This window comes from Deltaproteobacteria bacterium HGW-Deltaproteobacteria-4 (assembly GCA_002841765.1).
Taxonomy (GTDB): Bacteria; Desulfobacterota; Desulfuromonadia; order Desulfuromonadales; family UBA2197; genus UBA2197.
In genome coordinates this window covers 57,672-168,465 of the sequence record PHAV01000005.1, presented here as the reverse complement: position 1 = coordinate 168,465, position 110,794 = coordinate 57,672, and the positions used below count along the sequence as shown (strand labels likewise).

The 110,794-nt window shown below is 56.1% G+C and carries 95 protein-coding genes and 1 pseudogene (1 of these 96 running past the window's edge); 30 read left to right on the top strand and 66 right to left on the bottom strand.

The features are described 5' to 3' along the window. Positions 1–159 precede the first annotated feature (159 nt). From CVU69_04930 to CVU69_04915, 4 genes and pseudogenes are all read left to right on the top strand, one after another. A pseudogene (locus CVU69_04930) lies at positions 160–341 on the top strand (protease HtpX). A gap of 82 nt (positions 342–423) precedes the next feature. Beyond that, complete coding sequence (locus CVU69_04925; GenBank protein ID PKN13043.1) at positions 424–1,314, top strand: phosphoribosylaminoimidazolesuccinocarboxamide synthase; 891 nt, start codon at positions 424–426, stop codon at positions 1,312–1,314. A 125-nt stretch (positions 1,315–1,439) separates the two neighbouring features. Next, on the top strand, positions 1,440–1,946 hold the full coding sequence (gene purE, locus CVU69_04920; protein ID PKN13042.1) for a 5-(carboxyamino)imidazole ribonucleotide mutase: 507 nt from the start codon (positions 1,440–1,442) through the stop codon (positions 1,944–1,946). Further along, complete coding sequence (locus CVU69_04915; GenBank protein ID PKN13041.1) at positions 1,943–2,575, top strand: carbonic anhydrase; 633 nt, start codon at positions 1,943–1,945, stop codon at positions 2,573–2,575. Before purE ends, CVU69_04915 begins: the two co-directional genes overlap by 4 nt. A gap of 86 nt (positions 2,576–2,661) precedes the next feature. Here the strand turns inward: CVU69_04915 and CVU69_04910 are convergent, their stop codons facing one another. The 14 genes from CVU69_04910 to CVU69_04845 all read right to left on the bottom strand — a co-directional run bounded on the left by CVU69_04910 (position 2,662) and on the right by CVU69_04845 (position 18,484). Beyond that, a complete protein-coding gene (locus CVU69_04910; protein ID PKN13052.1) occupies positions 2,662–3,228 on the bottom strand; it encodes a heme-binding protein in 567 nt (188 codons plus the stop codon). Between the two features lie 319 nt (positions 3,229–3,547). Then, complete coding sequence (locus tag CVU69_04905; GenBank protein ID PKN13040.1) at positions 3,548–4,942, bottom strand: hypothetical protein; 1,395 nt, start codon at positions 4,940–4,942, stop codon at positions 3,548–3,550. A 3-nt stretch (positions 4,943–4,945) separates the two neighbouring features. After that, positions 4,946–5,620, bottom strand: a complete 675-nt coding sequence (locus CVU69_04900; GenBank protein ID PKN13039.1) for a DNA-binding response regulator — start codon at positions 5,618–5,620, stop codon at positions 4,946–4,948. A gap of 2 nt (positions 5,621–5,622) precedes the next feature. Then, positions 5,623–6,009 (bottom strand): diacylglycerol kinase, encoded by a 387-nt coding sequence (locus CVU69_04895; GenBank protein ID PKN13038.1) that lies wholly within the window; start codon positions 6,007–6,009, stop codon positions 5,623–5,625. A gap of 56 nt (positions 6,010–6,065) precedes the next feature. Further along, the gene (locus CVU69_04890; protein ID PKN13037.1) at positions 6,066–7,646 is read right to left on the bottom strand and encodes a phosphoethanolamine transferase; all 1,581 of its coding nucleotides are present in this window, start codon (positions 7,644–7,646) and stop codon (positions 6,066–6,068) included. A gap of 102 nt (positions 7,647–7,748) precedes the next feature. Beyond that, positions 7,749–9,665: a sulfatase gene (locus CVU69_04885; GenBank protein PKN13036.1), complete on the bottom strand. Its 1,917-nt coding sequence runs from the start codon at positions 9,663–9,665 to the stop codon at positions 7,749–7,751. 643 nt (positions 9,666–10,308) lie between these two features. Continuing rightward, on the bottom strand, positions 10,309–10,878 hold the full coding sequence (locus CVU69_04880; GenBank protein PKN13051.1) for a hypothetical protein: 570 nt from the start codon (positions 10,876–10,878) through the stop codon (positions 10,309–10,311). 187 nt (positions 10,879–11,065) lie between these two features. Continuing rightward, positions 11,066–12,673: a hypothetical protein gene (locus CVU69_04875; protein PKN13035.1), complete on the bottom strand. Its 1,608-nt coding sequence runs from the start codon at positions 12,671–12,673 to the stop codon at positions 11,066–11,068. Then, entirely contained in the window at positions 12,612–12,986 is a 375-nt protein-coding gene (locus CVU69_04870; protein PKN13034.1) for a hypothetical protein, read from the bottom strand. Before CVU69_04870 ends, CVU69_04875 begins: the two co-directional genes overlap by 62 nt. Then, positions 12,976–13,479 (bottom strand): hypothetical protein, encoded by a 504-nt coding sequence (locus CVU69_04865; protein PKN13033.1) that lies wholly within the window; start codon positions 13,477–13,479, stop codon positions 12,976–12,978. The genes CVU69_04870 and CVU69_04865 overlap by 11 nt, the downstream gene beginning before the upstream one ends. Next, positions 13,476–14,924 (bottom strand): hypothetical protein, encoded by a 1,449-nt coding sequence (locus CVU69_04860; GenBank protein ID PKN13032.1) that lies wholly within the window; start codon positions 14,922–14,924, stop codon positions 13,476–13,478. The genes CVU69_04865 and CVU69_04860 overlap by 4 nt, the downstream gene beginning before the upstream one ends. A 4-nt stretch (positions 14,925–14,928) precedes the next feature. After that, the gene (locus CVU69_04855) at positions 14,929–15,795 is read right to left on the bottom strand and encodes a hypothetical protein (GenBank protein PKN13031.1); all 867 of its coding nucleotides are present in this window, start codon (positions 15,793–15,795) and stop codon (positions 14,929–14,931) included. After that, positions 15,795–17,003 carry a hypothetical protein gene (locus CVU69_04850; protein ID PKN13030.1) on the bottom strand — a complete coding sequence of 403 codons (1,209 nt, stop codon included), beginning with the start codon at positions 17,001–17,003 and terminating at the stop codon, positions 15,795–15,797. The genes CVU69_04855 and CVU69_04850 overlap by 1 nt, the downstream gene beginning before the upstream one ends. Next, positions 17,003–18,484 (bottom strand): type II secretion system protein GspE, encoded by a 1,482-nt coding sequence (locus CVU69_04845; GenBank protein PKN13029.1) that lies wholly within the window; start codon positions 18,482–18,484, stop codon positions 17,003–17,005. The genes CVU69_04850 and CVU69_04845 overlap by 1 nt, the downstream gene beginning before the upstream one ends. Positions 18,485–18,841: 357 nt before the next feature. Here CVU69_04845 and CVU69_04840 point away from each other — a divergent pair, with 357 nt between their 5' ends. The 3 genes from CVU69_04840 (at position 18,842) to CVU69_04830 (ending at position 22,533) form a co-directional block, all read left to right on the top strand. After that, positions 18,842–19,438, top strand: coding sequence for an acyl-phosphate glycerol 3-phosphate acyltransferase (locus CVU69_04840; GenBank protein ID PKN13028.1), 597 nt, complete (start codon positions 18,842–18,844; stop codon positions 19,436–19,438). A gap of 90 nt (positions 19,439–19,528) precedes the next feature. Further along, entirely contained in the window at positions 19,529–20,542 is a 1,014-nt protein-coding gene (locus tag CVU69_04835; protein ID PKN13027.1) for an endolytic transglycosylase MltG, read from the top strand. A gap of 2 nt (positions 20,543–20,544) precedes the next feature. Then, a complete protein-coding gene (locus CVU69_04830; protein ID PKN13026.1) occupies positions 20,545–22,533 on the top strand; it encodes a hypothetical protein in 1,989 nt (662 codons plus the stop codon). 64 nt (positions 22,534–22,597) lie between these two features. Here CVU69_04830 and CVU69_04825 read toward each other — a convergent pair whose 3' ends face one another. From CVU69_04825 to folK, 5 genes are all read right to left on the bottom strand, one after another. Beyond that, complete coding sequence (locus CVU69_04825; GenBank protein PKN13025.1) at positions 22,598–23,473, bottom strand: succinate--CoA ligase subunit alpha; 876 nt, start codon at positions 23,471–23,473, stop codon at positions 22,598–22,600. A gap of 12 nt (positions 23,474–23,485) precedes the next feature. Beyond that, positions 23,486–24,643, bottom strand: coding sequence for an ADP-forming succinate--CoA ligase subunit beta (locus CVU69_04820; protein ID PKN13024.1), 1,158 nt, complete (start codon positions 24,641–24,643; stop codon positions 23,486–23,488). A gap of 129 nt (positions 24,644–24,772) precedes the next feature. Next, positions 24,773–25,420 carry a fructose-6-phosphate aldolase gene (gene fsa / locus CVU69_04815; GenBank protein ID PKN13023.1) on the bottom strand — a complete coding sequence of 216 codons (648 nt, stop codon included), beginning with the start codon at positions 25,418–25,420 and terminating at the stop codon, positions 24,773–24,775. A 38-nt stretch (positions 25,421–25,458) separates the two neighbouring features. Next, positions 25,459–25,725, bottom strand: a complete 267-nt coding sequence (locus tag CVU69_04810; protein ID PKN13022.1) for a hypothetical protein — start codon at positions 25,723–25,725, stop codon at positions 25,459–25,461. Positions 25,726–25,728: 3 nt separating this feature from the next. Next, positions 25,729–26,220: a 2-amino-4-hydroxy-6-hydroxymethyldihydropteridine diphosphokinase gene (gene folK, locus CVU69_04805; protein PKN13050.1), complete on the bottom strand. Its 492-nt coding sequence runs from the start codon at positions 26,218–26,220 to the stop codon at positions 25,729–25,731. Between the two features lie 113 nt (positions 26,221–26,333). On the opposite strand from folK, the gene CVU69_04800 reads away from it, so the two are divergent. Both CVU69_04800 and CVU69_04795 read left to right on the top strand, forming a co-directional pair. After that, a complete protein-coding gene (locus CVU69_04800; GenBank protein PKN13021.1) occupies positions 26,334–26,825 on the top strand; it encodes a PaaI family thioesterase in 492 nt (163 codons plus the stop codon). Positions 26,826–26,861: 36 nt separating this feature from the next. Continuing rightward, positions 26,862–27,233: a hypothetical protein gene (locus tag CVU69_04795; GenBank protein PKN13020.1), complete on the top strand. Its 372-nt coding sequence runs from the start codon at positions 26,862–26,864 to the stop codon at positions 27,231–27,233. 54 nt (positions 27,234–27,287) lie between these two features. On the opposite strand, the gene CVU69_04790 is transcribed toward CVU69_04795, so the two are convergent. Continuing rightward, positions 27,288–28,745 carry a cytochrome C gene (locus CVU69_04790; protein PKN13019.1) on the bottom strand — a complete coding sequence of 486 codons (1,458 nt, stop codon included), beginning with the start codon at positions 28,743–28,745 and terminating at the stop codon, positions 27,288–27,290. 396 nt (positions 28,746–29,141) lie between these two features. On the opposite strand from CVU69_04790, the gene CVU69_04785 reads away from it, so the two are divergent. Both CVU69_04785 and CVU69_04780 read left to right on the top strand, forming a co-directional pair. After that, the gene (locus CVU69_04785; GenBank protein PKN13018.1) at positions 29,142–29,642 is read left to right on the top strand and encodes a ferritin; all 501 of its coding nucleotides are present in this window, start codon (positions 29,142–29,144) and stop codon (positions 29,640–29,642) included. A gap of 28 nt (positions 29,643–29,670) precedes the next feature. Further along, entirely contained in the window at positions 29,671–30,207 is a 537-nt protein-coding gene (locus CVU69_04780) for a rubrerythrin family protein (GenBank protein ID PKN13017.1), read from the top strand. 74 nt (positions 30,208–30,281) lie between these two features. Here the strand turns inward: CVU69_04780 and CVU69_04775 are convergent, their stop codons facing one another. The 3 genes from CVU69_04775 to CVU69_04765 form a co-directional block, all read right to left on the bottom strand. Beyond that, positions 30,282–31,922 carry a long-chain fatty acid--CoA ligase gene (locus CVU69_04775; GenBank protein PKN13016.1) on the bottom strand — a complete coding sequence of 547 codons (1,641 nt, stop codon included), beginning with the start codon at positions 31,920–31,922 and terminating at the stop codon, positions 30,282–30,284. 68 nt (positions 31,923–31,990) lie between these two features. Then, entirely contained in the window at positions 31,991–33,586 is a 1,596-nt protein-coding gene (locus CVU69_04770) for a transporter (protein ID PKN13015.1), read from the bottom strand. A gap of 21 nt (positions 33,587–33,607) precedes the next feature. Then, positions 33,608–34,060 (bottom strand): hypothetical protein, encoded by a 453-nt coding sequence (locus CVU69_04765; protein ID PKN13014.1) that lies wholly within the window; start codon positions 34,058–34,060, stop codon positions 33,608–33,610. Positions 34,061–34,232: 172 nt separating this feature from the next. On the opposite strand from CVU69_04765, the gene CVU69_04760 reads away from it, so the two are divergent. Continuing rightward, positions 34,233–34,766, top strand: a complete 534-nt coding sequence (locus tag CVU69_04760; GenBank protein ID PKN13013.1) for a peptidylprolyl isomerase — start codon at positions 34,233–34,235, stop codon at positions 34,764–34,766. 75 nt (positions 34,767–34,841) lie between these two features. Beyond that, complete coding sequence (locus CVU69_04755; GenBank protein ID PKN13012.1) at positions 34,842–35,816, top strand: UDP-N-acetylenolpyruvoylglucosamine reductase; 975 nt, start codon at positions 34,842–34,844, stop codon at positions 35,814–35,816. 89 nt (positions 35,817–35,905) lie between these two features. On the opposite strand, the gene CVU69_04750 is transcribed toward CVU69_04755, so the two are convergent. The 6 genes from CVU69_04750 to CVU69_04725 form a co-directional block, all read right to left on the bottom strand. Next, entirely contained in the window at positions 35,906–36,811 is a 906-nt protein-coding gene (locus tag CVU69_04750; GenBank protein PKN13011.1) for a transporter, read from the bottom strand. A 22-nt stretch (positions 36,812–36,833) separates the two neighbouring features. Then, complete coding sequence (locus tag CVU69_04745) at positions 36,834–37,817, bottom strand: serine/threonine protein kinase (protein ID PKN13010.1); 984 nt, start codon at positions 37,815–37,817, stop codon at positions 36,834–36,836. Position 37,818: 1 nt separating this feature from the next. After that, the gene (aroC, locus tag CVU69_04740) at positions 37,819–38,898 is read right to left on the bottom strand and encodes a chorismate synthase (protein PKN13009.1); all 1,080 of its coding nucleotides are present in this window, start codon (positions 38,896–38,898) and stop codon (positions 37,819–37,821) included. Between the two features lie 105 nt (positions 38,899–39,003). Next, entirely contained in the window at positions 39,004–39,492 is a 489-nt protein-coding gene (locus CVU69_04735; GenBank protein PKN13008.1) for a 2-C-methyl-D-erythritol 2,4-cyclodiphosphate synthase, read from the bottom strand. Further along, positions 39,489–40,187: a 2-C-methyl-D-erythritol 4-phosphate cytidylyltransferase gene (gene ispD / locus CVU69_04730; protein ID PKN13007.1), complete on the bottom strand. Its 699-nt coding sequence runs from the start codon at positions 40,185–40,187 to the stop codon at positions 39,489–39,491. The genes CVU69_04735 and ispD overlap by 4 nt, the downstream gene beginning before the upstream one ends. 94 nt (positions 40,188–40,281) lie before the next feature. Next, complete coding sequence (locus CVU69_04725) at positions 40,282–40,764, bottom strand: CarD family transcriptional regulator (protein ID PKN13006.1); 483 nt, start codon at positions 40,762–40,764, stop codon at positions 40,282–40,284. Positions 40,765–41,064: 300 nt separating this feature from the next. Here CVU69_04725 and tkt point away from each other — a divergent pair, with 300 nt between their 5' ends. After that, positions 41,065–43,056 carry a transketolase gene (tkt, locus tag CVU69_04720; protein ID PKN13049.1) on the top strand — a complete coding sequence of 664 codons (1,992 nt, stop codon included), beginning with the start codon at positions 41,065–41,067 and terminating at the stop codon, positions 43,054–43,056. A 260-nt stretch (positions 43,057–43,316) separates the two neighbouring features. Here the strand turns inward: tkt and CVU69_04715 are convergent, their stop codons facing one another. The 10 genes from CVU69_04715 to CVU69_04670 form a co-directional block, all read right to left on the bottom strand. Next, positions 43,317–45,755 carry an NADH-quinone oxidoreductase subunit G gene (locus CVU69_04715; GenBank protein ID PKN13005.1) on the bottom strand — a complete coding sequence of 813 codons (2,439 nt, stop codon included), beginning with the start codon at positions 45,753–45,755 and terminating at the stop codon, positions 43,317–43,319. Positions 45,756–45,834: 79 nt separating this feature from the next. Then, a complete protein-coding gene (locus tag CVU69_04710; protein PKN13004.1) occupies positions 45,835–47,793 on the bottom strand; it encodes a dihydropyrimidine dehydrogenase subunit A in 1,959 nt (652 codons plus the stop codon). 243 nt (positions 47,794–48,036) lie between these two features. Then, entirely contained in the window at positions 48,037–48,453 is a 417-nt protein-coding gene (locus tag CVU69_04705; GenBank protein PKN13003.1) for a hypothetical protein, read from the bottom strand. Next, the gene (locus tag CVU69_04700; protein PKN13002.1) at positions 48,450–49,118 is read right to left on the bottom strand and encodes a ribulose-phosphate 3-epimerase; all 669 of its coding nucleotides are present in this window, start codon (positions 49,116–49,118) and stop codon (positions 48,450–48,452) included. The genes CVU69_04705 and CVU69_04700 overlap by 4 nt, the downstream gene beginning before the upstream one ends. Positions 49,119–49,143: 25 nt before the next feature. Further along, positions 49,144–50,661 (bottom strand): uroporphyrinogen-III C-methyltransferase, encoded by a 1,518-nt coding sequence (gene cobA / locus CVU69_04695; protein ID PKN13048.1) that lies wholly within the window; start codon positions 50,659–50,661, stop codon positions 49,144–49,146. 72 nt (positions 50,662–50,733) lie between these two features. Beyond that, complete coding sequence (locus CVU69_04690) at positions 50,734–51,696, bottom strand: hydroxymethylbilane synthase (GenBank protein PKN13001.1); 963 nt, start codon at positions 51,694–51,696, stop codon at positions 50,734–50,736. A gap of 39 nt (positions 51,697–51,735) precedes the next feature. Then, the gene (locus tag CVU69_04685; GenBank protein PKN13000.1) at positions 51,736–53,055 is read right to left on the bottom strand and encodes a glutamyl-tRNA reductase; all 1,320 of its coding nucleotides are present in this window, start codon (positions 53,053–53,055) and stop codon (positions 51,736–51,738) included. A gap of 21 nt (positions 53,056–53,076) precedes the next feature. Continuing rightward, entirely contained in the window at positions 53,077–53,922 is an 846-nt protein-coding gene (ccsB, locus tag CVU69_04680; protein PKN12999.1) for a c-type cytochrome biogenesis protein CcsB, read from the bottom strand. Next, a complete protein-coding gene (locus CVU69_04675) occupies positions 53,919–54,725 on the bottom strand; it encodes a siroheme synthase (protein PKN12998.1) in 807 nt (268 codons plus the stop codon). The genes ccsB and CVU69_04675 overlap by 4 nt, the downstream gene beginning before the upstream one ends. Next, a complete protein-coding gene (locus tag CVU69_04670; GenBank protein PKN12997.1) occupies positions 54,589–55,170 on the bottom strand; it encodes a hypothetical protein in 582 nt (193 codons plus the stop codon). Before CVU69_04670 ends, CVU69_04675 begins: the two co-directional genes overlap by 137 nt. Before the next feature lie 155 nt (positions 55,171–55,325). On the opposite strand from CVU69_04670, the gene trxA reads away from it, so the two are divergent. Next, positions 55,326–55,655 (top strand): thioredoxin, encoded by a 330-nt coding sequence (gene trxA, locus CVU69_04665; protein PKN12996.1) that lies wholly within the window; start codon positions 55,326–55,328, stop codon positions 55,653–55,655. A 59-nt stretch (positions 55,656–55,714) separates the two neighbouring features. Here the strand turns inward: trxA and CVU69_04660 are convergent, their stop codons facing one another. Together CVU69_04660 and acnA are read right to left on the bottom strand one after the other, a co-directional pair. Continuing rightward, entirely contained in the window at positions 55,715–57,301 is a 1,587-nt protein-coding gene (locus CVU69_04660; GenBank protein ID PKN12995.1) for a phosphoglycerate dehydrogenase, read from the bottom strand. Positions 57,302–57,422: 121 nt separating this feature from the next. Then, on the bottom strand, positions 57,423–60,092 hold the full coding sequence (gene acnA, locus CVU69_04655) for an aconitate hydratase AcnA (protein ID PKN12994.1): 2,670 nt from the start codon (positions 60,090–60,092) through the stop codon (positions 57,423–57,425). Positions 60,093–60,970: 878 nt separating this feature from the next. On the opposite strand from acnA, the gene CVU69_04650 reads away from it, so the two are divergent. Then, positions 60,971–61,258 (top strand): hypothetical protein, encoded by a 288-nt coding sequence (locus CVU69_04650; GenBank protein PKN12993.1) that lies wholly within the window; start codon positions 60,971–60,973, stop codon positions 61,256–61,258. Positions 61,259–61,301: 43 nt separating this feature from the next. Here the strand turns inward: CVU69_04650 and CVU69_04645 are convergent, their stop codons facing one another. From CVU69_04645 to CVU69_04605, 9 genes are all read right to left on the bottom strand, one after another. Beyond that, on the bottom strand, positions 61,302–62,087 hold the full coding sequence (locus CVU69_04645) for a hypothetical protein (GenBank protein PKN12992.1): 786 nt from the start codon (positions 62,085–62,087) through the stop codon (positions 61,302–61,304). Positions 62,088–62,165: 78 nt separating this feature from the next. Beyond that, positions 62,166–63,815, bottom strand: a complete 1,650-nt coding sequence (locus CVU69_04640) for a Fis family transcriptional regulator (GenBank protein ID PKN13047.1) — start codon at positions 63,813–63,815, stop codon at positions 62,166–62,168. 85 nt (positions 63,816–63,900) lie between these two features. Further along, on the bottom strand, positions 63,901–64,164 hold the full coding sequence (locus tag CVU69_04635) for a hypothetical protein (GenBank protein ID PKN12991.1): 264 nt from the start codon (positions 64,162–64,164) through the stop codon (positions 63,901–63,903). Positions 64,165–64,413: 249 nt separating this feature from the next. Beyond that, positions 64,414–66,258, bottom strand: coding sequence for a cytochrome C (locus CVU69_04630; GenBank protein PKN12990.1), 1,845 nt, complete (start codon positions 66,256–66,258; stop codon positions 64,414–64,416). Continuing rightward, the gene (locus CVU69_04625; protein ID PKN12989.1) at positions 66,245–66,835 is read right to left on the bottom strand and encodes a hypothetical protein; all 591 of its coding nucleotides are present in this window, start codon (positions 66,833–66,835) and stop codon (positions 66,245–66,247) included. The genes CVU69_04630 and CVU69_04625 overlap by 14 nt, the downstream gene beginning before the upstream one ends. A gap of 877 nt (positions 66,836–67,712) precedes the next feature. Beyond that, positions 67,713–68,024: a hypothetical protein gene (locus tag CVU69_04620; GenBank protein ID PKN12988.1), complete on the bottom strand. Its 312-nt coding sequence runs from the start codon at positions 68,022–68,024 to the stop codon at positions 67,713–67,715. Between the two features lie 374 nt (positions 68,025–68,398). Then, entirely contained in the window at positions 68,399–69,592 is a 1,194-nt protein-coding gene (locus tag CVU69_04615) for a tRNA pseudouridine(13) synthase TruD (protein ID PKN12987.1), read from the bottom strand. Next, positions 69,589–70,296, bottom strand: a complete 708-nt coding sequence (gene trmB / locus CVU69_04610; GenBank protein PKN12986.1) for a tRNA (guanosine(46)-N7)-methyltransferase TrmB — start codon at positions 70,294–70,296, stop codon at positions 69,589–69,591. Before trmB ends, CVU69_04615 begins: the two co-directional genes overlap by 4 nt. An 82-nt stretch (positions 70,297–70,378) precedes the next feature. After that, positions 70,379–70,597, bottom strand: a complete 219-nt coding sequence (locus CVU69_04605) for a hypothetical protein (protein ID PKN12985.1) — start codon at positions 70,595–70,597, stop codon at positions 70,379–70,381. A 374-nt stretch (positions 70,598–70,971) separates the two neighbouring features. On the opposite strand from CVU69_04605, the gene aroF reads away from it, so the two are divergent. The 3 genes from aroF (at position 70,972) to CVU69_04590 (ending at position 75,859) form a co-directional block, all read left to right on the top strand. Then, on the top strand, positions 70,972–71,982 hold the full coding sequence (gene aroF, locus CVU69_04600; GenBank protein ID PKN12984.1) for a 3-deoxy-7-phosphoheptulonate synthase: 1,011 nt from the start codon (positions 70,972–70,974) through the stop codon (positions 71,980–71,982). 66 nt (positions 71,983–72,048) lie between these two features. Next, entirely contained in the window at positions 72,049–74,250 is a 2,202-nt protein-coding gene (priA, locus tag CVU69_04595; GenBank protein PKN12983.1) for a primosomal protein N', read from the top strand. 265 nt (positions 74,251–74,515) lie between these two features. Next, the gene (locus CVU69_04590; GenBank protein ID PKN12982.1) at positions 74,516–75,859 is read left to right on the top strand and encodes an NADP-specific glutamate dehydrogenase; all 1,344 of its coding nucleotides are present in this window, start codon (positions 74,516–74,518) and stop codon (positions 75,857–75,859) included. Positions 75,860–75,993: 134 nt separating this feature from the next. Here the strand turns inward: CVU69_04590 and CVU69_04585 are convergent, their stop codons facing one another. From CVU69_04585 to CVU69_04555, 7 genes are all read right to left on the bottom strand, one after another. Next, positions 75,994–76,953 carry a DUF3641 domain-containing protein gene (locus tag CVU69_04585; GenBank protein PKN12981.1) on the bottom strand — a complete coding sequence of 320 codons (960 nt, stop codon included), beginning with the start codon at positions 76,951–76,953 and terminating at the stop codon, positions 75,994–75,996. Between the two features lie 74 nt (positions 76,954–77,027). Continuing rightward, positions 77,028–77,756 (bottom strand): 6-phosphogluconolactonase, encoded by a 729-nt coding sequence (gene pgl, locus CVU69_04580; protein PKN12980.1) that lies wholly within the window; start codon positions 77,754–77,756, stop codon positions 77,028–77,030. Further along, positions 77,753–79,267, bottom strand: a complete 1,515-nt coding sequence (gene zwf / locus CVU69_04575; GenBank protein PKN12979.1) for a glucose-6-phosphate dehydrogenase — start codon at positions 79,265–79,267, stop codon at positions 77,753–77,755. The genes pgl and zwf overlap by 4 nt, the downstream gene beginning before the upstream one ends. 1 nt (position 79,268) lies before the next feature. Continuing rightward, positions 79,269–80,294, bottom strand: coding sequence for a 6-phosphogluconate dehydrogenase (decarboxylating) (gene gnd, locus CVU69_04570; protein PKN12978.1), 1,026 nt, complete (start codon positions 80,292–80,294; stop codon positions 79,269–79,271). Between the two features lie 72 nt (positions 80,295–80,366). Then, complete coding sequence (locus CVU69_04565; GenBank protein ID PKN12977.1) at positions 80,367–81,068, bottom strand: TVP38/TMEM64 family protein; 702 nt, start codon at positions 81,066–81,068, stop codon at positions 80,367–80,369. After that, the gene (locus CVU69_04560; protein ID PKN12976.1) at positions 81,056–81,475 is read right to left on the bottom strand and encodes a thioesterase; all 420 of its coding nucleotides are present in this window, start codon (positions 81,473–81,475) and stop codon (positions 81,056–81,058) included. Before CVU69_04560 ends, CVU69_04565 begins: the two co-directional genes overlap by 13 nt. A gap of 26 nt (positions 81,476–81,501) precedes the next feature. Next, on the bottom strand, positions 81,502–83,037 hold the full coding sequence (locus CVU69_04555; GenBank protein ID PKN12975.1) for a mercuric reductase: 1,536 nt from the start codon (positions 83,035–83,037) through the stop codon (positions 81,502–81,504). Positions 83,038–83,157: 120 nt separating this feature from the next. Between CVU69_04555 and CVU69_04550 the strand changes: the two genes are divergently transcribed. The 8 genes from CVU69_04550 (at position 83,158) to CVU69_04515 (ending at position 95,850) form a co-directional block, all read left to right on the top strand. After that, positions 83,158–85,536: a peptidase U32 gene (locus tag CVU69_04550; GenBank protein ID PKN12974.1), complete on the top strand. Its 2,379-nt coding sequence runs from the start codon at positions 83,158–83,160 to the stop codon at positions 85,534–85,536. A gap of 10 nt (positions 85,537–85,546) precedes the next feature. Beyond that, positions 85,547–86,758, top strand: a complete 1,212-nt coding sequence (locus CVU69_04545; GenBank protein PKN12973.1) for an L-2-hydroxyglutarate oxidase — start codon at positions 85,547–85,549, stop codon at positions 86,756–86,758. Positions 86,759–87,232: 474 nt separating this feature from the next. Continuing rightward, positions 87,233–89,749, top strand: coding sequence for a B12-binding domain-containing radical SAM protein (locus CVU69_04540; protein PKN12972.1), 2,517 nt, complete (start codon positions 87,233–87,235; stop codon positions 89,747–89,749). Positions 89,750–89,832: 83 nt separating this feature from the next. Beyond that, positions 89,833–91,338, top strand: coding sequence for an Rne/Rng family ribonuclease (locus CVU69_04535; GenBank protein PKN12971.1), 1,506 nt, complete (start codon positions 89,833–89,835; stop codon positions 91,336–91,338). A 130-nt stretch (positions 91,339–91,468) separates the two neighbouring features. After that, positions 91,469–91,738, top strand: a complete 270-nt coding sequence (locus CVU69_04530; protein ID PKN12970.1) for a hypothetical protein — start codon at positions 91,469–91,471, stop codon at positions 91,736–91,738. A 41-nt stretch (positions 91,739–91,779) separates the two neighbouring features. Next, on the top strand, positions 91,780–92,721 hold the full coding sequence (locus CVU69_04525; protein PKN12969.1) for an RluA family pseudouridine synthase: 942 nt from the start codon (positions 91,780–91,782) through the stop codon (positions 92,719–92,721). A 26-nt stretch (positions 92,722–92,747) separates the two neighbouring features. Beyond that, complete coding sequence (locus CVU69_04520) at positions 92,748–93,548, top strand: peptidoglycan editing factor PgeF (protein PKN12968.1); 801 nt, start codon at positions 92,748–92,750, stop codon at positions 93,546–93,548. Positions 93,549–93,654: 106 nt separating this feature from the next. Beyond that, positions 93,655–95,850 carry a hypothetical protein gene (locus CVU69_04515; GenBank protein ID PKN12967.1) on the top strand — a complete coding sequence of 732 codons (2,196 nt, stop codon included), beginning with the start codon at positions 93,655–93,657 and terminating at the stop codon, positions 95,848–95,850. Positions 95,851–95,866: 16 nt separating this feature from the next. On the opposite strand, the gene CVU69_04510 is transcribed toward CVU69_04515, so the two are convergent. Both CVU69_04510 and CVU69_04505 read right to left on the bottom strand, forming a co-directional pair. Beyond that, positions 95,867–98,362 carry a hypothetical protein gene (locus tag CVU69_04510; GenBank protein ID PKN12966.1) on the bottom strand — a complete coding sequence of 832 codons (2,496 nt, stop codon included), beginning with the start codon at positions 98,360–98,362 and terminating at the stop codon, positions 95,867–95,869. Further along, entirely contained in the window at positions 98,356–101,478 is a 3,123-nt protein-coding gene (locus tag CVU69_04505; protein PKN12965.1) for a hypothetical protein, read from the bottom strand. Before CVU69_04505 ends, CVU69_04510 begins: the two co-directional genes overlap by 7 nt. Positions 101,479–102,045: 567 nt before the next feature. Between CVU69_04505 and CVU69_04500 the strand changes: the two genes are divergently transcribed. Genes CVU69_04500 through CVU69_04490 form a run of 3 tightly spaced genes read left to right on the top strand, consistent with a single transcriptional unit; the run spans position 102,046 to position 105,149 of the window. Beyond that, the gene (locus tag CVU69_04500) at positions 102,046–102,474 is read left to right on the top strand and encodes a hypothetical protein (GenBank protein PKN12964.1); all 429 of its coding nucleotides are present in this window, start codon (positions 102,046–102,048) and stop codon (positions 102,472–102,474) included. Continuing rightward, entirely contained in the window at positions 102,471–103,898 is a 1,428-nt protein-coding gene (locus CVU69_04495) for a hypothetical protein (GenBank protein PKN12963.1), read from the top strand. Before CVU69_04500 ends, CVU69_04495 begins: the two co-directional genes overlap by 4 nt. A gap of 18 nt (positions 103,899–103,916) precedes the next feature. Beyond that, on the top strand, positions 103,917–105,149 hold the full coding sequence (locus tag CVU69_04490) for a hypothetical protein (GenBank protein ID PKN12962.1): 1,233 nt from the start codon (positions 103,917–103,919) through the stop codon (positions 105,147–105,149). A gap of 8 nt (positions 105,150–105,157) precedes the next feature. Here CVU69_04490 and CVU69_04485 read toward each other — a convergent pair whose 3' ends face one another. The 7 genes from CVU69_04485 to nadD all read right to left on the bottom strand — a co-directional run. Further along, entirely contained in the window at positions 105,158–105,946 is a 789-nt protein-coding gene (locus CVU69_04485) for an amidophosphoribosyltransferase (protein ID PKN12961.1), read from the bottom strand. A 23-nt stretch (positions 105,947–105,969) separates the two neighbouring features. Then, positions 105,970–107,508, bottom strand: coding sequence for a 2,3-bisphosphoglycerate-independent phosphoglycerate mutase (locus CVU69_04480; protein ID PKN12960.1), 1,539 nt, complete (start codon positions 107,506–107,508; stop codon positions 105,970–105,972). Then, entirely contained in the window at positions 107,505–108,893 is a 1,389-nt protein-coding gene (locus tag CVU69_04475) for a hypothetical protein (GenBank protein ID PKN12959.1), read from the bottom strand. The genes CVU69_04480 and CVU69_04475 overlap by 4 nt, the downstream gene beginning before the upstream one ends. 79 nt (positions 108,894–108,972) lie before the next feature. Then, a complete protein-coding gene (locus tag CVU69_04470; GenBank protein ID PKN12958.1) occupies positions 108,973–109,326 on the bottom strand; it encodes a hypothetical protein in 354 nt (117 codons plus the stop codon). A gap of 15 nt (positions 109,327–109,341) precedes the next feature. Further along, a complete protein-coding gene (locus CVU69_04465; protein ID PKN12957.1) occupies positions 109,342–109,818 on the bottom strand; it encodes a 50S rRNA methyltransferase in 477 nt (158 codons plus the stop codon). Next, positions 109,815–110,186, bottom strand: coding sequence for a ribosome silencing factor (gene rsfS, locus CVU69_04460; GenBank protein ID PKN12956.1), 372 nt, complete (start codon positions 110,184–110,186; stop codon positions 109,815–109,817). Before rsfS ends, CVU69_04465 begins: the two co-directional genes overlap by 4 nt. 4 nt (positions 110,187–110,190) lie before the next feature. Then, positions 110,191–110,794, bottom strand: partial view of a nicotinate (nicotinamide) nucleotide adenylyltransferase gene (nadD, locus tag CVU69_04455; protein PKN12955.1) — the 3' portion only. 83 nt of this gene lie beyond the right edge of the window; the window shows 604 of its 687 coding nt (coding positions 84–687); its start codon lies off the right edge, out of view — the gene reads right to left on this strand; its stop codon occupies positions 110,191–110,193.

Below are 110,794 nucleotides of genomic sequence, written 5' to 3'. Positions count from 1 at the left end.
GGAAATCGGCACTCAATCAGTTTACGATCATCTTCGGCGACAGGATGCCGACTTATTAACCGACAAACCCATTTACACAAAATCCTTTACAGGCCCACCCCCGGCGACACCTTAGTTCTTGAACAGGAACTAAACACGTCCCTGGAGGTAAGAGAAATAATGAATCACATCAAGTCCACTCTGCTTCTCTCCCTTCTTACTGTACTTATCATCCTCATGGGCAGCGCTGCCGGCGGCAAAGCCGGTATCATCTTCGCCTTCTTCATGGTCCTCGCCATGAGCTTCTTCTCCTTCTGGTTTTCCGGAAAATCATACTCAAGATGTACTGCGCCCGAGACATCAACCGCAACGGCCGCAGAGACCCCTATTCCGTTCAAATATCAGCATGAAAATTAACGTCTTTACACCGAAAGGATAACGAACATCATGGCCATTCTTCTTTCAAGCGATTTTCCCGATCTTAAACTGGCCGCGCGCGGCAAGGTCCGCGACATTTATGACCTTGGTGAAACCCTGCTGATCGTCACAACCGACCGCATCTCCGCCTTTGACGTGATCATGGGCGAGGGCATCCCCGACAAGGGCTATGTTTTGACGCAAATCTCCGCATTCTGGTTCCGCCAGATGGAAGAGATCATCCCTAACCACATCATTTCCACCGATGTGAAGGATTTTCCGGCCGAGTGCCGCAAATACGCCCATATTCTGGAAGGGCGCTCGATGCTGGTCAGAAAGGCTAAGCCTCTGCCGGTTGAGTGTATCGTCAGAGGCTATATCTCGGGATCCGGCTGGAAGGACTATCAAAAGAGCGGCGCCATCTGCGGCCTCCCCTTGCCGCAAGGACTGCTGGAATCGGCCAAACTGGCGGAACCTATTTTCACTCCATCCACAAAGGCTGAGCTTGGAGAGCATGACGAGAACATCTCTTTTGACCGCTGCGTGGAGTTGGTTGGGCGGGAAATGGCCGAAAAGATCCGGGATGTCACCATCGCCATCTACAAGCGGGCCCGTGACATCGCCGCCACCAAGGGGATCATCATCGCTGACACCAAGTTCGAGTACGGCATCCATAACGGCGAACTGATCATTATTGATGAATGCATGACCCCGGATTCCTCACGCTTCTGGCCAAGTGACAGCTACCGGCCTGGCGGAGCGCAGCCGAGTTTTGACAAGCAGTTCCTGCGGGATTACCTGGAAACTCTCGACTGGGGCAAAACCGCCCCGCCACCGCCACTGCCGGATGAGATTGTCCGGAAAACCGGCGAAAAATATATGGAGGCATTGGTTCGGCTTACCGGGACGGGGAAGTGAATTCAGCCGAATCGTTTGGAGCCGGGGATTCCGGGATGGCGGCCCGTGGAGGGCCGTCAGGGATCGCATTCAGCGGGCGACAAGCCTGAACAGTGTTTAGAGACCGCTAAAAAAAGGAGAACGTAATGAAAAAACCTTTGGTTGGCATCCTGATGGGAAGTGACAGCGATCTGCCGGTGATGCGCAAAGCGGCAGAAGTGTTGAAGGAAATGGGAGTCCCCTGCGAGATGGATATCTGTTCGGCACACCGTCTGCCGGATAAGACCGCTGAATACTCCAGCTCCGCCAGGGCGCGCGGCATCGAAGTGCTGATTGCCGGAGCTGGCATGGCCGCCCATCTGGCGGGAGTGGTTGCTTCCAAAACGACCCTGCCGGTTATCGGTGTGCCGCTGGCCTCCGGCGCTATCGGCGGAGTGGATGCCCTCTATTCAACTGTCCAGATGCCGCCGGGCATTCCAGTGGCGACGGTGGCGGTGGATGGGGCCAGGAACGCCGCTTATCTCGCCTGCTCAATCCTCTCTATCAAGCATCCGGAAATTGCACAACGATTGGAAACCTTCCGACAGGAAACCCGGGAGAACTTACTGGCCAAATCAGCGTCATTGCAACAGCAACTCGGAGAAGGAAAATGAAGGATATAGATCACTTTATTGCCGGCTTCAAGAGGTTTCAGCAACATTATTTCGATCAGGACGAGCAGAGGTTCGCTCCGCTTCAACACGGGCAGAATCCGAAGGTGCTGGTCATCGGTTGCAGCGATTCGCGGGTCGATCCGGCCATACTCACCGGCTGCGCTCCGGGTGAACTCTTCGTGGTGCGCAATGTGGCCAATCTTGTTCCCCCGTGCGAGAACGACAACCATCATCACGGGGTCAGCGCTGCCCTGGAATATGCGGTCTGCCACCTGGAGGTCGAGCGTATCATCGTCCTCGGTCACTCCGGGTGTGGCGGTATCGGCGCTCTCATGCATGGCATTTCAAACGGCCGGTCGGCAGAGTTTATCGGCCCCTGGGTGCAGATTGCCGAACGGGCCAAGACACAAGTGCTCAAGGAACTTCCGGGCAAGGAACCGGCGAAGCAAAGCAGGGCCTGCGAGCAGGCGGCCATTCTGGTCTCGCTGGAAAACCTGCTCACCTTCCCGTGGATCAGTGAACGCGTTGAGGCGGGAAATCTCCATTTGCATGGGTGGTATTTTGATATCAGCATCGGGCAGCTTTACAGCTATAGCCCCGGGGTTGGTAGCTTTGAAGCCATTGGATAGCGATACGCCGATCGTGGCGAAGGGCTTCCGTGTCCGGCGGCTCCCACCTCGAATGCATTGACATCGAGATCGAAGCACCGGCTGAATCAGTGAGCATCAGCAGCTACTGGTATCAGGATTTCGTTGCGACGCATGAACCACGGCATAAAGGGAGCGTTGTAGCGGGCCCAGACCGCTTCTCCGATAACGGTAAAACGGTTATCGTTGATCCATTCTTCCAGTTTTTCTTTGTGGCGCAGATACTTCCCCTCACTCCAGAAACCGGAATATCGAACAGCGGCCACCCGACGGGCAGGAATCTGCCGTAGTTTGATATTTGGATCATCGGGAACCGGCAGTGTTTCCATGGTGTATGAGGCGGGCATCATGAAACTGACGGCCCATTTTCCCTCGGCCCTCTGCTGACTGACCGGAGCAGTCATGGATATTTTTTCTCCCTTCGGTTCCTGCGAAACAGGAGCCGTCATAGCAATCTTGTCACGTGATCTGTTTTCACCGGAGATGTAGCGAAACAGCGGCCTGAAGGCTTTGTTTCCGGCACCTTCCAGGTCTCCGTCAACAATGATTTCAGCCAGAACCTGGGGTGCATACTCGCGCAGCTCAAAAATATCGTCCGTTTTTATAACCGTGTACGGGGCTTCCTCTGTTGCCATGGCATTGGTCACTCCTATGAGCATGAATAACGTGATGGCCATAAGGCGTCTCAAACCACGACTGATAACCGCATCCGGCATTAATCTGCTTTTCCCATCTTCGATCAGCAGACTCAGTGCACCCAGGGTTTGCGAACGTCCTCCGGTACAGCCGATCATCCCCAACAAACCGACAGCCATAACAAGTTTTCTCTCTGTGGCGGTATCCACGATTATTTCCTCCTCAACTTTGTTGAAATACCTGCACGGGACAGGTGTGGGATTTTCTTCCCTAATCTTTTTGACAGTCCTTCGTGTCCGATGGTGAAGTTGCGCTACATCAAGAGACTGTTTGCCTGTTCCCACTGGCATTCAGGCGAATGGTCACTTGTGTTCCAGTAGTTTCATCACTGACAAGCTGCAGATCGCCGGCATGCGCCCGGACGATGGACTGCACCAGGCTCAGTCCCAGTCCCGTACCCGGCGACGAACGACTACGATCGGCTCGGTAAAAACGTTCACAGACATGGGACAAATCGACAGAACTGATTCCCATGCCATTGTCCGTCACGGAAACCACCACCCGTTCCTCATCCTGCCTGGCATCCAGGAGCACCCGCCCCCCCATCGGTGTGAACTTGAGGGCGTTGTCCAGGAGATTGGCAAAAGCGCGCTGCAAACGCCTGCGATCACCCTCTACGATTAAAGGCTGAGCGGTGATTTTCAACGCTACATGAATCTCTTTGTCTTCGGCAACCACTGAGTACAATTCAACGACATCCCGGACAATTTCCGCCACATCAACGGGCTGTAAAACCAAGGGCTTGACCCCGGCATCAGTCTCGGCAATTTCAAGCATAGTATTGATGACCCCGACCAGGCTGTCGCATTCTTCGACAACAGCCCCCGCAAGTCCGCGATAGTCTTCCAGCGTCTCTTCTCCGGTGAGGCTTGTTTCCGCCAGTCCACGCATCCGCGTGACAGGACTGCGCAGATCATGCGCGATATTATTGGTCACATCCTGAAGCTCTTGAATCAATGTTTTGATTTTTTTCTGCATATGGTTGACCGAGGAGATCAAGCTGTTGATCTCCTCGGCTCGATCCTGAAAAGTGATTTCCCCGGTCAGATCGCCGCAACTGATCCGATCGGCAGCCTCCCGCACTTTTTGCACCCCGGTCAACGCTCCCCTGGCAACAAAAAAACCGATGGTCACGCCCAGCAGGAGCACGGCGCTAAAAGTCGTAGCGAACGTCCGGCGAAAGTGCTCCATCAGTATTTCGTTTTCTGACAAAAAAGTGCCCATCTGAAAAGTATAACTATCGCCGAGTGGCCGGCTATAGATCCTCACTGAATTTGCATAGGCAGGGTCCGACAGGGTCTCAAACCAGCCGTCCTTAGCTTGTCGCGAGAGATCAAAATCGTCCGGTAAAACCGGCCAGGCCTTCAAATCAGTTGAGGAAATACTATTATGTTCAACATCGAAGACGCGGATGAATATTTCTCCAACATCCTCACCCTCACTTTCCAGTTGGACTTGTTGCTTCAATACGGACAATCCGCCAACCTTGAGTATATTAGCAAATTCTTCTGCTTCTTCCCTAAGTTCCAGGTCAACCATGCCCAGCAAACGAGCTTCAAGGCTCTTGCTGACCACAACAAAAACAATCAGCGACAACAGACAGAAGAGCAGCGCATAAAGCAGCGTCAGCCGGGCAGCCAAAGTCCGGAACATGAGCTATCTCCTCTCCAGGACATAGCCGGCCCCGCGCACGGTATGGATCAACTTGTTCGCCTGCGGCAGATCGATCTTCTCGCGCAAGCGACAGATGCGGGATTCAACCACGTTGCTTTCGGGATCGAAACTATAGTCCCAGACGTGCTCCATAATCATGGTTTTGGAGACAACCCGCTCATGATTGCGCATCAGGTATTCCAGCAGTGAAAATTCCCGGTACTGCAACTCGATCGCTATCCCGCCGCGCTGAACTTTGCGTTTCGCTAAATCCAGTGTCAGGTCATCGACACTCAAGACCGTTGGTTCTTCCTGAGCCTGACTGCGGCGCAGCAGCGTTTGCACCCTGACCAGCAGTTCAGTAAAGGCAAAGGGCTTGACCAGATAGTCATCCCCGCCGGTCTGTAAGCCGAGGATCCGTTCATCAACGGATTTTTTTGCGCTCAGTACAATGATCGGCGTATTGATATGCTGTTTACGCAGGCGCTCAATCAGTGCCAAACCATCCAGGCGCGGCAACATGATATCGACGATGGCGGCATCGTAAGCAACTTCCTGAGCCATAAAAAGCCCCTCCAGGCCATCAGCGGCACGATCGACAGCAAACCCGGCCTGAGTAAATCCCCGCCTGACAAACTGGGCTGTACGATCATCATCCTCAACCAGCAGTATTCGCATTGTCACCTTTCCCGGATCAAAAAAGTCTGCAGCAAAGGCCAAGTGGCCGTCCCCCAAACATAGACGGTTAAAAGCAAACTGATCAGTACGGCTGCTGAACCCATATCTTTAGCCCGCCCGGACAGCTCGTGGTGTTCAGAACCAATCCGGTCGACCACAGCCTCGATGGCGGAATTGAGCAGCTCAACGACCAACACCAACAGCAGAGTGGCGATCATCAGCATCCGTTCTAGGGGGGCAACCCTCAGCCAACAGGCCAGTGGAATGAGAACGACGGCCAACAACAGCTCCTGGCGAAAAGCCGCTTCCTGACGATAAGCCGCAGATAGTCCTGCCAGAGAGTAACCTCCAGCCAGAAAGATACGCTTCAACCCGGTATTTTTCTTCATCTCAAGCCCCTGACTATTCCTCTGAAATTGATGTCAACTTCCAGCGCGAAGACACTTCAGCGCCGGGCCAGAATATCTTTTTCCGCTACATAAACGGAAGTTTTTACTTTCATCAGCCCTAACAGGGTATGAAATAAATTGTCGTGCGAAAAACTGTGACCGGCGACCTGTCGCAGGGTTTCAGTATGGATGGCGTTTTTGGCCGACGGACCAAACCACATCAAAGCCGCAACATGTTTTTGCTCTTCTGGAGCGATAAAGTAGGGCATACCGTGCAAATAAAGACCCCCCTCCCCGAGGGATTCACCATGATCGCTCATGTAGATCAAGGATGTTTGGAACATACGGTCATTCTCTTTTAACAGGCGGATCACCTGCGCAAGAAAATAGTCGGTATAAAGTACAGCGTTATCATAGGCATTGGAAATCTCTTCGTTGCTGCATGCTTCAATCTGGTTGTTCGCACAGACCGGGCTGAACACTTCAAATGCCCCAGGATAGCGTTTAGCGTAAGCGGGACCGTGGTTACCCATCTGATGCAGAACAATGAGGATGTCACCCTTTTGGCCATCGATAAATTCCTGGAGACCCGTCAGCATGCCTACGTCCCGGCACTCACCAGCACATTCCGGATTGCGATCCGGGGTTCGGAAGTCTTCATAACGCACGCGGTCGGCAACACTTTTCGAGCTCGAATTGTTGTCACGCCATAAAATTTGAACTCCTGCACGAGCCAGCACATCGAGTACGTTTTCGGTCGACTTCGCTAGACCGTCGCTGTAATTCGCCCGCTCCTGAGCTGAAAACATGCAGGGCACCGAGATGGCGGTGGATGTGCCGCAGGAATACATCTCGGGGAAATTGATAATATCCTCTTTTTCCAGCAAGGGATTAGTCTTACGTTCATACCCGTTGAGCGAAAAGCGGTCGGCACGCACGGCTTCGCCGACGACGACAATAGCTAAGCGACGGGGGGTGGACGCTGCTTCCTGTTGCGCATCAAGACCAATTTTTTGTAACGGCCTTTCACCGGCGAAAGCCGTATTGGTTAGATATTTCCCGGCGGAATAGAATGCATAGGTCGGATTTGTATTGTATCGCAAGGGTTTATGCTCTCTGAAAAATGAGGCATAAAATCCGCTAAAAGGAAGGATCACGACCACTATCAGCGCAACGGCACCGGCCAGCGTCAGCAACCGCAAGAGGGTGGCCATTTTAAAGCTGTGATGCTCAACCTTGCAACGATAAACAATGAGGGCTGGAATCACACCAAGAACGAGCACATAGAGCAGCAGCTTGAAGCTGATGAGATCAAAAGATTCACTCATACTGGTTTCTGCGACATTCTGAATCATCGTGTCATCGATAATGACATTATACGTATTGATAAAATAACTGGTAAACGAAGCAGTCAAAATGGTCAGAATCAGAAAAGGCTTCAGGGTGAACCTGGTGTTGAAAATCGTGAACAACACAACCAGAAAGCTGATCAAAACAACCGCCGTAGAGGTCAAAAAACCACTATTGGCGATGGAGAACGGAAAGACCCTCGACAGGTCAGAAAAAAACTTAACATTGTCCACTGCAACAATAAAAATAGCGGTCAATATAATCAGCTTGTTACTTGTGATTTTCATCTTGCATCCCTAACCTCTGGTCCGTTGCCTCGGGAAGAACCAGCAATCTTCCGGAAAATTTCTATGGCGGAGAAGTAGAGTCGTCCGCCGTGGTGGTCGAGACTATTTGTTGCGTGCCGCCCATGAATTAATACGGTTGCCATATACGTACGCCGCTCCCTGATAATAACAGATATCGCGCCGAACCAGAGGATCAGCAACGCTGGCCGCATGCTCTGATATCTCTTTGTTATTGAACCCCTGCTGAAGCAGCATTTTTTGGCGCGGCTCGAGAATTGCCAGACGTTCGCCGTCAAACAGCCCAAGATTCTGGTAATTGGCGATCAGCGCCCGGTTTGCCGGCTTTTGCAGAATATCCTGCCCGAAAAAACAGCTGCGATAACTCATATTGAGAAGGCCGAGCAGGGTTGGCGCCAGGTCGATCTGGCTGGCCAGACTATCGATGACCTGCGGTTGCAGGTGGGCCGGAGCATAGATCCAGAGCGGGATATGATAACGTTCGATCGGCAGCGCCCGTTTGCCGGCACTCCCCGCCTGATGATCCGCGACAATGACAAAGAGGGTGTCGGTAAACCAGGTCCGTTGCCGCGCTTGACGTAAAAACTCGCTGATGACGTAATCACTGTACTTGACCGCGCCATCACGTCCTGTACCGGAAGGGATATCAATCCGTCCATCCGGGTAGGTATAGGGACGGTGATTTGAGGTCGTCATGACATGTATAAAAAATGGCTGTTGCTGCTGACTTTCTTGATCGGCGGTTTTCAACACTTGAGAATACAGGTCTTCATCAGCCATCCCCCAGGCGTTGGAGAAACCAATCTCGCTCGCCGGGGTCGTTGTCTGATCCAGAACCTGGTAGCCATTGCTTGAGAAAAAACTGTTCATATTTTCGAAATACCCCCTCCCGCCGTAAGCAAAATAAGATTTGTACCCTTTGGCATTGAGCACATTTCCCAGCGACCACTGATCACTTTCGCGGCCAATTCGCTTGATAATCGAATGACCCGGTGTTGGCGGGATCGACAGGGTGACAGCCTCCAGACCACGCGTCGTCCGGGTTCCGGTCGCGTAAAAATTGGCGAAGAAAAGCCCCTCTCCGATCAGTTGATCGAGGTTCGGGGTCAGTTTCCGGTCATTGCCGAAATAACCGAGGAAGTCGGAACTGAGGCTTTCCACCATGAGCAGTATCACATTCAGCCGTTTTTCCGGCCCGATCTGCGCAATGTCCCGGCGAATATCAAAGGGTTCCCGACTGATAAAACGGACGTTTGGTCCCGCCAATTCAGAGCGCAGCAGACGATCCGCATCGTTTGCAGGCAAGCGAGCATAAAATTGATCGAAATCCAGCTCGTTATTGCGAAAGGCGGCCACAAACTGATAAGGCCCGTTGCTGGCGAGCTCACACTGGTAGGTATTATCCGAAATCTGCCGTATCGTCTGGTTCAAAGTCAGGAAAGAAGAGAGTGGCAGCAACATGAAAATTCCGGCCACCAGACTGCGTCGGGAGAGAACTTCACAGCTCTCCAAAGCCCTAGCGATCCAGGGACGACAAGGCTGATAGAGCAGCAGGGCAACCGCTAACAAGGAGACAAGAAGCGGGATGATCGGATAGGACTGAAGGATATTATCGGTCACCTCACGGCGATAGATGAGGTAATCGATGGCTATAAAATTGAACCTGACGCGAAACTCATCCCAGAACAGATATTCGGCGACGGCAATAAAAGCCGCAGCATAAATTCCACAGAACACCATCAACCGCAAAGCATAGCCGTGCCAACGGCTCCCCCAGATTTTCTGCGGGACCAACCAGCAGTAAAGAACCGGCAGGACCAGCATATAAACAATAATACCAACGTCGAAGAGCAGTCCGGCGGCAAATATTTCAACCAGATCAGACAGCGTAGGTGCGACGTCCTGCCAACTGATCACGAGTAGCGTCAAGCGGGTTATAAAGAACAGCAGTAGCGCCACAGCAGCCCCCATAATGGCAAGCTGGAATCGGGAAGATTTCATTTACAAAGGCCTTTTCTCGAAAAATGGTTATGTAAACAGATTGACGAGAAGGAATTGTAAAGATCGGAGATTGTGGCAGGATGACCGGAAGATAACCTTTTGGTCATTTTTCCTAAGGATGGATTGGAGCAAAGGTGTTATTGAAACGCAAAGACCAGCACCCAGGCGAAACAGACGGTTTCGACCTACTCAAACACTGGTCAAACTCACCCACACTGAACGTCTTTCTGATGCAAAACAAATTCGAGGCGGCGACGACGGGGGGTGGTCGCCAAGGGAGGTGGGGGTGGGTAAATTTTTTAAAACTGAGGGAATATTCTGTGGGACTAAGAGGTTATACCCGTAGCGTTGTTCATTATAAAGAGCGCCTCAGTTACAGCCGCATCGTCAAGGTCGTCTGCACCTTTTACTGATCTCGACAGGCCTGAACACATTCGCGAACAGCATCTCACTGAGGCGATTCAGTATCGGAGTCTCGAGCGGCGCATGGGGTAATAACTCTTTTTGCTTCTGTAATATATGAAAGGGCCGGAACATAACGTCCCGGCCCTTTCATATATTACAGAAGCAAGCGTTCTAAAGTACTTTTCAGGGGAACAGCAAAGCTGGATTCCCTGCCGCTCTCCTCAAAAAAATCTAGCGGTTATTTGATACGAATGCCGATGTCATCACCAAGAGGCGACAAAGAGAAAGTCGGTGTTTCTATCTTTCCATTAGGACCTGCAGAAAAAACAAAGACCGGATCCGTAGAAGTCGCAGCAAAATTATTTGCAGCAACCACATACGAATTGCCCCATGGGTCTGCCGGAACATTAGGGAGATAGGGACCCCGATACAGATCCGTGCTATAGCAGCCTTCATCATCGGTCGTCAGGACGTCTGTGAAGTTCATAACATTGGTGGTCAAAAATGACATGGCGGCCAAGTCAGCCGGGAGAGCACCCTCACCACGCATTAAGGTTGTGACCTCCGGGCAACCGGCGCCCATCCGGTTTGGCCACACACCGAGATCTTTACGGAAGACAAGGATTGCTGAACTTATCGATTTGCAATCGGCTTCAGCGCGGGTGAGTTTGGCGTCATCGATCTGGCTGAAGATCATCGGCGCCAGAATGCCGGCCAGAATGGCAAGAATGGCGACAATCACAATGACTTCAATGAGCGTGAAGCCAGCACTATTTTTCCTGTTGATCTTCCTGTTTAATGTTCTCATCTTTCCTCCGGTCAGTTAATTATCATCAGAATTCTGCCTGACTGCTACTGCTCCCTGATACACAGTCCTGCGTCTTTCAGCCATTCCCAGGATTCGATATTGCTCTTTCAGTGAATACCAGTCAATCAAAAACAAGCGATTTCGATTGCCATCCGTCTCTCCCGCTTCAGCGCCGGGGAGTACAATTTCACTTGAGGACTTTATCCACAAAACGATTGATCTTCTCTGCCCCCCACAAGCGATTTTCATGCACCTTGCGAATATCTTCGATAACGACACTGTCAAGGATATAGGGTGTCAAAAAGATTACGAGTTCGGTTTTACGCTTTTCCTGTGAGTAGTTTGAAAAAAGCCATCCCAGATAAGGGATGTCGCCGAGGAGCGGAATGCCTCCCTTGGTGGTGATGATCTTATCCGAGATCAGCCCGCCAATGACCATCGTCTGTCCGGACTTGACATCAATCACGGTGTCAACTTCGCGCACAGTAATGACCGGCTTGCTGCTCGATTTGTCGGGGGAGATAGAAACTTCTTTCACCTCGGTGATGCTTGGATGGACCTGCATGACAATATTGCCACTTTCGCCGACATTCGGGGTAACATCGAGGAAAAGACCGACTTCATCGATCTGCGGGACATTGATCGTTTCAGTGACGTTCCCGTATTGATCACGCAGGACGGAATTAACCCAGGTGACCTCTTTGGTCGTCAGCTTGATCACTGCTTTCTGATTATTGAGGGTGGAAATTTTCGGACTGGAGAGCATTTTAACGTCTCCCTGCTCCTTAAAAGCATCGAGTAGCAGATTAAAGTCACTCGTATTGATGTCGATGACAAAGACATTCGACCGGGGGGTCGGTAGTACATTCTGGGCAATAGAACGTTTGTGGGCACTATCGAGAAAGACCTTCCAATCAATCCCGAGAGAAAAACGATCGTTAAGGTCTATTTCGGCGATATGGGCCTGAATCAGCACTTGCCGCTTGACCTCCTTCTCAACGCTGTCAAGAAAGGAACTGACCGCTGCCATCGTCTCCGCCGGAGCGGCCACGTAAAGAACTCCGGCGAGCTGATTGCTGACGACACTTGCCCCCGAAGTGCCGCCATCCTTCTTGTCTGTACCATAAACAATGGTCTCGACACTTTTAATGGTTTCGCTCCAGAAGTCGATATCCATCGAGGTCGTTACACTGACGTTCCCTTGCGAAGCATTCCCTCCCGAAGCATTCCCGGCTGAGATCGAGGCATTGGTGACACTCTTTGATGTTCTTTTGTCCTTGAGGTAGTTGACCACAAAGGTCCGGGTTGTCAGACGGGATTGCCTGACCACAAGCATGCCTTCCTCGATTTTGGCCGTATAGCCGAGGGGTCTCAACATGATGAAAAGAAGATCTCCCAAGGGCTTATCCTTGATGTTCACCGTAACGAATCCGCTGACTCCTGGCTCAGGAACAATCGGGATCGGGCTTTCATCGGAGAGAATAGCCAGAGCGTCCTTGATCTCGACGTTGTTCAGGGCCAGTGTGAATAATTTTTTGTGGTTGATCTGACGATATGACTCCGCTTCTGGCATGAGTGGCGCGATTTGCGTTGCTGCCACCGGAGTGTTGACGTATTCCGGTGCCGCCAGGGTACTGGAAACCCGCGACATCTCCGGGGCAATACAACCACTCAGGACCAGAAGCAGAAGGGGGACGCTGAACCGCTGGATTCTCTTCATTGCTCTCTCTGCCTCATTTTTCATGAAATAACTCGATTTTGCGGCGTCCGGTACTGTCTTCAATAATGACCGCATAAAGGGTGATCTCTCGAATATATGTGCTGCCGACCCGGTCACCGGGACTGACCAGACGGCCACCGTAAAGAGCCCGATAGTTGCCGTTGCTGACAAAAATACCCGTCAACTCCTTGCCAACTCTGACCTCTTGAGCTTTTTGGGAATCCGGAATCCCTTGTGCCTGCCTGCCGGGGACTTGACTGCCATAACGGAACGGATCGCGGAACCATTGCCGACGCGCAGCTGATTTCTCCACGGCAATGGCCTGGGCCCCGGTGCTGAACAGAAAAAGAAGAATCACCCCGATTGTCGTCTTCATCTTAGCGGGCATGTGGCTCTCCAAGGGAATAGAGGTCGATGCGCATCTTCGCTTTCAGAACATTTTCTCCGGGAACCAGGGTGAGATGACTGATTCGACTGTAATTTTCAAGTTTTTGTAGCTGGACGATGTATTCGGCAACCCTTTGGAATTTCCCGGAGAGGGAGACCTCCAGACGATGTACGACCAGTGTATTCCCCTTTTTTCCACGTCCACCCCGAGCCTGCTGCTCCTCACGATGTTGGCTGGTCGTAACTTCGTGGTCGTCAATCCCGGTTTTCCTGGCGCAATCATAAAGGGCTTCAGTGAAAGCGACGATATCGGCTGTCCCGCCATAGTTCCGCGACAGCTCGGCAACGTCCAGAGCCTCCTGCTGCAGTACCAGTTTTTTTGCGTGCACGTTGTCATATTCGCTGCGCAGACGGTCAGTCTTTCTCGCGTAACCTAAGTAAAGTCCGCTGGCCACAAAGAGGATGAGCACCGTGAACAACACGATTCTTTTCATCTTTTTGTCCCTCCTTGCGGTGAACTTATCCGGCAACTGATTTTGATTTTGATCAGTTTCTCATCCCCGACATCGAGCATGGCGATGTCGGGATTGTGACTGCACTCCAGATGTTGCACCCCCCCTAGTGCCGCCATCAAGGAGGTAAAAATCCGCTCATTTTTCCAAGGGGTTCTATGTCTGGTAACGGCCAAAAATTCCAGGGTTGCATCTTCGCCCCCGTGGAGAAAATTTATGCCGTCAAGCTCGATCTCACCTGGGAGACGCTCGGCAACTTCCCTGAAGATTTCGTAAAGCGGCGGCGAGTTATTGCTAATTTCCTTGAGAAAATGAAGGTTCACAACCCGGGCCTGGTCAATAGCTGCCGCGGCCTGCAAGGTCTGGAGTTCGGATCTCTCCGTGGCCAGACTCTTTTCCAATCGCTGGATTTCCAGGTATGCTGTCATAGCGACAGCCGCCAGCAACAACACAATGAGACCTCCAAACAAAGTCCTTCGTGTCAAGCTTGCGGCGCGTGACGAGTTGGCAATCTCCCCCGAAATAAAATTGATGTAGCCTTTCTGGTTGTGGGCATGAATCAATCCGGCCAAGGGAGTGAAAGCCTGGCTTTTTTCAATCTCCCCGGCGAGCAAGTCAAGGGGCGCAACCTCCAGATCCATGGCATCGACCAGAGAATCCACCAGGCCGGCGGTCTCTGCTCCCGGACCACAAAGCCAAACCTTCTCCACAGGAGACTGGGGATGAGTCATCATATATTGGGAATAAAGGCCATGGATGACATTAAGGATAGTGAAAATCTTCCGTTTGATGGTCCGGGCAGAGTCAGCTTCGCCGGAATGAGTTGTCTCCCGATCGTTCTCCAGGATCGTCGCCGTCTCGTGGTGAAGAATCTCGGTCGGTGAAATAAAGATGGCCGTGACCGACTCAGGGTTGATGTCAAAGATAACCTGAGCCTGGAGAATACCGGCACGGTGTGGCAAAAAAGAGACCAGATTGGCCTGCAGAGCGGAAGAGACCGAGGCCAAGCGGAGATGGACGGCAGCAAAGAGCCGAATAAGACGAGTGATCGTTTCCCGAGGGATCTGCTCGGCCAGGAAGACATCCTTGTCCTGCTGGGGGTCAAGGGGGGTCAGGCAAAAAATCGGTTCCTTCTCGCCGGTCGCCGTGGCAATGCTGCGCTGGACAATCATCTCAACGTCGGCAAGGGGCATTCTTTGCAGACAAAAGGTGCTGAACTTTACCTGATCGTCAGCAATCAGCAGATGCGCCTGCTCCGGCTTCCGCCCGACCTTGGCTTCCAGTACCGCGATCAACTCCTGAAGGACGCCGGCTCCGTCAAGGGGACCGGGGACGATGACACTCGCCAGAACCCGACCGCTCTCGGTCAGGAGGGCGCGCAGGTCTTGCCCGCGCTGGTCGATAAAGAGTTGTACCGGATCCTTCATAAGCCTAGTTAATCCTGTAGTAGAGCATCGGCAGATTTAGAGAAAGCTCACTTAGCCCGTTACTGACGAAGATCGCCATGTCATTGGTCTCTTCCAACAGTGATTCACAACCTGAATCGTTGAAGAGTCGACTGCGCAGCATAATCTGTCCAATTGGCAGAGTCACGGGAAAATTGCTGTTAAATGCCTGGATGACGGTCTTCGGTACACCGGGTTGGACCAAGCCGATGTTCAAAGCGATGCAGTCGGTGAAAGTAGTTGCCGTCCCTGTGCCATTTCGGTAACCGGCCCGAAGATTGGCATAATAGACCGGCGTCGCCTCAGTCGTCGCCGTCAGAGTAACACTCAAATTCCCCCGGATCATCGCTGTCGGCCAGATCTCTTTGCTTAAAATCTGCAGGAACAGAGCGCTATTTTCATCGATATCGTCACTTGTGCCGAAGCTTCCGTCTGGCCCGGCGCTGCGTAGAGTCGCGGCAACCTCTTCTCCTGACACCTCCAGCGGGGGGATGTGCTCGGCAAAAACAATGGGTCGGCCCCAGGCATCGACCTTGAAAGCGACGGCATCAAAGCCATTAAGATAAGGGCCATTCCAGCCTGCCCAGATACCGGAATCGCTGACAAGGTCGTCGACCATGTTCGGCAACGCGCCAATATCGCCGACAAAACCGTAATCACTGCGTATTCCCTGCTGATAAAGTTCAGGATCACCGGCAATAGCAACTTTCAGTGCGGCCATACGTGCTTTGGTCTCATCAACCTTCTGGTCGTCCCAAACACGGTAGACTATCGGGGTCAGTACACCAGCCAGAATCGACATGATGGCCATAACTACGATAATCTCGATCAAAGTAAAACCGTTCCTACTCATCAGCGCCCCTTGATATTACCGACAATGCCGTAAAGCGGCAGGAAAATAGAGAGCAGAACCACCAGCAGCATCACCCCGAGACAGATAACGATGAGCGGTTCAACGGCCGCAAAGAGCCGCTTTACGGTTTCGCGTACCTCTTGATCGAATATATCGCTGGAGCGCGAAAGTGCACCGTCAAAATTCCCGGTCTTTTCGCCGATCGAGACCATACTGATGACCAGCGGCGGAACGGCTCCGGTGGCGACAAAAGCAGCCGCGACAGAACCGCCGCTGAGGATCGCCTCGGTCACAAGGACCATGCGGGCACGCAGTTCGCTGTTGTTAATGCCCCCGGCCGCGGTACTGAAGGTCGCTTGAATGTCGAGCCCTGCCGATTGTAATGTCGCCAGCGTCTTGAAATAGCGCGACAGATTGATCTTGTTCACTAAATCACCGATAATTGGCAGCTTGAGAAGAAAATAGTCAACCTTTCGACGAATGGCCGGATCTTTGGTCAGTTGATGATAAACGACGGTAAGGGCCATCAAGAAGAAGCCGATCACCAGACTGTAGTTTTGGGCGAAACCGGAGATAGCCATAACGATCCGGGTCGGCAATGGCAGCGCGGCATTAAGGCTGACCAGCACACCAATCAGCGCCGGGAAGACAAAGATAAAGAGGATGGCGCCGAGGATCGCCATAAAACTGAGAACAATGGTCGGGTAGACGAGCATGGAACGGATCGACTTCTTGAATTCAATCTGCCATTCGAGATATTTCAACAGATAGTCAAGACTCTGCTCAAGAGTACCGGAGATCTCCCCGGCGCGAATCATCTGAATATAGTAGAGGGGAAAGATATCGGCCCGCTCCTGCATCGCCTCGGACAAAGACATCCCCGACTGCACGCCACTGCAGAGAGACTGGAAGGCGGGGGCTAATGTCTTCCGGCTGCCGCCTTCAACGACATCCTGTAGACCAGATACCAGTGAGATCCCGGAAATGACGATCTGTTGTAACAGATAGGTGAGGTTGAGGAGATCTGTTTCACAAAAATGTGGGGCAAAAAGGTTCTCAAGCGAGATTCCGAAACTCTTTTTCGCTTCGATGAGGGTCAGTCCCTGCATTCCCAGGGTCTTCTCGAGAACGGTCTCGTTCGAGGCAGCCATTTTCCCGAGCTGGATATGAGAGTTCGAATCAATAGCGCGGTAAGAGTAGGTCGCCATCAGAGTGCCGTCCGCGCAATACTCCGAACTTCCTCAAGGGTCGTCACCCCTTGGCGAACCTTCTTCAGGCCGATTTCGCTCATGCCACGAAAACCGTTTTCGATGGCGGCATTACGAATATCGTCAATGCTGGCGCGCGCATTGATCAACTCACGAATGCGGCGATCAACCTTGAGAATTTCATAAATGACAGTGCGCCCCTTGAACCCTGTATTATCACAGGCGCGACAACCGGTGGGATGGTAAAGGGTCACGCTCTCGGGATCAACGCCAACAAACTTGTAGGCCGGGTCATCTGTGACGAACGGTTCTTTGCACTGCGGGCAGAGAACCCGGGCCAAACGCTGAGCAACGATGGTGTCAAGAGTTGAGGAGATCAAAAATGGGTCGATACCGATGTCGGTCAGACGGACGATGGTCGAGACAGCGTCATTCGTGTGCAGAGTACTAAAGACCAGGTGGCCGGTGAGGGCGGCACGCACCGCAAGCTCAGAGGTTTCTGCGTCTCGCATTTCGCCGACAAGAATAACATCCGGATCCTGCCGCAGAATAGAGCGCAGTCCAGTGGAGAAGGTCAAGCCGGCCTTGACATTGACCTGCGCCTGGCGGGCCAGAGGAAGATGATATTCGACCGGATCTTCAATAGTGAACATGTTGCGGTTGACGCTGTTGATCATCGACAGGAAAGAATAGAGAGTTGTGGTCTTTCCGGAACCGGTCGGACCGGTCACCAGAATCATGCCGTAAGGAAGAGTGAGGGCCTCGTTGATGCGGTCAATGTCCTCTTCAAGGAACCCGAGGCTCTCGATTCCGACCAGCACCTGCGATTTGTCGAGCACGCGAATGACGACGTTCTCGCCGCCAATCACCGGAAAGGAGGAGATGCGCAGGTCGAGTCCGCGGTTTTTGTAAAAAAATTCAGCGCTGCCATCCTGCGGCACGCGGGTTTCGGCAATATTCATCCGACCCATAACTTTGATGCGGGAGACGATCGGGTTAAGGAGTTTGCCCGGCAGGAACATGCCGTGATGGAGAACACCGTCGACCCGATAACGAATACGCACCCCCTTCAAATCCGGATTAATATGCACATCCGTGGCACCGCGACGGATCCCGTTGCTCAGGATCTTCTCGACCAGATTAACAAGAGGAGAATGAGGCGAGTCGAGTTCGGCATTTTGCAGATCAGCGTTTTTATGAAAAAGCGAACTACTCTGCTGGACGAGATAATCGATCTCTTCTGGAACTTCCTGGCCGAATGCCTCCCGTTCAGGAAGGTTACGGGTATCCTGCTGGGTGGCCGAAAGGACTTTGAAAAGATTTTTCTGGCTGATGAAACCGAGCCCAAAAAGAATCGAGCCGAGGAGTTCGCCTGTCTTCTTCTGCTCCTCAAGGGCAACCTGCAACTGGGTCTCGGTAATAAACCCGTTTTCCATAAGAATTTCGCCGATACGCTTGCGTGGTGGCATAAGATCGTCCATGGTTGTTGTAGCAGGCCATTAGCAAACCAGATATTACCCAAAAATCAGAACAGTTGCACGATTTTTAAAATTACCAGCAACATTTTATAAATCCATCGAAGTCTCGTCTTGACCGCTAGCTCACAGCGCTATAAAAGAACCATAGCGTCCCGTATCTAATTATGGTTAAGCCTTGTCTTTGTTTATGCAGACATGCTAGAAATCTTTTACTAAACAAGCCAATCAGGCCCAATTCTCCCCCTTCCTGAGGAATAGAACCCATTTCGACGGCAATTTTTTTGAATTAACTCCTTTTCCTGGCCATTCCTTTCACAAACAAGCGGCCCTGGCCGCTTTTGTTATTTTCTGGAGTTTTTTATGACTTTACCCTTTCTCTTGATCCTCATCCTTGTTGCCTATCTGATCGGCGCCATCCCCTGCGGCGTCCTTCTCACCCGCTTCTTCGGCGGAGGTGATATACGCAACGCCGGCAGCGGCAATATCGGTGCGACCAATGTGTACCGCGTCGCCGGAAAAAAACTCGGCATCCTCACCCTTTTGGGCGATCTTCTCAAAGGTGCCATTCCCGTCGCTTTTGCCAAGTTCGCGCTCCTCCTCCCCGAATGGGTCGTCGCCGCCGTGGCTGTGGCCGCGTTTCTCGGTCATTGTTATCCGGTCTATCTCGGTTTCAAAGGAGGGAAAGGGGTGGCAACCGCCCTCGGCATCTACCTGATCCTTTCGCCGCTGGCGGTCCTGATCGCCATGGTTCTTTTCGGCGGCATCCTCTACAAAACTCGCTACGTCTCCCTCGGCTCGATTGCGGCAGCGACACTTCTCCCTTTCCTGGTCCTTTTCATCAATCGCTCCCACGAGCTACTGGCGGCGTCCCTGCTGATCAGCATCCTCGTTATTCTCCGCCACAGTGCCAACATCCGCCGCCTCCTCGACGGCACAGAGAGTCGCTTCAACGCCTGACGGCAATGCTCGGGGAGCGGCTTGACTCTGGCGGTGCTCTTCTCTAAAATAACCACTACCTTCGCCCCTCTTAATGGACCTTGATCGCCAATGACTCGACGGACCTCTATCATCTTGGCGTTTCTTTGCCTGCTGCTGCCGCCGACCTTTCTGCTTGGACAATTCTGGCTCTTTACCACCCGCCCGATCACCCCGCCAACGACGCTCCGCCTGTCGATTCCCCCCGGCATGTCGATCACCCAGACGGCAGTTCTTCTCGAAAAGAACGGCATCATCACCAGTGCCAACAACTTCCGTTTCCTCACCCGCTTAAAAAAGGGGGAGGGGGCGATCAAGATCGGTATCTACGATTTTTCCAAGGCGGCAACGCCGGGGGAGATCTTGCGCCGTCTTCTCGCCGGCGACATTGTCCTGCGCCGCATCACCATCCCCGAAGGTTTTGCCCTCAAAGAGATTGCCGCCCGCCTGGAGAATCTCGGCTATGGGCCGGCGCATGAATTTCTCCGCCTCAGTCGCGATTCAGATTTCCTCAAGAGTCTCGATCTTCCCGGCCCCTCACTGGAAGGCTACCTCTTTCCCGAGACCTACTTTGCCGCCATCGACGCAGCGCCGCGACAACTGTTGCAGATGATGGTGCGGGAGTTCCGCAAACGGCTGTCAGAAGAGCTGATTACTGCCGCCAAGGAGCAGGGACTGACTCTGCCGCAACTGGTGACCCTCGCCTCGATTGTGCAGAAAGAGGCGAGAAAGATTGAAGAGATGCCGATTATCGCTTCGGTCTTTCATAACCGCCTGCGCCGCCGGATGCCGCTCCAGGCCGATCCGACCGTGACCTACGGCATCAACAATAGCAACAGCAGTATCAGCAAGGCTGACCTGCAACGCCGGACTCCCTACAATACCTATAAAATCGAGGGGCTACCACCGGGCCCGATCGCCTCCCCCGGCGCCGATGCCTTGCGCGCCACCGCCTATCCAGCCCAAACCAATTATCTCTATTTTGTCGCCCGTGGGGACGGCAGCCATGTCTTCTCTGCCGATCTGAAGAGCCATAACGACGCCGTGCGCAGCTACCGGCTGCGCCAGCGCGCGTCCGCCAGGTGACGATGGTGACGCCCGACTCCGCCCGACCCCGCATCCTGATTGTCGAAGATCAGCCCGCTCTGGCGGCGCTGCTACAGCAACGCTTGCAGGCCCGGGGCTATCACTGCGAACGGGCCGGCGACGGCATCACCGCCCTGAAGATGATCCTTTCCTCCCCCTTTGTCCTCCTCCTGCTCGATTTGCAAATTCCCGGCCTGCACGGAGTGGAACTGCTGCGCAAGCTCCGTGCTTCCGGCAAGACAGCGCCGCTGCCGGTGGTGGTGATGAGTGGCGTTTACAAAGGCGAGCGCTACCAAACCGCCATGCAGGATCTTGGCGTCAGCGCCTTTCTCGAAAAGCCCTTCACCCCGGGGCAGCTGCAATCCGCTATCGACCAAGCATTGAAAACGCCGGAGGGCGCGGACATTCCGCCGGCAGCAGCGGCCCCCCGCGCCAGCAGCTTCGACCGCCATCTCACCCAGGCCTTTCTCCGTTCTCTCTCGGGAGAGTTGACCCTCAACGATGGTCAGGTCTCGCGGCAACTGCTGCTCGTCAACGGCTCACCGGTGTCGCTGCGCCCCGGCTTCATTCATCGTGACTTCGGGGATTATCTCCTGCGGCAGGGAGCGATCAATGACGGGGAATATCAATACTATGCTCAGTCCGGCGAATTTCGACACAACCTCCTCGTCCAGATGGGCTGCCTGCACTACAACGAGCTCCTGGAACAGAAATTCTCTTACCTGACCCGGGAATTACTGTCCGGCTTTGCCTTTCCGGCGATGACAGCAAAGTTTCAGCCCCTGACCCTCCCTCCCGGCTTGCAGGTCATCACCATCAACCTCGCCGAGATTATCTTGCAGGGGCTCCGTTCCACCTGGACGCCAACCCGCAGCGCCGCCTATTTTTTCCGGATCAAAGACCACTATCCGGTCAAAACCCCGGACTATTTCCGCCATATTAATTCCCTGCGCCTCAGCGAAGCAGAGTGCGCGCTCCTGCCGCTGCTAAGTGGTACGCAGCGGACTGCCAGCAGCACTGCAGGGAATGCGGAACTTTTTCCTCTCCTTTTTCTCCTCCAGTCCTTGGGGATGATCCGCTATAGCGCCACACCGACAACGGCAGCAGACGCGCCCCCCTGGCCGCTGCGCCGCCTCTTTAATGCTCCCGCCGAGGCGCTGGAGGAGAATACCGAGTGGGGAAAGCTCGAAAGTTTCAACGATCTCCGCGACAAAGACACTGTATCGGACATGACTGCCCCAACAACGCCTCCGCCCGCAGCGCCGGCAAAAGAGGGCAGTGCCGTCGCTGCCACCTTTGCCCGCCTGCAAGGGAAGAACTACTACGAAATCCTCGGTTTGACCCGGGAGAAGTTCTCTTTCAACCAACTCAAAGAGAATTACTTTGCCCGCAGCAAGGAGTTCGGACCCGACCTCCTGATGGAACTCGGAGGTGCGGAAGCAAATCAGGCCGAAGAGATCATGGCGATGTTCGCCAACGCCTATGAAACCCTCTCCGATGTCGTCAAGAAGGAGAAGTACGATCAGCTCCTCGGCTCCGAGACGATCGGCCTCGGCCATAAAGGGGATGAACGCTTTCGCGCCGAGATCCAGGCCCAGTCAGGCAAGGTCTTTATCGACATGGAAGAGTGGGACAATGCCGAGAAGGCCCTGAAAGACGCCTGCGCCATCGAGCCGGATAACGGCGACACCCTCGCCCACCTTGCCTGGGCGATCTATCGCAATCCCCAGTACGCCGCCAGTCGCCCGACCCTCGACCGCGCCAAGCAGATGCTCAACCGCGCCATTACCCTGGAGCGCACCGCCCCGGCCTTTGCCTTCAAGGGCTGGGTCCTCGCTGACGGAGGACAGGAAGCGCTGGCGGAAGCAGAGTTCAACAAAGCGTTGAAGATTGATGCGCGCAACAGTCTGGCGCGCAAGGGGCTGCGGCGGATTCAGGAAAAGCGGGAGAAGGAGAAGAAGGGGATCTTCGGGAGGATGTTCGGGGGGTAATTTCTTGAAACTGGATTTAAAAAGAGGCCCCTGATTATCCGGGGCCTCTTTTGCGTTCACGCCACTACGTCTTGCCCAGCGCCGTCCGCATCGCTTCCCCCATCTTGGTCGGACTGGTCGCCACCGTCACTCCGCATTCACTGAGGGTGCGGATTTTGTCGGCGGCTCGCCCTTTGCCGCCGGTGATGATGGCGCCGGCGTGCCCCATGCGCTTCCCTGGCGGCGCAGTGGCACCGGCAATAAAGGCGGCGACCGGCTTTTTCATGTTTTCTTTGATCCAACTCGCCGCCGCTTCTTCAGCACCGCCGCCGATCTCGCCGATCATGAAGACCCCTTCAGTTTGCGGATCGTCATTGAAGAGCTTGAGACAATCGATGAAACTCAGGCCGATGATCGGATCGCCGCCGATGCCGACGCAGGTCGACTGGCCGAGGCCGGCATCGGTGAGCTGCTTGACCGCTTCGTAGGTAAGGGTGCCGCTGCGCGAAACGACGCCGATCGTCCCCGGTTGATGGATGTAGCCGGGCATTATCCCGACCTTGCATTGCCCGGGAGTGATGACGCCAGGACAGTTGGGGCCGATCAGCTGCATCTTCATCCGCGCCAAAAGGGCCTTGACCGGCACCATATCGGCAACCGGAATCCCTTCGGTGATACAGACCGCCAGCTCCAGTCCGGCGGCGCCGGCTTCGAGGATGGCGTCGGCAGCGGCCGGCGGCGGCACAAAGATCATCGAGACCGTGGCACCGGTGTAGCGCACCGCCTCTTCGACGGTGTTGAAGACCGGAATCCCTTCAACATGAATGCCGCCCCGTCCCGGTGTCACTCCGGCGACGATCTGGGTGCCGTAATCGCGGCAGGCCTGGGCATGGAAGAGGCCGCTGCGACCGGTCATCCCCTGTACCAGCACCTTGGAATCTTTATTCAACAATATCGACATGGCTCTTTCTCCTTAACCCAGCATCTGCACGATGCGCTGCGCACCGTCGCCGAGGGTGTCGCTGCACTGCACATTCAGCCCTGATTCGGTGAGGAGACGTTTCCCTTCCTCGACCTGCGAGCCATCCATGCGTACGACGATCGGCAGGGTGCAGCGCACCTCGCCGGCCGCTTCGATAATCCCCTGTGCAATAACATCGCAGCGCATAATGCCGCCGAAGATATTGACGAAGATCCCCTGAACATCGCTGTCCTGCAGGATGATCTTAAAGGCTTCCGCCACCTTTTCGCGGGTGGCGCCGCCGCCGACATCAAGGAAGTTGGCGGGCTTGCCGCCGCATTCGTGGAGGACATCGAGGGTGGCCATGGCGAGGCCGGCGCCATTGACCAGGCAACCGATGGAGCCGTCCAGCTTGATGTAGGCAAGGTCGTACTTGCCGGCGGTGATTTCGAGGGGATCGAGCTGGGAATAGTCGACCATGTCGGGGTATTCGCGATGGCGAAAGACGGCGTTGTCGTCAAAAGTGATCTTGGCGTCCATCGCCATCAGCCAGCCGGCCTTGGTGACGACGAGGGGATTGATCTCGATCAGGGCGCAATCCTTTTCGAGGCAGACGCGGTAAAGACTAAGGAGGAGGGCGACACAATCTTCACAGACACTGCCAGTGAGGCCGAGGGCGAGGGCGATCTTGCGCGCCTGAAAGGAGCGGAGGCCGGCAAAGGGGTCGATGGTAAGGACATGGATACTCTCCGGCGACTTCTGCGCTACCGCCTCGATATCGATCCCCCCCTGCGCCGATGCAATGATGCAGTAGCGGGAGCTTTCGCGGTCGAGGGTGATGGAGAGATAGAATTCTTTAGCGATCTCGACCGCTTCTTCGACGAGGATGCGGCGGACGCGCAGCCCTTCCGGGCCGGTCTGATTCGTCACCAGCTTGCGGCCAAAGAGCTCTTTGGCGAGGTCCTGCGCCTGTTCGGGATGATGCACCAACTTGACGCCGCCGGCCTTGCCGCGCCCGCCGGCGTAGACCTGGGCCTTGACGACACAGCGCCCCCCCATCATCTTCGCCGCCCGTTCGACCTGGTCGGCGGTGAGACAGACGCGGCCGCGCGGCACCGGGATATCGTAACTGCCGAGCAGTTCCTTGGCCTGATATTCGTGAATATTCATCTTCTTCCTCCTTTGCTCCCTGCTTGTAGCCGGTGACGTCTCATTTTAGCAGAAAATAAAAAACCCGCCGCATGGACCCTCATTTTCTTGAGAGACCAAACGGCGGGTTAAAGATCCAGGAAAGTGGAATCAGCCTTTTTTACTCTTCTGCCAATCGGCCAGGAACTTTTCAATGCCGATATCGGTCAGGGGGTGTTTCGCCAACTGGGTCATGACGCTGAAGGGGATGGTGCAGATATCGGCACCGATCAGGGCGGCATTATGCACATGCATGGGACTGCGCACCGAAGCGACGATAATTTCAGTGTCATAACCGTAATTGCTGAAGATCGTCTTGATCTGGTCGACGCCGTCCATGCCGTCGTGACCGATATCATCGAGACGACCGACAAAGGGGGAGACGTAAGTGGCGCCGGCCTTGGCGGCAAGAAGGGCCTGCAGCGCCGAGAAGATCAGGGTGACGTTGGTCTTGATCCCTTCTTTACTGAAGACCTGCGTCGCCTTGAGGCCTTCACTCGTCATCGGCACCTTGATGACGATGTTTTTGGCAATCTTCACCAGTTCGCGGCCTTCGGCAATCATCCCCGGCGCATCAAGGGCGATGACTTCGGCGGAGATCGGCCCGTCGACCAACGCAGCAATCTCGGCAAGGACTTCAGTAAAGATCCGGCCGCTCTTGGCAATCAGCGAAGGATTGGTGGTAACGCCATCGACGAGACCGAGTTCGCAGGCAGCACGGATTTCGGCAATTTCAGCAGTGTCGATAAAAAACTTCATTCTTTTTGGCCTTTCAATGCAGAGGGAGGGGAGAAGAGTTATTTATGTTCTTTAGCCAGATAAGCATCGCGACATTCCCGTGAACAGAAATAACGGAGACCCTTTTCTGTCTGAACGGTGAGGGCGTCGGGCAAAGGGAGATGAAGACCACATTCGGGGTCGCGCACCATCGGCTGCGGTGAAGTCTCGCTGCGGGGCGGTAACCCCCCTTCGTCCCGGACAGCGCCACAGAGGGACGTCCATAACCGTTTAAGCAGCAGAAAAAGGATCACCAGCAACAGGAGTCGGATCAAAAACCACGCCATTCTTCACCACCTTTGCTTTGCCAGCCAGGTTCCGGAAGGCTCTATTTCTTCGCTTAACTGCAAAATCGTCCGACCATAGACCGGATGGAGGAGCGTTGGCGCAATCTCCGCGCAGGGGAGGAGCACAAAAGCGCGCTCGTGCAACCGGGGATGGGGGAGCGTCAAACTCCCGGTCTGGAGGATCAGGTCGTTGTAAAAAAGCAGATCGAGATCAAGGGTGCGTTCGGACCAGCGTTCGCGGCGGATGCGGCCGTGTCTGCTTTCGATGTTATGCAATAACTGCAGAAGGGCAGCGGGAGCGAGGGTTGTGGCAATCTCGATAACCGCATTGAGATAAAGACCCTGTCCTTCTGGTCCGCCATACGCTTCACTTTCGTACAGGGACGAAGCCGCGACACAGTTGATCCCTGGCGTCGAGCAAAGTTCCTGCCGCGCCGCCAGCAAAAGAGCATGGCGGTCACCCAGATTGGAGCCGAAAGCGATAAATGCGCGAATGGGAAGACAAGAGGCGGCAAGCACGATGGAATTAAAACACGGCGCTATCTTCCAGTCAACCGACTTTTCAGCAAGCAAAAACTCTGTTATGGTAACGCCCCTCAGCCAATACAATGACCGTCAAGGAGTCTGCCGTGTCGATTTCCTCAACTCTTCCCCCCCCTCCCAATCTAAGTGGGGAATCCGACTGGACCCCTTTCGATGCCCCGGCCCTGGTCGGCAAATCACTGCGCTTCGTTTCCGGTGATCCTGACGGCGAGCGTTTCCGCGTGCGTTATTTCCGTAATCCGGCGCAGCAACTGCGCGCCCGCATCTGGTTCGGTCCCGAGACCGAGGGGCCGCCGGGAAACGCCCATGGCGGGGCGATCGCGGCGGTTCTCGACGAAGTCCTGGGGTTGGCCGCCTGGGCAACCGGTCATCGCATTGTCGTCGGCAATCTTAACGTCAGCTTTCGTGGCCTTCTGCCCATAGAGCAGGTCGTCACCGTCGAGACCGACATCATCTCGGTCGTCGGACGAAAAATCCTGGTGCATGGCCGGATCTGCCGGGGCGCAACTATCTATGCCGAAGGGGAATGCCTCTGCATCACTCTGCCTGGGAGTTAAATATCTTTTGCTTTTTAGTTCTCAAGAAGGATGAATATGAAACGTCTCTTTATCTGGCTGTTATGGGCTGTGATCATTGTCAGCAGCTGCGTGGCCGCCGATCAACTCCTGATGAATTACTCCCTGGATGCGCCGGCCTATCGTGCTGCGCAAACATTTTACAAAGATTTTCGCGGCCGGATTATTCTCCTGGCCAAAAAGGACGATCTTCGTCTCGAAGGGGTAAAAAAGGACTGGTCGCCAACGCTGCCTCCGGCGATGCTTAAAAAGATTGAACCTCTATTGCAACACGAAGTCGAGCCGGGCGGCTACGTTTATACGGACAAAGCAGGGGGATTACATTTGACTACGCGTCTCGCGGATGTTCCCAAGGAGTATCGCGCAACCGCAAAACCTTTACAGAAATGAACTATCAATAAAACGGGGCAGCGGCAGCTGCCCCGTTTTATTGATAGTTTGAAATTATTCGCCACGAATAATTTTGAGAATAGCCGGATTCTTTTCACCCTCGGCCAAAATAGTATGGCAATTGTCGCAGTCGGAAGAGATGATTTCGCCCGTATCGGATTCATGCTCACCGCTATGGCAGCGGAAACAGCCTTTGTCAAAGTCCGGCCCGTGCTGCAGCAGCGAGGTGTAGTTCCCCCAGCCGATATTCATATCGGGGAAGACATTCTCACCATAAGCAGCCTGAACCCCGGTGATCGACTGGAGAAACTGTGCCCCCTTCTGTTTCACGATCTCCGGATAATTCTGCTGATAAAAAGCCTGCAAATCAGCAGCAATCCCGATCTTGGCAGCCGCAGCGCTCTTGTAGCTCTTGTTGGCAGCCTTCAGCGCTTCGCGCTTGATGAACGGAAGATCTCGCGGAATCTTTCCTTCTGCAAACTTGAGATCAATCGCTTCCTCGGCCGAAAGGTAGATGTGCGACGGACGGTTGTGACAATCGATGCAGTCCATGGTTCGCACCTCGAATTTGCTTTTTTCACCTTTCCCACTGTCGAGTTTGGCGCCGGAGCGGAAGACTGTTTTGGTGCCGTCCCCCCGGGTGAGGGTGACTTCGGAGATCACCTGCCGCGCTGCATCCGAAAGATATGTGATCGTATTTTCCGGAGAGACGTGCCAGTGAATGCCGTGTGAACTTACCGCCCGGTCGCCGGCCGAACCGATCTTCATCATCAGCACAGTATTGGTTTTGGAATTAACTTCGTCGTCAAGGGTATGTTCACGTATAACCAGTTTCTCGCCATGAAAAAGTTCGGGGCGATGACACTCTTCACAAGTTTCCCTGGCCGGGCGCAGGCCGTGCACCGGAGTCGCAATCGGCCGGGGGTAGGTATTGAGAGCAACGGCCACGAGCTGACGCGTCCCGGAAAGTTTAGATTTGACAAACCACTCTGCCCCGCTGCCGATATGACATTCAACGCAAGGGACACGGGAGTGCGGTGAGCGTTTGTAGGTCTCATACTCGGGATTCATGACCGTGTGGCAAAACTGACCGCAGAATTCGACCGACTCCATGTAGTGGTAGCCACTGTACGCGAGGACGCCGAAGACGCCGATATTGACAACGGTCAGAGCAACACCGAGAACAATGAGCTTCTTTATCCGGGCAAAGCGTAGCGGATCGCTGACCTGCTCCTGGAGATACTCCATGGTGAAGAGTTGGACTTCACGGCTCCCCTTGAAGAAGAAGAGGCCGACAAAGATCAGAACCAACCCGAAGATTAAAACCGGGCCGAGGATCATATAGATAAAGAAACCGTAGTATGCGTTGGTGACATAACCCAACAGATCAAGGATGATCGCTCCTAGCAGTATCGGAAAGACACCCATGGTGATGAGCGCTCCCCAGCGAGAAGCCTTGCTCTGTTGAATCCCTTTGAATAATGACAAGATGACGCTGGAGAGACTGGCCATAGCTTAGCAATCCTCTTCTGTTTTAAAATTAAACAAGTCAGGCGCTCATTATCAAACACATTTTATTTTTCCCCAACCTAATTTTTCCTAATCTCCTGAAGAAACGTCATTATCAACCAGCGGCAAGTCAAATTAAGGAGGTCACCGACAAAACTTCTTTTCACCTTCGACTTTGCCGGACAGGAGATTACAACGCGGACTCCTTGATTTATACCAGAGAATTCCCTGAACCTAAGTCAATCCCGCAGAAAAACATTCAGCTTCATAAGGCCTTTGCTCTAGCGAAGCGAACTTTCCCCAAAGGACACAGGTGTTTTGTTGACTTTGCCCTGACGACACGTAAAATACATATGAGAGGAAGGTTAATTTCTGCTTAGCCCCGGAAAGGATTTTAACATGGGATCAAAAGGTCGCGAAATTATTGGCATGGATGTCGAGGTCCTGCTGGATCTGCTACGGCGCGCCTACTGCGATGAGTGGCTCGCCTATCACCAATACTGGCTGGGCGCCAAATTGGTCAAGGGGCCGATGAAGGATGCGGTCGGCGCGGAACTTTTACAGCATGCGACGGAAGAGTTACTGCACGCCGACATGGTCGCCATGCGCATCATTCAACTCGGTGGCACCCCGCCGACCAAGCCGGAAGATTGGTACAAACTGACCAACTGCGGTTATGATGCGCCCGATGATCCCTTCGTCAAGACGCTTTTGGTGCAGAACATCAAAGGCGAGCAGTGCGCGATCACGACCTATAAACACCTTCTCGATTTAACCAGAGAAGCGGATCCGGTTACCTACAACATGGTCCTGCAGATTATCCAGCAGGAAGTCGAACACGAAGAGGATCTGCAATCCCTCCTCGAAGATTTCAATCTCATGATCGGTGCGATGAAATAAGTTCTTCAACCCCTCACAGGAGTGCCCCATGCCCGAACTCAAAGGAAGTAAAACCGAACAGAACCTGCATGACGCCTTTGCCGGAGAATCGCAGGCGCGCAACAAGTACACCTATTTTGCCAAGGTGGCACAAAAAGAAGGCTACGAAAGAATTGCCGCCTACTTTCTCGAAACCGCCGAGAATGAGATGGAACATGCCAAGCTCCACTTCAAGCTCCTGAACGGCATCGGCAACACCGCTGACAACCTGCGGGCGGCCGCGGCCGGCGAGATGGACGAATTCAGCGAGATGTATCCGCGTATGGCGCAACAGGCCAGGGAAGAAGGCTTTCCGGAAATCGCCTTTCTCTTTCAGGCAATCGGCAAGATCGAAAAGGCCCATCAGGAACGCTATCAAAAACTCCTGGAAGAGCTCGAAGCCGGGACCCTCTTCAAGCAGGAAGAGTCAGCCCGCTGGCGCTGCCGCAAATGCGGTCATCTCCATGAAGGCGTCGAAGCCCCGAAGGTCTGCCCGGTCTGCAAACATCCGCAAGGCTACTTCGAACTCGTCGAAGAGCACTACTAACCGGACCGAACCACCGGCTCCCCAGATAAAAGCGCCCCCCGGAATGATGGCAAAGTTCCAGGGGGCGCTTCTTTTTATTTTAGGTACTTTTCACGCAGGGCGACCTTGTTAATCTTGCCGACGCTGGTCTTGTCGATCGCCTCAATCAGACGTACCTTCATCAGCACCACCTGCTTGTTCACCACCCCGGTCTCGGCATACTCCCGCACATGATGATTTAACTCCTTTTCAGTGAGCTCATGCCCGGCCTTGGCGACGACCAGAGCCAAGGGCCGTTCCCCCCACTTGTTGTCAGGCAGAGCAATAACCGCCACCTCGGCCACGGCGGGATGATGGGCGAGAATATCCTCCAACTCCAGGGAGGAGACCCACTCCCCCGCGACCTTGATGACATCCTTGGTCCGGTCGGTAATCCGCACATAACCACTTGCATCGCGAACTGCCACATCATTGGTATGCAGATACCCTCCTTCCCAGAGGCGCTCTGAAGCTTTCTGCTCCTTGAGATATCCCTGAGTCAGCCACGGCGCCCGCACGACAATCTCGCCGGGGCTGACACCGTCCCAGGGGAGTTCCTTCATCTCTGCATCGACAATCCGCAGATCGACCAACGGTAGAGCCAGTCCAGTCTTGCAGCGAATCACTGCCTGCTCTTCAGCGGAGAGAGCAAGCATCTCCCTGGTGAGCTGCGAAAAGGTCAGGATCGGGCAGGTTTCTGACATGCCATAGCCACTGAAGACATCGATGCCATGACTCAGCGCCTCCAGACAGAGAGAGCGCGGGAAGGCGGCACCGCCGATGATCACCTTCCAGGCAGAGAGATCGACCGTTGCGGCGTGCGGATGTTTGAGGAGCATGTGCAGAATTGTCGGCACACAGTGTGAAAAGGTCACTTTCTCCCGGTCGATCAGCGACAGGAGATGATCGGGCAGATAGCGCCCCGGATAGACCTGTTTGACCCCGAGCATCGTCGCTACATAGGGCATCCCCCAGGCATGAACATGAAACATAGGCGTCAGCGGCATATAGACATCGTCGCGATGAAAGCTCCCCTGGGTTTTGGCACCGAGGGTCGCCAAAACGCCGAGGGTATGGAGGACGAGCTGCCGATGGCTGAAGTAAACCCCCTTGGGGAGCCCGGTCGTGCCGGTGGTATAAAAGGTCGTGGCGCGGGTATTCTCGTCAAAATCCGGGAAGGTAAAGTGATCAGTCGCCGCTTCGAGGAGGGCTTCATACTCCCCAACAAAGGGGATCGAAGACTCCGGCTGCACGGCGTCATCGCTGAGGAGGACATAACCGTGACTCAACTCGATGCGGCCGCGAATCTGCTCCAGGATCGGCAAAAAATCGCTGTGGACGAGAATCAGGTCATCTTCGGCATGATCGACCGTATAAAGGATCTGCTCCGGTGAGAGGCGGACATTAACCGTATGGAGGACCGCGCCGAGCATCGGCACGGCAAAGAAGAGTTCGAGATAACGATGGCTGTCCCAGTCCATCACCGCCACTGTATCGCCGCGCTTGACCCCGAGGGCGGTCAGGGCACCCGCCAGAGACTGAATCCGCCGATGCAGGTCACGGTAAGTGTGACGCACTTGATCACGATAGACGATCTCCTGCGCCGGGTTATTGACAATCGGCGTAGAAAGAAGATTCTTGATCAGCAAGGGATAATCGTAAGCCGAGGGGGTGCGGACAATGAGATTTTCGGGCATGAGGGGGCTCCTGCGGGAAGAAAATTAAGCCGATCAGGCAACCCGTTATAACATTTTTTATCCGGAGCTTAAAGGATCATCACCAGAATCTTCACCGCAACAATCTTGGCGATCATCGCCAGCGGATAGACGGTGGCGTAGGCGGAGGCGGCATAAGGGGTGGCCGAGAGATTATTGGCAGCGGCAAGGCCGGAAGCGCTGGTCATGGCGCCGACCAGAACGCCGAGGAGACGGAGGAAGTTGATGCGAAAGTAAAGGAGCCCGAGAGCAGCGCCGACAGTGAGGGGGAGAAGTGTCACTGCCACCCCGGCGACAAAGAGGCTGAATCCCTGCTGTTGCAGTGTGGCAATGAGAGTGCCGCCGGCAGCGGTGCCAACCGCGGCCATGAAGAGGGCAAGACCAAGGTCGCGGATCAGGCGGTTACCAGCGGCCGGCACATCCCAGATCAGCGGCCCGGTGCTGTATAGGCTGCCAAGAAAAAGACCGGCGATAAGGACTCCGCCGGTGGTCCCGAGGGTAAAGTCGCCGAAAAAGGGGAGCGGCAGGGTAATGCGACTGAGAGCAAAGCCGACCAGAAGACCCATCAGGATCGGCAGCATACCGATCTCGTAGGTCGCCTTGACATCGTTGCCGATGATACGGGTGACATTCTCCAGCGACCGCTCGTCGCCGACTGCATGGAGAACATCGCCAAGATGGAGGCGCAGATCGATCGCCGGCGGAAGATCGATACCGTTACGGGTGACCCGGGTGATCTGCACATTGAAGACTTCCCGGACATTAAAGAAGCCCAGAGTCTTACCGACGATTTTACGGCGTGAAACGACGATGCTCTTCTTCGACAGGACACGATCAAAGGCGATCTCCTTTTCGATCGGGTGACCGAGAAAGGGGGAGATGCGCGCCAGATCATCGGGCCGACCAGCCACCCGGATGCGGTCGCCAAGGCTAAAGATCGTCCCTCCCCGCACCAGCACCGGTTCGCTCGCCCCCTGGGTCAGAAGGCGGGTAATCGTCACCGGCGCAATCGCCTGCAGCTTGAGGGAGTCGACGCGGCGGCCGGCAATCCCGGGGTTGGTGATTTCAAGGTGGATGGAGCTGATCGGCGGATTGTCCCGATCAAGTTCGGCCTTGAGGCTGGCTTCCTCCTCTTTGATCGCTCGCTTGCTCAGACGGGGGAGGAGTTGGACAAAGAGGGCAACGCCAAGTACACCGAAGCCGTAGGTGACCCCGTAAGCGGCAGTGGCAGCGCCGGGGCCGAGGAGATCGACGGCGGCAGCCAGGGCCGGAGTGCTGGTCATGCTCCCGGCCATCAAGCCGGCGACGGTGCCGGGATCAAAATCGAAGAGGAGCGATGCGCCGTAAGCAGTGAGGGCGCCGGTGGCGGCAACGGCGAGAACGCAGAGGGCCATCGCCAGACCGTGATGACGAAAGGAGTTGATGAACCCCGGGGCCGACTGCAGGGCGACTGCGTAAATGAACATGGCAAGGCCGATATTGCGGATCCCCTCGGGAAGGAGAATACCAAAGTGGCCGAAAGCAAGGGCAACGAAGATCGTCGCCGCCGGACCGATGACAAAGCCGGCAATGCGCACCTTGCCAAGGAGCTCGCCAAGGACGATGATCAACAGCAGAAGGAAGATCGGGTCATAGATCAAAGACATTGTGCCTCACTCACTAGCATTTCAATTCACCCCCGCAACGACCGCCCAGGCGAGCAGGCCATAGCGTCCGAGTTTGCCGGCGCCGACCAGAGGGATGAAGAGGGTCAGACGTACACGAAAAATCCCGGCGATAAGACAAAGAGGATCGCCGATCAGCGGCACCCAGGAGAACAACAGCGACCAGATGCCATAGCGGCCATAACGCTCCTCGGCTCTTCTCTGCGTTTCGGCATCGATGCGCAGACAGCGCCGGATGAGAAAATCGCCGCCATAACGCCCGATCAGCCAGGTCGTCACCGCCCCGAGCAGGTTGCCGAGGGTGGCAATAGAGACAAGCACAACCGGCTCGCCCCCCTTGAGGAGCAACGCCGCCAGCAGCCATTCCGAACCGAGAGGGAGGAGGGTTGCGGCGGTAAAACTCAGGGCGAAGAGGGCCAGATAGCCGGTCGCGGGGTCGAGATTGGTAAAATCCATAGTGCGGCAAATTAGTCGACTCCTGTACGCTTTGTCAAATTAGATAAACAGATACCTCCTTCGCTAAATTATTTTTCTTTGTTCCACCGGCTTTTCTGTAGACGCAACGCGCGTTCATGCCGTATCCTAAACGATCAATTCCACCACATACGTTAAGAAGAAAGGGATTCATATGGCACAGGTAAAAAAAGGGGATCGCGTCAGAATCGATTTCACCGGCAAACTGGAAGACGGCACCATCATCGATTCGACCCGCCCCGGCGAATGTGATGACGATGGCTGCGGCTGCGATGATTCGAGCTGCGAAGATAGCAGCTGCTGCTCGGATGCGGGCGACGATTGTGGTTGCGATTCGGAAGTCGGCCCGATGGAACTAACGATCGGCGAAGGCGACTTCTTTGAACTGATTGAAGAAGGTCTGATCGGCATGTCGCCGGGCGAGACCAAAACCATCGTCATTCCGGCTGTCGACGCTTTTGGCGAATACGACGAAGAGCGGGTCATGGTCATCGAGCGCAGCGAACTGCCGAGCGATCTCATTCCCGAGATCGGTGCCGAACTCGTCCTCACCGACGAAAATGACGAAAGCATGGAAGTTGTCGTGATCGATGCCGACGAGAAGACCATCACCTTTGACGCCAATCACCCCTTGGCCGGCGAAGATTTGACCTTCGACATCGAGCTCATCGAAATTCTCCCGGCCTAACCGCCACACACTGAACCTGGAAAAGGGGCGTCTGCAAACGACGCCCCTTTTCTTGTTAATAATGGCAGCCTGCCCATGACCAACGCCGCCCGACTCTCCCTCCTGACAGAACTCTCCCGACTCGATGTTGGTCTCTGTACCTTTGCCGCCCCTCTGAGGAATTACTGCACCTGGCGCATCGGCGGCCCCGCCGATCTCCTGGTCGAACCGCAAAATATCGCCCAGATTCAGCGCCTTCGCCGCTTTGCCTACCAACACGCCCTTCCCTGCGTCGTCATCGGTCAAGGGAGCAATCTCCTCTTCAGCGACGCCGGCGTACGCGGCATCGTCCTGCGCCTTGGCCAGCACTTTTCCAGTCTGCAAATCGAAGAAGAACGGATAAGAGCCGAGGCGGGGGTCTGGATCCCCGGCCTCGCCCGCAAAGCCCAACAGGCCGGATTGACCGGACTGGAACATATTATCGGTATCCCCGGCACCGTCGGCGGACTGGTTCTGATGAACGGCGGCAGCCATCGCCAATGTATCGGTGATCTGGTCGAGCGCGTCACCCTCGTCACTCCGGAAGGGGAGATTCAAGAATTGAGCGCAACAGCCTGCGACTTTTCCTACCGCCACAGCGCTTTGCAGGGAAACGGTGGAGTCGTCGTCAGAGTGGACCTCGCCTGCCCCCGCGGCGATCGCCGCGTTATCCGTCAGGCCATGCTTGCCGATCTGCGCGAGCGGCGGCAGAAGTTTCCTTTACGTCTCCCCAACTGCGGTTCGGTCTTTCTCAGCAGCGCCGCCATGCATGCCAGCGTCGGGCCGCCCGGTCGTATCATCGAAGAGCGCGGCCTCAAAGGGCGGCGGGTTGGCGGAGCGGAAGTCTCTCTGCGGCATGCCAACTTTATCGTCAACCGCGGTGGCGCCACTGCCGACGATGTCCTGACCCTGATCACTGCCATCCGCGCCGAGGTCCGCAAAGCCATCGGCTTTGAACTCGACTGCGAAGTGCGCTACGTCAACCCCACCTGCGAGATCGTACCGGCGCATCTGGCTTGCCCGCGCCCCTGAGCACTTGCTTCACAGAAAATAACGACAAAAGGCATCCTCTATGGGGTGCCTTTTGTCGTTATAGTCCTGCCACTGTCAGCAATCTATATTCAAATACCGCGCAGCAGCCAATGCCAAAGGGCGAGAGTGAGAAAAGAGAGGGGAATACCGATGCCGATCATGAGGTTGGTCAAGCGCGGATTGAGCTGATGATCGTTGGCGATGATGCCGGCGGAGATCATCGGTGCCATCGCCGCTTCGAAGATCGTCACTTGCAGTGTGGTGCCGCTGCCGCCGAGGAGGAGGACAAAGAGAAGGAACATCAACGCCGGCCCGAGGAGGAGTTTGTACAAAAGGCCGGTGCTCAGCGCCTTGAGTTCGCCGCCGATGCCGGCAAAACGAAGCTGAAATCCGACCGAGGCGAGGGCCAGGGGTGTCAGGGTATCGCCAAGGCGCTGCAGCACGATGATCAGCCATTCCGGGTAGGGGACGGGACGGAGAAGAAAGGCGATGACCAACGCTTGGAAAGGGGGGAAGAGGAGGATTTTGCGCAGCATCATCCCCGCCGAGACTGCACCGGACGAGCAGTAGGTCGCGACGGCGATACCGAGGGTGGAGAGGACGAGAAAGGAGCCGAACTGATCGACAATCAGACCGACCGGAAGAAACTCTTTACCGTAGTAAGCTTCGATCATCGGCAGGCCGACAAAGGAGGTATTTCCGAGGCCGCCGACGAGGATGAGAACGCCGATGCTGGCTTTATCGAGGCGAAGTAACTTCCCCACCCCCCAGAAGAAGGGGATGGCCGCAGCAAAGAGCAGCCACGGCATCAGGGCCGAATAGATCAGGGCCGGATCGAGTTTGAGTTTGTGAATGTGCAGGAGGGTGATTGCCGGCAGCGAAACATGAATGATAAAGGCGTTGAGGGTGGCTGCGGCCGACTCGGGAAAGCGTCCGGTCTGGCGCAGGCCGATGCCGATAAGGAAGCAGGCGATGAGAAGGACAAAATTATGCATGGACCAACTCCCGACGGATTCGTTACAGCTCTAAAAAAGGTTCCTGCATCTGCGCCAGTTGTTCGCGCAGTTCATGGATATGGCCTTCCCAGTAGCGCGAGGTATTAAACCAGCTAAAGGTCGCAGGGAAGATCGGGTCGCTCCATCGGTTCGCCAGCCAAGCGCAGTAATGGAGCATACGCAGGGCGCGCAGCGCTTCGATCAGGCGCAGTTCACGGCGGTCGAAGTCGTGGAACTCGTCATAACCGGCCAGGAGAATTTCGATCTGTCCGCGCCTGGCTTCATCATCACCGGAGAGCATCATCCACAGATCCTGCACGGCCGGCGCCATACGCGCATCGTCGAAGTCGACAAAGTGCGGGCCGTTCCCCCGCCAGAGGATGTTGCCGCTGTGGCAGTCGCCGTGCGTACGGATCAGCGCCACTTCGCCGGCCGCGGCAAAGTGGGTATCGATGGCGGCAAGGAGGTCACTGCTGACGGCGGTGTAATTAGCGAGATATTCGGGCGGGACAAAACGCTCGCGCAGGAGGTCGACGCTCTGCACCCCGAAGGTGGCGCGGTCGAGGGGCGGGCGATGGCGGAAGGGGCGAACCGCACCGATACGGTGGATGCGGCCGAGACAGCGGCCGAGGCTGAGGAGCTGCTCGGGGTCATCGAACTCCGGGGCGTGGCCGCCTTCGCGGCGATAAAGGGCAAAGTGGAAACCGGCAAAGCGGTGGAGAGTGACGTCATCCTCGCCGCAGAGGGGAGCGACGACCGGAAGTTCATGGCTGGCAAGTTCGAGGGTAAAACGGTGCTCTTCCTGGATCTGAGCGACACTCCAGCGCTCGGGGCGATAGAATTTGGCGATGAGCGGTGCGCCGTCATCGATGCCAACCTGGTAGACACGATTTTCATAGCTGTTGAGGGCAAAGGTGCGGCAATCGCAGCGATAACCGCAGCTCTCCACCGCATCCATGACCCGCTCGGGAGTAAGAGTGGTAAAGGGGTGCTCGCTATTCTTCATCTCAGCCCATCCGCCGCTGCAGTAGCGTCAGGTCGGCAAGGACCAGCGCCGCCATCGCTTCGACGATCGGCACGGCACGGGGGACGACGCAGGGGTCGTGTCGGCCCTTGGCGGCGAGGAGGGTCGGCTCGCCGCTAAAGTCGACGGTCGCCTGTTCCCGGCCGATGGTCGGCACCGGCTTGAAGGCAACCCGGAAGAGGATCGGCTCGCCGTTGCTGATCCCCCCCTGCACCCCGCCGCTGTGGTTGCTGCTGGTGCCGAGACGATCTCCCTTGCGCACAAAGGGATCGTTGTGAACCGAACCGCGCATGCGGCTGCCGGCAAAGCCGGAGCCGATCTCGAAGCCCTTGGCGGCGGGGAGTGAGAGCATCGCCTGCGCCAAGAGGGCGCCCAGCTTGCCGAAGACCGGCTCGCCGAGACCGGCCGGCACATTGCGACAGACACAGGAGATGACGCCGCCGACCGAATCGTGCTCGCCGCGGGCAGCGAGGATTTCCTCCTCCATGTTCTGCGCTGTCGGCCCATGTGGACAGCGGACGATGGTGCGGTCGACGAGTTCGCGTTGAATGGTGAGCGGATCAACAACCGGGGCATCGATCGGGCCGACACTACTCACCCAGGCGACAATCTCGATGCCGTGGCTGCGCTGCAAAAAGAGTTCGGCAATGGCACCGGCAGCGACGCGGCCGATCGTCTCGCGGGCGCTGGCGCGGCCGCCGCCACTGGCGGAGCGCAGGCCGTACTTCATCTGGTAGGTATAATCGGCATGGGACGGCCGCGGAATCTGACTCATGGCGCCGTAATCACCAGGGCGCTGGCTGCTGTTCTCGACCAGCAGGGCGATGGGTGAACCGAGGGTCAATCCCCCTTCGACGCCGGAAAGGATGCGCACCTGATCGGCTTCAGCGCGCGGCGTCGCCACCGCACTCTGTCCGGGACGCCGCCGGTCGAGCTGACTCTGGATCTCGGCCGCACAAAGCGGGAGGAGGGAGGGACAGCCGTCGACGACGACGCCGACGCCGTCGCCATGCGATTCCCCAAAGGTGGTACAACGAAAGAGGGTGCCGAAAGTGCTGGACATGGGTGCCTCCTGAGAAAAGCTAAGGGAGTATCAGCTCCGTAGGGCATCGACCTTAGCTTATTTGCGGAGGAAATTCCAGAAAGAAGCGGGGGAAGGGGAATTAGCTCAGGTCGGAACGCCGGCAGCGATCAGCAGGACGACGGCGTGGGCGGAGATCCCTTCGCAGCGCCCTTCAAAACCGAGCCCTTCGGTCGTCGTCGCCTTGACGTTGACCTGTTCGATGCTGCACGCACAAGCAAGAGCGAGCTTCTCGCGCATTTGCGGGATGAAGGGAGCGAGCTTGGGCTGCTGGGCAATGATCGTTGCATCGAGATTGCCGAGACGATAGCCGCGCTGCGTTACCTTCTCCAGCACCGTCGCCAGCAGTTTAAAGCTGTCGATCCCCTTCAAGCTGACATCGTTGTCGGGAAAGTGTTTGCCGATATCGCCGGCGCCAATGGCGCCAAGCAAGGCATCACAGAGAGCATGAACAAGGACGTCGGCATCGGAATGGCCAAGGAGGCCGAGGGGATAGGGAATGGTCACGCCGCCGAGGATCAAGGCACGCTCCTTGACCAGGGTATGAACATCGTAACCGTGACCGATGCGGATCATGACGAGGCTCCTTGGGTGGCGAGAAAGGCACTGGCGATGGACAGATCTTCGGGGGTGGTAATCTTGATATTGCGGTAACTCCCCGGCACCATGGTTACCGGATATTGCAAGCGTTCAACGAGCATCGCGTCATCGGTGCCGGTAAAGCCGTCGGCGCGCGCCTGGCCGTAAGCGGCAAGGAGGAGCCCGTAGCGAAAGACCTGCGGCGTCTGCACCTGCCAGAGAGAGCTGCGCTCCGGAGTGGCGACGATGACGCCCTCCTGTACCTGTTTGATTGTATCCTTGACCGGCACACCCAAAACCGCTGCGCCACTTTTGGCGGCAGCATTGAGGAGAGCGTCAAGGTCGGTGGCGCGCAACAAGGGGCGGGCGCCGTCGTGGATAACTACGAGGTCATCGACCTCGGCGTTGCAGCCGAGAAGACCGTTAGCAACAGAATCCTGACGGGAGGGACCACCGGCGATGATGGCACTGACCTTTTCCAGCCCGTACAGCGCGACGATTTCGCTGCGACAGTAGTTTATCTCCTCGCTCGGGACAACAATGCAGATCCGGTCGATACGGGGGTGAGCAGCAAAGAGAGCGAGGGTATGAAACAGGATGGGGCGACCGGCGAGCAGAAGATACTGTTTGTTGATGCCGGCCTGCATGCGGCTGCCGGTGCCGGCGGCAGGGATGATGGCAACGTTGGCCATAGATTCTCGCGAGGGGCTGACGGGGGATTTTAATGAAAAGACCGCTATAGCAGCGGTCTTTTTCATGCGATTGTAACTGCGGCCCCGTTGACTTTTACATGTAGGTGCCGTCGACACGGGCGGCGACGAGATCTTCCGCCGACCCCTGCGACAGGGCAATCTCCTTGACCAGCAGACGGCGGGCGTGCTCCAGCACCTTCTTCTCCCCGTAGGAGAGTTCCTTGGCGCCGCGAATCAGGCAGAGTTCCCGTAACACTTCGGCCACGCCAAAGATGTCGCCGGTCTTGATCTTGTCCTGATACTCCCGCTGCCGCCGACTCCACGAAGTCAGGACCGGGCGGATCTCCAGCGGTTTACCAAGGAGCGAGAAGACATCACGAATCTCGTCGTCCCCCACCAGTCGGCGCAGACCGACATTGTGGGCATTCTTGGTCGGAACCATAATCGTCGTGTCGGTGTCGACAATGCGCAGAATGTAAAAATCGTGGGTCTCGCCGCCAAAGTCTTTGGCTTCGATCGACTCGACGATTCCTACCCCTTGGGCCGGATAAACGGCCATTTCACCAATTTTATACATTTGTACCTCCATGCAACCTAAAGAAGATACCAGTCAAATCCAGAAAAGTCAAGTCAACACTCGAAAAAACGCGGGCTTACAGAAAGACAGAGCAATCCATCAAGCGCCATAATGGACGTGATGATCGTTGCCAAAAAGCTTGATTCTGCAACGAAATATCTTTGTCTTGCCGGGCTTTCGCGCTACAATGACGCGCCGCTTAAGGCTTAATCTTTTCAAGGAGCCCCTTCCGTGACTGCTATCCCTTCGAAACAACAAGATAAATTGTGTGCTGATACCCTGCGTTTGCTCGCTGTTGACATGGTCGAGAAAGCCAACTCCGGTCACCCCGGCCTGCCGATGGGCGCCGCCGACATGGCTTACGCCCTTTGGACCCGCCACCTCCGCCATAACCCGGCTGACCCGACCTGGCCGGATCGCGACCGCTTTGTTCTCTCCGCCGGACACGGTTCCTCCCTACTTTATGCGCTCCTCCATCTCACCGGCTACAATCTCAGCCTCGACGACCTCAAAGCTTTCCGCTCCTGGGGGAGTCGCACCCCCGGTCACCCTGAAAGTCACATGACCGCCGGCGTCGAAGTCACCACCGGGCCCCTCGGGCAGGGGATTGCCAATGCCGTCGGTATGGCGATCGGCGAACGCTACCTCGCCGCCCGTTTCAACCGCGACAACTTCCCGATCGTCGATCACACCACCTACACCCTGGTCGGCGACGGTGATCTGATGGAAGGAATCTCGACCGAGGCGATCTCCCTGGCCGGTCATCTCCGTCTCGGCAAGCTGATCTGCCTTTATGACAGCAACGGCATCTCCCTCGCCGCCGACACCCGCCTCTCCTTTACCGAAGATATCGCCGCCAAGTTTGTCGCATGCGGCTGGCAGGTTCTCGCTGTTGCCGACGGCCACGACGCCAGTGCCATCGACGCCGCCATCGTAGCAGGGAAGGCCGAGACCGACCGACCGACGCTGATCGTCGTCACCACCCACATCGGCTTCGGCAGCCCCAACCGCCAGGACAGCTGCGATGCGCACGGCTCTCCCTTGGGTGCCGACGAAGTCGGCAAGACCAAACTCAACCTCGGCTGGACAGCGACCGAACCCTTCACCGTCCCGACCGAAGCTTTGGAGATTTACCGCGCCAGTGTTGATGCTGGCGCAGCCAGTCAGTCCGCCTGGGAAAAGCTCCTCGCCGACTACGGCAATGCATATCCGGAACAGAAAGCGGAATGGGATCTCTTCCTTGGCGGCCAGCTCCCGGCCGGCTGGGACGCCGCCCTGCCGACCTATCTCCCCGGCAAAACCATCGCCACCCGCGCTGCCAGCGGTGAGATCGAGAACGCCATCGCGGCCAGCGTCCATAATCTCATCGGCGGCTCCGCCGACCTCGATCCTTCGACCAAGACCAACCTCAAGGGGAAAGGAAACTTCCAGTCGCCCCTCATGGAAGTCGCCGGCCTGCAGGGGGCAGAAAAGGGCGGCTGGGGCTACCACGGTGCCAACATCGCTTTCGGGGTGCGTGAACATGCCATGGGGGCGATCACCAACGGCCTTGCCGCGCACGGCGGACTTCTCCCTTTCTGCTCGACCTTCTTTGTCTTCTCAGACTACCTGCGTCCCTCGATCCGCGTCGCTGCCCTGAGCAAGCTGCGCGGCACCTATATCTTCACCCACGATTCGGTCGCGGTCGGCGAAGACGGCCCGACGCATCAGCCGATCGAACAGCTCGCCAGCCTGCGCGCCATGCCGAATCTTGTCATCCTCCGCCCGGCCGATGCCACCGAAGCAGTCGAAGCCTGGAAGATCGCCATGACCCGCAACGACGGACCCGTCATCCTGCTGATGAGCCGGCAGAACCTGCCGATCCTCGACCGCTCCGTCCTCGCCCCGGCGAGCGGAGTGCAGCAGGGCGCCTACATCCTCGCCGATGCCGCCAACGGCCGGCCGGAGATCATCCTCATCGCCACCGGTGCCGAACTCCATCAGGCCCACGATGCCTGGAAGGAGCTGACCGCATCCGGCGTTGCCGCCCGCCTCGTCAGCATGCCCTCCTGGGAACGCTTCGAAGCGCAGAGCGCGGAATACCGCGCCAGCGTCCTGCCGCCGACCGTAAAGAAACGTATCTCTATCGAAGCCGGCTGCACCTTCGGCTGGAGCCGCTATGTCGGCGACAGCGGCCTCAGCATCGGCGTCGATCACTTCGGCGAATCCGCCCCCGGCGATGAAGTCCTGCGCCGCTTCGGTTTCACCAGCGCCAACATCGTCGAAAAGGCCCGCCAACTGCTGCGCGGCTAGCTTCATCCGCTTTCTCACTCTGCTGCTCACCTTCTCGTCCTCCCCGTCACTGTGCTCGGGGGGGACGAGTCGTCTCGGCTCATCAAATCATATCTGATCCATTTAAGGCTCTGCTGGTCGAGGAACCGGTGATTCTACGGACGAAGGCAATCTCATACTGAACGTTCTGCCACAAAAAAAGCCGCCGCCTCGATTGATCTCAAGGCGGCGGCTTTTTTTGAAAGTGTAGAATTTTATAGAAATTTCTAAAATAACAATGTTCAAGCCTTGCTGAGCGTGACCGTTTCAGTGTTGGAGCCAAAAGAGGGAAGAATCGCCTGCACATTGACATCCGCACAATTGTAAGGGACGAAACAGACACCGGCCGGGACCGTAGCCAGGAGATGTACCGATCCTTCGAGAATCCCCTGTTTTGAAGTGATTTTGAGCTTTTCGCCGGCCTTGACGCCAAGTCCCGCGGCATCAGTCGGATTAAGGGCAATGTAGCCGCCGGGAACGACGACATGACTCGCCGCTGAGGCACTGTTGGTCGCCGCCGCATAATAAAGATCTTTACCGGCAAGGAGGACTGGAGATGGCAGCGGCTCGGCGAGCGGCATTGGCGCCGCCCGCAAAGTCGAGGGCAACGCGGAAAGAACGCTGCAACGGGCAACTTCCGCTGCCAACTGGACAGGATCGAGGACGGCAGCCGGAGCGATCCGGGCAAGGAGATCACCGAGAATTTGTTGATCGGGGCGAGCGGAGCCAACAGGGGCAATCGCCGCAGCTAAAGTACTGATCTTGTGGGCCGAGGAGGTGACAGTACCGCTCTTCTCGACAAAGGAGGCGCCGGGGAGGACAATCTGCGCCATATCAGTCAATTCCGAGGCAAGGCAATCCTGCACAATCAAGGAGTCGAGTTGAGCCAGAGCTTTTTGCCAACGCCCGCTCTCTGGAAAGGCCAAGGGGTTCGCGCCAGTAACAAAGAGAGTGCGCACTTCTCCGGTTTCAATGGCAACCAAGATCTCGCCGAGGTCGCGTCCCGAAGTCGGTGCCTTCTGCCCGCCGGGGAAGAGATCACTCGCCACCCCCATCTTCAGCAACCCCTGGCTGTTGGCACCGGCGCCGATCGGATAGAGACCGCCACTTTCACCCTGCAGGGCACCACTGATCAGCGCTAAGTTGAGAATGGCACCGATCGTCCCGGCAAACTGCGACTCGCGGTAGATGTCGCCGCCAAAGACAATGGCAACGGAAGGGGCGCGCCCGAGAAGTTCGGCGGCTTCTTCCAGGAGGGCACGGCTGACGCCGCAGGCTGCAGCCGCCTGATCGATGTTGACGCCGGCCAAAGCAGCGCGGAGTTCAGCAAGGTTCGCAACCTTGGCGGCGAGCCAGCCACTATCCGCCAGCCCCTGATCAAGGATCAAGCGAGCGAGAGCGCCGGCGACGATCCCTTCGCTGCCAGGACGACAGGTCATCGGTACGTTGGCGTACTGGCTGAGCTTAATTGTGCGGGCATTGACGACGACCATCTTTCCGTCATTTTTGCGACAGGCCTGCTGGGTCAGCCAGTCGACAGCCGGCGCTTCGGCCGTCGGATCGGCGCCGATGACCAGGACCGCCGACGCCGCAGCGATGCGATCGAGACCAAACGTCCCGCCCTGCATCCCAAAGTGGGTTTGCAGAAGATCATAGGCCCGCTGGATCCCGAACCTGGACTCGCTGTCGAAATCGTTGCAGCCTAGTCCTTGATGGAAGAGGTGCTGAAAAAGGAAAGCCTCTTCATTGGTCAGACGATTACCGGCAATACCGGCGACCTTGCCGCTTTGCAGTGCGGTGGCAGCAGCGTTCAAGGCTTCGTCCCAATCGACGCGACGCTGCCGGTTGCCACTTTTAAGCAACGGCGCGGTCAGGCGCAACGGCGAATGGACATAATCACTACCAAAGAAGCCGTTAAAGCAGAGATTTCCGTCGTTGCAGGTCACTCCGTCCGTTGAGGTCACCCGGAAGAGACGGTTATTCTTGACGTTGAGTTCGATCTGACACTGACTGCCACAGCTGGTGCAGGTGCTCGGCACCTTGCTCAGCTCCCAGCCGCGCGCCTGAAATTTGAAGGGTTTGGAAATCATCGTCCCGGTCGGACAGACTTGAACGCAGTTGCCGCAAAATTCGCACTTGGCGAGGTTCTTGTCGATAAAGGCGCGATCCCCCTTGAGATTGACACAAAGGGCATCGGCCCCGATGACTTCGTGACAAACCTTGACACACTTTTCGCACATCACGCAGCGGTTGGGAACCTGCTCAATGAGCGGCCAGCCGGTGATTGCATCGGCGTTGACATCCTCGGCAACAAAGGGCTGAGTCGTAACGTCGTGCTCATAACAGATATTCTGCAGCTCGCACTCGCCGGCAGCATCGCAGACCGGACAGTCGAGGGGATGATTGACGAGGAGGAGTTCGATCACCTGTTTGCGGATTTTACTCAGGCGCGGCGACTCGGTGGTGACCTCCATCCCTTCTTCCGCCGGAGTATGGCACGAGGCCATCGGCTTCTCGGCGCCTTTGACATCGACCACACAGATGCGGCAGGCGCCGGTGGGTGAGACCTTCTTGAGATAGCACAAGGTGGGGATGCGAATGCCGGTCTTCTCGGCCGCCGCGAGGATGGTGGCGTCCTTTTCGATCTGGACCGTCTGTCCGTTAATCTTCAGAGTGATCATGAATCGGCTCTCTCGTCTTTAAGCAATAATTCAACAAAGGATTTTGTTCCGGTCAAGGCCGGCATCCGGCAGGGCGATCTCAGGCGACCGCCACCATTCCGACGCGATAGCAACGCAGACAGCGCTCGGCTTCGCGCACCGCCTGGCTTTCCGGCATGGCGAGTTCGAGCTCATCGTAATTCTTCGCCCGTTCGGCGCCATTGATCTTCGGCTGATGTTCGCGGTGCAGGTGGCCGATAATCCCGACATTTTCGTTCGGATCGAAGGCGCCAAAGTTGTTGACGATATCCTCCATGGCATCCTCGTCGTCGAGATAAGCTTTCCCTTCGGAGAGGTAACGATGCATGGCGCGGGCGGCGCGACGTCCGTGTCCGACGGCAACGACGACAGTCATGGCACCGTACTCGCAGTCACCGCCGGCAAAGACCCCGGCGCAGTCGGTCATCATCGTGCCGCCTTTGGTAACGATACTGCTCCACTTCGTCATCTTGATGCCGAAATCTTCCGGCCCGAGATAATCGAGATCGGGATCCTGACCGATGGCGGGGATGACAAGATCGCAGGGGATAACATATTCGCTGCCGGGGACCGGCTTCGGACTGCGACGGCCGGACGCATCCGGTTCACCGAGAGCCATGACCACCACCTCAACGCCGACAACCTTGTTGTTTTCAGCGATCAGGCGGGTCGGATTACGCAGGAATTCAAACTGGACGTTCTCCTCCTCGGCATCATCGACCTCATACGGTTCGGCCGGCATCTCCTTGCGGGTGCGGCGGTAAACGAGGATCGAATCTTCACACCCTTCACGCAGGGCAACGCGGACGCAGTCAATAGCTGTATTCCCGCCGCCGACAACGATAACACGCTTCGGAGTGACAATCGGCTCACCCAGGGCGACGGCCCGCAGGTAGTGGATACCGCCGGGGGAGAAGCCTTCGTAGCCGGCATCTTCGCCTTCGACACCCATCGGTTTAGACTTGAAGGCGCCGGTGCCGAGGAAGACCGCATCATATTCTTCTTTTAACTGCTTGAGGGAGACATCACGACCAAGCTTGACGCCGTATTCGACCTCAACACCGAGACTGGCAATAATCTCGGCATCGCGGCGCAGCAGATGACGCGGCATCCGGTAGTCCGGGATACCGACCGCCACAGTGCCGCCCGGCTCGCCGAGCATGTCGATAATCTTGACCTTGTGCCCTTCGAGGGCAAGATAGAAAGCGCAGGTGAGGCCGGCAGGGCCGGCGCCGACGACAATCACCTTCTTGCCGGTTGGCGCCTTGGCAACCATCGGCGGCTGTTTGTGATGCATCCATTCGTGGTCGGCAGCGACCCGCTTGAGGACCATGATACTGACCGGTTCGTCGACAAGGGCGCGGCGACAGGCCTTTTCGCAGGGGTGCGGACAGACGCGGCCGCAGACCGCCGGGATCGGCATGTTGCGACGGATAGCCCCAAGAGAATCGTCAAAACGGTAATTTTTGATCTCTTCGATATAAGCGGGGATGTCGATATGAGCCGGGCAGCGATCCATACAAGGAGCGGTTAACTTCTCCTTATAGGCCTTGGCCGGCTGCAACGTCCGCTCACCGCGAATGTAGGCGAGATAATCAGCGCGATAATGCTTGACCGTATCAAGGACCGGGATGACCGAAGTCATACACAGGGTACATTTACAGCTTTGCAGGAGATCGCCGACCTCTTCGATGGTGCCGAGATCAGCCTCCTGCCCCTGGCCGCTGACAATCCGCGTCAGCGTATCCTGCAAAATCCGCGTACCACGTTTACCCGGGGTACATTTTGCGCAGCAATACTTCTCCTGCACCCGCGTCATATATTCGGCGGCCATGGCGACAATGTCGGTAGTGCGATCGAGGACAATGATCCCGTCCCAACCAAAGAAAGCGCCAACCTTCCCCTGTTCAAGATAAGTATCGCTCAACTTCAGCTTGAGCGAAGCAAGATCGGCATCACCGCCGCTCACTCGATGATCGACAACCTTGCGACCCCAACTGGAAAAAACAACCTGAGACAAAGCAACCTCCTGTCCGGTCCGGATAAAAGTGACTCATCCATCCGTACCGGCTACAGATGACAGACGGAACATCGTCCTGGCGCACTAAGCGCAGACGTGCCCCATTCTTGTATACAGCAGAGAGCTAAATAGCATATGAAGGTGCGCAAATCAAGGAGAAACTTCCCTGCTTAAACGCAGGAAAAGACCATAAAATCCTGAATCTTCCCCTATTTCCTTCACTAACTTTTTTCTTCTTTTAATTTATGGCAGACGGTGCAGCAACGTCGTAATCTGCCAGCGGCAGGGGAGAAATCTCCCAGCTTCGATACAGCTCCACTCCAGAGGAATGTGGTTATTTTTGACCGAGACCGAAGGAGAGCGATAATACTCGACAGTCAGAACGCCCTGTACCTTATCGCCAACGGCAGGACCTCCGGCATCGTGACGAACGTTGGTCATCTGCAGCCCCTGATCATCGCCATAAGCAGCCAAAAATGCCGGGCGGGCGTTTTCGGTAAAGAAGGTCGCCGCCAGAATCGGCCCTCCCCAGCGCAGTGACTTGGCAAATTCATGACCAATCTCCGGCCACTCATCGCGCGGCGGCCGCAACAGATTCGTCATACAACCGGAAAGGAAGATCGTGAGCAGGAGCAGAACGAGCGGCGAGCGGCGGATCATCTCCCTCCCCCTTCTATGGCATTTTGCCGCAGCAGAGATATGGTTTGCCCATAATCCGGGGTGGAGAAGACAGCACTGCCGGCGACAAAGACATCAGCCCCGGCAGCGGCAATGCGACCGATATTCTCAACCTTGACGCCGCCATCGACTTCTATCTCTACACACAGGCCTCGCTCTTCAATGCGCTGGCGCAGAGCGGCAATCTTGGCAAGGGTCGCAGGGATAAAACTCTGGCCGCCGAAACCGGGATTAACACTCATGAGCAGGACGAGATCGAGGTCGTCGAGGATAACGTCGAGAGACGCAACCGGCGTTGCCGGATTGATCGAAACTCCGGCCTTCTTGCCGAGACTCTTGATCAGTTGAATCGTGCGGTGCAGGTGCGGCACAGCTTCCTGATGGACAGTGATCAGATCAGCTCCGCCCCTGGCAAAATCGGGGATGTAGCGGTCAGGATTTTCGATCATCAGATGGACGTCGAGAGGTTTAGCCGTGATCTTGCGCACCGCATCGACCACCAGTGGGCCGATAGTAATATTCGGCACAAAATGGCCATCCATAACATCGACATGGATATAGTCGGCGCCGCCAACATCGATGGCGCGGATTTCTTCACCAAGACGGGAAAAGTCGGCAGAAAGGATCGAGGGAGAGATTTTAATCATATTGGACTCCAAAGAGAAGGTGGTCTTATGCGGAGTAATAGCTGACCAAAGCTGCAGCCAAAGCGTGCAGTGTATATTCTGCCGGTTCCACCGTCACCGGCAAGCCGAGTTGTGCACAGCGCTGACTGGTAATCGGCCCGATCGAGGCAATCGCCAGCGGCGCCAGCAGACGATGGAACTCGGCCGCGCCGAGGATGGTGTGCAAATTTTCAACGGTAGAGGAGGCAGTAAAACAGATCGCATCGATCCCGCCCGACTCCAGGGCGGCAAGGGCGTCAACCGGCGGGGTAACCGGGACAGTATTGCAGTAAAGAACCGGCGCCAACACCTCAACACCGCGGGTCGTGAGTCCGCTGATAATGACATCCCGGGCCTTGTCGACCCGGGGAAAGAGAATCTTTTCCCCCTTGCCCAGCAGGGGCGCGAGAGCGTCGACTACCCCTTCTGCCTTGTAGTCGGGAGGAACCAGATCGGCATAAATCCCAAAGGTGCGGAGAGCAGCGGCGGTCCTGGGACCGACAGCGCAGACCCGACAGCGCCCGATGGCACGGGCATCGAGCCCCAGCGCCGCCAGGCGGGCAAAGAAGAAACGGACGGCATTCCCCGAAGTGAGAATCAGCCAGGAACAGGTCGACAGTTCAGAGATCGCCGCATCGAGTTCTGCTGGATCAGCGACCGGATCGAGACGGATCGTCGGACATTCAACCACCTTGGCGCCAAGTTCTTGGAGTATCATCGAAAATTCACCGGCCTGCTCCGCTGCCCGCGTCACCAGGATAGTGCGACCGAAGAGCGGCTTGCGATCAAACCAGCTCAACTGTTCTCGAAGGGCAACGACCTCACCGACAATGATCATCGCCGGTGGCTTGAAGTTTGCGGCGGCGACGACCGCGGAAATCTCGCTCAGCGGGGCGACGAGAGTCTCCTGTGCAGGGAGGGTTGCCCAACGGATTACCGCCACCGGGGTCAGCGCCGGGCGACCGTGCGCGATCAACTCCCTGGCGATGGTGTCAAGATTGCTCATTCCCATATAAAAGACCAGGGTGCCGACGCCGGTGGCGAGCTTTTCCCAGTCGAGGGTCGAAAGTTTCTTGGCGGGATCTTCGTGACCGGTAAAGAGGCCGAGACTGGTAGTGTAATCGCGATGGGTCAGGGGAATTCCCGCATAGGCACCGGCAGCAAAAGCGGCAGTGACGCCGGGGATCACCTCGAAGGGGATGCCCGCCTGAGCCAGACAGAGCGCTTCTTCGCCGCCACGGCCAAAGACATAAGGATCCCCGCCCTTGAGTCGGGCGACGATCTTCCCCTGTCTGGCCAACTCGACCAGCAGGGTATTAATCTCTTCCTGCGGGAGATGATGCAAACCCTTGCTTTTGCCGACGTAGATCCTCTTTGCCTGGGGCGCTTCGCACAGCAATACTGGATTGGCAAGATAATCGTAAACGATCACCTCGGCGCGGCGCAGACAGTTGCGCCCACGCACGGTAATCAATCCCGGATCGCCGGGGCCGGCGCCGATAAGATAAACGATACCGGGATTCATGATGGCAATCCGTTGAAACGGGTAGGGGCGCAGCATGCTGCGCCCCTACGGTTATTCATTCCTCGCAGAGAATCAGACATCTTCCCGGTTCACGTTAAAAGTTTCGTGCTGATAGACCTCGTTGAGGATCTTGCCGGCGCCGAGAATGAGAAGATCATCCCCCAGCGAGATACCGGTCGCTTCCGCTGCTTCGACCGGACAGGTCACGGTTTTTTTCAGCATCTGCGTCCCTTCAACATCAGAAACGAAACCGGTGAGGGTGAGAATTCCGCTGTCAACTGAGCCGAAGGCGCCGATCGGAACCTGGCAGCCCCCTTCGAGCCGGCGCAGGAAGGCGCGCTCGGCCTTGACCGCCCAAGCGGTCGGCGCATGGTTGAAGAAGTCGATGAGCTCGTTGATCTCGGTATCAGCGATCCGGCTCTCGATGCCGAGGGCGCCCTGACCAATGGCCGGAATCGACAGGTCGGTCGACAGGTATTCGCTGATCTGCTTCGCGAAGCCGAGGCGATTCATCCCGGCGGCGGCAAGAACGACGGCACCGAGATCATCCTCGGTCAGTTTGCGCATGCGCGTCTCGACATTGCCGCGGATATCGACCATGACAAAGTCAGGTCGGAGATGGAGGAGCTGCGACTTGCGGCGCAACGACGAAGTGCCGATGCGGGCGCCATGCGGCAGGTCCATGAAGCTGGTGATGCCGGGGGCAAGAATGAGGATATCACGGGGATCTTCGCGCTCGGTGATACAGCGCAACCCGAGCCCGGCCGGAAAGATTGTCGGCACGTCCTTCATCGAATGGACGGCAATATCGATCTCGTCGCGCAGCATCGCTTCTTCGATCTCTTTGACAAAGAGACCTTTGCCACCGACCATCGCCAACGGCACATCAAGGATCTTGTCCCCTTGCGTCTTGATCTTGGTCAGAGTGACTTCCATCTCCGGATAACGCTTGTTGAGTTCGGCTTGAACCCAGTTGGCCTGCCAGAGTGCGAGTTGACTGGCGCGGGTACCGATACGCAGGAGTTTTCTTGCCATCTTTTTATCGTGCTCCTTTATGCTGGGGAATAATTTTCGTTATGGATTTTCAGCCGAGTCATCAAGGTCTTCCAGTTTTCCCTCGGGCTTCGGCGGTTCGAGATTAAACAGGGTGCGGACAGCATGAACCGAGCTGTCGGTCGAGTCGTCATTCTGCTCCTGCTTGAGGAGGGTGATCGGTGCGTGCAGCAGCTTGTTGATGATCGCCGAGGTCAAAGCCTCAACGGAGCGCCGCTCCTTATCGCCAAGATTCTTCAGGGCGGCACCAAAGGTTTTATCGACCTCGGCGCGACGGATCTCTTCGAAACGACTGCGCAGAGCGACGATCGTCGGCACGACATCGAGGGTCGCCAACCAGCGGGCGAACGATTCAATCTCTTCCTCGATAATCCCTTCCGCCTTCTTCGCCTCTTTATGCCGTTCTTTGAGATTGGCGGCAATAACCCCCTGCAGATCATCGACATCGTAAAGATAAACGTTATCGACATCATTCACCCGCGGATCGATGTCGCGGGGGACAGCGATGTCGATAAAGAACATCGGCTTGTTCTTCCGTTGCTTGATCACCTCTTCGATCTTCTTCGGTCCGAGGATAAAGGTCGAAGCGCCGGTGGAGGTGAGGACTATATCGATCTGATGGAGATGATCGGGGAAGTCTTCGAAGGCGATCGCCCGCCCCTTGAACTCCTCGGCGAGCTTGACCGCCCGTTCGAAGGTGCGGTTAGTGACGTGGACCTGGGATACGCCGTTATTGATGAAGTGGCGAGCAGCGAGTTCGCACATCTCGCCGGCGCCGATCAACAGGACATTCTTCCCCTCTAAGGTGCCGAAGATCTTGCGCGCCAGCTCGACAGCGGCAAAGGCGACCGAGACGGCATTGCCGGCAATCGCCGTCTCGGTCCGTACCCGCTTGGCGACAGAAAAGGCTTTGTGGAGAAAGCGGTTGAGGATCAGACCGGCGGTCTTGAACTCGGCTGCATAACCGTAAGAAGTCTTGATCTGGCCGAGGATCTGCGGCTCGCCGATGACCATCGAATCAAGACTGGAGGCGACACGGAAGACGTGACGGATCGCTTCCTCCCCTTGATATTCGTAAAGGTTTTCGTCGAGACTCCCGGCTTCGAGACTGTGGTAGGAGGTCAAAAAACGCCGCATCTGGCTGATCGCCGCTTCGGGCTCGCGGCTGGTGGCATAAAGTTCTACACGATTACAGGTCGAGACGATAATCGCTTCGCTGATCGCCGGCAGTGCAAGGAGTTCGTGGAGAGGGCGCTCCATCGCCGTCGGCGCGAAAGCGACCCGTTCCCGCACTGCCACCGCGGCCGTTTTATGACTCAATCCAACAACAAGAATATTCATAACGTAGCGATTCCTGATCCCTTAGTCCCCACGAAGTGATTTGAAGGTGTGGGCGCCTTCGAGGAGGAGATTAACTCCCAGAAAGCTGAAAACGAGGGCAACAAAGCCGATAATGGCGAAGATGGCGGCACGGCGGCCGCGCCAGCCGATGGAGAGACGCCCGTGTAGCAGCGCCGCGTACCAGAACCAGGTGATCAGTGCCCAGGTCTCCTTGGGATCCCAGCGCCAGTAGCCGCCCCAGGCGGAATTGGCCCAGACCGCGCCGGAGATAATTCCCAGGGTCATGAGCGGAAAACCGAAACTGAGGCATTTGTAGTTGATGCTGTCGAGGACATCGAGGGAGGGGAGCTTGTAATACAGGGCCGAGAAGCGTTTGCTCTTGAGCATCCGCTCCTGCAGAAGGTACATGATACCGGCGGCAAAGGCGACGCCGAAGACGGCGTGGCCGAGAAAGGCAAAGGTGACGTGCACCGGGAACCACTTGCTCTGCAGCATCGGGTTGGTCTGCTGCGGTTCGACCCCGCCGATGATCACCGCACTGCCGACCAGCATCAGGATCACCGCCAGCGGGCAGAAAAAGGCGCCGAGAACCGCCAGACGATAACGCAGATCGAAAAGGATAAAGGTGCCGACCAGCGCCCAGGCGAAGAAGGAAAGGGATTCATAGAGACTGGCGACCGGTGTGTGCCCGACCTCGATAAAACGAAAAAGGAGGGCCGCACAATGAAAAACAAAACCTCCCCAGAGGATCCAGCGGGCAACGCCGGCGGTTTTGAAGTGGCGGGCGGAAACCTCGACAAGGAAGAGAATGGTGGCGATAAGATAGAGGAGCAGAGTGACATTAAAGAGGAGGATGTTGATGCTCATGTCGTCCCTTTCCCGAAGTGAATACCCAGATCGGCCAGAGTTATCTTTAAGCCGGTCACCTGCGTGAGGAGGCGGTTGATTGTTGTTTCATCCTTGCGAGAAAGGAGACAAGGGAGATCGGCTGCAAAGAGGTCGCTGATAACCGCGCGATTGTATGCGCTTGCTTCCCCGTCTGTCAATCGCTTTTGCCGGAGCGCCGCAGCCACGGCACAGAAAAGTTCCCACTCGGCGCCGAGTTCTGTTGCCAGTTGATCACGCAGTTGGGCGGCAAAGGCCGGACTGCCGCCGCCACTGCTGACCGCGACCAGCAGGTCGCCGCGCGACAAAGTTGCCGGGAGATGAAAATCACTCCCCTCCGGATCGTCGGCGACATTGACCAATACTCCCTTTTGGCGCGCTGCCGCAGCGACTTCGGCGTTGACGAAGCGCTCATTGGTGGCGGCAAAGACAAGAAACGCCCCGCGCAGATCGTCCGGCAAAAAAGAACGACAGGTCAGCTCAATCTCCGGCAGCGCCAGCAATTCCGGGTGGAGGTGCGGCGCAATCACCTGAACCCTGGCGCCAGCGGCCATGAGCCCCGAAACCTTGCGCCGCGCCACCTCGCCACCGCCGATAACAACGCAGCGGCGACCGGTAAGGCGGAGAACAATTGGATAACCGGCGCCCTCAGTGCTCAAAGAGCTCAGCCTCCACCAGTTCACAAAGGAGATGAGCAAAGACCACCGCTGTTTCGACAATCCGTCCCGGGCTCGAACTCTCCAATCGGAAAAAGATCTGTGGCGGCACCTCGCCGGCCAAAGCAATCTTGGCGGGCGCCACGGCTGCTGTCGTCATACCGATACGCTCGGCGGTAAGCAGAGCTTCGTTGAGGGCCGGATCAGGATGGAGGTCGGAAAAGAGCAGAAGGATGTCGTTCTCTGATGCGAGGGGACGGAGTTGCCGGGAAAAGATCTGGCGCGCCAGCCCGTCACGACTGAGCGAATAAAGGAGGGTGGCATCGTGACAAAGGGAGATCACCGGCAGCGCCGGCCGTTCGAAACCGAGGCGGTAAAGGAAGAGATTGGCGGTGAGATCGGCGACAACTGTCATCGGACCGCTGCCGCAGATAAAGAGTCGTCCTTCCCGCTGGAAAGCTTCGCAAAGGCGTCCGGACAAAGCCGTGAGAATGGCTTCCTGCGGTACGACCGCATCACGAATCAGCGCCACATGATCCTGCAGGGCGCGGGCCAGGCGTTCATTCTTCGGCATCTTCAAGGCTCCTCAACGACGGCGGCAAAGTTCCCTTGCCAACTCCGCAGCTTTGATTATACTACTGATTAGCGCTTGTCTTTTACCCCGCTGCCGTGCCAACATAAGTCGGCATTCATTGCAGCCTTATCCCTAATAAAGGAGAGATAAAACCGATGGCAGGAGAAAAAGTTATTCAATTGACCGACGACAGCTTTGATGTCGAAGTTCTGAAATCGACAACCCCGGTCCTCGTCGACTTTTGGGCCACCTGGTGCGCCCCGTGCAAAGCGATCGGCCCCCTCATCGACACCCTAGCGGTGGAGTACGACGGCAAGATCAAGATCGGCAAGGTCAACGTTGACGATAATCCCGCCACCCCCGGCAAATACGGCGTGCGCGGCATCCCCACCCTGATCCTCTTTAAAGACGGCAAGATTGTCGACCAGGTCGTCGGCGCCGTTCCAAAGAATCAGCTCGATGCGCTGATTCGCAAAGCACTGTAAAAAATCACCAGGTCACAAACCAAGGGGAGCCGACCGGCTCCCCTTTTTTTATTCACCAACTACATCTCGATCTGCTTGATAAAGCGGGCACCCACCTCGGTCGCGATCCGCTTGACCGTCGCTTCGTCAAGAGGCGAGTCGATAGAGAAGACCACCATTGCTTCTCCTTCCTCCTTGCGCCGCCCCAGATTCATATTGCCGATATTGATTCCCGATTCGCCGAGGATGGTGCCGATCTTGCCGAGCATCCCCGGCCGATCCTGATAGTGCATGACCAGCATGTGCTCTTCCGGGGTGAAGTCGGTAAGGAAATCGCGGAGTTTAACAATCTTGGCGATCCCCTCGAACATCGTCCCGGAAATCGTCCGCTTCCCTTCCGGCGACTCCATGACCAGGGTAATCAAATTCGAGAACGATTCCGATTCCGTATTCCGCACCTCCTCGACGACAATCCCCATCGTTTCAGCAACAAGGCGGGCATTGACCATGTTGACATCCTGATCGGTGCGGCGATTGAGGAGGGCGGCGAGGCCGCAGACGGTGAGAGGAGCGCAATCGTAGCGGGCAAGCTTGCCGTTATAGATAAAGGTGACTTTACCGGCGTGGGCCGGGGCCAACTGCGCCAGAAAACGACCCATCTGCTGGATGAGATCGAGGAAGGGCTTCATATGTTCGAGGAGATCCGGATCGAAGCGCGGGATATTGACGGCATTCTCCATCGGCCGGCCGTCAAGATAGCTGACGATCTCGCGGCTGACATCGACGGCGACATTCTTCTGGGCCTCAAAGGTATTGGCGCCGAGATGCGGGGTAACGATCATTTTCGGATGGCCGATGAGCTTCTTCAGGGTCTCGGTCGCCGGTGGTTCTTCGCTCCAGACGTCAAAGGCCGAACCGCATATCCTGCCGGATTCGAGGGCCGCCAGCATCGCTTCTTCTTCGATGATCCCGCCGCGGGCGCAGTTGATAATAATAACGCCGTCTTTCATTTTCGGGAAGTGGGAAGCATTGATCATCCCCCGCGTTTCCGCATTGAGCGGCGTATGGACGGTGATAATATCAGCATAGCGGACGATCTCTTCGAGGCTGACGAGTTTGACGCCAAGATCATCGCCACGCTTTTCGGCGATGTAAGGATCGTAAGCGATGACTTCAGCTTCAAAAGCCTTGCAGCGGGTGGCGACGCGGCCGCCGACCTTACCGAGACCGATGATGCCGACAGTCTTCCCCTTGACTTCGGAACCGGTAAAGGGGGCACGCTTCCATTCGCCAGACTTGAGGCTGGTGTTGGCCACCGGCACATTACGGCAAAGGGAGAGAAGGAGGGCCATGGTATGTTCCGCCGCCGAGTTGACATTGCCATAAGGGGCATTGACGACGATGATCCCCTTCTGACTGGCATAATCAACATCGACATTGTCAATACCGACGCCGGCGCGGGCGATGATTTTAAGCTTGCGGCCGTGGTCGATGAGGGCAGGATTAACCAGAGTGCCGCTACGGGTGATCAGGGCTTCGTATCCACCGATGAGCTGATGGAGTTCAGGCACCGGCAGGCCGAGGCGGATATCGATCTCCATGCGGGGATCATCAAGCAGAGGCTGCAGCCCTTCCTGAGAAATTTCGTCAGTAACAAGGATCTTCATCTGGGACCTCGCAAAGATAAAAAGAGAAAATGAACCGGCAGGACCGGCGCCAGAAGGGGGGCAATCTACGCCTTTCGCCCCGCCATGTCAATCTGAATGCTGCCGGAAACGGCGCAACCCGCTAATCTTCCACCAAAAGCCGGCGCAGAACATCGTTGAGCAATCCCTCCTGCGTAAATGAAACGACCTCATCGGCGGTATCGATGCGACTGAGGACCGGCAGTTCAAAAGTCTCGCCATCAGCGCGATGAATCCGCAATAGCAACTTCTGCCGAGGCCCAATCGACACGGCAGGGAGGAGGTCGATCTCTTCGCTGCCATCAAGGCCGAGACTTTTGCGGCTGGCACCGTCAAGAAACTGCAGCGGGAAGATCCCCATCCCGACCAGATTGGAGCGGTGGATCCGTTCAAAACTCTCGGCGAGGATGGCGCGGACCCCGAGGAGCTTGGGCCCCTTGGCTGCCCAGTCGCGACTCGACCCGGATCCGTACTCCTTGCCGGCAACCACCAGCAGCGGTACCTTCTCCAGAGCATAGCGCTCGGCAGCAGCGAAGATGGTCATCATCTCCTGCGACGGTTGATGGCGGGTAAAGCCCCCTTCCCGTTCGCTGATCATCTCGTTATGGAGACGGACATTGGCAAAGGTGCCGCGCATCATTACCTGATGATTGCCGCGCCGCGAGCCGTAAGAATTGAAATCGGCCGGTTTGACCCAGTGCTTCTGCAGATAGACGCCGGCCGGACTGTCGGGACGGATATTCCCGGCCGGGGAGATATGGTCGGTGGTAATCGAGTCGCCAAGAAGAGCAAGGACGCGGGCGCCGGAAAAACCGGCCATCGTCGTCGCCGGTTCGGTCAGAGCGACAAAGGGGGGGAGGCGGATATAGGTGGAGTCGCCATCCCAGGGGAAGAGGGAGCTTGAAGTGACCGGTAGCCCCTGCCACTCGTTATCACCGCTAAAGACCCCGGCATATCCGTCGCTAAACATCTGCGGAGTGATCTTCGCCAACTCGGCGGCCACTTCGCTGCTATCCGGCCAGAGATCACGGAGATAGACGAGGGTCCCGTAGCGGCTCACGCCGAGAGGGTCGCGGCTCAGATCGATGCGGACCGTGCCGGCGAGGGCAAAGGCCACAACCAGCGGCGGAGAAGCGAGCCAGTTAGCCTTTACCTGCGGATGGATGCGTCCCTCAAAGTTGCGATTACCGGAAAGGACAGCACTGACCGTCAGCATCCCTTCCTGTATGGCCTGAGCAATCGGCTCGGCCAGGGGACCAGAGTTGCCAATGCAGGTGGTACAGCCATAACCAACGGTTTGAAACCCGAGAGCATCGAGATCGTCCTGCAAGCCGGATTGTCGCAGGTAAGCGCTCACCACCTTGGAGCCCGGTGCCAGCGAGGTCTTGACCCAGGGTTGGCTTTGCAATCCGAGGGCGCGGGCTTTGCGGGCGAGGAGGCCGGCGGTAAGCATGACTACTGGATTGGAGGTATTGGTGCAGGAAGTGATGGCGGCGATGACGACATCACCCTGCCGCAACGGTTGTTCCTGCCCGGCAACCGCCATCTCTTTTCCCTGCTCATGGAGCGGCAAGGTCGCGTCAAAGGCCGCCGTCAGGGCCGAAAGGGCGACACGATCCTGCGGCCGTTTCGGGCCGGCCAGGGTCGGCGCGACGCTGGCGAGATCGAATTCGAGGGTCGCAGTAAAGCGGGGGGTGACACTGTCCGCATCACGCCACAGCCCCTGCGCCCGGGCGTAAGCTTCAACCAAGGTAATATTTTCTTCATCCCGGCCGGTAAAACGCAGATAATTGAGAGTCACCTGGTCGACGGGGAAATAGCCGCAGGTGGCGCCGTACTCCGGCGCCATATTGCTGATCGTCGCCCGGTCGGCAATCGGCAGATGGTCGAGACCAACGCCGAAAAATTCGACAAACTTGCCGACTACACCAAAATTGCGTAGCAGTTCGGTGATATAAAGGACGAGATCGGTCGCCGTCACCCCCGGTTGTAGGGCACCCGACAACTTGACGCCAACCACTTCCGGCAACAGCATCGACATCGGCCGGCCAAGCATCGCCGCTTCCGCTTCAATCCCCCCCACCCCCCAGGCAAGGACACCGAGGCCGTTGACCATTGGCGTGTGACTGTCAGTACCGACCACCGTATCGGGATAAGCCAGTCGCCGGCCGTCACTGTCGCGGCTCCAGACGACTTTCGCCAGATATTCGAGATTGACCTGATGGCAGATTCCGGTCCCCGGCGGCACAACGCGGACATTAGCAAAGGATTGCTGTGCCCAGCGCAACAGAGTATAGCGCTCGCGGTTGCGCTCCATCTCCACTTGGACATTGATGGCAAAGGCATCGTCGCAGCCGGCCCGCTCCACCGTCACGGAATGATCAATGACCAGATCGACGGGGATGCGCGGATTCACCCGCTGCGCGTCGCCGCCGGCTTTGACCGCCGCTTCGCGCAGTGCCGCGAGATCGACGATCGCCGGCACGCCGGTAAAGTCCTGCATGAGGATGCGCGCCGGCATAAAGGCAATCTCGCGCGCCGAAGTGCGCTGCTCCAGCCAGATCGCAAAGGCGGCAACATCTTCAACCGTGACAGTGCGGCCATCCTCGCAGCGCAACAAATTCTCCAGCAGGATGCGCAGGCTAAGGGGGAGGAGACGAAGATCACCAATCCCGGCGTCTTCGGCGGCGCTGATGCTGAAGTAATCGTACTCATTATTGTGTATGGAGAGGGTGCGGCGGGTACGCAAGGTATCGAGACCGGCAGAGACCACGGAAAACCTCCTGACAGAGAAGAGTGACGGTCATTCTTTACGACGAGAGTTTACCTTTTTTCAGCAAAAACGCACCGAAAAATTTGGCTCAAGCTCTCATCCTTGGCCCGAAGTGTAACAAAGGCGACACCAACCCGCTTCCTGGTGACGGCCTGCGACGATACGGGTCTGGAGTGTCACCAAGGGCAATTACGTGGCGCAGCAGCATCTCAGAGGATTAAGAGGGGGAGGGTCATGCCATGTCGCGTTGCAGAAGGAAACTGGAGTGTTGCAAAGAACGATAACAACACGTAATTGCTTGTTAAACAAAGATAAATCACCGTACAAACTCCCTACTGTTGCATGTTGCACAATACGCGTAACACACAACGCTAATCACCCTGACACTATCTCAAATCCATAACCATCCGTTATTGCTATATTTATATTTTATGCAAGTGGTAAATTTTGTTGGCACTATTCTTGATATATATAAGCATAATGCTTGGCAAATAGACGTGAAAGGGGATCATATCATGAAAGCAAAAAATTCTTATTCGGGATTGGTTGCTACAACGACAGCAAAAGGAAGCATTGTTATTTTCGCCGGGATTGTTGTTTTTATCAGTGGTTTTGTCGCATGGTCAGTTACGGGTTTTGGTAATGCGATAGTTCAGTTCGTCAAGAGCATGTAGATTTTTGCTGCTGAGGGTTTTCCCGATATCTTCTTCTTAGCGGAGGTGTGATATGAAAACTCATAAATATTTTAAAGTATTATTGTGTTCTGAGAATCAAGGTTTGCTCAGCGGGATTCTGATCATTATTGAGTTTTTTGTGATCTGGTCGATTTGCAGCAGTTTGTCTGACGGTTGCCTCTGGGCTGCTGTCAAGGGGGTTTTATGAAAGCTAAAAGTAATTACACTGGACTGGAAAGCATCTCCCTCTCTTTTTCAACGAAAAGTAAAGATTTGATGAAATTACCCGGAGACAATTCAAGAATGGGTATTATCAATGATCTGTTTGATTCGGGAAATCCTGATGAGGCGAGAAGACTTCTACGAAACACTTTGGCAGATATTAGCCAGAATCTCGACAAGATCCTGGCGACTGAGAACAAAAAAGATCATCCAGCCGCTGTTGATAAACTTACTGATACGACTTTTTTAAAGCTAACACTTGAAAATTAGGCCAAAGGACAAAAGTCCGATCATGACCCTGCGGCACAAATATTTATAGTTTATTAATCAAATACTTCCAAGCCAAGGCAAGTTTTCTGCCGAAATAGTTCAGCATTCTGGAGAAGAAAGTTTCCCCTTCGCCGGACATTTTTCTTAAGACAAGATGGAGATTTCTTTTACTTTCAAAATCGTTAGGATTGACAGATAGTGCCAACTTGAGAAGTTCGACCGAAGCGTCATATTTTCCAAGCATGGCAAGAGATATGCCCATCTGCCTCATGGAATCATAATCATTCTCATTTACCTGCAGCGCCTTCTTGAACCACTCGATTGCTTCCATATCTTTTCCCAGCTTAGAATGGGAAATCCCGGTTTGTCGTATAGAGTCATAGTCGGAAGGGTTCATGGTGATGGCCCGGGCAAACCATTCCATGGCTTTTCTCTCTCTGCCTAGATTTGAAAGGGCCAGACCTTTATTTCGGAATGATTCAAAATCGTTAGAGTCGAGCTCAATTGCTTTGTCGAATAACTTGATCGCCTTCCGTTCATGTTTGTTAATAAGATAATAAACCCCTAAATTTTTGACTATATAAGGATCATTCTCTTCGAGCTGGTAGGCTTGCAGTAAATAATCCTTTTGTTTTCTTCGGTCCTTTTCCAGGTAACCCGCCGCTTCCCCTAGAAAAAAAAGATTGTAGACTGTGTCTCCTGCTGAAGCGCTAATAGCTCTTTCCAATAGCACTGCAGCCTCCTCTCTTTTTCCCAAATCAAAGAGAACATCTATTTGTGAACTCAACTGGCGCAAGTCATTTCGAGAAGTTCCCAATGTAAACTCCATTTCCTCAGCATGGTCTTGTTAAAACAGGGCAAGTGAGCCAGAAAAATTTTTGCAACACCCGGGGAGTTAAACTAATCGCTAAAAATCCGTAATGCCGGTGGTTTTAACCCATCGCCACAATGTTGACCGGTTGACACCAAGTTCCTGGGCCGCTCCTGTCCGGTTGCCCTTATGTCGGGAAATGACTTCGCTAAGAACGTTAACGTCTGGAGTTTTACTGGAACGTTGCCGGGGCAGCTTCTCTTTGTCGTTAGCCTTAAGGAGAAAACCTTTTGGCAGAAGATCAATCCCGATCTCGCTTCCCTTGCAGAGAATAACCGCTTGTTCGATCAAATTCAACAATTCCCGAACATTTCCGGGGAAATCATGGGCAAGCAGGATCTTGAGAACTTCGGGTGAAATTCTTAGAACTCTTCTTCCATATGACAAATTGAATTTTTTCAGTGCGATCTCTATCAAAAGGGGGATATCTTCCCTCCGCTCACGGAGCGGTGGGATATTTAACTCTACAATATTTATTCTGAAATAAAGATCTCGACGGAAAGTACCCTCTTCAACCATCTGTGCAAGATTTCTGTGCGTGGCGGTGATGAAACGGACATCCGCCTTCAACGGATTTTTTGCACCCAACGGTTGGTACTCCTTGTTTTCCAGAACTCTCAACAGCTTCACCTGCAACTGCAGCGGCAGATCACCAATTTCGTCGAGGAAAAACGTTCCGCCGTTACACAATTCAAGCCGACCCGGCCTGTTTTCACCCGCGCCGGTATAAGCTCCCTTTCTAACCCCGAATATTTCGGCCTCAAGAAGGGTTTCCGGCAAGGCACCGCAGTTGACAATCACCAGCGGACCGTTTTTACGGGGACTTAAGTCATGGATTGCTCTGGCAAAAAGTTCCTTGCCGGTGCCGCTTTCGCCGTGAAGGAATACGGTTGCCTCGCTCGCAGCGATATCAGCCATGACATCAAATAGGCGCCGCATCGAGTGGTTGCGGCTGATAAGATTTTGAAAAGTGTATTTATCATGCAATTCATTTTTGAGAATGTGGATGAATGAGAGATCCCGGATCGTTTCAACCCCCCCCCGCGGTCTCCCTGAACTGTCCAGCAAAACGGACGCACTCACAGAAATCGGCTTTTTATTATTTTTCCGGTCCGTAATTTCAAATTCCCGATTCACAACCGGCAATCCGGTTTCTACGGCCTCCTTGACAGGGCAGCCATGAGTACAGGCATCCGAGCGAAAGACCTCATAACAATGCCTTCCGATGGCTTCATCATGAGAATAGCCGGTCAACTCTTCAGCAGCCCGATTGAAAGACAATATAATCATTTTGTCATCTACGGTGAAAACGCCATCCGCTACGCTGTCAAGAATTGTAGAAAATTCCTTTAAATTTCGGATAGTTTCAACTCCACCGACGATATTTCCCTCCGAGTCCTGCAGCACCGATGCACTGACTGAGATCGGGGTGCTGGCCCCATGTTTGTCAAGAATATGAACTTCCCTACTTACAACCGACTTATTCTTCTTCAGAGCTTCCTTGAGCGGGCAACTGTCCATACAGACATCCGTACGAAAAATCTCATGGCAGGGCCGGCCGATAGCTTCTTCACGGGAATAACCCGTCATTTCTTCTGCCGCCCGGTTATAGGTCGTTATGATCATATTCTTGTCTACCGTGAAAACGCCGTCAGCAACCGAATCCATGATGTTGCGGTAACTCATCAGGTAGTCTGCTTCTTCTTTCTTAAAGGTCTGCATATTCAGGCTTTCGTGAGGTTATGCTTGAAGAGATTAAATTTCCTTATGGCTATTCACTGGATTTTGAGCATTGACTGAGAAGATTGTTCGTTCGATTCCTGACCAGTCGGATAAACAGAACCCCCATGATGGAAAAGCAGACGCCAACGCAAATCAGGAGATAGCCGACAGTTTTAGCATCTCCCCATCCGAACAGGTCCTGGCCATTCATAAAAACAATAAGAGCGATCCCCCCAAAAATGCCGAAGCCACCAGTGATGTACAAGGCGAAAGCGGTGAGCGAAAGATAAAGATCCGGTATTTTATTTGCCATTGGAGATTTTCCTTTTTGATTCCCTTCATTCTGCGGGGAGAAATTTTTTCGGCTCCTGTTGCAAAAGCTAGATGCAACATAATAGCACCATTGAATCGGCAAGAATATATTTTTCGCTATATTGTTATAGAAAGATCCCTCTCGGGCAGCGGAGCATAACCAGCCAGTTAAGAATGAAAAAAAACGGAGGTGCCAAGGGTTGCACCCCGACACCTCCGCAAAGAACCCGCTACTTATCCAATCAAGCTGCTATTTCGAGAGAAATGCATATAACATGAAAAAAACCAATGTAATACCGGTAAAGACCGCGGCAAAACCGAATCCTTTGAAGAAAAAATCATAGAAAACACCACTCGGTTTTTCCACCGCAAATTGCTCTGTGACACCGAGCGCTTCAAGTCTTTTCCACTGGTCGCCGCGCTCCTCAATGAACTCTTCTTTTGACATCTGTCCGTTAAAAATTACAAAGTCCATGGGAAACTTCTCGGGCCTGCCGTGTGTATTAAAGAAGTGGACCGTAAAAATAAAGCCTGTTGCCAAAAGGGCCTCATCGGAATGGATGATTGTTGCAACATTCAGAGCCCAACCAGGTAAAAACATACCGAAGAACTCGGGGAACCAGAGCATCAACCCAGATCCGCCGATAGCAAACATACCCCAGAAGACTGCGATGAAATCAAACTTTTCCCAGTATGTCCACCGCTCAAAAGTCGGTTTCGCCCCCTTGAAGAAGAACCATTTAACCATGCCGGTAACGTCCTTGATGTCGCGGAAGTTTGGCATGAGAGAATCAGGTCCGAACATTCTTTGCAGGAAATTACCCTTTAGATCCTTGCGCACAAACAGGAAATCGATGCTCATAAACAGCGCGCCAAGGAAATAGTAAAAGGTAAGGATGGCACAGCCGCGGTGAATCAAGCCCGCATAGTGCACCCCGCCAAAAAAGGACATAAACGTTTTTGCCCAGATCTGATCGCTAAACTTGAGTGGCAGTCCCGTCAGCGAGAGCCCCAAAAAGCTTATTATGACCGTTAGATGCAAAAAAATGTGCCTTTTCTGGAAGCGATAATAGAGTTTATTACCGCCGGGGACATGATGGACCCGGCCCTCCATCAGAGCGGTCTGCTTTTCCCTGTTCTCAACAAAACCACGGAACATCCAGAGCAGGGTATGAACCCAGAAAACGGCGAACGTTCCAATCAAAAGCCCGGTCATTGCGATGAATGTATAATAAAGGATCGGATAATTCTCACGGTCTGAATGGCTGCCATGAGAATAATACTTGGTAAAGAGAGTTGTCGCCTTTTCATGGCAGGCTGCACAGGTATTCACAAGGTTCTTACTGTTAACCGATGAAGCGACGTCATCTTTTGCTAATATGTTATGCGCAGTATGGCAATCGGTGCATCCAGCTGTCCGTTCGGGGAAGCCGAGTCGATATCCCTTGCCATGATAGCTTTCAAGATAGGTCTCAACGGCGGCATGGTTGACATGGTTTCTTTCCATCATTTCTTCATCAGCGTGGCATTTTATGCAGGCAGACGTGTGAAACATGCGCCCTTCATTGGTTTCAGATCCCAGTACCTTCTTTATCTGATGCAGACCGTGGCAGTCGCTGCAATCTGCAGCATCCTTGTTGCCGGCAGAAGCTGCCTTGCCATGGACTGAATTGACAAATTCTTCATATTCGGAGTGACATTCGATGCACTTCTGAATTACCAGCTGCTTGTCTTTTGTCCCGCTGGCAAGTGAGTGGATCGGTGAATGGCAGGTAGTACAGGTGATCCCTTGCTCCACATGAATACTGTCGGCATGCTCAGCAAACTCCTTCTTGTGACAGCGAGAGCAATCAACCTCCTCAAGCTTTACACTGCCGCTCATATGCTTGCGGAGATCTGTCCCCTCCAGATGGCAACTTGTGCAACCATTTTTTCCATGCGGTGAAGCCCCGAAATCAGCCGCCGAGAGTTTATCGCTATGACAGCCGAGGCAATCCATTGGATCAACAGCCAATCCCTTTTCTGCAAAGCTCGAAACCGGGCTGAACATAAAAATGAATACCAAAAGCAAAAAACCAAGATTAAACCTGCGCATTGTCATCTCCTGTTTCTGTATTGTTTAAATCACCCTGTAGCATACTAATGAGATAGGACAGACTGGAATCTTTGTTGCTGTTGTGGTTAAAACGAAATTCCATTTCCCGCATAAACAAATAAAAGTTTTTTTTAAAACCGCCGTGATACTTAAGCAGACCTTTTTTTGCAAAAACCCAAAAAGCGTTGTAGGTATCACCAGATTTTTTTTCGTCAGTGCGAATAAAGTGAATGCGGTCAAGATCAAGAGAGTCAAATGCTTTATCATCCCTTGCATAGACCCAACCCAAAATGGTTTGTTTTGCCGTGAAATCTTTATTCAAAGAAGGCTGGGTGAAGAGAAGAGAAACTCCCTCTTCTCTTTTAGCTAGACAGAAAAGGGGTTTCTTCTCTGCTCCCAACTCTGCGCCGGCAGCGTCATTGTAAAAAAATTCCGGGTCGATTGTTGCCGCACCGAAATGAAGAATGGCAAGCTCCTTGTTTTCTTCAGAAATAGTTCGTCGTAAAAGATCATAATATTTTTGTATTGTCTTACTGTTAACACCCATTTCAGCTGCCGCAGCTATGGCTGGAACCATCTGGAAAAAACTTAGTGCAATGCGCTCCAGGGTCGTCCGGGACAACTTGCTTCTATGTCTGCAAGTATATTTCTTGCGACAAATCACACATTGCAGACGACTGTCTTTAAGTGTGTAGTGCTGCAAGCTTCCACAATCAGGACAAATTATTTCATGTCTAACCATACTCAAAGCTCAGCTTGGTCCGTTTATCTGGTGTATCATATGAATGGGCGCAAAAAGACAGGGAGAAAAACTCCCCCTGTCTTTGCTGATAGCCGGGTTACGATAAGAGCCTGAGGCCAATGTGACTTAAGGCGGGCCATGCAATTGAAAGACTTGCCACTCCGGCAAAAAAACCTGCTACGGAGAGAACTTTGCCAATGTATGCCCTGTCATCAAGATCTGAATAATTACTTTTCGCTTTCATTGTTTTTCTCCTTATCAGCTGTTCTTATTGTAAATTTTTTAATTCAACAGACTAACAACAGCACCGCCAAGACAGGTGACTGACCACACGAAAAAAACTCCGACAAAGATTGTTACAGCAGCAATTCCACCCATCGTTGCTTTCGCTACGGCTTCATCCACCAGACTTGAGTGATTACTTTTCGCTTTCATTGTGAACCTCCCTTTTTTGTTGTTTCTTGCGAGAAAAGATTAGCTACATGAACTTCCAGCTACCGCGAAACATTGTTAGCTGTAATCGCTTAGCTCAGCAGACTGACAACAGCACCGCCAAGACAGGTGACTGACCACACGAAAAAAACTCCTACAAAGATTGTTACAGCAGCAATTCCACCCATTGTTGCTTTTGCTACGGCTTCATCCACCAGACTTGAGTGATTACTTTTCGCTTTCATTGTGAACCTCCCTTTTTTGTTATCAATTTGACTTGTTAAACCAGCAGACTTTTCATTAATCTTAACGCATTGTTATCCGCACCACTTCTTATCTCTATGCCAAGGTCAAGGATGGCATTCTTAAGGCTGACATCCGGATCTTCTCTGCAAACAAGATTTTTTATACGATTGCTTTTCAGCCATTCAGGTAAAGTCGATTCAGTTTTATTGTCCCAGACACAAAGCCTGACATCTAAATCTTTATCTTTTACCGTGCCGTCTTCCACAATGAAGTAAATTCGTTCGTAACCTACTTTCGAACGATATAAACTTCCATAGTAGGGGACTGCAACTTTTCCGGAACCCATTTGAATCCTCCATTTATTTATTGTTCTTGCCATCCTACTAATCCAACAAGCGTGCCACTTTTTTGCTGCCACTCTAAATAAGAAAAAACTTAGCAATAACAGCTATTTAGTTAAAGCTATAAAATCATGATTGCGGTTGACCATTGACGATGTCTCAAATGCAACAACACCACCACCGGCCCAACGAAATTGACAACTTACTGAAATAATTAATAAAAAAGTGTTGCACTCCAACAAATGCAACACCAATACGACAAATACAACAGACAATGGAGCATTCGATGTTTTTTACTTAAAGGATGGATCAGAGGAAGGGGAAGCAAAGGAGGAGGGTAAAGCAGAGGGGTACAGAACGAAGGAAAGACAGGGGGAACTCAATCCCCCTTCATGACCTCGCGCAACACGCTGGTGGCATAACTCCCTTTCGGCAGACTGAAAGATAACAGCAACCCTTCCGCATCAGCGCTGACGGAGAACTCCCCGAGCGGCACGCGCAGGGGGCGGCGCTCCCCTTCCATGTCGAGGCCGCTGCCGAGGCGGAACATCTCGAGAGTCAGCTTCTCCTTGTCGAGGAGGGCCTCTTCGAGCATCCCGGCCATGCCGGTAGCGAGGGGAACTTTACGACCAAAGAGGGGGCCGGTCGGGCTAATCTCGAAAGCATCGGCGCGGGGCTGTTCGATGGCGGGATCTTCGACCTTGAAGACGGCGCCGTTGATGTGCTTGCAGGCGAGATCACCGGCCCAAAGGGTGCCGAGGGTGGCAAGACGCATCGTGACGATACGATCGAAGAGAGAAGACTGATAGGCGGAGAGGAAAAGGCGCAACAGCGGGCGCGGCAGGCCAAGAAGGGCCTGCTGCGGAGTCGCCCCCTGCGCCAGGGAGCGCAGCACTTGCCGCTCGTTGCGGCAGCGCTGCGGCATCAGTTCGAAAGCGGCTACTGCCCCGCTTTCCGCATAAGCGATGGCGGCGGCCTGCCAGGCGGGATCAAGAATCACACCCGGCTCGCCGATCAGCTCGCGGCAACCCTCGCTATAGTCGCCGGTCAGGATCGCCCGACCGATGCGATGCGAGTTGCCGAGACTGCCGTAACGCTGGGCACCAAAGGAGTTCGGCACACCGAGATCCTGCAGAACATGGAGAATATCAAGAGCGCGCTCGACAGCGCCGGGGAGAACATCGCGCACACGGATGACAAAACGGTTGCCGGCAAGATGGCCGAGGCGCAGTTTGTTGCGATGGGGGATGGCGGCAAGGATGCGAACGCCGGGAAGCTGCAGAGCCAAAGCCGCCTCGGCCTTGACGCCGGTGAGGGAGAGGGTCTGGACGGTGACAGCGCGGGCATCCTTGAGGCCGGCATAACCGATCTCGCGGGGCGGAAGCTTGAGGGCCGAGCTGAGCTTCTGCACGAGATCGCTGGTCGTTATTCCGGTCTTCTCGATCGTCACGTAGAGGTGCTCACCACTGCCGGTCGGGAGGTAGAGGGGAATCTCTTCGACCCGGAAATCGCCGGGGGTCTCTTTCAGGGTGCCGCCGGTACCGGGGAGGAGGGCGGTCAGATAGTTGCTCATTTACCGATCGTTTCCCGGCGCACACGAAAACCGGCGCGCACCGCACTGGGCCGCGCTTGCGGCGGTTCGGCTTCATTGTTTTGCCGGCGCAGTCGCACAAAGTGGATCGGCTGACCGAGTTCAAGAAAACGCCGCATATATTTAGAGATCGGGTAGTCGGGTTGAAGTTCGGTACAGTACGGCTCCGGGGTCAGGCGGATAAAGCCGCACTGTGCAACAATCAGAGCCGAGACCTCTTCGGCGTAGTCGGCAACGTCCGAGGCAAAGAAGAGTTCGCCCCCCGGTTTAAGAGCAAAGCGAACGACCTCGAGAAAATCGGCATTGACCAGGCGTCGTTCGCGATGGCGTTTCTTCGGCCAGGGGTCGGGACAATTAATATAGATGGCGGACAAAGACCAGGGGTCGAGATAGCGGGCGATGAGGTGGCGCGCTTCGATGCGCATGACCCGGGCATTATCGAGGCCGGCCGCATCGATCTTGCGGCAGGTCTTGAGACAGCCCTGATTGTAAATGTCGATGGCGAGAAAGTTGACGTCGGGACGACTGGTCGCAAGGGGGAAGATGAAGTCGCCGATGCCGCAACCGATTTCGAGAACCAGAGGTTGTTCAGGCCGGGAAAAGACCGCTTGCGGCCGGAAGCTCAGATCCTGTTGCGGATCAGGGATAAAGCTCGGGGAGGTGTTGGGGACAACGCGCTGGGTCATGAAAAGGGAAAAACTCCTGATGTGGAAAAAATGGGAGCGGCCGAAAGACCGCTCCCATAAAAAAATTCGGGCAGAACTAACGCTACTGAGCCGGAGTCTCTGCTGCCTTCATCTTTACGCAGCAGGGTTTATTGCACCCGGCCTTGATACAATTCTCCTGTTGCTGACAGGGCGTTTGTCCCGCTGCCATCGCGCAGGGCGTGCCGCAACGGCGTGAGCCATGATGAAAAAAGCCGCAGCCGGAAACGGTCATGGTACCAAGCATGAGCAGAGCGAGAAGGGTAATGCTTTTTGCTTTCATCTTTTTTCTCCTTATCTTCCGGGTGAAATTTTTCCACAGATTAGCGGAATGGCACGGTGATGTCAAACCTTCACCGGACGATTTGACCTGGCTCAAGGCGCTTGAGTCCAGGGCATGCGAAAGTGACAGAAAAACCAGCCGGGAGCCTTTATGACAACGAGCGAAACGATTGTGATCGGACTGATCTGGGCACTGTTGCTCCCCGGACTCTTCTTTATGCTGCGTCGGGCATGGCGGCAACGCCAGGCTCGGCGGCAGAGAGCGGAAAAGGATTGAATTTTCCACTCACTCTGTTTAATCTGTTTCTCTTGCCAGACCCAGACAAGACGATCCCCCCACGGATCGAAGGAACAGAAAGAGAGACGCCATCTATTATGCTGATCGTTATGCACCACAGCGCCACAGACGCCCAAATCGACGCCGTGCATCACGCCGTCGAGGCGATGAAGCTGCAGCCGGTCTCTATCCCCGGCAGCCAGCGGACCGCCATCGGCGTCCTCGGCAACCAGGGCTATGTTGACGATTCAGCCATTCTCGAACTCCCGGGCGTGCGCGAAGTCATCCACGTCAGCAAACCCTATAAACTTGTGTCCCGCGACTTCCACCCCGAGAGCACCATCGTCGATGTCAAGGGCGTCCGCTTCGGCGACGGCTGTCCGCCGGTGGTGATTGCCGGCCCCTGCTCCATCGAGAGCGAAGCGCAGATGCTCGAAGCCGCCCATCTCGTCAAAGCGCACGGCGCCGGTATGCTGCGCGGCGGCGCGTTCAAACCGCGCACCGGGCCGCACTCCTTTCAGGGTCTGGGGCGCGATGGCCTCAAACTGCTGCGGCAGGCCGGCGATGCTGCCGGTTTGCCGGTGATCACCGAAGTCATGCGCATCGACCAGCTCGACGATGTCTGCCGTTATGCCGATGTCCTGCAGATCGGCGCCCGCAACATGCAGAACTTTGATCTCCTCAAGGAAGCCGGCCGCCGCTCCCATCCGGTACTGCTCAAGCGCGGCATGTCGGCGACGATCGAAGAGTTCCTTTCTGCCGCTGAATATCTCCTTTCCGAAGGGAATTCCCAGGTCATCCTCTGCGAACGCGGCATCCGCACCTTTGAAAAAGCGACGCGTAACACCCTTGATGTCTCGATCGTACCGCTGATTCGCAGCATCAGCCACCTGCCGATTATTGTCGATCCCAGCCATGCCACCGGCAAACGCTCCCTGGTGGCGCCGATGGCCAAGGCGGCCCTGGTGGTCGGCGCGCACGGCGTCATGATCGAAGTCCATCCCGATCCGGACAAAGCTCTCTGCGACGGCGCCCAGAGCCTTGACGGCCCGGCCTTTGAGGTGTTGATGGCTGAGATCAAAGGGTTGATTACCTATCTCGGCTATTGATTCCACCAATTCTTGCTCTATACCCAGGGGTACGGTCCGCCGTGCCCCTTCTCTTTTGAAAGAACTATGACCGAACCGACCGTCCTTATTGCCAGCGTTGCTGTCGCAGCGCCCCTCCCCCACCCGCTCAGCTACCTGGTGCCGCCGCACCTGCAGAAGCGGGTACACGCCGGGAGTCGGGTCATTGTCCCCCTCGGGCGGCGACAGGCGGCGGGGTGCGTTTTGTCGGTAACGAACGGCGACGGCAGCGGTCTGAAAGCGTTGGTCGATGCCCCAGATGACGACGCCCTCTTTCCGGCAACGATGCTCCCCTTTCTGTTGCGGGCGGCGGAGTATTATCGTTACCCCCCCGGCGAAGCGATCCGCTCCGTCCTCCCCGCCGGCCTCGGCACCCAGACGGTGCGGGTGACACCGCGCACCGAGCGGGTCTTCACCGCCATATTCCGCGACGATCTGCCGCGCGGCGCCCAACAGTTGGCGGTCGTCACTCTGCTGCGTCAAAAGGGTCCCTTGTCTGCCACCGAGCTACGCAAGGAGATGGCCGTTGGCAGCGATGTGCTGCGCCGGCTCCTTGATCATGGCTGGCTGGAGGAAGAGCGCCAGGTGCGGCGGCGCGATCCCTTTCTTGACATCCCTGCACCGACTGATAGCGCGCCGACCCTGAACGCTGAACAGGAACAGGCCCGCCTTGCCCTGCACACCGCCCTGCACAGCGGCGCCTTTGCCCCCTTTTTGCTGCACGGCGTCACCGGCAGCGGCAAGACCGAGGTTTACCTCCATGCCATCGCCGACGCTCTCGCTCTCGGCAAGCAGGCGCTGATCCTCGTCCCGGAGATCGCTCTGACTCCGCAGCTCACCGCCCGCTTTCGCGCCCGCTTCGGAGCATCGACTGCTATTGCCGTCCTCCATTCCGGCCTCTCCGACGGCGAACGTTTTGATGCCTGGCGGATGATCGGGCGCGGCGAAGCGCAGATCGTTATCGGCGCCCGCTCAGCGATCTTTGCGCCCCTCACCTGTCCCGGCGTCATCGTTGTCGATGAAGAACACGATTCGAGCTACAAACAGGGGGAAGGTTTTCGCTACAACGCCCGGGATCTCGCCCTGTTACGAGGCCAGATGGACCAGGCGACGGTGATCCTCGGCAGCGCCACTCCGGCGGTGACGACCTTTCATCGCGCCCAGAGCGGTCTTTACGGCTATCTTCCTCTCACCGGCCGCGCCATCGGTCAGCCAATGCCGACCGTCGAGATCGTCGATCTCCGGCAGCAACCGAAAGGGACAACGATCATCGCGCCGCCGCTACAGGCCGCGATTGGCTTTGAGCTGGCAGCAGGGGGGCAGATCCTCCTCCTCCTCAATCGCCGCGGCTTTGCGCCGGCGATCCTGTGCCGCGATTGCGGCAGCGGTTTCCACTGCCCGAACTGCGACATTGCCCTCACCTTCCATTCCCGCCGCCGCCGCCTCCTTTGTCACTATTGCGACTACAGCATAACTATCCCTTCCCTTTGCCCAACCTGTAACAGCCTCAATCTCGAAGCAGTCGGCGCCGGCACCGAACGCCTCGAAGAGGACCTCAGAGCCGCCTTTCCGGAAGCGCGCATCGACCGTATGGATCGCGACACCACCGGCGGCAAAGGGGCGCATCGCCAGATCGTCGACGCCATGCTGGCACGACAGACCGATATCCTCGTCGGCACCCAGATGATTGCCAAGGGGCATGACTTCCCCGGCGTCACCCTGGTCGGCGTCATCAACGCCGATCTTGCCCTCAACCTTCCCGACTTCCGGGCCGCGGAGCGCGCCTTCACCCTTCTTTCCCAGGTAGCCGGGCGGGCCGGACGCGGCGATCAACCCGGCCGGGTGCTGATTCAAACCTACGCACCGGAGCACTATGCTGTCACCTGCGCCCTGCAGCATGACTACCAGACCTTCTACACGCAGGAGATCACCTTCCGCCAGGAACTCGGCTACCCCCCCTTCGGGCATTTAATCAATCTGGTGATGAGTGGCAACGATGGCGCCCTCGTTGCCGAAGGTACGGAGAAGCTCGCTGCCGCTCTGCGGGGAAGCGCCCGCAACCTCGAAGTGCTCGGTCCCGCCCCCTGCCCCCTCGCCCGCCTGCGCGGCAAGCATCGTTTTCAGCTCCTGCTCAAGAGCCAGGAGCGGGCCCCCCTGCGCCGGCTTCTCGGGCAGATCGATCTCCTCCGCCGCAAAGTCACCGCCGGACTCACCCTGAGCGTCGATATCGATCCCCTGGATATGCTCTAAAGCACTCAAATCTGAACTCATCTGTGCTTTTTTTTACACAGTTCCACCCATCCCTCTTCCCTCTCTGCCGCTTTATTGCCAGTTAAATAATCACAATAGAATTTTATGACTAAATAATCGCCACATAATCAGGCAGTTAAAATAAGTTGTGCACTAAATTTGACTTCGGGCACGCATATTGTATTTTATTTAGGCTTATCTTGACCCTCTGCCTATTTTACAGGCTCAAGGGCTTAAATCTCCGCTCAAAAAGAAGGAGCCCCGCATGCAACTCGACAGCAGACTCGAAACTATCTATCAGGAAGTCATTAACCGTAATCCCGGTGAAAGCGAATTTCATCAGGCAGTTCGCGAGGTCCTCGATTCTCTGGGCCCGGTCGTGGTCAAACATCCGGAGTATCTGGAGAGCAAACTCATCAATCGCCTTTGTGAGCCGGAACGCCAGATCATCTTCCGGGTTCCCTGGACGGATGACAAAGGAAATGTTCAGATCAATCGTGGTTTCCGCGTCGAGTTCAACAGCGCCCTCGGCCCCTACAAGGGCGGCCTGCGCTTTCACCCCTCGGTCTATCTTGGCATCATCAAATTCCTCGGCTTCGAGCAGATTTTCAAGAACTCCCTGACCGGCCTGCCGATCGGCGGCGGCAAGGGCGGCTCGGACTTCGATCCTAAGGGCAAGTCGGATGCTGAAGTCATGCGCTTCTGCCAAAGCTTCATGACCGAGCTGTACCGTCACATCGGCGAGCACACCGACGTCCCGGCTGGTGATATCGGCGTTGGCGGCCGCGAGATCGGCTATATGTTCGGCCAGTACAAGCGCATCACCAATCGCTGGGAAGCCGGCGTCCTCACCGGCAAAGGCCTCAAGTGGGGCGGCTCTTTGGCGCGCACCGAAGCGACCGGTTACGGCGCCACCTTCTTCATCAATGAAGCCCTCAAGGTGCGCAAAGACACCTTCGGCGGCAAGACCTGTCTGGTCTCCGGTTCCGGCAACGTTGCGATTTACACCATCGAGAAGATCCATCAGCTCGGCGGCAAATGCATCGCCTGCTCCGACTCCAACGGCGTCATCGTTCATGACAAAGGCCTCGACGTCAACCTGATCAAACAGCTCAAAGAAGTCGAGCGTCGCCGCATCGAGGACTATCTGACCTACCACAAAGATGCCAAGTACATCAAAAATGGCAACATCTGGGATATCCCCTGCCAGGTCGCCATGCCTTCAGCCACCCAGAACGAAATCAACGGCAAGGATGCTCTCACCCTGGTCAAGAACGGCTGTATCGCCGTTGGCGAAGGGGCGAATATGCCGACCACGCCGGAAGGGGTCAAAGTCTTCCTTGACGCCAAGATCGCTTACGGTCCAGGCAAAGCAGCCAACGCCGGTGGCGTCGCCACCTCGGCCCTGGAAATGCAGCAGAATGCCCAGCGCGATTCCTGGTCCTTCGAAGAGACCGAAGCCAAGCTGGAAAAGATCATGGTCAACATCCACAAACTTTGTTATCGCACCTCGGAGGAGTACGGCTCCCCTGGCGACTACGTCCTCGGCGCCAACATCGCCGGCTTCATCAAAGTCGCCGATGCCATGGTTGCACATGGCGTGATCTAATTCACATCGCTACACACACCACAAAAAAATCCCCCGGCTATTCAGTCGGGGGATTTTTTTGTGTTAAAAATCGAAGCATTATCGCTGCTTTTCTCTCAGAAGATATTGCCTCGCAAGGGCTGTTCTCACTCAATCTAAGACAGCAACGCACCGGTACAACTGGAGCCTTCGCCGGCAGTGCAGCAATAACAATGCTCGGAAAGAGAAATCTTCTTACCGTTGATGCTGCTGTCATCCAGTTCCCAAAGATAGATTTCCGCGCCGTCCGCTGCGGTGATGGCCATGCCGAGAGCCTGATTGAAATCACAATTATAGAGTTTTCCTTGCCAATCGACACTGATCAGGCTGCGGCACATGATACTTTCGGCCGTTTCAGGATTAAAACGACTTGCGAGCAGTTGCAGGTATTCCGTATAGGTACCGCTGGCTTCGAGATGTTCACGAAAACGGCCGATCGGAGCGTTGGTGATCGTGAAAAGGTGGTTGAAGGTGATGCCGTGTCGGGCCAACAGCTCTTCCTTGTAGGCCGCTTCCAGATCATGCTGCCGGCCAGGAATAAATTCTCCCCCGGGATTGTAGACGAGATTCAGCTCCACTTCACGACCATAGCCGAGGGCGTTCAGTTGCTTTAAGACCTGAACACTCTTCCGATAGACCCCCTGACCGCGCTGCCCGTCGACATTCTCTTCGAGATAACAGGGGAGGGAAGCGATGATCGTCAGTTCATGCTGCCGACAATACTCCGGCAACCACTCCCGCCCCGATTCGGCCATAATCGCGAGATTGCTGCGCAGAAGCCGGTGCGGCGTCAGGCCATCTGTCCTCTCGATGAGAGTGCGGAAGTTCGGATTCATCTCAGGGCAGCCGCCGGTGATATCGAGCGTGAGATGGGGATGTCGGGTAAGGAATAAGATAATCTGCTCGATGACTTCGAGCCCCATGACTTCCGTACCACGATGGGAAGCGTTCACATGGCAGTGATGACAGTTCAGGTTGCACAGGTTGCCGAGATTGGCCTGGAGGGTCTGCAAACTGGCAAAGGTTTCAAATTCCGGATTAACCGCTTGTAAACGATCTTTGAATAAAGGGATCATGTTTTTATTCTTCTCTCCGTTTTTCTTGCTTACACAGGAATTAGCGCCCTTAAGGGTTGCGAAATTAAGCCGTCTCAAACCGATTCATCCAACAGACCCGCCGCCGCGCGATCCGCCCACCAGCGCAGTTCGCCGGACCGGGGACGGATCCGTTGCGCCGGGTACTGTATCGTTTCGGTCGGTGCATTCAGGATCTTCGCCAGCATCGCTGCTTTGTCAGCTCCCGCCACCAGAAAGAGCACCACTGTCGCCTGGTTGATGATCGGCGCTGTCAGGGTGATCCGGCTGAAATCCTCTTCACGCCGGCGGGTGACGGCGGTCCAGCGCACCTGTTCTTCCAGAGCTGCCGAGCCAGGTAGCAGGGACGCGGTGTGGCCGTCATTGCCGATACCGAGGAGCGCCAGGTCGAAGCAAGGTGCTGCTCCGGCAAAGAAATCAGTCAGCTCGGCCTGATAGCGGTCGGCAGACGCTTGCGGCGACCGGTCGTAGCGGATCGAATGGATCTGCTCCGGCCGTAATGGCAGGCGGTCAAGGAGTGATCGCTGCGCCATTGCGGCATTACTGCGGGGGTCATCGGAAGGGACACAACGTTCATCTCCCCAGAAAAAATGGACCTCCCTCCAGGGAATCTGGCGACGTAGGGGGTCCTGTGCCAGGAGTTGATAAGTGCGGCGCGGCGTTTCGCCACCGGCCAACAGCACCAGAAAGCGCCCGCGCGCCGCCACCGCCTGCCGCGCCTGCGCGGCGAAGAACTCCGCCGCCGCCCGGGCCAGTGCCTCTTGGTCGGCAAAGACCTTGATCACGGCTCCTCCAGACCGGCCGGGTGCAGCCAGCTATGCCCTTCGCGAGCCAGCATCAGATCCGCCGCTTCCGGCCCCCAACTGCCGGCCGGGTAGTCGGGAAAATCGGCGGGAGGGACGGCTTCCCAGGCATCGAGAATCGATGTCACCACCTGCCAGGCACACTCCACCTGATCGGCCCGCATGAAGAGCGTGGCATCACCGCGAATCACATCGAGCAGCAGGGTCTCGTAAGCTTCGGGCGCCGGAGTCTTGAAGGCTTCACGGTAGCGAAACTGCATGTCAGCGGCTCCGAGCAGCAGGCGGGTCCCCGGCTGTTTGACCTGGATGCGGGTGTCGATCCCCTCTTCCGGTTGAATACGGATGACGATGCGATTTGGCTGCCAGCTTTCGACGGCGGCGGAGGGAAAGAACTGGTGCGGCGGTGACCGGAAGATGATGGAGACTTCCGACACCTTGGCCGGAAGGCGTTTGCCGGTGCGGAGATAAAAGGGCACCCCCTGCCAGCGCCAGTTGTCGATATGAAAGGTGAAAGCGGCATAGGTCTCGGTGGCGGATTCGGCCGAGACACTCTCCTCTTCCCGATAGCCCGGCACCGGGCTGCCGTGAATCGTCCCTTTGCGGTACTGTCCACGCACGGCGACGCGATGGATTTCTTCGTTTTTTATCGGCCGGAGGGCGCGCAGGACATCGACCTTCTTGTTACGGATTTCGTCGGCGTCAAAGGAAATGGGCGGCTCCATTGCTACCAGACAAAGGATTTGCAGGAGGTGATTCTGCACCATGTCGCGCAGGGCCCCGGCATGATCGTAATAGTCTCCCCGCGCTTCGACTCCGACCGTTTCAGCTACGGTAATCTGGACATGGTCGATATAGCGCCGGTTCCAGATCGGCTCATAAAGGGAGTTGGCAAAGCGGAAGGCGAGAATATTCTGGACGGTCTCCTTGCCGAGATAATGGTCGATCCGGTAGATCTGGGATTCGACAAACATGTTGCCGAGAAAGCGGTTGAGCGTTTGCGCCGAGGGGAGATCGCGTCCGAACGGTTTTTCCACGACCAGCCGGTCGCGGCTGCAATCCCGGCAGACACCTAAACGTTGCAGCATGGCTGCCGCCGGTTCCATGGTGTTGGGAGGGATGGCAAGGTAATAGATCCGATTGGCCCTGACTCCCCACCCTCCCTCGATCTCTGCCAATCGCGCGTTGAGAGCTATCCCGGAACTTTGGTCGGTAAGATCTTCGGAGACATAGGAGATCGTTTCGGCAAAACGCTTCCAGAGGGATTCATCGATCACCCCCCGCCGGGAGAACTGATCAACCCCGATGCGGATCTTGGCACGAAACCCCGCACTTTCAACAGTCTTGCGGGCCACGCCGATAATCGCAAATTGTTCAGGGAGATGCCCATCCAGGAGCAGGTTGTAAAGGGCCGGGACGAGCTTGCGCCAGGCAAGATCGCCACCGGCACCGAAGATAATAATAATCGTCGGTGCAAGAACGGAACGTTTCGGCATTCTACTTCCCTTTCTTGCGGGATTTTTCTTGATGGCCACCGAACTGGTAGCGCAGGGCCGAGAGGAGTTTATTGCCAAATTCTCCCTCACCGCGAGAACTGAAGCGCTGGTAAAGAGCGGCGCTGAGGACCGGCGCCGGCACCCCGGCGTCGATGGCGGCGTTAATCGTCCAGCGCCCTTCGCCGGAATCGGAGACCCGCCCGGCAAAGTCATTGAGCGTCGGATTGGCTGCGAAGGATTGGGCGCTGAGATCGAGGAGCCAGGAGGAAATGACACTCCCGCGCCGCCATAGTTCCGAGATGTCGGCCAGATTGAGGTCGTAGCGGAAGTGTTCGGGGTGGCGCAGCGGCGTTGTTTCGGCATCGATTTCCCGCCCGGCGCTGCCGACATTGGCGTGGTGCAGGAGGTTGAACCCTTCGGCGTACGCGGCCATCAATCCATACTCGATGCCGTTATGGACCATCTTGACAAAGTGGCCGGCACCACTCGGGCCGCAGTGCAGATAACCTTGTTCCGCCGTCGAATCCGCGGTGCTCCGTCCGGGCGTCGCAGGAGCGGCTCCACACCCCGGTGCCAGGGCGGCAAAGATCGGATCGAGATGCTGGACCGTCGCCGCTTCGCCGCCGATCATCAGGCAGTAACCGCGCTCCCGCCCCCACACCCCGCCGCTCGTCCCGACATCGAGATAGTGAATCCCCTGAGCGCTTAACTCGCCACTGCGACGGATATCATCGTGGTAGTGAGAATTGCCGCCATCGATGAGGATGTCGCCGGCATTCAGGAGCGGGAGAAGGTCAACAATCACCCCGTCAACCGCCGCCGCCGGGATCATCAGCCAGACCACCCGGGGGAGAGTCAGTCGGGAGATGAAAGAGGAGAGATCTTCACACCCCTGCGCCCCTGCCCCGACGAGGGCATTCACCGCCACCGCGTTACGACCATACACCACACATTCATGTCCACCTTTGAGCAGGCGCCGCACCATATCGCCCCCCATGCGGCCAATTCCGATCATGCCGATTTGCATCTTGTGCCTCCTTGATCCGGATAAGGACTCTGTTTGTTGCTAGTTCACAGCTTATGGCTTCCTCCTCTCCCCTTAATTAAAAGGAGGTCGAGAGGCGCCAGGCTTGAACTTATTATACAGCACCGGGATCAAAGCAAAGAATCCCAGGAGCGCAAAGGAGCCGAGGACCCGGGGGGAAGCGATCCCGGCCAGAGAGTCGATGGTCGCCAGGCTCGCGCCGGCATTGACATAGACAAATCCGCCGGGAATGATGCCGATCATGGTGGCAAAGAAAAAAGTCCGCAGCGGCAGACGGGTCAGGCCGGCGGCGAGGTTGATCAGAAAGAAAGGGAAGACCGGCACCAAGCGCAGAAAGAGGAGGTAGCTGAAACCCCGGCTTTCGAGTTCACGATTCATCCCCTCTAGTCTATTGCCAAATTTGTTGAGGACGATATCCCGCAGCAGGTAACGAGTGACGAGAAAGGCGAGGGTCGCGCCGATGGTGGCGGCGATGCTGGCATAGACCGTCCCCATGATTGAACCGAAAATCGCCCCGGCAGCCAGAGAGAGAATGGCGGCTCCTGGTAGGGACAGTACGGTCTGAATAATATAGATCGCCATAAAACTTGCAACCGTTAGAATTTTGTGCGCGGAATAGTAATCGAGGAGCGACTGCCGATTTGCCTTAAGGGCCGCCAGGGTCAGGAACCGACCGAGATCGAAGTAAAAGAAGAGGGCTATGGCAACAATGGCGGCGAAAGCCAAGGCAATTTTTTTATTGTTCACTTTTGGCATCCTTTTGTTGCCACTTTCGCCGAAAACTTCTCTTTATTTACGATGAAGCGCTCATGTGTCCCTTTACCGATCACTTCAACCTCGTCCCGTGCCTCGATTTCCCACACTATGCGTTTACCATCTACTTCAAGACACTTCACATGAGCCGTAACTTGCATCCCCGGGGGGGTCGCTGCTTGATGGGTGACATTGATCATCGTTCCCAGGGTAATCTCTCCCTCTTCCAGGTACGGCCGTAAAGCCTCCATGCAGGCCCACTCCATAAAGCCAACCATATACGCGGTGGCAAAGACTGACGGCATTGCACGGAAAAGATCCGATTCCGGATAGACGAACGGCACGGTCTTTTCCTTTGAAACCAGAAAGCTGAAGGTGTGTTCCAGGCCGGCGACAAGGTTTTCTTTCATAAATTTTATCTCCTTTTAGGTGAAAATCAGCTTCTTTGCCACGTTAACCAACGGCTCAACAAGTTCTTCACAAACGGGGTCAGCCTCGTCCGGTTGTGAGCGTCGGCCAGGCGTTTGATCACCTCGGCCTGAGTCGGGTAGGGGTGAATGGTCTTGCCGATGGCGGCAAGTCCAAGGCCACTGGTGATCGCCAGAGAGAATTCGTTGATCATCTCCCCGGCATGACGGGCGACAATGGTGGCGCCAAGGATTTTGTCAGTCCCTTTGCGCAGGTGGACGCGGGCAAAACCTTCTTTTTCGCCATCAAGGACAGCCCGGTCGATATCGGCGAGCGGCACGGTGAAGGTCGTCACTTCCATCCCTTTGCCCCTGGCATCCTGTTCATACATCCCGACATGAGCGATCTCCGGGTCGGTGTAGGTGCACCAGGGGATGGTCAGCGCCGAAGTTTTCTGCCGTCCCATGAAGAGGGCGTTGGCAATGAGGATGCGGGCGAGAGCATCGGCGGTATGGGTGAATTTGTAAGGAAAACAGATATCGCCAGCGGCATAGACATGAGGGTTCGAGGTTTGCAAGGTATCACTGACCTTCACCCCGGTTCGGTCGTAAAGAATTCCGCCCTTTTCCAGTTCGAGCCCTTCAATGTTCGGAGCCCGGCCGACGCCGACGAGAATCTCGTCCGCGACCACTTCCACCTCTTCGCCGTTACGCTCCAGGCGCAGGACCTTCTCGCTCCCTCGCTTTTCCACGTCGAGGATCTTGACCCCGAGCTGGAGATCGACCCCCTCACGGACAAAGGCGGCATGGAGGATCCCGGCAGCATCGCTGTCTTCGCGCCCGAGGATATGAGGACCGAGCTCGATCAGGATGACTTGACTGCCGAAGCGGGCAAAGGATTGCGCCAGTTCGCAACCGATGGGCCCGGCGCCGATCACCGCCAGACGGGGTGGCAGTTTTGTCAGGGAGAAGACCGTTTCGTTGGTGAGGTAGCCGCTCTCGTCCAAACCGGGGATCGGCGGCGCGGCAGCCCTGGCACCGGTGCAGATGGCGGCTTTTTTAAAGAAGAGCTTCTGCCCGGCGACCTCGACGCAATCCCGGCTGACAAAACTCCCCTGGCCGATAAAGACATCCACCCCGAGCTCATCGCGAAAGCGTTTGGCGGAATCGTGGTGACTGATATCGGCGCGCAGACGCCGCATCCGCTCCATCGCCGTGGCAAAATCAAATTGCAGCCCGGCGCCGCCGAGCACGCCGAAGTCACCACCGTTTCGGGCGTCAAAGAGGGCCCGGGACGCGCGGATCACCCCTTTGGAAGGGACGCAGCCGACATTGAGACAGTCACCACCGAGCAGGTGACGCTCGATGAGTGCAACTTTCGCCCCCAATCCGGCCGCCCCGGCGGCACAGATCAGTCCGGCTGTGCCGCCGCCGATAACTACCAGATTGTACCGTCCGGACGGGGTCGGATTGGCCCATTCCGATGGATGGACATTGGCGACCAGAGTTTGATTATGAGCATCTCGGGGGAATATTTCCGGACTTGTAGACGGACTTGCAGACATGGTATCGCTCCATTTCAAAATCACCATCCTTCCGTTACGTTACCTCGTTTCAGAAAAAACGTCCACGCAACATCTGAGGTAAGTTGCCTCAATTCCGCTCCACATGTTATCTTCCCGCCCATGAATCGACCGACCCCCCAACGTCCTGAACTCCTCGCCCCGACCGGCAGCCTGGAGGCCTTCTTTGCTGCCATGGAGAATGGCGCCGATGCCGTTTACCTCGGCCTCAAGGAGTTTTCCGCCCGCGCCAAGGCCAAGAATATCACCCTTGCTGAACTGGAACGGATGCTGAGCTGGGCGCACGCCCATGACCGCCGCATCTACGTCGCCCTCAACACCCTGGTCAAGGAGGAGGAACTCCCCCGACTGGTCGAGACCCTGGCTGATCTCGATGCCCTGCGCGTCGACGGCATCATCATCCAGGATCTGGCGATCTGGCGACTCGCCAGGGAACATTTTCCCAATCTCGAACTCCACGCCTCGACGCAGCTGACCGTACACAATATCGCCGGGGTGAAGATGCTGGAACAGCTCGGTTTTACCCGCGCCGTCCTCGCCCGCGAACTGACCCTGCCGGAGATCACCACCATCCGCCGCGCTACCACCATCGAACTCGAACACTTTATCCACGGCGCCCTCTGTTTCTGCTTCTCCGGTCAGTGTTACTTCTCGTCCTGGCTCGGCGGCAAGAGCGGCAACCGCGGCCGCTGCGCCCAGCCCTGCCGCCGGCGCTACCGCTACGGCCAGAAGGAAGACGGCTACTACTTCTCCCCCAACGATCTCTCCGCCATCGACCTCCTCCCTGAACTGGCGCAGGCGGGGATCTGCAGCCTGAAGATCGAAGGACGGATGAAGAGCGCCGAGTATGTCGCGAATGTGGTCGGCGCCTACCGCGCCGTCCTCGATGCCAAGGAGAAAGAACGCCCGCAGGTCATTGCCGTTGCCAAGGAGAAGCTCAAGCTCTCCTTCGGCCGGCCGCCAACCAAGGGCTTCCTCACCAGCAGCACGCCGAGCGATATCGTTTCGCCGCACACCGCCGGCGCGACCGGCCGTTTTCTCGGCGAGGTAACCACCTTCCGCGACGGTGCCATCACCTTCAAGAGCCGCGACCGCATCCATCTCGGCGACCGCCTGCGCATCCAGCCGAAGAGCGACAAGGCCGGACTCGCCTTTACGATCAAGGAATTGCGCGAAGGGAAGAACAGTGTCAAGCTTGTCGTTGCCGGCAAGGTCGTCACCGTCCCCACCCCCTTTCCCGGCCCTTTCCGGCCTGGCGACAGCGTCTACAAGGTTTCCTCGGAACAGGCCTTCACCCTCAGCGAAGCCGCCTGCAAACGGCGCCTCGACGGCCACGGCACGCGCCCGGCAATCGTCAACCTCAACGTGACCATGGATGATGCGCAGCTGCACCTGACCGCCGAAGCAGACGGGGCAAGGCTGCAGCGCAGCTACGACATCACCAGCTATCCTGCCGAGAGCCAGGGGCTCGACGCCAACATCCTGCGCAAGGTCTTTGCCGGCAGTGAAGGGGCGCTGAATCTCGGCACCCTCAGCGCCGAAGCATTACCGGCGGTGGTTGTCCCGCCGAGTCGTCTCAAGGAGATTCGTCGCGACTTTTATGCCGAATTGGGCCGGATTCTGGCCGAGTTCCGCCGCAGCCAACGCCGCGAGCGGCTGGCTGCCGCCACCGCCGCTCTCCTCCCGGCCGGTCCGCTGCCAGCCCCGCGCAAGCGCGCCTTCGATCTTGTCCTCGGCGACGGTCGCGATCAGCATGTCCTCAGTGATCCGTCGATCGCGCGGATCATCGTCCCCCTCACCGGCAGCAATGTCCAGGGGATCGCCGGCGGCAAGCGCAGTGGCGGACGCGAAGAGAAGATCATCTGGGATCTCCCCTTTATCCTCCTCGACCCGGTCTGGCCGGAGCTGCGGACGCTGATTCGCATCCTTGTCGAACGTGGCTACAAACACTTCCGGCTCAACAATCTCGGCCACTTCCCCCTCTTCAAGGGGATCGAGGGCCTGACACTGATCACCGGCACCCGCCTCTTCTCCCTCAACAGCCAGGCGCGCCTTGCCTGGAAGGAGCTGGGCGTTCAAGACACGACCCTTTATATCGAGGATGACCGCGAAAATCTGGCGGCGCTGCAACGCCGCGATGTCGGCATCGCCGCGAGCCTGGTCGTTTATGCCAATATCCCCCTCCTCACCTCGCGCATCGGCCTGAGGGGCCTCAAGGCCGATACGCCGGTGACCTCGGATCGCGACGAAGGCTACCGCGTCCAGCACCGCGACGGGCTGATGACCCTGCGGCCGGAGACCGATTTTTCCCTTCTCGGCCGCCTCAGCGAAGTCGATCGCCTCGGCCTCGATCATCTCGTCGTCGACCTGTCTCACCTCGGCCCCTTTTCGCCCCGCGGCAAACGGGTCATGGAGGCGCTGAAGCGCGACGAAGAGTTGCCGGACACCCTCCCCTTCAACTTTGAGCATGGCATGGAGTAGGAATCAACTCATGGCGCCAACACCCTTTGACCTCATCGTCGTCGGCGGCGGCATCGTCGGCACGGCGACAGCACTGGCGCTGACCCGCACCTACCCCGGTCTCAAACTCGCCATCCTCGAAAAGGAAGACCACCTCGCCGCCCACCAGACCGGCCACAACAGCGGCGTTATCCATTCCGGCCTTTATTACCGCCCCGGCTCCCTGAAGGCGCAGAATTGTGCCGCCGGCCGCGAAGCCCTTTATACCTTTTGTGCCGAACGGAAGATCGCGGTGGAGCGCTGCGGCAAGATCGTCGTCGCCACCCGCGAGTCGGAACTCCCCGCTCTTGACGAACTCGAACGCCGCGGCATTGCCAACGGCCTCGCCGGACTGGAGCGCCTCGATGCTGCCGGGGTGAAAGAACACGAGCCGCATGTCGCCGGCATCGCCGGCCTTTATGTCCCCCAGACCGGCATTGTCGATTATGTCGAAGTCACCAACGCTTATGCCCAGGTGGTGCGTGAAAGCGGCGGCGTGGTCCGTACCGGCTGCCGGGTCAACAAAGTCGAGCGTCAGGGGCAGGACTTTCGCCTCACCACCAATCAAGGAGACTTCGCCTGCCACACCCTGATCAACTGCGCCGGCCTGCAGAGCGACCGTTTCGCCCGCGCCTGCGGCATCGATCCGGGGGTGCAGATCATCCCCTTTCGCGGCGAATATTATCTGGTGACGCCGCAACGCCAGGATCTGGTGCGCAATCTCATCTATCCGGTCCCCGACCCCGCCTTTCCCTTTCTCGGCGTCCACTTTACCCGGATGATTCACGGCGGCGTCGAAGCCGGCCCGAATGCCGTCCTCGCCCTGCGTCGCGAAGGCTACGGCCGCTTCTCCTTCTCCCTCCCCGACCTCTTTGAGACCCTGACCTATCGCGGATTCTACCACCTTGCCCGGCGCTTCTGGCAAGTCGGCGCCATGGAGTACCACCGCTCCTACAGCAAGAGTCGCTTTGTCCGCGATCTGCAGAAGTTGCTCCCCGAGTTGCAAAAGGGCGATGTGGCGCGCGGCGGCTCCGGCGTTCGCGCCCAGGCGGTCGATGCCCAGGGCAAACTCCTCGACGACTTCCACATCATCAACAGCGAGGGGATGGTCCATGTCCTCAATGCCCCCTCGCCGGCGGCCACCGCCTCGCTGAGCATCGGCAGCACGATTGCGCAGCATGCCGGTAAAGCCGTACAGCGTTAACGCCACCGGGTTAGCAATGTGCTGCGGGGCGCTTACAAAAAAACAGGGTCACTCCTTTAAGAGCGACCCTGTCAACTTTCTGCAACTATTTTTCCCGAGAAGTTACGGTTTTTCCTGATCTTTTTTTTTGCTTCCGTCACGCGGAAGCTGACAGCTGTCTGACATTCAAGTCTGGATTCCCATCCGCGGGAGAATCCAGCGGTTAAGAGCAAACCAGACAAAAACAATTCCGGGCAAGATCATCCATTCCATGTTACGACTCCTTCTTTGAATGTTTCATATGATAAATGACACAACACCTCAAAGTCAATCATCTGCATATCTGCATATTTTCTGAATTGCGGATTGCAATCGACAATCAGGCTGGACGACCAAACCGACCCGCTGCCATTCCCCCCTTTCTACTAGCAAATTCCCCCTCTTTCATGCTAGGATTCGTCCCTTAACTTTGAATCAAGCCAAGAAATGAGCGCAATGCAATACCAAGAACTTCTGCCCCTGATCAATCGTCCCACCCGCTATCTCGGCGGCGAGGCCGGCAGCATTATTAAAGAAGAGACCGCCCGCATCGAGACCCGGATTGCCTTGGCCTTTCCCGATGTCTACGAAGTCGGCATGAGCCATCTCGGCCTGGCGATCCTTTATCACATCCTCAATGACCTCGACTGGTGTGCCGCCGAGCGCGTCTATGCGCCGTGGCCCGACCTGGAAATTCTGCTGCGCGAGCACCATCTCCCCCTCGTCTCCCTCGAAACCGAGCGACCCCTCGCTGACTTCGACGCCATCGGCTTTACCCTGCAGTACGAACTCTCCTATACCAACCTGCTCAACATGCTCGACCTCGCCGGCATCCCGCGCCGTAGCGCCGCCCGCGACGAGCGCCATCCCCTGATCATCGTCGGCGGCCCCTGCGCCTACAACCCCGAGCCGCTCGCGGACTTTTTCGACTGTGCCCTGATCGGTGACGGCGAAGAAGCGATCCTCGATGTCGCGGCCTGTTTGCGGCAAAGCAAGCAGAAAGGGTGGAACCGCCTTCGCACCCTGGAAGAACTGAGCCGCATCGAGGGGATCTACGTCCCGGCCTTCTATAACGTCACCTATCACCCTGATGGCACCATCGCCAGCCTCCAGCCCCTCCCCGGCCAACCGCCAAAGGTGCGGCGCCGCTTCCTCAAGGACCTCGACCGCGCCCGTTTTCCAACCAAGCCGCTGGTGCCGTTGATGCAGACCGTCCATGACCGCGTTGCGGTCGAGATTGCCCGCGGCTGCACCCGCGGCTGCCGCTTCTGCCAGGCCGGCTACCTGTACCGCCCGGTGCGGGAGCGCTCGCCGCAGCGGATCGAAGCGATCGTTGCCGATTCCCTCGCCGCCACCGGCTACGAAGAGATCTCCCTCCTCTCCCTCTCCACCGGCGACTACGGCTGTATCGAGCCCCTGCTCAAAAATCTCATGACGCAGCATAGCGAAGACCGCATTGCCGTCTCGCTGCCGAGCCTGCGCGTCGGCTCGCTGACTCCGGAACTGATGGAAGAGATCAAGAAGGTCCGCAAGACCGGCTTTACCCTCGCCCCGGAAGCGGGAAGCGAACGGCTGCGTAATGTCATCAACAAAGGGATTAGCGAAGAAGATCTCCTCGCCGCTACCAGCACCGCCTTTACCCTCGGCTGGCGGCTGATCAAGCTTTATTTCATGACCGGCCTGCCGACCGAGACGGATGAAGATCTCGGCGCCCTGGTCGAACTGGCAGGGAAAGTAAAAAAGAGCGGAAAAGGGAGCGGCGGCGCCGATGTCAATGTCGCAGTTTCTACCTATGTGCCGAAAGCCCACACCCCCTTTCAGTGGGAAGCGCAGATCGATGTTGCCGAGACCCGGCGCCGCCAGAGCCTGCTCCGGAGCGGCCTAGCCGCCAAAAAGCTGCGCTTTAAATGGCACGAACCCGACCTCTCTTTTCTTGAGGGGGTCTTTGCCCGCGGCGACCGCCGGCTCGGCCAGGTCCTGGAGCGGGCCGTCGATCTCGGCTGTCATTTTGACGGCTGGCGCGAACACTTCCGCTTCCCCCTCTGGGAACAGGCCTTTAACGATTGCAACATCGATGCGACCTGGTATCTGCGCGAGCGGCGCAAAGACGAGATCCTCCCCTGGGACCATATCGATTGCGGCGTCACCAAGTCCTTCCTCCTGCTGGAGTGGCAACGCTCCCGCGCTGAAATTTACACGCCCGATTGTCGCGGCGGTGCCTGCTCTGCCTGCGGCATCTGTGACCATCGGGAATTGCGGATGCGCTTGTACCGCGACGGCAATGGCGCCGAGATCCTGCCGACAGCGGACGAACCGACGGTTGAAGAGCGCCACCGCATCCGTCTTTGCGTGCGCAAAGCCGGCAAAGCGCGCTTCTCCAGCCATCTCGAATTCATGACCGCCATGCACCGGGCAGTGCGGAGGACGAAACTGCCGATCCGCTACAGCGGCGGCTTCCATCCCTTGCCGCGCATCTCCTTCCCCGACGCCCTGCCGACCGGGATCGAAAGTGACGCCGAGATTATCGACCTCGAGCTCCTCGCGCCGCACGATCCGGCAACACTGCTGACGGCCCTCAACGGCGCCCTGCCGCAGGGGATCAAGATCCTGACGGCGATGGAGATTCCAGTGAAAAGTCCGCCACCGTCGGTCTGCATTATCGCGACCCACTATGGCGTCACTGTCCCCGCCCCCCTCGCGGCCGGCCTGAACGAGCGCATCGCCGCCTTTCTGGCTGCCGAGACCGTTACCGGCCAGCGCGACAAGGGACAAAAAGGGGTACAAAGTGTCGAACTGCGGCGCAATACCACCGACGTTGCCTTCGACGGGACCACCCTGCATCTGCAGCTGGTCAAGGGGAGTCCGATGATCCTCGCTGCCCACCTCCTCGGCATCAGCAGCGAAGAGATGCGTTTGCTGGGAGTCCGCAAACTCGACGTGACCCTGCGCGACCTGACGATCCCGGCTGAGTGACTTTATTGATTCCGATTTAAATTTCGCAATAATATTTTCGCAGTTATCGTTAACGCTTCAGAATCAAGAAATGAGGTCTGTTTATGGCCAAAGAACTGGTCATCAATACCACCTCCCATGAAACCCGGGTCGCCCTCCTCGAGAGCGGCCACATTGCCGAACTCTACATTGAGCGCAGTCGTGAACGGGGTCTGGTGGGGAATATCTATCAAGGGCGGGTCATTCGTGTCCTGCCGGGGATGCAGGCAGCCTTCGTCGATATCGGCCTCGACAAGGCGGCCTTCCTTTATGTGGCTGATGTCTTGGACGAAATGGACGCGGTCGCCCAGTTTGTCGAGGGGGGCGGTCCTCTCGACAAGGAGGACGAAAACCCCGAAGCCAAACCCCTGCCGCCGATCGAAGATCTGCTGCAGGAAGGGCAGGAACTGCTGGTCCAGATTGCCAAGGAACCCCTCGGCACCAAAGGAGCGCGAATTACTGCCCACATCTCCCTGCCGGGACGTCACCTCGTTTATATGCCGACGGTCGATCATATCGGCATCTCCCGCCGCATCGAGAATGAAGAGGAGAAAGAGCGACTCCGCGCCATCGTCGAATCGATCCGGCCGGCCGGCTCCGGCTTCATCGTTCGCACTGCTGCGGAAGGGAAGAGCGAATACGACCTCCTCGCCGACATGGAATTCCTTATCGGCCTGTGGGAAGGCATTTCGCAACGTAAAGAAGGGAAAAAAGCACCGGCGCTGATCCATTCCGACCTCGACGTCACCAGCAAGGTTCTGCGCGACATTCTCACCGAAGAGATCGACCGGATTGTTGTCGACAAGCAGGAAGAGCACGACAAGATCACCCGCTTTATCGATACCTTTATGCCGAAGCTGAAGTACGTCATCGAGCTGCACGACACCGACGAGCCGATCTTCGATGCCTTTGGTCTCGAAGTGGAGATCGCCCGGGCGATCGGCCGCAAGGTCTGGCTCAAGTGCGGCGGCTACATCATCATCGAACAGACCGAAGCCCTCACCGCTGTCGATGTCAATACCGGCCGGTTTGTCGGCAAACACAATCTTGAAGACACCATTCTTAAGACCAATCTCGAAGCGCTGCGCGAGGTGGCCTTTCAGCTCCGTCTGCGTAATATCGGCGGCTTGATCATCATCGACTTCATCGATATGGAGAAAGAAGCACACCGCGAAAAGGTCCACTCCGCTCTGGAGGAAGTCCTCAAGTATGATAAAGCCCGGACCAATATCCTCAAGATCTCCGAACTCGGCCTGGTCGAGATGACCCGAAAACGGGTCCGCGAAAGCATCGGTCGCCTCCTCTGTGAGCCCTGCCCTTACTGTGAAGGGAAGGGGTCGATAAAAAGCCGCACAACCATGGCCTACGAAATGTTCCGCGAGCTGCAGAGGAGCATCAGCTCCCTCCCCGGCGACAAAATAACCCTGCTGGTGCACCCCGATGTCGCCGCCCTCCTTTGCGATGAAGAGCGGGGGGGGATTGAAGAGTTGGAAGAACGCTTCAACAAGAAGATTCAGATCACCGCCCGACCCGGCTTTCATCAGGAACAGTTCGAAATTCTTGCCGGTTGACAGCCCGTTCGCCCATCGGGCGAGAATTGACAGGGAGCAAGATTTTCGCTAATCTTCCCCGAACATTTTGCCGCAGGGGAAAATCTTCCCCTGACATCGCCCCGGACTGCCGGTCCGCGAGGGAGGTTTCATGGCTAAACTGGTAGACAATCCCGATCTTGCCTTTCGCCTGGCGCGCGCCATTATTTCAGACGTAGCGCTGTATAATCAGGAAAAGGTCCGGGAAGGGATCAAGAATGATAATATCTTCGAAACCCTGGTGGACGAATTGCAAGAAGGGCGCGAGCACTTTTACGGACGGGTCTCACCGGATCTTCCCGATCGTGACCACCTCTTTGATCGCGCGATTGTCGATGTCATGATCAAGCAGGCCGGCAAGATCGAGAGTTCGATCTGGTAGAAAATCTTTCCACCTCCCAGGCCTTTCTTGTCGCCTACGGCCTGCCGGTGACGCGGCTGGATCTGTTCCTTACAGAACAGTTGCCGGAACTGACGCGCTCGCAGCTAAAACGCTTGATCGAGCAGGAGCAGATTCTCGTCGACAACCACCCCGCCAAAGTCGGAGAGAAGCTCAAGGGGGGGGAAACGATCAGTGTCACCTTCCCTGCCGTCCGCGCGACGGAAGTCCTAGCGCAGGAAATGGCGCTGCAGGTTCTTTACGAAGACGCGCACCTCATCGTCATCAACAAACCGGCCGGACTGGTGGTCCATCCGGCGCCGGGACACAGCGAGGGGACCCTGGTCAACGCCCTCCTCCATCACTGTCACGATCTCGCCGGCATCGGCGGCGAACTCCGGCCCGGCATCGTCCATCGCCTCGACAAAGACACCTCGGGAGTAATGATGGCGACCAAGGACGACCAGAGCCATCTGCGCCTCGCCGAACAGTTTCAGGTCCATTCCATCACCCGTCGTTATGTCGCTTTGGTACACGGTCTTTTACCCCGGGACATTGGCAGGGTCGATTGTCCCATCGGTCGTCACCCCCTGGAACGCAAAAAGATGAGCGGCAAGTGTCGCAACGGCCGGCGCGCTGTCACCCACTGGCAGGTTCGCGAGCGCTTCCCTGATGACCGTTTGAGCCTGGTCGAATTAAATCTCGAAACCGGGCGGACGCATCAGATCCGCGTTCACTTTGCCGAGATGAACTTTCCCTTGGTCGGCGATCCCCTTTACGGCAAGAGCAGCCGGATCAAAGAGTTGAAGGATGTGGAGTTGCGTACCCTGTTGTCATCCCTCGGCCGCCAGGCTCTGCACGCAAAGGTTCTCGGATTCACCCATCCGATCAGCGGCAATTACATGGAATTTGAGTGTCCGTTGCCGGATGATCTCCAAGTTATTTTGACTTATCTGCACAAGAAATATCGGGACGACGCAGCTTAAGCGCGAACCGTTTTCAGGAGAACTCCATGAAGATTACCCGGCAGGGGAAGATCAGCTATTTGCAGCCGGCATGGGCTGACAGCAAAAAGATTCAAGCCGGCTTCACCACCCGCAACGGCGGAGTGAGCCGGGCGCCTTACAACTCCCTGAATCTCGGCCTTAACACCGAAGACCATCGCGCCAATGTTGAAGGGAATCGTTCGACTGTCGTGCGCGCCTTTGATCTCCAGCCACACATGCTTTTGACCGTGCAACAGAGCCACGGCAACAATATTCTGGTGATTAACGAACCGAATCATGATCTGTCCCACTTTCAGAGCGTCGAATGTGATGCGATCGTCACCAACCAGCCCGGCATTATGCTCGGAATTCTTGTCGCTGATTGCTATCCAATCCTCCTCTTTGATCCTGTCCGGCGTGTTGCCGCCGTCGTTCATGTCGGCTGGCGAGGCGCCGCCAATGGTATCCTCCCCAAGACCATCGCCTGCCTGGTCAATGACTTCAGCGTCAACCCCGCCGATCTCAAAGCCGCTATCGGACCCGGTATCGGCGCGCATCGCTACGAGGTTGATCGGCCGGTCCGCGACGCCTTTCGCAGCGGCACCGACAACTGGAGCCAGATCGCCAAAGAGACCGAGCTCGGCAAGTGGCACCTCGATCTCCGGCGCTCCTGCGAACTCCAGCTCGCCGCCGCCGGGCTGACGCCAGGACAGATCGATGCCGTCGAAGAGGACACCTGCTGTCACCGCGAACTCTTCTTTTCCTATCGACGCGACAATGGCCAGACCGGAAGACAGATGGGTTTTGTCCTGATTCCTGAGGAGTAAGGGGGACGGGGGGAAAGAAAATGAATAACTCTCTTTCACAGCAGGACGGGAAGATTAACAGGAAAAACTGTCGCGCTCTTCAGGCAGCGCCGCAGGGAGGGGGATCATGGTCAGGAAAAAATCACTTCTTCTCACCGCACTGATTACACTCAGCGCCCTGGGCGCACTCACGCTGCTGGTGACGGCGCCTTCCTGGTCGTCGCCGGCGCGTCTCTTCGTTACCACCGCCGCGCCCGAGACTCTGCCGGCAGCGGGTGCCGACCTCACCCTGAGCGGCGGCGGTTTTTCACAAACGACCAATCTCTGGCTTGTCCCGGAACTCTCCCTCCGCTCTGCCACCACCGCCACCCTTGAAACCTTTGGGACTCCCACTCACATGATCCGCCGCGGTGACCACCTTTATGTCGCCAACGGTGTGGGTGGCTTTCTGATTGTCCAGGGGTTGCAATCGCCCGTCCCGTTTATCAGTGGCACACTGGATAGCGAGGGGCAGAGCTTGGAGGTGGCCCTGCGCCGGGATGAAGCGCTCCTGGCGGCGGGAAAGGGTGGGCTGCAAGTCATCGATATTCGTGACGCTGCCAACCCCCAACTGCTGGCCACTCTCAAATCCGTCGTGCCGGCCCTCAGTGTCGCCAACAGCGGCACCATCGCCTATGTTGCCACAGGCAAATCAGGGGTGCAGATCGTTGATATTGCCGATCCACGCCATCCCCGGCACCTCGGGGCGCTACCCGGTCTTCCCGATGCCTACAAGCTTTCGATCGACGGTAAGGTCCTGATCATCGCCGCCGTTAGCGCCGGGTGGATTTACGACATCAGCCGACCCGAGCAGCCGCGGCGCTTGGCAAGGCTACCAGTGCCGGGGGGAGTTAATACCGTTATGACCCGGCAGGGAGAGACCCTGTATTGGGCACAAAGAGGCCGCCTTTATGCTCTCGACTTGAGCCGACTGACATCCCCGCGCCTGCTGAGCAGCGTCCCCTTAAATACCTTTGCCTCCGCTATCAGCTGTAGTGACGATCAACTCGTCATTTCTCTGGGGAAAACCGGGACACAAATCTTTCCCCTGCCTGCCGAACCGCAGTTCGCACCCAGTAAAACGATTACGGCAAAGATCCAGACAAGCGCTGCCCTTCTACTTGACAACGACCTTTGGGTCGCTGACAGAAACGGCGAATTACTTCGCCTCGATCTGAAAAAAGCACAAGCGCTCACAACCGCACCGGTCCTCCCCGACTACTCCCCTAGCATTATGCCGCTAATCACACCGGATCTTTTATTTCTTGGCGACACCACAGGGATCTCTATCTATGACCACCGGGGGGACACCACGCCCAGACTCCTGACGCGACTACATATCACCGGGCTAAATCAGCAATTTTTGAGCAGCGATCAGCGCCGACTATGGCTAACGACTGGCAACAGGACATCTGCCACTAACGGAAAGCTGATTAGTGTCGACCTCTCTCTCTTCCATTCTCCCAGAATTACAGCTGAAATCTCCTTGTCGTACATCCCTTTCATCATGGCTGAGCAGGGGGCAACTTTAGTCATTAGCTCCTCTAGCGGGGAAAAGTCGCCTACCCCTTTCCAAAAAGAATCATTAGACTCTCTGCACTTTATCGATATTTCACAACCACAAATCCTGGAGCTCTTTGCAAGCTATTCCCTGGGAAATGACATCAAAAGTGTCAACATAAAAGATCACGTCGTCGTACTCCTACAAAAGGACGGACTCGTGCGGGTGATTGATATAAGCCAAGCGGAGGCGCCAAAGGAATTGGGCTCGCTGCAGATGCCCTGGCTACAATCGGCGGCATGGACGGGCCAGGTCAATATCGTCGTTAAAGATAACGTGGCATTTATCTCTTCAGTTCTGGGAAAAGTATTCCTCATCGACCTGCATGATCTTCGTCAACCGAAAAGTCTGGGGGCCTTAACCCTCCCGGGGCCGGTGACCTCCCTGACAAGCAGTGATCACTTGCTGCTTGCCGGGGTGAACAGAAAGGAGATGGTCGTGATCGATCTGAAAAATATCCAGGCACCGGAGATCCTCGGGACGATACCGCTCCCCGGCCTATTTACTTACAGTGCCATGCAGGCAGGGCAACTCTGGTTCTTCAGCTACAAAAGCAAGGGAATATGGTCTCTCCCTCTGCCGCACCGCCTGCAGAGTTCGGTAATTGACGACCAAATCATCGCCCGCCTCGCACAGTCGCCGCCACCGGGCCCTTACCGCTTATGGCTGACCGACAAGAGGAAGCATCTCCTGATTCCGGGCATCTCCTGGCAAAGTCGCTAACTAAAACCGGCGGGATCTAAAAATCGTAGGCAACCCCGGCCCAGAACTGCCGGCCCATCTCGTAAGTGGTTGTGGAGCCGCCGGTTTGGGTGCGGGAGTTAAAGACATTATTAACTTCGAGGGAAAAGTTCATCTCCTGCTGTCGATAAACGGGGAGACTCCAGCCGAGTTTCCAGTCAAAAATCACCTTGCCGGAATGCTTGATCTCTTCGTAAACCGCGACCGCATCGAGAATTTCTTCGCCGGTCACCGGATCGATCCGACTGACCGAGTCAGGAAGGGGACGAAAGTCTCCGGTCGAGACAATCTGGCGATAACCGCTACGGTAACGGCTGAGATTGGTAAAGGTGAAGCGGGCCGGAAGTTCAGCCACCCAGATCAGATTAACGATAATCGGCCGGTTTTGCTCACGAGCCGGCAGATCGCTCTTGTAGATGAGCGCATCGTTGTACCAGACCCGACTGTCGATCTCCTCCTCGTCCAGAACCGTATCGTAGCTCTCATGATTCGTTGTCGTCTCTTGCCAGGAAGCATTGAATGCCAAAAAGTGGCGCGCCCAGTGACGCTGCCAGGCAAGACTGTAGCGCTCATGGTGACTTCGTCCCAGATTGTTCAACGTATAATAGCGGAGCCCATCCGGCTGCAGCGGCGAGTAAGTACGGGCAAATTCGTCGCGCCCCGCACGGTACAGATACTTGAGATTAAGGATCCCTCCGGCCACGGTCTGATCCAAGCCGACAGTGAGTTCATCGGCGTAAGGGGTCTGCAGTCTGGTGAATTCCGTAACACTTTGCCCCGAGGTTGAGGCCGGAACCCAGGCGGTCGGGCGGTTCTGGTAGGAAGTTCGACTCTCGGAACTGAACGGGGTCTTGACTGTGCGTAACTTGTCGGTGAGCAGAGTGGTGCCGTAATAACGGTTGGCGCCGGCCCGGAGGACGGTTGCGCCCCGGCCAAAGAGGTCATAACTCGCCGCAAAACGGGGAGCGAGATTGGCCTGTTCCATCAGGTCATTATAGTCGAAACGGAGGCCGGGACGGAGTTCAAGGCGCCGGTAGCGGACAACATCCTCCCCGTGCATCCCGATCTGATTGATGTAAGCCTGACTCTTGCCGGCAGGATAAATGGTGCGCGTTGTGAAGAACTGTTCGTTCTCAACACAATCGAAGACATTGCTGCCGCAAATGATATCCGGAGACAGTTGCGCCCCCTTATAGACGTAAGTTGTGCCTTGCCGTTCGAAAGTGCCCAGAGTGTGATTAAAATCGATACCACTGGTCAATTCATGACGGACGCTAGCGGTCGCAAGCGGTTCAAGACGCAGCAGACCCTTGAGATCGAAACTCTCCTGCTTCTTTTCGATCGCGCCAAAGCCCCCCTCCACACTAAAATCAGATCCGACCAAACGCCCCCAGTCCTTGCTGTCGGTGGCGGCCCAGTTTCGAAAATGCTGCGGAGCGCTGCGGTTATTACTGCTGCGACGATAAGCCGAATTGATTTGCACTTCGCCGGTCGAGAAGAAATGTGTCCACTCCCCCTGCAGAGCCAGGCCCTCCATCTTCACCACATAGTCGCTCCCCAGGACGTTATTGATAAAGCGCTCCTCCCGGTACGGGGTACTGATCAAACTAAGCTCCAGGCGATCGTCGGCCGAGACATCCCCGACATATTTCATAAAGTAACTCTGCTGCTGCCGCGTCTGGGTCTTGGTGCCAAGGAAATAGGGGAGCGGGATGCGCGAATCGAGCTGACGCCAGGAAGCAAGGAGGCCGCTCTCTTCCGTCAAAGGAAAAGAGAGGGAAGCCCCATAATCATTTTTGCTGAATTTCGGCTGTAAATTTTCATGGCCGCCGGCGTCAAAGCTCCCTTGATCTTTACCGGAAACGTGAAATCTGGTCCACTGATTTCGGGTGGTACGATAGGACAGATGCCCCTCGACCTCGCGGCCGGGATTGCGCGTCGTCGCTTCGACGACACCACCGGCAAATCTGCCAAACCGGGCGGGAACATTACTATCGTAAAGGGTGACACTGTCGATAAGATCGCTATTGAGGAAGCGCTCCTGAGGATGGCCAAGGGTATCGGTGACGATGTCATTTCCCTGGGCAGCGGGATCGATCAGATTATTGTTGGCAATACCGTCCACCTGGAAGTTGTTTTGATAAATTTTCCCGCCGGAGATGGAGATGGTCGGCGGGAGGATCTCACCGCCGGTGGCGGCGCTGTTGTAATCTTCACTGAGCTGGAGACCGGGGAGGAGGCGCAACTGCTCGTTGAGGCTGCCGTTGCCGCTGGGGAGTTGCTGAATGATTTTTCGCTCAAGGGAAGAATCTTGTGCAGATGGAGATTCGCTACTGCCGACGACAATGACCGGCGCCAAAACTTCCACCCCGGCGGCGGAAGGCACTGTCAGGTCATCCTGCGCCCAGGCGAGAGGAGACCAAGAGAACAGACAGACCGCTGAGAGTGCCGCCAATAACGCGACAGGTTGAATACGCAACGGGGTCACTATAATCTGTCATCGAAGAGGGGGCGAAAATCTTCGCTATCCGGGATCCCGTCACCATCACTATCGTCGTCCATGATTAAACCGGAGGCGGCAATCTCCTCAGCACTCGCCAGAGGGTTGAAGAAATCCGGCATGCCATCCCCGTCGCTGTCAATACTGGCAACCCAGGTGTCAGGAAAATCGTCACGATCGATATAAGCTTTGGCCAGGGTTTGTATGGCCTGATTGCGCTCGGTCGTAAATTCCAGGGACAAAGCCAGCTCCAAAGCCTTCTCGTACTCATGCACAACGGCATAGGTCGAAATGACACTGAGGCAGTTGGCGAGGCGGTCCTTAAGGATGACAATGTCGTAGACCGTTATATTGTTTTCAACTCTCCCGACGGTCAATTCCTTCGCCGAATTAAGCACATCCACTGCTTCAGCATGATAGCCCGCCCGGTCTAGATAAAGGGCGGCGCGGAGCAGATAAACACATTCCTTGATTGCGAGCTTGTCATCCACGGTTCCGGCGGAATGGATCATTTTCGCCCACTCCTGGAAGGAGAATGCGGTCGTACGGATGCCAAGATTATCCCCGATCGCCTCATACGATTTGACCAGTTTTTCGTAAAGTTGTGCCGCATATTCCTTCGCACCGAGACCAGGAGTCACATTGGCTCTATATTGAGCGGGGTCAACATCAGCGAGACTTTTAGCGTGATCCAGCAGGGTCAGTGCCGCTGCCGATTCCTCAAGGTTGTGATAGCCAAGAGCGATATCGGCCAGGGCGGTTACGACATAGGGATCGTCCGCCATGACGCTTTGAGCCGACTGTAAAAGGTCTTTTGCCTTGACAACATCTGCGGGACTCCCCATTTTCGTATAAAGTTCAGCCAACCTGACGTAACCATTGGTGATTCTGGTCAGATTGTTACTCAGGATCATTCCATCGAGTATACTTTTAGCCTTTTCCAGCGCCTGACGAGCTTCATTGAAACGGCCGTTGTTGATCAGCACCTGGCCGATATAAGGTCTGCTGCTAGTAAAATAGGTCAAAAGATCGACCCGGTCTTCGTCCTTGGGGACATAGGAGCGATTGTCAACGATACTGAAGGCTGTCTCCATGTTCCCTTGTAACGCCTCGTAAGTTGCGACCAGCTTGAAAGCTTTGATTTGATCAGCCGATCCGCTCGGAATGTTGTTGGCGAGCTCCAAGGCCTTTGCCGTCTCACCGACGCGATACAAAGACTCGACCAAACTGACAACCGGCCCCCAGTATGTCGCCTCGGCCGAACCTTCAACTTTCCGCAACTCTTGTATTTTGTAAAAGACCTCCACAACCTTCGTGCCATTGCCGAGGTCGGCGTAGCGCTTGGCTGTTTCACTCCAATTGAAGATACGCAATTTATAAGTGATTAGGAGCGGGGACGTCGGTGGAGCATACGCAGGGGTCAGTGCTGAATAATTGTCCATAGCCTCAACGAGAGGCGAGGCGGCGGCGAAATCTCCAACTGCGATATAAGCATCCGCGACATTCTTGATGCCGGAAATTAACTTGCCATAGATTATGGCATCAGTGGCCAGGGCCTGAGCGATAACAGCAATATCACCGAGAAGACTTTCCGCGTTGAGCAGATCGCCGGCCTTACGGTAAGAAGAGGCCGTTGCCAAGAGATTTTCCACATCTGTGGCACTGGCGCTGGATGTCCCTTTGGCGCCAATAATTTTACGATAGAGATCTCTGGAGAAGTCAAGGAATTCGAGTGCTTCCTGCGGTCGATTAGATTTAATCAGCGCATTTGCCAAGGCCCGGTACGCATTAGCCTTCGGCTCACTCTGGATAATCTGGGTGGCAATGATCGCCCTTGTTTCGTCGATCAGACCGGCATTAGCCTTCCCCTCAACAATCTTCAACAGGACCGCATCGTTGATAGCATCATCAAAGACCTGCCCGATTAGCTGCTCGGCCTGGAAGTGGGGAGAGAGATCGGAACCATAAAAATAAGCGATACGGTGCTGATTGTCGTTGCCCGGGAGTTCCGTCAGTAGCAGCGGCGAAACAACGCTGTAGAGGGAGCGACTGCGCGCCAACTCCGCAATCCAGGGATCGCTGGCCAGGGGCGTCAAATTCGCCGCAAAACTATCAGAATCGACAGTCAAACTCTCCCAGGTGCGGAGATAGTAGGTGAAAAGGATATAGCGGGCGACACGTTGCGGAATCGTCCCTCCCCAAGTGATGACTTCACTGCCGGCGGCTTGCAGCGTCGTTTCTGCAAGAATCTGGAGATTTGCCTGGTAGTTGGAATTTTGCGAATCAAAAGAGACCGAATCGATGAGCATTTGCTCGATGGTCACCGCAAAAACATTTTTTAACTCGGTGAGTTTGTAAATAAAGACAGCTTCTTCGACTGTCGTGGCCACAGCGAGGAGCGCTTGTAAATTTTTTATACGCGATTGCACATTATCCTTGAGACCGAGAGCCCTCATGACCTCCGTATTAGAGATGGCAGCATCCAGCGTCTCAACTGCGAGCATCTCCGTACGGATGGCAGAAAAGGGATTGATCCCCTTTTTTGCCTCTTTAATTTCAAAAGCAATTTTACTCAAAAGCAGAGTGTGAAGCTGGAGATCTCGATGCAATGTAGGCCGCGCGGTCAGATTTGCGTCCGCAGGGAGGTTTAACCAATCGCGCAAACGTTCCTCTGCGGCAACGAGAGAAAACTTCTGGTTATCGTGAAGCTCTGCGAGTAAAGTCGTCAGCGGTGTAACCACAATGGCCGTCATATCACCCTGAAAAAGCCCAAGGGGACTGCGCATCTCCAATTCGTTAAAATCTATCCCGGTGTCGCGGTCGATCCCGCCAACGGCAACCACACTCAGACCGACCAAATCCATACCGACTGGCACTTGCATGGAAAAAGCCCCATTCGAATCTGTCAGGGTGGAACTCTCTGCGAGACTCTTATTCTCCTTATCGCGCAGCGAGACTCTGGCGTTTTCAATGGGCCCGTCCTCAACAACGCCACTGATGAGTAAAAACTTTGCCGCCTCAGGGCTTGAACTATCCCCCCCACATCCCGCGAGGCTGACCGTGAGAAAAGCTAAAACACACAGATAGGCAAAGCCCTTTATTCTTTTCATGCGGTCGGAACTCCAATTATTTGACTTAATCCAGGACACTTGAAGACGAAGCCATTTATTTATGCGGCAACCACCAACAGAGAATGATAATATTCAACAATAGTTGAAGTTTTTCCTGTGGCTTTTCGGCAGAATAAAATAAAAAATCTTTCAAAATCAAATCATTAAAGACCATAATTTGTTTTATTTTTCAACGATAAACTCATCCGGCAACGACAATGACTCTCTTTACCGCGAGGTTTTGTGCCTGATCGCCATCGACATGACGAGTTCATCTGGGCGCTGATCCTTTCGTTGATCATCAACCTCCTCTTTGTCTTTGCCCTCCTGGGGCAGCGCTCTATTGGAAAATCACCGAATTATCAACCCTTAACTGTCTCGATCACCGCGAGCCAGCAGGTGCTCCCGGATGAGTTTCCTGCAACTCCTCGCCCGAAAGCTGTTCCGGCACAAATAAAAAGAAAAAAAACAGCTCAACCACCAACTAATAGCCCGACGCAAAACCCGGGGGTGAATCCAGCTCTGTCCTCTCAACACAACGACGAAGAGGAAACGATCCGTCCGGCAATGGCGATGGCGAACGGGATAACAGGAGCAGTGATCGATCTCTCCCCTTTGGCCACAGCTGTGGAGAGTGCCACGGCGACAATTGGCAAGGAAACTGCTCACGACCTGTCGATTTTTGACGACAAAACAGCGGGAGACAATTACACTGCACCGGAATTTCTTTTCGGTGAAAAACCACCTTATCCGAAGCAGGCAGAACGTAACGGCTGGGCGGGGACTGTGCTTTTAAATTTATCGATCAATGCCAACGGTGAGGTGGAGAAGGTGGGGATAAGCAAAAGCTCGGGATATAGACTCCTCGATCAACAAGCACGCCAAAGTGTCGGTGCCTGGCGTTTTAAGCCGGCCCGGCGTAACGGCATGAGCATTGCCGTCACCGTCCAGCAGCCGATCATCTTCCGCGCCACCCCCCCGAAAAAAGTCCAATGACCTCTATTCGCCAGCAATTGCAGCGCAGCCTCCTGTTGACGATCGCCGTCGTTGTTTTTTTGATGACGATCGCCTTCTTCCTCGTTGAAATCGTCTCCTTTCGGCAGCTCGTCATCGAGTCGGTCGTCCCCAAGGCCGAGCTAGTGGCAATCCATCTACGCCGCCCCCTGGCAATGCGCGATTCCTGGAGTGCGCAGGAGATCCTTGCAACCCTGGCCACCGACCCGTCCATTGAAGGGGCGTATCTCTTTAATCAGCAGACGCAACCCTTTGCCTATTATCAGCAGAACCAGAACACCGGTGGGATAAATTTGCACGATGTGAAGTTGCCGCTCCTTAACAAGGCGGAGATCCTGCCCCTCCTCGCCACTAACTCGCATCATATTCTTTTTTCCTGGCAACACCTTTCGGTCTTTGTGCCGATCGTGCATAACAACGAAACGATCGGGACGGTTTATGTCGTCAGCACCCTGATTCCTTTTTACCTGCGACTCCTTTGGTGGCTGCTGGCGGCCATTGCAGCAACAGCGATTGCGATCTTTACCGGGCTGACGATTGCCCGCAAACTCCAGGAACGGATTACCGAACCGATCAGTGAACTGGCCGGGATGATGCATGTTGTCACGCAGGATGGAGATCTGACGCCGCGCGCCGAAGTTCGGGGCCAGGGAGAGATTGCCATCCTGACCCACGGCTTCAACCAGATGCTGGAGGCGATCAAACTCCGGGATGACGAATTGTTAACGGTCAACTTTGGTCTAGAGGAGAGGATCGCCGAGCGAACCCAGGATTTAAACTGCTCGTTACAGGAAAAAGAGCTGCTGCTGCGGGAAGTTCATCACCGCGTCAAGAATAACCTGCAGATCATCTCCAGTCTGTTGTCTCTGCAAATGAAGAAAATCTCTGACCCGCTGGCAAAGGAAGCGCTGCGTACCAGCCTGAGCCGGATCCGTTCAATCTCCCTCATCCATGAAAAACTCTACCTGGCCGGTCGGCAAAGGCCGGACAATGATCTCGGCACTTATCTGCGCGATCTCTCGGGGGAGATCTTCCGTCTGCATTCGATTGCCCCGGAGCGGATCCAGCTGCAACTTGATCTGGCCAGCGTTGAGACCGATTTTGATCGCTTGATCCATCTCGCCTTGATCTTCAACGAACTTCTCACCAACACCTTCAAACACGCTTTTGCCCCGACTGAGTCGGGGAGGGTGAAGATTCGACTGCGGCGCCGCAGGAATCAGGTCATCCTCACCGTTCAGGACAACGGCAAAGGGCTCCCCGACAACTTCCTGCTTGAAGCAACACCGACGGTCGGATTACAGCTGACCAGCAATCTCGTCCGGCAGGCGAAAGGTCAATTCAATCTTCTGCGCAACGATCCTGGGACCGAAGCAGTCGTTTCCTACCCTCTGGCCGCTTCATGATGAGGAGATCCTACCGGCATGGCTGAGCAGACACGCATCTTAATCGTTGAGGACGAAGCGATCATCGCCATGGATCTGCAGGAGACCCTTGCTGAAGCCGGTTACGCGGTTATCGCCACTATTGCCAGCGGCGAGGAGGCGTTGGCGCTTTGTGCCAAAGAGATCCCCGATCTGGTGCTGATGGACGTCCACCTGCAAGGGCGATTAAACGGCATCGAAACCGCTCAACAGTTGCGGGAAAGCTATGCCGTCCCCTCTGTTCTCCTGACCGCGCATTATGATCCTCAGACCTTGGCTGCAGCACAACAAGCGGGGGTCTCTGCCTACCTGATCAAGCCGTACGATCAGCGGGAACTTTGTGCCACCCTGGCCACAGCCCTGACCCGCGCCCGAAACGAAGGAGAGCTGCAGCGTCAATTACAAGAACTCCGCTGCGCCCCTGCGGCCCTGTCGGGACCGAACCCGGAGCTGCTGAAGATCTGTACTCTCTGCACACCTCCGACTCTGGAGTTTCAGGGAAGAACGGTCCGGGGTGATCTTTTCCCCCGGACGCAACGCGAGATGCTCGCCCTCCTCTTGTCAGCACCCCACTTAAGGGTTGACCGGGAAGTCCTGGAAACAGAGCTTTGGCCGGAGAGCCCGGCCAAACAGTCCCGCTCCTCCTTTGATGCGACGCTGGGACGATTGCGCCGGCTCTTTAATACAGAGACCGGGAGTTCGGCAGGGATGGATATCTTCAGCTTGAAGAACGGGGTCGTTGCCATTGAAAATTGTTGCGTCGATCTGCACCGCTTTAAAACCCTGGACGAAGAAGGGACCGCCCTGCGGCGTAACGGTGATGAGGATGCGGCGATCGGCGCGTTGGTCAAAGCCGTTGCTTTGTGGCAGGGGGAGTTTCTTGCAGGATTTTCCAGCCACCACAATGTTCTGACTCTGCGCCAGTACAACACCCAACGCGTCTTTGATCTATCGCTGTGGCTGGCAGAAGCTTTTGTACAACGCCGGCGCAGCGAGGAACAAATGGCGGCATTGCGTCTCGCTTTGCAGGCGATTCCGACCAGTGAAAAGACCGCCGGAACCCTTTATCTTCTTCTGCTTTCCCTGGAGCGCGCCGAAGAAGGGAAAGCCCTACTGAAGGATTTTGCCAGAGAACTCAGACGGGATGGTCTGGAGCAGCAACAGGTGTTGTTGATCATGCGCCGCATTGAGCAGCGCGCAAACTTCGAGCGTTGCCAGCGCCGTACGACTTGATAACCTTGTCAGCCGATTTCCTTCCCCTCACTGCGAAGCGTCGTCTCCAGCCCCAGCATTGAATTTCGCCGCGCCCGCGCCAAAACCGCCAACGCCACCTCCCCCGCGCCACCGCTGTGCAGCACCGTTGCACAGATCCGTGCCGTCGTCCCGGTCGTCATGACATCGTCAATCAGCAGTACTTTCTCCCCCGCCAGGGGTCGGGTTAACGCAAAGGCCCCGCGGAGATTATTGTGCCGCTCCCGCGCCGTCAACCCGGCCTGCGCCACCGTCGGCAGGATCCGGATCAGGAGACGGGAATCGACAGGGAGCTGCCGGCGGCGCCCAAGTTCACGGGCAATCAGCAGGGATTGATTATAGGTGCGTTGACTGAGGCGGTGGGGATGCAGGGGGACCGGAACGATGAGGTCGGGAATCCAGGCAGGGGCAGTGCGCTGCCAGATCGTTTCCAGAAGACCGGCAAGGGGGCGATCGAGAGCAATGCGGCCATCAAACTTGAAGCGATGAATGGCGTGGCGCAGCGCCTCTTCATAAAGGCCGGCAGCGACGGTCCAGGAAAAATCCGGCGGTTGCAGGAGGCATTCCCCGCAAACATGATCGCCGCCACCGATGGTGGCAAAGGGGAGAGCGCAGCGAGGACAACATGGGGAGGTGACGGGGAGAAAGCCGTCAAGACAACACGAACAGAGGGAGGGATCGGGTGACTCCCCGCGGGGGGCATGACAAAGGAGACAAAGGGGGGGAAAGAAGAGATCAAAGCAGTTCTTCACTTCGGAGTAAAACCCGGACCCGATCATTTCCCCTCCTGCTCAGGATCTCTTCAGGACTGCAAAAGACTCTTTCCCGTCATTTCTGCGGGTTGCGGCAGGCCCAAAAGCTCGAGGATCGTCGGCGCCAGATCAGCGAGCCGGCCACTTTCATCCTGACGTAACGAACGGTGCGCAGCGTCGACGAGGAGGAGGGGGACACGGTTCGAGGTATGGGCGGTGTGCGGCTTGCCGGCGGCATCGGTCATCTGCTCACAGTTGCCATGGTCAGCGGTAATCAAGGCCGTCCCTCCGGCTTGCAGGAGGCACGCAACCAGGCGGCCGATGCAGGCATCGACCGTCTCCATCGCTGTAATCGCCGCCGGAATGATGCCGGTATGACCAACCATGTCGGGATTGGCAAAATTGAGGATAATCAAGGCATAGCGGCCGGATTGCACGCGTTCAATGGCGGCGTCAGTCACCGCCACGGCACTCATTGCCGGCTGCAAATCGTAGGTTGCCACTTCCTGGGGCGAAGGAATCAGAACCCGGTCTTCTCCCGGTGACGGCACTTCCGAGCCGCCGTTAAAGAAGAAGGTGACGTGCGCATACTTCTCAGTCTCGGCAATCCGCAACTGAGCCAGACCGGCGGCAGAGACGACCTCCCCAAGGAGCTGCGGATAGCTTTCGGACGGGAAAGCCACAGACAGAGGAAAGGTTTCGTCATACTCTGCCATACAAACGTACGCTGCCAGCCGGGGGGTGTGGGGGCGCGCAAAGGCAGAAAAGTCAGGATCAGTCAGTGCCCGGGTAATTTCCCGCGCCCGATCTGAACGGAAGTTAAAGAAGATCACCGCATCATTGTCGTTCATCTGCGCCGGTGCCTGGCCGGGGGGAGTAATGATCCAGGGCTCGACAAATTCGTCATTCTGACCGGCATTGTAAGCCGCGGCGATGGCGGTGGCGCTGTCGGCAGCAATCTGCCCCTCGCCCTGAACCAGAGCCCGCCAGGCCCGCTCGACCCGATCCCAGCGATTGTCACGATCCATGGCATAATAGCGGCCGATGATCGTAGCAATTCGCCCGCCGCCGAGCTTGACCATCTTTGTCTCCAGCTCTGCAAGATACTGCGCAGCGCTGCGCGGCGGCGTATCGCGGCCGTCGAGGAAGGGGTGGATGAGAATCTCTTCGACGCCTTGATCCCGGGCCATCTTGATCAGAGCATAAAGATGGGTATTGTGTGAGTGGACGCCGCCATCGGAGAGGAGGCCCATGAGGTGGAGCTTCCCCTTGCCGCCGGCAACTGCTTGCATCGCTGTTAGCAGGGCCGGATTGGTAAAGAAATCGCCGTCGGCAATACTTTTACTGATCTTGGTCAGATCCTGGTAGATGATACGCCCGGCGCCGATATTGAGATGCCCGACCTCGGAATTCCCCATCTGCCCGTCCGGCAGGCCGACATCGAGCCCGGAGGCGGCCAGGGTCGTGGATGAGTACTGAGCAAAGAGGGCATCGAGATGCGGGGTCCGCGCCGCAGTTACCGCATTTCCCGGCCCCGGATCCGCATTCCCCCAGCCATCAAGGATCAGCAAAGCGACGGGCGAACTCATACCGTGCCCCAGGTTTCCCGTTCACCATGATGAATCGGCCGCAGCTGCGTTGTTGCCGTCATCGCTCCCCGCAGCGACTGCCGGCCGACGACACTCAAACTCGCCCACTCACCGCAGTCAGGGCAACGACTCTGCCACTCCCGGCTCTCCTCGCCGCAAGAATCACAAACATATCCAATGGCGAGACGAGAGGTGATACCCAGGGCCTTTTTGTACTGTTGAATAGCGATATCAAGACGCCCGCGCCGGCTGTGCCCTTCGGCGAGGAGAAGATGAATCTGCGGCGAATCAACGCCGGAGCTCTCGACCATTTGCAACTGCTCCAACCCTTCTTCAATCATCTCCAGCCGCAGACAGAGTTTGCCATAAAAGAAGCGGAGCATGAGGTCGTTAGCCTTCTCACGCACGAAATCGCGATAAAAACTCAGGAGCGTCGCCGGATCCCCTTCGTCGAGAAAGAGGGCTTCGAGACGCTCAAGGAAGACGCCGCGGCCAAGGGCTCGATAACCTTCCTCCCAGACAGAGGAAGCTTCTAGGGGCGTCCCGAGGCGCCGCAGAACATCGCCGAGAGAGACATGTCCGGGTAAAAAGTCCGGCGCGTCTTTGACAATCTCCTGCAGGGCGGCCTTGGCACTCTTGAGTTCCTTTTCATCGCCGCTCAGCCCTTGGCAGGCCACCTCGTAACGGAGCGACAGCAGACGCCGCTCCTCTTCCTGTTGCCGGGTTGTTCCTTCGGCAAACTTCAGAATCTTTTTTTGCAGTTCGAAAGATTCTTTCCACTCCCCTGCCCGTATGCGGAGGTCGCGCAGGGCCCGCAGGGCTTTGCGGTTATTCTCAGCCTTGCCAAGAATCTCCCGGTAGGTTTGTGCGGCATCATCCCAGCGCTGCAAAGAGTCATAAACGCTCGCCAGCTTGAAGAGGACTTCAAGACTGCGCGGGTCGACATTGCGGGCGCGACCGAGTAAGGCTACCGCCTCTTCGGGTTGATTCTCCTGCACGTGAACATTTGCCATCGCCAGATAGGTCTCGACCCGGGCAGGATCGCGATCGAGAGCCCGCTGCAAATGGATGCGGGCCTTCTTCATGTCCCCGGAGAGGAGACGACTGACTCCCTCGCGGTAGATCGAGATGACTTCGCGATTACGCCGTTCCTGGCGATCGGCCTTCAGGTTTTTCACCATCTGCCGCAAAGTACTGAGCAGGTAAAGGACAAAACCGATAAAGACTCCGATGAGAATGCAGCCGACGGCGATCACCGCGAGAGAGGAGGTGATACTTTCCCCCGGATAATAAAAAATGGTCACCATCTGCGGGTTGAGTCCGGAGAAGTAGATGAACCACGTCATGAACAGGATCGTCAGCAACAGAAACGACATAATCGTCATTTTACTTCTCCTTGGGCAGCGCCCACGAAAAAAATGGATCGGGAGGGCGGAACTGTTTCGTTTGCTTGCAACTCGGGCATTACTCGCCGAAACGTTCGACTTCCGTCTTACATTCTATGCAATAACGGGAAAAAGGACGGACTTCCATCCGCTTCGCGGCAATCTCCTCGCCGCAGCGGACACAAACGCCGTAATCCCCCTGTGCCAGAAGCTCAAGAGCGGCATCGATATCGCGAATCTTTTGCCGCTGGACTTCAGAGAGATTATAAAGGAGATCGCGATCATAAGAGCGCGTCGACATATCACCGATATCCGGGACATCTTCCGTGTCGAGTTGTCGGGAAGCTTCGCCCGTTGCCTGCACCTCGCGGAGGACGTCACGTCGCAAACGTTCGAGTTCTTCCTTTGCCGCGGCCAATCGCTGAGCATCCATGCAGACCTTCACTCCCTAGCGGTTATGATACGGTTCATTACGCAAAATGGTCAGGGCGCGATAAGTCTGTTCAAGAAGAAGCAAACGCGCCAACTGATGCGGAAACGTCATCTTTGATAAAGAGAGGCAAAGATCGCCGCGCGCCTTGACTGCATCGCTTAAGCCGTATGCCCCGCCGATCACCAGAATCACTTCGTCCGGACCATAAAGCATGCGTTCCCCGAGAAATGCAGACCACGCTTCGGTGGTCAACCCCTTCCCCGCTTCATCGAGAATAACGACAAAGGCTGAAGGAGAAAGTCGTTGCAAGATCCGCCCCCCTTCCTCCACGCGGCCAAAACGGACATCCCCTTTCGTCCCGCCGCCGCTCGCCTCGCGCAATTCGATGGTCTCAAAGGGGAGGTAGCGGCCGATCCGACCGCCATAATCCTCGACTCCGCTCCGAATCCCTGCGGCAGAGAGGCGGCCGACACACAGCAGGCGGAGCTTCACCCCTTGTGCACCGCCGGATTGTCCTCGGGGACCGGGACCTCGATCGCTTCACGCCAAAGGCCGTCAAGGTCGTAATAGTCGCGCACCGGTTCATGAAAGACGTGGACCATGACATCCCCGTAATCGAGGAGGACCCAGCGCCCTTCCTTGACCCCTTCCACCGCCATCGGCGGGAGATCATGGTGAAGCTTGAGCCCGACGCGCACGGATTCAGCAATCGCCTGCACCTGGCGATCCGACTGCCCGGAGGCAATTACCAGATAATCAGTGAGAGAAGACAGGCCGCGAACATTGAGGACCCGCACATTGAGTGCTTTTTTTTCAAGGGCATAACCGGCACAGAGTAAAGCACGATCTTTCGAGAGCAAGGGATTATAGCCTTTCGCGGCCCCGGTAAAGGGCGTGTTGTTCAATATACTCCGCGACCGGAGTCGGAAGGAGATAGCGGACCGAGCGTCCGCCTGAAAGAAGCTGGCGAATGTAGGTGGAAGAGATATCCAGATAGGTCTCTTCGAGAAAAATAACCCGGTTCCCACTGACATGCAGCAGTATTTTTCCGGTCGGATCATAGCAAAACTCCGGGCGGATCGCAACCGGGAGGAGCGCAAGAAGATCATCACACTCAACGCCAGGCCGCCGGGTGACGACCAGATTCGTCAGTGCAAAGAGACGACGATAGTCATACCAGATGGCGAGGTCGCGAAAAGAGTCCATCCCGATCAGAAAGAAGAAATCGTAATCCGGATAAAGGGAGTGCAAGCGCTCAAGAATCTTCACCGAATAGTTTTTGCCGGGATGTTTCCCTTCCAGATCGGAAACGCTGAAGGCGGGATTGCCGGTAATGGCGGCCGCGACCATGGCCAGACGCTGCGCAAAGGAGGGTGACTCGTCGGGCAACGTCTTATGGGGCGGAGCGGCGGTCGGCAGGAAGAGGACCTGATCGAGTTGACAATATTCCCGGGCTTCTTCGGCCAGG

Coding starts and splice junctions, on each gene's coding strand:
- purE (PKN13042.1), top strand. CDS start 1,440: ATGAAAAAACCTTTGGTTGGCATCCTGATGGGAAGTGACAGCGATCTG.
- CVU69_04915 (PKN13041.1), top strand. CDS start 1,943: ATGAAGGATATAGATCACTTTATTGCCGGCTTCAAGAGGTTTCAGCAA.
- CVU69_04910 (PKN13052.1), bottom strand. CDS start 3,228: ATGGCAACAGAGGAAGCCCCGTACACGGTTATAAAAACGGACGATATT.
- CVU69_04905 (PKN13040.1), bottom strand. CDS start 4,942: ATGTTCCGGACTTTGGCTGCCCGGCTGACGCTGCTTTATGCGCTGCTC.
- CVU69_04900 (PKN13039.1), bottom strand. CDS start 5,620: ATGCGAATACTGCTGGTTGAGGATGATGATCGTACAGCCCAGTTTGTC.
- CVU69_04895 (PKN13038.1), bottom strand. CDS start 6,009: ATGAAGAAAAATACCGGGTTGAAGCGTATCTTTCTGGCTGGAGGTTAC.
- CVU69_04890 (PKN13037.1), bottom strand. CDS start 7,646: ATGAAAATCACAAGTAACAAGCTGATTATATTGACCGCTATTTTTATT.
- CVU69_04885 (PKN13036.1), bottom strand. CDS start 9,665: ATGAAATCTTCCCGATTCCAGCTTGCCATTATGGGGGCTGCTGTGGCG.
- CVU69_04880 (PKN13051.1), bottom strand. CDS start 10,878: ATGAGAACATTAAACAGGAAGATCAACAGGAAAAATAGTGCTGGCTTC.
- CVU69_04875 (PKN13035.1), bottom strand. CDS start 12,673: ATGCGGTCATTATTGAAGACAGTACCGGACGCCGCAAAATCGAGTTAT.
- CVU69_04870 (PKN13034.1), bottom strand. CDS start 12,986: ATGCCCGCTAAGATGAAGACGACAATCGGGGTGATTCTTCTTTTTCTG.
- CVU69_04865 (PKN13033.1), bottom strand. CDS start 13,479: ATGAAAAGAATCGTGTTGTTCACGGTGCTCATCCTCTTTGTGGCCAGC.
- CVU69_04860 (PKN13032.1), bottom strand. CDS start 14,924: ATGAAGGATCCGGTACAACTCTTTATCGACCAGCGCGGGCAAGACCTG.
- CVU69_04855 (PKN13031.1), bottom strand. CDS start 15,795: ATGAGTAGGAACGGTTTTACTTTGATCGAGATTATCGTAGTTATGGCC.
- CVU69_04850 (PKN13030.1), bottom strand. CDS start 17,003: ATGGCGACCTACTCTTACCGCGCTATTGATTCGAACTCTCATATCCAG.
- CVU69_04845 (PKN13029.1), bottom strand. CDS start 18,484: ATGGACGATCTTATGCCACCACGCAAGCGTATCGGCGAAATTCTTATG.
- CVU69_04840 (PKN13028.1), top strand. CDS start 18,842: ATGACTTTACCCTTTCTCTTGATCCTCATCCTTGTTGCCTATCTGATC.
- CVU69_04835 (PKN13027.1), top strand. CDS start 19,529: ATGACTCGACGGACCTCTATCATCTTGGCGTTTCTTTGCCTGCTGCTG.
- CVU69_04830 (PKN13026.1), top strand. CDS start 20,545: ATGGTGACGCCCGACTCCGCCCGACCCCGCATCCTGATTGTCGAAGAT.
- CVU69_04825 (PKN13025.1), bottom strand. CDS start 23,473: ATGTCGATATTGTTGAATAAAGATTCCAAGGTGCTGGTACAGGGGATG.
- CVU69_04820 (PKN13024.1), bottom strand. CDS start 24,643: ATGAATATTCACGAATATCAGGCCAAGGAACTGCTCGGCAGTTACGAT.
- fsa (PKN13023.1), bottom strand. CDS start 25,420: ATGAAGTTTTTTATCGACACTGCTGAAATTGCCGAAATCCGTGCTGCC.
- CVU69_04810 (PKN13022.1), bottom strand. CDS start 25,725: ATGGCGTGGTTTTTGATCCGACTCCTGTTGCTGGTGATCCTTTTTCTG.
- CVU69_04800 (PKN13021.1), top strand. CDS start 26,334: ATGACCGTCAAGGAGTCTGCCGTGTCGATTTCCTCAACTCTTCCCCCC.
- CVU69_04795 (PKN13020.1), top strand. CDS start 26,862: ATGAAACGTCTCTTTATCTGGCTGTTATGGGCTGTGATCATTGTCAGC.
- CVU69_04790 (PKN13019.1), bottom strand. CDS start 28,745: ATGGCCAGTCTCTCCAGCGTCATCTTGTCATTATTCAAAGGGATTCAA.
- CVU69_04785 (PKN13018.1), top strand. CDS start 29,142: ATGGGATCAAAAGGTCGCGAAATTATTGGCATGGATGTCGAGGTCCTG.
- CVU69_04780 (PKN13017.1), top strand. CDS start 29,671: ATGCCCGAACTCAAAGGAAGTAAAACCGAACAGAACCTGCATGACGCC.
- CVU69_04775 (PKN13016.1), bottom strand. CDS start 31,922: ATGCCCGAAAATCTCATTGTCCGCACCCCCTCGGCTTACGATTATCCC.
- CVU69_04770 (PKN13015.1), bottom strand. CDS start 33,586: ATGTCTTTGATCTATGACCCGATCTTCCTTCTGCTGTTGATCATCGTC.
- CVU69_04765 (PKN13014.1), bottom strand. CDS start 34,060: ATGGATTTTACCAATCTCGACCCCGCGACCGGCTATCTGGCCCTCTTC.
- CVU69_04760 (PKN13013.1), top strand. CDS start 34,233: ATGGCACAGGTAAAAAAAGGGGATCGCGTCAGAATCGATTTCACCGGC.
- CVU69_04755 (PKN13012.1), top strand. CDS start 34,842: ATGACCAACGCCGCCCGACTCTCCCTCCTGACAGAACTCTCCCGACTC.
- CVU69_04750 (PKN13011.1), bottom strand. CDS start 36,811: ATGCATAATTTTGTCCTTCTCATCGCCTGCTTCCTTATCGGCATCGGC.
- CVU69_04745 (PKN13010.1), bottom strand. CDS start 37,817: ATGAAGAATAGCGAGCACCCCTTTACCACTCTTACTCCCGAGCGGGTC.
- aroC (PKN13009.1), bottom strand. CDS start 38,898: ATGTCCAGCACTTTCGGCACCCTCTTTCGTTGTACCACCTTTGGGGAA.
- CVU69_04735 (PKN13008.1), bottom strand. CDS start 39,492: ATGATCCGCATCGGTCACGGTTACGATGTTCATACCCTGGTCAAGGAG.
- ispD (PKN13007.1), bottom strand. CDS start 40,187: ATGGCCAACGTTGCCATCATCCCTGCCGCCGGCACCGGCAGCCGCATG.
- CVU69_04725 (PKN13006.1), bottom strand. CDS start 40,764: ATGTATAAAATTGGTGAAATGGCCGTTTATCCGGCCCAAGGGGTAGGA.
- tkt (PKN13049.1), top strand. CDS start 41,065: ATGGTCGAGAAAGCCAACTCCGGTCACCCCGGCCTGCCGATGGGCGCC.
- CVU69_04715 (PKN13005.1), bottom strand. CDS start 45,755: ATGATCACTCTGAAGATTAACGGACAGACGGTCCAGATCGAAAAGGAC.
- CVU69_04705 (PKN13003.1), bottom strand. CDS start 48,453: ATGATCCGCCGCTCGCCGCTCGTTCTGCTCCTGCTCACGATCTTCCTT.
- CVU69_04700 (PKN13002.1), bottom strand. CDS start 49,118: ATGATTAAAATCTCTCCCTCGATCCTTTCTGCCGACTTTTCCCGTCTT.
- cobA (PKN13048.1), bottom strand. CDS start 50,661: ATGAATCCCGGTATCGTTTATCTTATCGGCGCCGGCCCCGGCGATCCG.
- CVU69_04690 (PKN13001.1), bottom strand. CDS start 51,696: ATGGCAAGAAAACTCCTGCGTATCGGTACCCGCGCCAGTCAACTCGCA.
- CVU69_04685 (PKN13000.1), bottom strand. CDS start 53,055: ATGAATATTCTTGTTGTTGGATTGAGTCATAAAACGGCCGCGGTGGCA.
- ccsB (PKN12999.1), bottom strand. CDS start 53,922: ATGAGCATCAACATCCTCCTCTTTAATGTCACTCTGCTCCTCTATCTT.
- CVU69_04670 (PKN12997.1), bottom strand. CDS start 55,170: ATGCCGAAGAATGAACGCCTGGCCCGCGCCCTGCAGGATCATGTGGCG.
- trxA (PKN12996.1), top strand. CDS start 55,326: ATGGCAGGAGAAAAAGTTATTCAATTGACCGACGACAGCTTTGATGTC.
- CVU69_04660 (PKN12995.1), bottom strand. CDS start 57,301: ATGAAGATCCTTGTTACTGACGAAATTTCTCAGGAAGGGCTGCAGCCT.
- CVU69_04650 (PKN12993.1), top strand. CDS start 60,971: ATGAAAGCTAAAAGTAATTACACTGGACTGGAAAGCATCTCCCTCTCT.
- CVU69_04645 (PKN12992.1), bottom strand. CDS start 62,087: ATGGAGTTTACATTGGGAACTTCTCGAAATGACTTGCGCCAGTTGAGT.
- CVU69_04640 (PKN13047.1), bottom strand. CDS start 63,815: ATGAGTTACCGCAACATCATGGATTCGGTTGCTGACGGCGTTTTCACG.
- CVU69_04635 (PKN12991.1), bottom strand. CDS start 64,164: ATGGCAAATAAAATACCGGATCTTTATCTTTCGCTCACCGCTTTCGCC.
- CVU69_04630 (PKN12990.1), bottom strand. CDS start 66,258: ATGCGCAGGTTTAATCTTGGTTTTTTGCTTTTGGTATTCATTTTTATG.
- CVU69_04625 (PKN12989.1), bottom strand. CDS start 66,835: ATGGTTCCAGCCATAGCTGCGGCAGCTGAAATGGGTGTTAACAGTAAG.
- CVU69_04620 (PKN12988.1), bottom strand. CDS start 68,024: ATGGGTTCCGGAAAAGTTGCAGTCCCCTACTATGGAAGTTTATATCGT.
- CVU69_04615 (PKN12987.1), bottom strand. CDS start 69,592: ATGAGCAACTATCTGACCGCCCTCCTCCCCGGTACCGGCGGCACCCTG.
- trmB (PKN12986.1), bottom strand. CDS start 70,296: ATGACCCAGCGCGTTGTCCCCAACACCTCCCCGAGCTTTATCCCTGAT.
- CVU69_04605 (PKN12985.1), bottom strand. CDS start 70,597: ATGAAAGCAAAAAGCATTACCCTTCTCGCTCTGCTCATGCTTGGTACC.
- aroF (PKN12984.1), top strand. CDS start 70,972: ATGCTGATCGTTATGCACCACAGCGCCACAGACGCCCAAATCGACGCC.
- priA (PKN12983.1), top strand. CDS start 72,049: ATGACCGAACCGACCGTCCTTATTGCCAGCGTTGCTGTCGCAGCGCCC.
- CVU69_04590 (PKN12982.1), top strand. CDS start 74,516: ATGCAACTCGACAGCAGACTCGAAACTATCTATCAGGAAGTCATTAAC.
- CVU69_04585 (PKN12981.1), bottom strand. CDS start 76,953: ATGATCCCTTTATTCAAAGATCGTTTACAAGCGGTTAATCCGGAATTT.
- zwf (PKN12979.1), bottom strand. CDS start 79,267: ATGCCGAAACGTTCCGTTCTTGCACCGACGATTATTATTATCTTCGGT.
- gnd (PKN12978.1), bottom strand. CDS start 80,294: ATGCAAATCGGCATGATCGGAATTGGCCGCATGGGGGGCGATATGGTG.
- CVU69_04565 (PKN12977.1), bottom strand. CDS start 81,068: ATGCCAAAAGTGAACAATAAAAAAATTGCCTTGGCTTTCGCCGCCATT.
- CVU69_04560 (PKN12976.1), bottom strand. CDS start 81,475: ATGAAAGAAAACCTTGTCGCCGGCCTGGAACACACCTTCAGCTTTCTG.
- CVU69_04555 (PKN12975.1), bottom strand. CDS start 83,037: ATGTCTGCAAGTCCGTCTACAAGTCCGGAAATATTCCCCCGAGATGCT.
- CVU69_04550 (PKN12974.1), top strand. CDS start 83,158: ATGAATCGACCGACCCCCCAACGTCCTGAACTCCTCGCCCCGACCGGC.
- CVU69_04545 (PKN12973.1), top strand. CDS start 85,547: ATGGCGCCAACACCCTTTGACCTCATCGTCGTCGGCGGCGGCATCGTC.
- CVU69_04540 (PKN12972.1), top strand. CDS start 87,233: ATGCAATACCAAGAACTTCTGCCCCTGATCAATCGTCCCACCCGCTAT.
- CVU69_04535 (PKN12971.1), top strand. CDS start 89,833: ATGGCCAAAGAACTGGTCATCAATACCACCTCCCATGAAACCCGGGTC.
- CVU69_04530 (PKN12970.1), top strand. CDS start 91,469: ATGGCTAAACTGGTAGACAATCCCGATCTTGCCTTTCGCCTGGCGCGC.
- CVU69_04520 (PKN12968.1), top strand. CDS start 92,748: ATGAAGATTACCCGGCAGGGGAAGATCAGCTATTTGCAGCCGGCATGG.
- CVU69_04515 (PKN12967.1), top strand. CDS start 93,655: ATGGTCAGGAAAAAATCACTTCTTCTCACCGCACTGATTACACTCAGC.
- CVU69_04505 (PKN12965.1), bottom strand. CDS start 101,478: ATGAAAAGAATAAAGGGCTTTGCCTATCTGTGTGTTTTAGCTTTTCTC.
- CVU69_04500 (PKN12964.1), top strand. CDS start 102,046: ATGGCGATGGCGAACGGGATAACAGGAGCAGTGATCGATCTCTCCCCT.
- CVU69_04495 (PKN12963.1), top strand. CDS start 102,471: ATGACCTCTATTCGCCAGCAATTGCAGCGCAGCCTCCTGTTGACGATC.
- CVU69_04490 (PKN12962.1), top strand. CDS start 103,917: ATGGCTGAGCAGACACGCATCTTAATCGTTGAGGACGAAGCGATCATC.
- CVU69_04485 (PKN12961.1), bottom strand. CDS start 105,946: ATGATCGGGTCCGGGTTTTACTCCGAAGTGAAGAACTGCTTTGATCTC.
- CVU69_04480 (PKN12960.1), bottom strand. CDS start 107,508: ATGAGTTCGCCCGTCGCTTTGCTGATCCTTGATGGCTGGGGGAATGCG.
- CVU69_04475 (PKN12959.1), bottom strand. CDS start 108,893: ATGACGATTATGTCGTTTCTGTTGCTGACGATCCTGTTCATGACGTGG.
- CVU69_04470 (PKN12958.1), bottom strand. CDS start 109,326: ATGGATGCTCAGCGATTGGCCGCGGCAAAGGAAGAACTCGAACGTTTG.